Below are 91,591 nucleotides of genomic sequence, written 5' to 3' on the forward strand. Positions count from 1 at the left end.
TTCGCGCTGGCGCGCGGGCAGGGCGTCGACGCGGTCCAGGACGGGGTGGAGCAGTTCGTGCAGCCCTGCGAAACCGGTCCCCTCGCCGCCGCGGAACCCCCGGCACCGCAGCACCCGGAACCCCGTCGCGGCGGCCTCGGCGGCGAGCGCGGAGACCAGCGCGGTCTTGCCGAGGCCGGCCTCGCCCACCACGAGCGCACCCGAACCCCGGCCGGCGGCGGCCTGCCCGAGCAGGCCGCGCAGCAGCGTGAGCTCGTCGAGGCGTCCCACGAGGACGGCGGCCGGGTCGTGCGGGCCGGTGGACGTCGTCATCTGCGGTGCGTCGTGCTCCCGTTCAGCGGTCCCGGCGTCCTCGTCGGGACGACTCCTCGGTACCGCCGCCCGTCAGCCTAGCGAGCGGCGGACGGCCCGGGACCGCGAACGTGAGTCATCCTCCTGATGCCCGGGACCGGCGGCGGCCGGGAAGGTCGGTGGCACGCCCGGGTGACCGGGACCCACCGCTTCCGAGGAGCCCCCCGTGCCCGAGCCGACCCCCGAGCAGACCCCCACCGTCGTGCTGGTGCACGGCGCCTTCGCCGAGTCCGCGAGCTGGACGGGTGTCGTCGAGCGGCTGCGCGCCCGCGACGTCGACGTGCTGGCCGTGGCGAACCCGCTGCGCGACCTGGAGGGCGACGCGCGCTACGTCCGCGACGTCGTCGCCTCCGTCGCCGGGCCGGTCCTGCTGGTCGGCCACTCCTACGGCGGGGCGGTGATCACCGCGGCGGCCGCCGACCTGCCGTCCGTCGTGGGTCTGGTCCACGTCGCCGGGTTCGCCCCGCAGACCGGGGAGTCGGCGCTGGACCTGTCGAACCGGTTCCCCGGCAGCACCCTCGCCGACACGCTGCAGACCTACCCGGTCTCCTCGGGCGGGGTGGAGTTCCGCATCGCGCCGGACGCCTTCCACCACCAGTTCGCCGCCGACGTCCCGCTCCCGGAGGCGGCGGTGATGGCCCTCACCCAGCGCCCCGTCACCGAGGCCGCCCTCGCTGCGCCGCTGACGACGCAGGCCGCGTGGACCCGGCTGCCGTCGTGGTTCGTCTTCGGCGACCAGGACCTCAACATCCCCGTGGCCGCGCACCGGTTCATGGCCCAGCGCGCCGGGGCGGCCGGCACCCGCGAGGTCCCCGGCGCCTCGCACGCGATCGCCGTCTCCCGGCCCGACGTCGTGGCCGAGGTGATCGTCGAGGCGCTCACCACGGCCGGCCGGGCCACCGCCTCCGTCTGACCCCCACCACCCCACCCACCACCCCACCCGAGGAGTCCCGTCGTGACCGAGATCGAGATCGTGCTCGAACCCGCCGCCCAGGCGTTCGTGGAGGCGAACTCCACCCCGCCGTTCCTGTACCAGCTCACCCCCGCCCAGGGCCGCGAGATCGCCACCACCCTGCAGTCCGGGTACCCGCACCTGCTGCCCGTCGACCAGGAGGACCTGGAGGTCCCCGGCGGCCCCACCGGCTCCGTCCCGGTCCGCATCACCCGCCCGCAGGGCGCGACCGGCCCGCTGCCCGTCGTGATCTACACCCACGGCCTGGGCTGGGTGTACGGCGGCAAGGACACCCACGACCGCCTCGTGCGCGAGATCGCCGTCGGGACCGGGGCGGCCGTCGTCTTCACCGACTACGCCCTGTCCCCGGAGGCGAAGTACCCCGTCGCGATCGAGCAGGTGTTCACCGTCGCGCAGTGGGTCGCGAAGGAGGGCGCCGAGCACGGCCTGGACCCCACCCGCATCGCCGCCGCCGGGGACTCCGTGGGCGGGAACATGACCGCGGTCCTGGCCCTGATGGCCAAGGAGCGCGGCGGGGTCCCCCTGCTGGCGCAGGTGATGTTCTACCCCGTCACCGACGCCGACTTCGACACCCCCAGCTCCCACGAGTTCGCCACCGGGTACTTCCTGCACCGCGAGGGCATGCAGTGGTTCTGGGACCAGTACACGACCGACCCCGCCCAGCGCGCCGAGCCGTACGCCTCGCCGTTGAAGGCCAGCATCGAGCAGCTCACCGGCCTGCCGCCGGCCCTGGTGATCGTCGGGCAGGCCGACGTCCTGCGCGACGAGGGCGAGGCGTACGCGAACAGGCTGCGCCGCGCCGGGGTCCCGGTGACGGCCACCCGGTACCAGGGGATCGTCCACGACTTCGTCGGGCTGAACCCGCTGCGCGCCACGAACGCCGCCGAGGCCGCGATCGACCAGGCCGTCGACTTCCTCCGGCGGGCGCTGTCCACCGACTCCTGACCTCGACCCGCCCCGCGGGCCCCGCACCGGGGCCCGCGGGGCCCTCCTCCCCGAAGGGACCGGCACCGTGACCACGACCGACCCGCTCACCCCCGCACCCCCACCCGCGCCGGTGGTGGCGCCGGTGGCCCCCACCCGGGTCCGTCTGACCCCCAACCTGTTCGGCACGTCCTTCGGGCTCGCCGGGCTGGCGGCCACCTGGACCGCCGCGGCGGCCGCCGTCGGCCTGCCGACCTGGCCGGCGACGGCGCTGTGGGCGGCCGCCGCGCTCGTGCACGTCGTCGTCGCCGTCGCCTACCTGCGCGACGCGCCGCGCCACCGGCGGCTGGCCTCCGACGTGGCCGACCCCACCCTGGGCCCGTTCACCGCGCTGGGGTTCGTACCGGTGATGCTGCTCGGGGCGTGGCTGCACGGCTACCAGGGCACCGCCGGGCAGGTCGTCGTGGTCGTGGGCGTCCTCGGCACCGTGCTGCTCGGCGCGCACCTGACCGGTGGGTGGATCACCTCCCCCGGGCCGTTGCAGCGCTGGCACCCCGGGTACTTCCTGCCCAGCGTCGCCGGGGGCCTGGTCGCCGCGCAGTCGCTGGCGAAGGTGGGCTGGCACGACGCCGGCCTCGTCGCGTTCGGCTACGGCGCGGTGTCCTGGCTGGTGCTGGGCTCGATCCTGCTCGTGCGCCTCATGACCCAGCCCGCGCTGCCGGCCCCGCTGCTGCCGACGATGGCCATCGAGGTCGCCCCGGCCGTGGTGGCCAGCAACGCGTGGTTCACGCTGAACGGCGGCCGCTCCGACACCGTCGTCGTCCTCCTGGCCGGGTACGCGGTGTTCATGGCCCTGGTGCAGGTGAGGCTGGTCCCGCTGTACCTGCGGTCCGCGTTCGGCCCGGGGTTCTGGTCCTTCAGCTTCTCCTACGCCGCGCTCGCCACCACCGCCGTCACCTGGCTGCACCTGACGGCGCCGGCCGGGTGGAGGGCCTGGGTCGTCGTGGTGCTGGCCGTCCTGACCCTCGGCTACGCGGCGCTGGTCGCGCGCACCGTCCTCGCCCTGGCCCGCGGCACGTACTTCGCGCGGGTACCGGCCGTCTGAGCCCGCGTCAGCCGGCGGCCGGGCCGAGGAGGTCGAGGTCGGCCAGCGCGGTCCGCAGCCGGGCGCGGCTGGTGATCCCCACCTTGGGGAACAGCTTGTACAGGTGCGCCCCCACCGTGCGGTGGGACAGGTACAGCCGGTCGGCGATCTCCTTGTTGCTCATCCCCTGCGCGGCGAGCCGGGCGATCTGCAGCTCCTGGGCGGTCAGCGGGGCGCCGGAGCCCGGGCGCACGTCGCCCGCCCGCACGGCGCCCCCGGCCGCGCGCAGCTCCTGGGCCGCCCGCTCGGCCAGCGCCCGGGCCCCGCGACGCTCGAACCCGCCCACCGCGGCGGCCAGCACGGGACGGGCGTCGACGGGACGCTGCTCGCGGCGCAGCCACTGCCCGTACGCCAGCTGCGTCCGGGCCAGCTCCACGGGGGCGTCGGCCCGCTCACCGGCCGCCAGGGCGGCCAGGAAGTGCTCCTCGGCGCCGGAGCCCGCCAGGAGGGCGCGCGCCCGGTGGACCAGGAGCCGCAGGTGGTCGGAGCCGAACAGCTCGGCCTCGGGTGCGACCCGTTCCAGGGCGGGCAGGGCCTGCGTCGGGGTCCCCGCGCCCGCGGCGGCCTCCGCCAGGTCCGCCACGGACCACGCCGCGAACAGCGGGTAGGTGCCGACGTCGAGGAGGTGGGCCAGCGCGTCCCCGGAGCGGCCCTCCTGCAGGGCGACGAGGCCGGCCGCCCACGAGGCGCCCGCGGGCACCTGCGGCACGGCGTCGGCCGGGCCGGCCGCCCGGACCCGGGCCAGCGCCTCGGCCGCCTCCGCCGTCCGCCCCGTCAGCGCCAGGGCGCGGGCCGCGGTCGCGCTCGCCGACGCCGCGACCATCGCCATCCCCACGTCCACCCCCGTGCGGTGGGCGTTCTCCGCGTCCTGCAACGCCTCCGTCAGCTGCCCGCGGGCCACCCGCACGGACGCCAGGCCGTTGAGGGCCTGCCCCTCGTCGCCCGGGGACCCGGCGCGGTGGAACGCCTCGACGGCCCGGCTCCACGCGGCCTGCGCGATCGGCAGGTCCTGCAACCGCTCCGCGACCTGCCCGAGGGCCAGCAGCATGTACGGCTCGTCGGCGAACGTGGCGAGCAGGTCCGGCAACCGGTCCCGCACGTCCGGGTGGGCGCGCGGGTCGACGACCGCGAGCGCCAGCTGCTGCAGCGGGTGCGGGCCGGCGTCGACCGCGGCGAGCCGGTCGTGGACGGCGCGGCGCCACGTCGCGTCGGTGGCCTGGTTGGCGGCGTGGAAGGCGGCGTTGGCCAGGACGACGACGCGCTGCCCGGGGTCGCCGGCGGCGGCGAGCTCGTCGTCCAGCTCCAGGGCCTCGTGGACGAAGCGCCCGGTGTCGTGGGGCGCCTCACCGGCAGCGATGCCGAGCATCGAGCGCAGGTAGGCCACCTGGAAGCGCTCCTGCGGTGCGCTGACGAGCGCGGCCGCGGTGTCCAGGGTGGCGGCGGCCTCGGCGGTCGCCCCGGCCTGGCGCAGGTACTGCGCGGCGCTGAGCAGCCGGGTGGCCCGCCGGGAGGGGTCGGGCGTGAGTTCGGCGGCCCGCCGCAGGGCCGCGGCCGCCTCGCTGCGCGCACCCCGCTCGGCGGCCCGGGTCCCGGCCGCCTCGAGCTCGGCGGCGACCGCCTCGTCGCGATCGGGCACCGCGGCGGCGCGGTGCCAGGCGGCCCGCCCCGGGTCGTGGCTGGCCGCGGCCAGGGCCTGGTGCGCCCGGAACCGCTCCGCGGAGGAGGCCGCGCCGTGGACGGCCGAGCGCACCAGCGGGTGGCGCAGCCGCGCGCGTCCGCCGGTGGTGTCGACCAGCCCCTCGCGTTCGAGGAGGTCCAGGTCCTGCGGGGCCAGGCCCAGCGCGGCGGCGGCGTCGAGCAGCTCGGCGACCAGGAGGTCCTCGCCCGTGGCGGCCAGCAGGAGCATCGTCCGGCTGGGGACCGGCAGGGGCGCGACGGCGTCGAGGAAGGCCCGTTCCAGGCGCCGGGTCGTGGGCAGGGGGCCGCTGGTGAGGGCCGTCCCGCCGTCGAGCGCGGCGGCGAACTCGCGCAGCGCCAGCGGGTTGCCGTGCGCCTCGTCCAGGACCCGTCGCCGGCCCGCGGTGCCGAGGTCGGTCCCCCGGGGGTCCAGGGAGTCCAGCAGGCGTCGCGCGTCGTCGTCGTCGAGCGGCCCCAGGGACAGCACCTCGGCGACCTCCTCCAGGGCCGCCGTCGACGGCTGCGCGGTGGGCGCGGCGGGGTCGCGGCGGACCGTGGCCACCAGCAGCACGGGCGCGGCGCCCAGGCGGCGGGCGACGAAGGCGACGGCCTCCGCGGTGGAGGCGTCCAGCCAGTGCGCGTCCTCGACGTGCAGCAGGACGGGCCGCGTCGCGGCGGCCTCCTCCAGCAGGCCCAGGACGGCGAGGCCGATGAGCAGCCGGTCCGGCGAGGGGCCGGCCTGCAGGCCGAGGGCGGTCAGCAGCGCGGAGCGCTGGCGCGGGGGCAGGGCGTCGACCTGGTCCAGGGCGGGGTGCAGCAGCTCGTGCAGGCCGGCGAAGCCGGTGGCGGCCTCGCCCTCGAACCCCTGGCAGCGCAGCACGAGGAACCCGGCGTCCTGCGCGGTGCGCGCGACGGCCGTCACGAGGGTGGTCTTGCCGATGCCGGCCTCCCCCTCGACCAGCACGGCGCCGCCTCCCCCGCCGGAGCGCAGCGCGGAGAGGAGCTCGTCGAAGCGGGCCAGTTCCCGCTCGCGGCCGATCACCCTCGCTGCCCTCCTCCCGGCGCCCGCCGTGGGCGGCCCGTCGCAGGGGGACGACAGTACGCGCCGGTGACGGGGCGGGTCAGCGGGTCAGAGCAGCGCCCCCGGCGCCGGTGCGGCGGGGACGGGGGGAAGGGCCTGGGCGGGCAGCGCGGGCCGGGCGGGACCGGTGGGGTCGGTGGGGTCGGCAGCGAGCGGACCGAGCCGGGCGACCAGGACGGTGACGTCGTCCTCCACCTCCGTGGCGACGCCCTCCAGCAACCGGTCCACGAGCACCTGCGGGGGCAGGCCCCTGCTGCGGGCCAGGTCGGCGCCCAGCTTCCCCAACCCGGCGACGACGTCCTGCGTGCGGGTCTCCAGCACCCCGTCGGTGACCAGGACCAGGGTCGAGCCGGCGGGCACCTCGCGCTGGTGGTCGCGGCGCACGGCGTCCACGTCCACCCCCACCGGCAGCTCGGGGGCGCTGCGCAGCGGCACCACCGCGCCGTCCGGCAGCAGCACCAGCGGCGGTGGGTGCCCGGCGTTCGACCAGCGCAGGCGGTAGTCCCCCGCCGGGGTCGGCGCCGCCTCCAGCACGACCGCGGTGGCCCCGGCGGGCAGGGCCAGGCGCTCCACGGCGCAGTCCAGGCGGGTCAGGGCGTGCGCCGGGGAGGGGCGCTCGAGGGCGTGGCTGGCCAGCACCGCGCGCAGCGAGGCCGCCGTGGCGGCGACCGCCGGGCCGTGACCGGTGACGTCGCCGACGATCAGGACGGTCGAGCCGTCCTCGCCGTCGAAGGCGTCGTACCAGTCCCCGCCGACCTCCTCCCCGGCGTGCGGACCCGGTCCCCCGGCCAGCCCGGCGGCCAGGCGCCGGCCGGCGAGCTGGGCGTGGGGCGTGGAGACCAGCCGCCCGGGGACCACCGCCTGCAGCGAGCGCAGCAGCGAGTTCCCCCGGGTGGCGGCCAGGACGCGTTCCAGCGCCCGGGCGCAGGTCGCGGCGAACTCCTCCAGCGCCCCGCGCACGGCCGGCGGCAGGTCCTGCTCGGTGTCCCAGCCGAGGACGAGGAAGCCGACGACCCGCCCGGACGCCGCCAGCGGCAGGTCCACCAGGGCCCGCAGCCCGGCGGAGCGGACGACCGACTGGACGAGGGGGCAGCGGGTCTCGAAGGTGTCGAGGGTCTCGTGGAAGTCCCCCCGCCCCCCTCGCCCGGGGGCCAGGGACGGCGACTCGCGCGGCAGGGACGCCGTGCGCCAGCCGTGGGCGTCGACGTCGAGGCCGCCCCCGCGCACGGACCAGTGCCGCAGCACCCCGGGGCGCGGGCCGCGCAGCACGACGCTGACCAGCGTGGGGTCGAACTCGGCGATGAGCTGCCGGGCGGCCGCGGCGGCGACCTCGTCGGCGCTGGCGGCGACCACGGCGACGTCCGCGAACCGGGCGGCCGGGGCGGCCGGGGCGGCCGGGGCGGCCGGGGCGGGGGCGACGTCGGGGGACGCACCCGCCGTCCCCACCGGCACGGGTGCGGGTCCCGGCGCGGGGTCCGGGGGCGCGGCGGCCGGGACGGGCCCGTCGGTGCCCGCGGGGTGGGCGCGCGGACCGGCGATGGCGTCGCGCAGCTGGGTCCGGTGGGTGATGCCGAGCTTGGGGAAGGCCTTGTACAGGTGCGCGGCGACGGTGCGGTGCGACAGGTAGACCTTGTCCGCGATCTCCTTGTTGGTCAGGCCGCCGGCCGCCAGGCGGGCGATCTGCAGCTCCTGGGCCGTCAGCAGCGCGGCCGGGTCCTGCCCGTCCGCGTCCGCCGCGACCGCGGGCACGACCCCGGCGGCGCGCAGCTCGGCCCCGGCACGCCGGGCCAGGGACCGGGCCCCGGCGGTCTCGAACCCCGTCAGCGCGGCCGCGAGCAGCTCGCGGGCGTCGACGATGCGCCGCTGCCGGCGCAGCCACTCCCCGTGCAGCAGCCGCGTGCGGGCCAGCTCCAGCGGGCAGGAGCCGTCCGCCCCGGCCCGCCCGGCCGCTTCGAACGCGGCCCGCGCCCCCTCGCCGTCGCCGTCGTGGGTGTGCAGCAGGGCCCGGGCCCGGTGCACCAGCGCCCGCAGGTGGGAGGCCGCCGGGAAGGCCCGCGCGTCGCGCTCGGCGGCGTCCACGGCGGCCCGGGCGGTGGCGAGCGCCTCGGCCCGGCCGGTCCGCACGGCCGCCTCGACGAGGTCACCCAGGGCCAGCGCGGCGGTCGGCGGGTGCACCCCGACGCCCTGCAGCTGGGTCCAGGCGTCGGCGGGGCGCTGCTCGGCGAGGGCGACCAGACCGGCCGCCCAGGACCGGGAGGCGGCGGTGATGGCGAACGGCCGGGGACCGGTCAGCTCCGCCGAGCGCGCGCACGCGGCCAGGGCCTGCACGTGCTCCCCGCGCCAGGCGTGGGCCCGGGCCAGCAGGGCCTCGACGTACCCGGCCATCAGCAGCTGCTCGGACTCCAGCGCGATCCGCAGGGCCAGCTGCAGGTCCGCCACGGCCCCCTCCACCTCGCCGGTGACCACGCGCAGGGACCCGCGCCCGGCCAGGGCGTGGGCCTCGTCGGAGACGGCGCCGGCGTCGTGGGCGGCGCGCACCGCCACGTCCCACACCTCGCGCGCCCCCGGCAGGTCGTGGACGGCCTCGGCGACGTGGGCGACGTGGGCGGTGCCGTCGGGCTGGCGCTGGGCGGCGTGCGCGGCCAGGGCGGGGAAGCGGCCGCAGACCCGCCCGGCGTACCGGCGCGGGTCCAGGGCCGCCAGGGCCACGTCCAGCAGCGGGTGGCCCTCCGGCACGGGCAGGGCGGTGAGCGCGTCGGCGACCAGGGTCCGCACGCGCTCGTCCGCCCCGAAACCGGCGGCCTGCACCGCGGCGCGGAACAGCAGGCACAGCCGCTGCTCGACGGCGCCGTCGCCGTCGGGGCCGGCGAGGCGCTCGCAGACCTCCACGAGCCCGCGGACCAGGTCGGCGGGCTCGCGGCCGTCGCCGGTGTGGACGACCGACAGGACGCTGGAGGTGAGGGCGAGCCGGCACACGACCGCGGGGTCCTCGGCGAGGGGGACGGCGGCCCGCACCACGCGGGCCGCCTCCGCGGCCAGCCCGGCCCGGCGGGCGACCTCGCCGGCGGCGGCGAGCCGGCGGACGCGGGCGGGCACGTCGGGGGACAGCGCCGCGGCGCGTTCCACGGCCGCGAACGCCTCCTCGGGCGCGCCGCGGCGCACCGCGCGGTGCGCGCTCGCCTCCAGGGCGGCCGCGACGTCCTCGTCGGCGACGTGGGTGCCGGCCGCCCGGTGCCACACGGCCCGGTCGGGGTCGGGGGCCACCGCGGCCAGGGCCCGGTGGGCGGCCGCGCGCTCGGGCAGGCCGGCGCCGCCGTAGACGGCCGAGCGCACCAGGGGGTGGCGGAAGCGGACCTGGCCGTGGGTGACGGCGACGAGATCGGCGTGCTCGGCGGGGTCGAGGTCGGCGACGGCGCGGCCCGGGGCGCCGGAGGCGGCGACCAGCCGGGACAGCGGGATCTCCCCGCCCTCGGCGGCGGCGAGCAGCAGGAGCCGGCGGGTGGCCGGGGGCAGCCGGTGGACGTCGGCGAGGAAGGCCCGCTCCAGCCGCTGGGTCGTGGGCAGGCCCTGCCCGGGCGGGAGCACGTGGCCGGCGGCGGCCAGGGCGCTGCCCAGTTCCCGCAGGGCCAGCGGGTTCCCCCGGGCCTCCTCCAGCACCCGGGCGCGGGCGGCGGGCCGCAGCCCCGTGACGCGGGAGTCCAGCAGCGCGGCCGCCGCGGCGGGGGCCAGCGGCCGCAGCTCCAAGTGCTCCCAGGGCGCGGCGCGCCAGCGGGAGGAGGTGGTGCCGCTGGTGCGCACGGTGGCGACCAGCAGCACCGGGGAGGTCGTGAGCCGCCGGGCGGTGAAGGACACGACGTCGGCGCTGGCCGCGTCGAGCCACTGCAGGTCCTCGACGACGACGAGCAGGGGCCCCGCCGCGGCGGCCTCCTCGAGGAGCCCCAGCGCGGCCAGACCGGTGAGCAGCCGGTCGGGGGCGGGACCGTCCTCGCGGCCGAAGGCGGTCAGCAGCGCCGAGCGCTGCCTCGGCGGCAGCGCGTCGACCTGCGGCAGCAGGGGGTGCAGGAGCTCGTGCAGCCCCGTGAAGCCGCCGGCGGTCTCGGCGTCCAGACCGGTGCAGCGCAGCACCCGGGTCCCGGGACCGGCGGCGCGCACCAGCGCCGAGACGAGGGTGGTCTTGCCGATGCCCGCCTCGCCCTCCACGACCACCGCCACGCCGTGCTCGCGGGAGGCCGCGAGCCGCCCGCGCAGGTGCGCCAGCTCGTCCTCGCGCCCGACGACCCCCGCGTCGAGGGGGGACGCGTCGACGGGGGACGCGGCCCCCTCCCCCGAGACCCGCGACGGGACCGGCGGCGGGGGGAGCACCACCGCGGGCGCAGCGGCGGACCGGGCACCTCGTCCCCGTCCGCCGGCACGTGCGGTGGTCTCGACCAGGGTCCGGTCGTCGGTGGTGGTCACGGGTCCTCCTCGGCTCGACCGCGATCGTGGTCCGGCCGCACCCCGCCGTCACCGGTCGGATGACTCAACTTCGCGGGGCCGTCGCCCCGGGCGGGCCTCCCGGATCACTCGGCCGCCAGCACCCGCGCCGGGTCGCGCCGCAGCGCCACCGCCGTCGGCAGCACCGTCGCGGCGAGCAGCAGGACGAGCGCCGCACCGGCCGTGACCAGCGTGGCGGGCAGCCCCGTCGCGGGCGGGCGCAGCGGGACGGCGGCCGAGACGGTCCACGCGGCGGCCGCCGCCGTGGTGAACACCCCGACGAGACCCAGCACGGTGGCGGTGACGACGTGGATCAGCGCCTCCCAGGCCGCGGCGAGCAGCACCGCGGCGGGCGTGGCGCCGGCGGCCAGCAGCAGGGCCGCTTCGCGGTCGCGGGTGCGGCCGGCCACGAAGACCGTCGCCGCGGCGCCGACCGCGGCCAGCAGCAGCGGTCCGCCCAGCACCAGGACCACCGATCGGGCCGACACGGCGGTGGCCGGCACGCCCAGGGACGACAGGGCGTCGCGCAGGGTGCCGCTGCCCGCGAACAGGCCGCCGGTCAGGGCCACGGCCAGCACCAGCGGCGCGCTCACCGCGGTGCTGCGCCCCGCGGCGTGGGCCACCGCGGCCCGGGCCAGGTGCCACGACGCGGAGGCGCGCGCGGGCACCAGCGACGTCCAGGCCGCGAGCACGGGCACGGTGACGAGGGGGGACAGCAGGACGAGCACCCCGGCGGTCAGCGGCGACAGCAGCAGCAGCGCCGACTGCGCCGCGGCCAGCTCCTCGACGCTGCGGCGCCCGCCCAGGCTCGCGACGACCGAGACGACGACCAGCACCAGCACCGCGGCCGCCGCCCACCGCAGCGGGCCGACGCGCACCGGCACCGGGACGGGGGCGCGCAGCAGGTGCAGACCCTCGGCGCGCGACGCGACCCCGGCGCTGCGCCAGGCCCCGGCGACGACGACGAGGAGCACGCCGGCCACCACCCAGCCGCTGCCGCCGCCCTGCAGCCGCACCCCGTCCAGACCGCTCGTGCCCGCCAGCACCCACCGGCCCACGGCGGGCACCAGCGGACGGACCCCCACCACCGCGACCCCGGCACCGGCCGCCCCCACGAGCAGCAGCTGGGCGAGCACGATGACGCGCACCGCCGCGGGCGGGACGCCGACGAGCTGCCAGGAGGCGTGGGAGCGCTGCTGCAGCTCCACCGTCAGCGCGGCCACGGACCCCACGACGGCGACCCCGGCGACGAGGGTGAAGGCGAGGACCGTCCCGCTCAGGGCGTACAGCCCCAGGCCCCGGGTGCCGCCGACCCGCCCGGCGGTGACGACGAGGGCGGCGGCCAGCGACCCCACGGCGGCGGCGGTGGCGGCCACCACCGCGGTCCCCGTCCACGTGCGCGGGTCGGCGAGGACGTCGCCGACCACCAGCCGGGCGGTGGCCCGCGCCCTCACCGGCCCACCGCGCCGGCCGCCGGGGCAGCGGCGGCGGTGACCGCCGCCAGGAGCTCGGCGGGCCCGGCCCCGCGCAGCTCGGCGTGCAGGAGCCCGTCGCGCAGGACCAGGACGCGGTCGGCGCGCGCCGCGGCCTGCAGGTCGTGGGTGACCAGGACGACGGCGCGGGACCCGGACGCGGCCGCCCGCAGCAGGTCCAGGACCTGGGCGCCGGCGGCGGTGTCGAGGGCGCCGGTGGGTTCGTCGGCGAACACGAGGTCGCGGTCCACGGCCAGCGCCCGCGCCACGGCCACCCGCTGCTGCTGCCCCCCGGACAGGGCCGACGGCTTGGCGCGGGCGCGGTCGGCCAGGCCGACGCGGGCCAGGGCGCGGTCGACGTTCTGCACGCGCACGGTCCGGCGCGCCAGGCGGGCCGGGAGCGCGACGTTGTCCCACGCGGTGAGGGAGGAGATGAGGTTGTAGGCCTGGAAGACGAACCCGACCCGTTCGCGCCGCAGCTTCGCCAGGGCGCCGCGGCTGAGCCCGCCCAGCTCCGTCCCGGCGATCTCGACGGTCCCGGACGACGGACGGTCCAGCCCCGAGAGGCAGTGCAGCAGCGTGGACTTGCCCGACCCGCTGGGACCGACGACCGCCACCAGCTCCCCCGCCGCGACCTCCATGGAGATCCCGCGCAGGACCGGCACGGGGGTCCCGTCCGGCCCCGGGTGGGTCTTGACGAGGTCGCGGGCCCGCAGCAGGGGCGCGGGTGCGACGGCGGGCGGCGGGGTGGGACGGGGGACCGTCGGTTCGTCCGGGGAGGTGCTCACGTCCTGCGACGTTACGAACCGCCACCCGGGTCCGGCATCGGTCGAAGCACTGGACCTGCCGGGCGTTCGTCGCGGGTGCGGGGCTCCGCCGGTGGCGGTCCGGCCGATGCCGGGACGCGGGGCGTCCGCCCGCGGACCGAGGCCGGGGGCACCTCCCGTCGCCCCCCGCACCGGTCCGGGGACGGAGGTGGTCATCGTGCTGATGCCCGCGGACCGTCGCGGCTCCTAGCGTCCGGGAGGCGAGGCACCACCGGCCCGGCCGGTGGACGCCACCCCCCGCTCCGCACCGGAAGGACCCGCCGTGCCCGCACCCCCGGACCACCGCCCGCCCGCCCCGGCCGACACCGCGCACCGCGCCGCGACCGGCCCCGGGCCGGTCGAGCCGGGCGCGCCGCGCCGGGCCGGCACCCTCGCCCGCACCCTGCTGCCCGCCTCGATCACCGTCACCGTGCTGGCCTCCTCCAGCGCCCCGACCCCGCTGTACGCCACCTACGAGCGCGAGTGGGGTTTCGGCGCGCTCACGACGACCGTGGTCTTCGGCGTCTACGCCCTCGCCGTCCTGCTGGCCCTGCTGGTGCTGGGCCGGTTGTCCGACCACCTGGGCCGGCGGCCGGTGCTGCTGGTGGCGCTGGCCGTGCAGGTCGTGGCGGTGCTCGTGCTGGCCACGGCCCCGGAGGTCGCCGAGCTCCTGCTCGCCCGCGTGCTGCAGGGGCTCTCGACCGGCGCGGCGGTGGGCGCGGCGGGCGCGATGGCGCTGGACGTCGACCCGCGGCGCGGGGCGCTCGCGAACTCCGTGGCCCCACCGGTCGGCACGGCGACGGGGGCGGTGCTGTCGGCCGCCGTCGTGCAGTTCCTGCCGTGGCCGACCCACCTGGTGTACCTGCTGCTGCTGGCCCTGTACGTGCTGCAGGGGGTGGCGGTGGCGCTGGCCCCCGAGACCGTCCGGCGCGACGGGACCGCCTGGGCCCGGGCGCTGTCCTCGCTGGTGCCGCGCATCGGGCTGCCGCGCCGGTTGCGGGCCCCGTTCGCCGTCGCGGCGCCGGTGGTGTTCGCGGTGTGGGCGCTGGCTGGGTTGTACGGCTCGCTGGCCCCCTCGCTCGTGCGGACCGTCCTGGGCTGGGACTCGCCGTTCGCGGGGGCCTCGACGTTGTCCCTGCAGACCGCCGTCGCCGCGGTCACCGTGGCCGCGACGTACTCGACCGCCGCCCGGACCGGCGTCGTCGTCGCGGTCGTGGCGCTGGCGGCCGGGATGGCGCTGACCCTGCTGGCGCTGTCCGGCACGTCGGCGGCGGTCTTCTTCCTCGGCACGGCCGTCGCCGGGGTGGGTTTCGGCGCGGGTTTCCAGGGCGGGATCCGCCTGGTCGTGCCCCGGGCCGAACCGTCCGAGCGGGCCGGGGTGCTGTCCTCGGTGTACGTCGCGGCCTACCTCGGTCTGGGGCTGCCGGCGGTGCTCGCCGGGTTCCTGGTCGTCCACGGCCCGGGGTTGCTGACGACCGCGCGGGGGTACGCCGTGGCGGTCGTGGTGCTGGCCGCGGTGGCCGCCCTGGCGATGCTGCGCCGCCCGGCCCGCGGCTGAAACCTCCCCGCCGCCCGGGGGCGGGACTCTCCCCGACCCGGAACCCCCGACCCGGAACCCTCGACCCGGAACCCTCGACCCGAAACTCCCCGACCCGACGAACTGGAGATCCTCGTGACCACGACCGACGACCGGACCGGCACCGCACCCGCGGCCGCCTCCGGCACCTTCCTCATCGGCGGCGACCTGCCGGTGCACCGCCTCGGGTACGGCACGATGCAGCTGCCCGGCCCCGGGGTCTGGGGACCCTCCCGCGACCGCGACGGGGCCCTGCGGGTCCTGCGCCGCGCGGCGGACCTGGGGGTCGACCTCTTCGACACCGCCGACGCCTACGGCCCGGGGGTCGCGGAGGAACTCGTCCACGACGCACTGCACCCCTACGACGGGATCGTCGTGGCGACCAAGGTCGGTTTCACCCGCCCGGGTCCGGGACGCTGGGCCACCGACGGGCGCCCGTCGCACCTGCGGGCCGCGACCGAGGCCAGTCTGCGGCGGCTGGGGGTGGAACGCGTCGACCTGCTCCAGCTGCACCGGATCGACCCGGCGGTGCCGCTGGCCGACCAGGTCGGGACGCTGGCGGACCTGCAGCGGGAGGGGAAGGTCCGCCACCTCGGGTTGAGCGAGGTCAGCGTCGCGGAACTGGACGCCGCCTCCACGATCGCCCCGATCGCGACGGTGCAGAACCTGTACAACCTGGCCGACCGCTCCTCGCAGGACCTGCTGCGGGTCTGCGAGCAGCGCGGGACCGGGTTCATCCCGTGGTTCCCGCTGGCCACCGGGCAGCTCAGCGACCCGCGCGGCCCCCTGGCCCGCCTCGCGGGTTCCCTGGGCCTGGCCCCGTCGCAGGTGGCGCTGGCGTGGCTGCTGGGCAGTTCCCCCATCCTGCTGCCGATCCCGGGGACCTCCTCGGTCGCGCACCTGGAGGAGAACGTCGCCGCGGCCGGCACCGTGCTCGACCCGGCGGTCCTCGCCCGGCTCGACCGGCTCGCCTGAACCGCGCGCCCGGACCGCGCGCCCGGACGACGACAGTCATCGTGCCGATGGTGCCCGCCGTCGCGCGCCGCGACGATGGGACACCGGAAACCCCACCGCGAACCCCACCGCGAACCCCCGAACTGCGAGGACCGACCCCGTGAGATTCTCCCCCGACGACACCGCCGTGGTCGTCACCGACCCGCAGAACGACGTCCTGCGCCCGGCGAACCCCGCGTGGGCACTGCTGAGCGGTGCGTTGCACGACAACGACACGGTGGCGAACCTGCAGACCCTCCTCGAAGGGGCCGCCGGGTCCGGGTACGGCGTCTTCGTCTCCCCGCACTACAACTTCGACGCCGACCTGCGGTGGCGCTTCGGGGGCCCGATCGAGACGATGATGCACGAGGAGAAGATGTTCTCACGGTCCTCGGCGTTGTCCCTCGACGGTTTCCGCGGGTCGGGGGCGGACTGGCTGGAGAACCTGGCCCCCGTGATCGAAGACGGGAAGACCGTGGTCACGAGCCCGCACAAGATCTTCGGCCCGGCCTCGAACGACCTCGTCCTGCAACTGCGCAAGCGCGGGACCACCCGCGTGGTGCTGGCCGGGATGCTCGCCAACCTCTGCGTCGAGTCGCACCTGCGGGAACTCCTGGAGGCCGGGTTCCAGGTCGCGGTGGCCGCCGACGCGGTCGCCGCGCCGCGCCACCCGGACTTCGGCGACGGGAACACGGCGGCGCAGATCAACTACCGCTTCCTGACCGACACCGTCCTGCCCACCGAACAGGTGGTCGCCGCCCTGCGCGCAGGCGCCGGCGCCTGACGTCCCCACCCCACCCCCTGGGAGTTCACGTGACCGCACCCACCGACGTCCCCACCCGCCGGGAGTTCCGCTCCGACGACGCCCCCACCGAGTTCGCCGAGCACGGCGGGTACCGCTACGCCTACCGGCGGTTCGGCCCACGAGGCGGAACCCCCCTCGTCCTGTGCCTGCGCTTCCGCGGCACGATGGACCACTGGGACCCCGCCTTCCTGGAGGTCCTCAGCGACGAGCGCGACGTGGTCGTGTTCGACAACCGCGGGCTGAACCTCACCTCGGGCCCGCCCGCGCAGTCCATCGAGGAGATGGGCCGTGGCCTGCTCGACCTGCTCGACGCGCTGGGGTTGCCCGAGGTCGACGTCCTGGGCTGGTCCCTGGGCGGGATGGTCGCCCAGGCCGCGGTGCTGGCCGAACCGGGGCGGTTCCGCCACCTCGTCGTCGCCGGCAGCACGTCGCAGGGGGTCCCGGGTCAGCCCGCGCCCGAGCCGAAGGTCTGGCAGGTCGCCGGGCGCGGGGCGAACGACGACGAGGACTTCCTCTACCTGTTCTTCCCCGAGACCCCCGCGGGCCGGGCGGCCGGGCTGGCCTCGCTGCGCCGGCTGGACCACCGGCTCCTCGCGTCGGGGGCGGTCGCCTCCCCCGAGGCGGTGCAGGGCCAGCTCACCGCGATCCGCACGTTCACGGAGGGTTTCTGGGAACGCCTGCCGGAGCTGACGCTGCCGGTGCTGGTCGCCAACGGGTCCCACGACGTGATGATCAACAGCTACGCCACCTACGCGATGTCCACGCGGCTGCCGGACGCCCGCGCGCTGCTGTACAGCGACGCCGGGCACGGCTTCCTGTTCCAGCACGCCGAGGAGTTCGGGGCCGAGGTGCTGCGCTTCCTGCGCGGCTGAGACCTCGCGCACGCACCCCTGGAACCCACGACGCCGCCGGCGCGGGCCGGCCCGAGGAGGAACCCACCGTGACCACCACCCCTGATCTGCGCGAGACCGCCCCGGCGGACGGCACCGGCCCCACCGGCGCTGCCGCGGCACCCACCCGGACCGTGCGGGTCGGCGAGGACACCTTCGCCTACCGCCGCTTCGGCGAACCGTCGGCCACGCTGCCGCCGTTGCTGCTGCTGCAGCACTTCCGGGGCAACCTGGACTTCTGGGACCCGATCCTGCTGGACGTCCTGGCCGCCGACCGCGAGGTCGTCACCGTCGACCAGCGCGGGGTCGGGGCGTCCACCGGCACCACCCGCGACGACGTCGCCGCCACCGCCACCGACACCGCGGCCTTCGCCGCCGCGCTGGGCCTGCGGCACGTCGACGTCCTGGGTTTCTCCCTCGGCGGTCACGTCGCGCAGGACCTGGCGCTGCGCCACCCGCGGCTGGTGCGCCGGCTGGTCCTGGGCGGTACCGCCCCGCAGGGCGCGCCGAACCTGCACCCGTGGAGCGAGGACGTGTTCGCCCTGGCCACCGCCGACGTCACCACGGGCGAGGACTTCGTCGCGCTGTTCTTCTCCGGGTCCACCGAGAGCACCCGCCTGGGCTGGGAGCACCTGGCCCGGACCGCCGCCCGGCGACAGGACCGCGACGTCCCGACCGACCTGGCCACCCGGGACGCGCAGTACACCGCCCTCATGGCGTGGGGGGTCCCCGAGTCCGCCAAGCTGGAACGACTGTCCGCGATCCGCCAGCCGACCCTCGTCGCGAACGGCGACGACGACACCATGATGGACACCCGGAACAGCCACTTGCTGGCCGAGCGGATCCCGGGTGCCCAACTGCGGATCTACCCCGACGCCGGTCACGGCTTCCTCGACCAGTACCCGCGGCTGTTCGGCGAGCACGTGCGCGCCTTCCTCGGCCGCTGACGACCCGTGACCACCCCACCCACCCCCCAAGGAGAACCCGTGAGTCACCTGCTGGACACGACACTGAAGGCCTACGGCGGTCTGGAACGCTGGCGGGAGGTGACCTCGATCTCCGCCCACCGCGTCTTCGACGGGGGCCTGTGGGACCTCAAGCAGGTTCCCGGCGTCGTCGACGAGGGCGAGATCACCGTCCGCGTGCAGGAGGAGCACGTCGAGATGCGGCCCTTCACCGCCCCGGACCGCCACCTCACGTTCACGCCCGGGCGGGTGAGCGTCGAGTCCGACGCGGGTGAGGTCGTCGAGAGCCTCGACGACCCCGTCGCCTCCTTCGCCGGGCACGGCGTGGAGACGCCGTGGACGCACCTGCAGCTGGGGTACTTCTGCGGGCACGCCATGTGGACGTACCTCACCGAGCCGTACGTGTTCACGTACCCCGGGGTCGAGGTGGAGGAGATCGGTCCCTGGAGCGAGCAGGGCCGGACCTGGCAGCGGCTGCGGGTCCGGTTCCCGGCGGGGATCGCCACGATGAGCCGTGAGCAGGTGGTCTACGTCGACGACGACGGCCTGGTGCAGCGCCGCGACTACCAGGTGGACGTCATGGGCGGTTCCCCCGCGGCGCACTACCTGTCGGGCCACCGGGAGGTGAACGGCATCGTGGTCGCGACGTCGCGGCGCATCTACGTGCGCGGCGAGGACGGCCACCCGCTACCCGAACCGCTGCTGGTGTCGATCGAACTGTCGGACGTCAGCGTCGCCTGACGGCGCGGCGGTGGGCAGACTGGCCCGGTGACCGCCCTGGCCGACCGCGTCGAGGAGTTCCAGTCCGCCCCCGTCGCGGCGGCGTTCTTCGTCCTGGCCCACCGCAACGACCTCACCCCCGACGACCTCGCGGACCCGGCCGTCGCCTGCGCGGCCGCGAGCACCGCGCTGCGGGAGCTGAACCCGTGGTCGGGAACGGCGGCGTGGGTCCGGGACGCGGCGGTCGAGGCCGCGCGTCCCCTGCGCTCCCTCGTGCGGGAGGTGCTGTCGGACGAGCGGAACACCTGGTGGCGGGCCCCGGTCCGGGGCGGTTCCCAGCTCCTGCTGACCGGGCGGGAGGACCGCGGGCCCGAGCCCGCCGACGTGCCGGTGCCGACCGGCCCGGTCGACCCGTGGGAGACGTACGCGCAGAAACCCCTGCGGCCGGTCATCACCTCCACCGAGGTGTCCGGCGGGCCGGTGCGCTCCAGCGCCCATGCTGAACTGGCGTGCGGCCTCAGCGACTGGGACGCGCAGTACCCGGTGCGGGTCCGCCGGCTGCACGTGGACGAGGGGGCGCGCGTGGCGGAGGTGGGGTCGGCGCGGGACTGGCACGACCTCGTGGTGCGCTACGGCGACCCGGCGACGCACCCCGGGTCGAGCACGAACCTGGCATCGGCGTCCGGCCTGGACAACGGCCTGGCTCCGACGTGGAGCGCGGTCGCCGCCGACCTCGACGGGGTCCACCTGAGCTTCGCCGGGTTGCTCAGCGCCCTGTACGTCCCCGTCCACAGCGCCGCCGTCGGGACGACGACGCTGTGGGGGTGGGACTGGGAGTGCACGCACTGGATCCGCCCGGTCCTCACCGTGGTCGAGGAACTGCCCGAACTCGACGACGCCCCCCGCGCCGCCGAGTTCTGGTTGTCGTTCGACTGAACGTCAGCCCTGGCGGGCCTTCCACCGGGGGTTGCGCTTGTTGACGACGAACACCTTGCCGTGCCGCCGGACGACGATGGAGCCGTCCTTGTCCTTCAGCGACCGCAGCGACTTCACGACCTTCACCCCGAACCTCCTACCAGCTCGACTTCGTGACGCCGGGCAGTTCCCCGGCGTGGGCCATCTCCCGCAGCGTGACCCGCGAGACCCCGAACTTGCGCAGGAACCCCCGCGGCCGTCCGTCGGTGGCGTCGCGGTTGCGCAGCCGGGTGGGGCTCGCGTCGCGCGGCAGCCGCTGGAGCGCGAGCTGCGCCGCGGCCCGCTCGGCCGCGCCCAGCGCGGGGTCCACCGCCGCCGCCTTCAGGTCCCTGCGGCGGGCGGCGAAGCGTTCGACGACGGCCCGGCGCTGCTCGTTCCGGGCGATCTTCGACGTCTTCGCCATCAGCGTTCCTCGCGGAACTCGACGTGCTGGCGCACGACGGGGTCGAACTTGCGGACGACCATGCGGTCGGGGTCGTTGCGGCGGTTCTTGCGGGTGACGTAGGTGTACCCGGTCCCCGCGGTCGACCTCAGCTTGATCACCGGACGGACGTCGGCGGACTTCGCCATCAGATGCGCTCCCCTCGCGCTCGGATCTGCGCCACCACGGACTCGATGCCCTGGCGGTCGATGGTCTTGATGCCCCGCGCCGACACGGTCAGCGTGACCGTGCGCCCCAGCGAGGGCACGTAGTACTTCCTGGCCTGGAGGTTGGGGTCCCAGCGCCGGCTGGTCCGGCGGTGCGAGTGCGAGACGGACTTCCCGAACCCGGGTCGTGCCCCCGTCACCTGGCATCGAGCCGACACGTCATCTCCTCTGGTCGCCGTACGGTCTGTGCAACACTATCGCGACTGACAATCATTCCCGACACGAGGAGCCCGTCGTGCGTCCCGACCTCCACCCCGCCTACGGCGACGTCGTCTTCCGCGACCGCTCCGCCGGCACCGCGTTCCTGGCGGGGTCCACGCTCGTGAGCCGCCCCGACCTGCCGACGACCACGTGGACCGACGGGGCACGTACCCCGTCGTGGACGTCGACGTGTCCGCCGCCAGCCACCCGTTCTGGACCGGCACCGCCCGCGTGCTCGACACCGAGGGCCGCATCGAGAAGTTCCGCCGCCGCTACACCAGGGGCTGACTGCCCGCCGCGCGGCTACAGAGCCGCCACGAACCGGCGCTGGCCCGGCGTCTCGACGGCGCGCCGGTCGTAGCGGGCGCGCACCCACGCCACCGCCTCCGGCGCCGGGACCCCGTCGAGCACCGCCAGCACGGCCAGCGCCGTCCCCGTCCGGCCCCGGCCCCCCGCGCACGCCAGTTCCACCCGCTGCGTCGCCGACCGCTCCAGCACCTCGGCCAGCACCGCGCGCAGCTCCGCCGGGTCGGCCGGCAGCCGGAAGTCCGGCCACCGGACCCACCGCGAGGGCCAGTCGACCTCCGACGGGCGCCGCCCCAGCAGGTGCACCGCGAACTCCGGCAGGTCCCCCGCCGGCAGCGGCCGGCGCAGCCCACGCCCCCGCACGCGCCGCCCCGACGGCAGCTCCACGACCCCGGCCGCGCCCGCCTCCCACGTCACGGGAACTACCCTCGCACCGTGACCGGAGGATCGTGGCGCCCCCAGCGCGCCGCCGCCCTGACCCTGGTCACCGTCGTCCTCGCCGTCGGCGCCCACGCCGCCGCCGGGGGGATGCTCCCCTCCCCCTGGGTCCTGCTCGCGCTGACCGTCCCCACGGCCTGCGCGGCCACCGCGCTCACCCGCCGGCGCCGGACGGCCCCCACCACGCTGCTGGCCCTGGGCGCCGGGCAGCTCGGTCTCCACGAGGCGCTCGCGCTCGGCGGCGGTGCCTGCACCGCCACCGCGACCGGTCACCACACCGTCGCGATGGCCTGCGGCGCGACGGCCCACCACGACCCCGGCACGGGGATGCTGCTCGCGCACGTCCTCGCGACGCTGCTGACCGGGCTGCTGCTGGCCCGCGGCGAACAGCTCCTCGGGGCCGTCCTGGCCCGGCTCGCGTTCGCGTTCCCCCGGCTGCGGGCCACGACCCCGGTCGTGCGCCCCCGGTTGCCCCGTGCCGCGGAACGCCGGGTCCGACCCCGCCTCGTCGACGCCCGCGTCCCCGCCCGCCGCGGGCCACCGGCGCTCGCGCGCGCGACCGCCTGACGGGACCCGACCCGCCGAGGGAGTCGCACGCGCCCACCCGCGCCACGACCACCCTCGACGGAAGAACCCCGTGGACCACTCCCCGAAGCTCCTCGTCCTCGCCGTGCCCGGCGCCCTCCTCGCCGTCGTCGGCGGCCTCGCCCTGACGGGCTCGCTGGCCGCGACCGACCTGCTCGACCCCGGACCGTTCGTCCGGTACGCCCTGCCCCTGGCCCGCACCCTCCACGACCTCGCGGCCGCCCTCACCGTCGGGCTCCTCGTCCTGACGGCCGTCGCCCTGCCCGGCGGCCGGGCCGTCGAGGGCGAGGCCCGGACCGTGCGCACCGCCGCCCTGCGGTACGCCGCGGTCGCCGCCACGACCTGGCTCGCCGCCGCCGCCGCGACCCTCGTCCTCACCTACGCCGACGTCGCCGGGACACCGCTGGGCAGCCCCGGGTTCACGTCCCAGTTCTGGTTCTTCCTCACCGACCTCGACCTCGGCCGGTCCCTGCTCGCCTCCGCGCTCGGCGTGCTGGTCGTCGCCGTCGGGTGCTGGCTCGTGCGCAGCCTGACGACGGTCGGGATCCTCGCCGCGCTGTCGCTGGCCGCGCTGCTCCCGCTGGGCCTGGCCGGTCACGCGGCCGGCACGAACGACCACTCCCTCGCCGTCGACGGTCTCGTCCTGCACCTGCTCGGCGTGTGCGTGTGGGCCGGCGGGCTGGCCGCGCTGGTCCTCCTGCACCGCCGGCTCGGGCGGCACCTGGGCGACGTGGCGACCCGCTACTCCTGGCTCGCCGGGGCGTGCTTCGCGGTCGTCGCGCTCTCCGGCGTCGTCAACGCCTGGCTGCGCGTCGGGTCCTGGGACGGGCTGCTGACCCGGTACGGGGCGCTGGTCGTCGTCAAGTCCGCGGCGCTCGTCGTCCTCGGGGTCGCGGGCTGGCGCCAGCGCACGCACGTCCTGCCCCGCCTGGCCGAGCGGCCCGGGGCCTTCGTGCGGCTGGCCGTCACCGAGGTGGTCGTCATGGGTGTCACGTTCGGCGCCTCGGTGGCCCTGTCCCGCAGCGCGCCGCCCGTCCCGCAGACCGCGTCGGGCCCCGGCGCCCAGCTGGAGGCGCTGCTCGGTTTCCCGCCGCCGCCGGCGTTCTCCCCCGCGAAGCTGCTCACCGAGTGGCACCTCGCGTCGTTCTGGTTCCTCGTCGCCGCCACCCTCGCGGGGTCCTACGTCGCCGGGGTCCGGCGCCTGCGCCGCCGCGGGGACCGCTGGCCCGTGCTGTCGACCGTCTCCTGGCTGGCCGGCTGCGCGCTGCTGGTCTACCTGACCAGCGGCGCCCCCGCGCTCTACGGCAAGCTCACGTTCTCCGGCCACATGGTGCAGCACATGAGCCTGACGATGGTCGTCCCGCCGCTGCTCGTCCTCGGCGCACCGATGACGCTCGCGCTGCGCGCGGCGACCGCCCGGCACGACGGTTCCCGCGGTCTGCGGGAGTGGGTGCTCGCGCTGACGGCCTCGCCGTGGCTGCGGTTCTTCGGCAACCCCGTCGTCGCGGCCGTCGTGTTCGCGGGCAGCCTCTACGCTTTTTACTACACCGGGTTGTTCCAGCAGGCGCTGCTCACGCACACCGGTCACACGCTGATGACGGCGCACTTCCTGCTGTCGGGGTACGTGTTCTGCTGGGTGCTCGTGGGCCGCGATCCCGGCCCGCACCGGCCGCCGTACCCGCTGCGGTTGCTGCTGCTGCTCGTCACCCTGTCGTTCCACGCGTTCTTCGGCGTGGCGCTCATGTCGAGCTCGCAGGTCCTCGCCCCCGCCTGGTGGCACGCCCTCGGGCGCACCGACGACGCCGCCCTGCTCGCCGACCAGCACGTCGGCGGCGGGGTCGCCTGGGGCACCGGCGACATCCCCACCGCCGTCCTCGCGATCGGGCTGGCCCTGGCCTGGGCCCGTTCGGACGAGCGCGAGGCGCGGCGGAAGGACCGCAAGGGCGACCGCGACGGCGACGCCGAGCTCGCCGCCTACAACGAGCGGCTCGCCGCCCTGGCCCGCCGCGAGGAGTGAGACCTCACGCCGGTTCCTTCGCGACCGCGGAGTCCGGGACGTCCCCGCACGTCGCGCCGCGGGCGGCCCGCACCGCGGGGTCGTCGGCCGCCAGGCCCGTCCCGACGGTGGTCTTCGCGCCGTTCTCCGCGACCGCGTGCTCGGCGCTCACGGTGACCTCCGTGCGCGTCACGGTGAACCGGTCCGCGGCGTCGGCAGTGGCGTTCTCGCCGTACAGGCGCCCGTCGGTGCAGGTCAGGCCGGTGCCGTAGTCGGTGAACCCGAGGCTGAAGGAGTACGGCTGCCCCGTCACGCCCTTCACCTCGACCAGGCCCGGGTTCTCGACGCGGTACACGTACAGCTGCACCGAGCGGCCCGTGTTCAGGAACACCGTCGGGGCGCCGGAAGCCAGGACCGCGGCCGAGGCCGTCGCGGACTGCGGTGCGGCGGAGCTGAACTCGACCACCGACCCGCCGTGCGACGTCGTCGCGACGCCGAGTTCGCGCTTGCCGCCGACGTCGGCGAGCCACAGGGTGTCGGGTTTCCCGTCGCCGTCGAGGTCGACCGTCGTCGCGGTGCCGGCGCCCGCGGGGATCTGCGCCGCGGGGGACGTGGGGGCCTTCGGGGTGCTGCTCGCGGAGGTCGTGGCGGAGGTGGTGGCCGACGTGGTGGCCGCCGCGCTGGTCGTGGCGGCGGCGCTGCTCGTGCTCGTGCCCGGGGTCGTGCCCGGCGCACCGGCCGCCGTCCCGGAGTCCGAGCAGGCCGCGGTCAGGGTGAGAGCGGCCAGGGCGAGCAGTGGGGTGGTGCGCATGTCGTTCCTCCCGGTGGTGCGTCCGACACTCGGAGGACGCACGGCTGCCCCGGAACGTTACGCCTCGACCTCGGCGGGGAGGCGCGGTGTCGGACCTCCCCCGCACCTCGGGGTTCACACGGGTGGTCTCCACGGCTGGAGCTCGTGCGACAGCCACACCAGTTCCGGGTCGAGACCGCGCACCAGCCGCTGACCCTCGCTGCGCGGATCGTCCAGCTCCCCGGAGAAGACGGCCGTGTCACCGCAGACGACCTGCGGGCGCCCACCGGTCTCGACGACGACGACCTGCGAGCCGGGGGTGTGCCCCGGGGCGGGCAGCAGTCGCAGGCCCGGCAGCACCTCCAGCTCCCCGTCGACCGGGACGTACTCCACGCCGGGCGCCTGGACCCACTCGCGGACGGTGGGGACGGCCCCGGAGCGGACGTCGTCGAGTTCGCGGCGCTGGACGTGGACGGGCCGGCCGGTGAAGAGGTGGTTCCCGCCGCAGTGGTCGAAGTGCAGGTGGGTGTTGACGACGAGGTCGATGGAGTCCACGCCGACCTCGTCCTGCCAGCCGGGCACCAACCGGGGGTCGAGGTCGGCCGCCGCCGGGTGCAGCCGCGTCAGGCCGGTGTCGACCAGCACGCGCGCGTCGGGGTGCTCGACGACGTGGACGACGACGGGCATCCGTTCGCCGTCGGCGAGGAGCTCGGCCACGAGGACCGGTCGGATGAGGGCGGGTGCGGCCATCGTCTCTCCCTGGTGTCGGTGTCCTGCTGGTGCGGGTCGTGGCGGGAGGACTGCGCGGAGGGACGGAAGTCATCGCTGCGGCGTGGCGCTCCTCGAAACGTCCGCCGGGCCCGGCACGCCGGAGGGGTGCTTCGAGGCTGCCACTGGAGTTTTCCCGGCTGCCGTCCACGGGCTGCGTCTCGATGCAGGGGACCCGCCTGTCGTCAGCGGTGGGGCGGGCACCGTGGGCCACGGCGCTCCCCCGCACTCGTCGCGACGCTGCCGGCCGACCCGTTGGTCGCGGTGCGCGAGAGTTCGTCGTTGTTCTCCCCTTCACGCTCCGTGACGATTAGGCTGTCCGCAGCACCTGCGAAACCTGTGGCACCGATCGAAGGAGTCGAGATGCACGAGGAGTGCGTCCAGCGGTTGTCCGCGATGCAGGAGCAGATCGATCGCCTGCTGGAGGCGATCGCCACCTCCGCCGCGGCGCCGGCACCCGCGGCACCGACGACGGACCAGGGAACCGTGACGGCTCCAGCCGGCGGTTCCGGTGGAGAGGCCTTTTCGTCACGCCGCAGGTTCCTGGGAGCGGGAGCGGCGGCGCTGGGTGGGTTGGCCGTGGGGCAGTTGCAGGCACCCACCTCGGCCCAGGCGGCGACCGGGGCGTCGATGGTGCTGGGGCGGACCAACACCGCGGGCGCGACGACGACGCTGAACGGCCCGTCCGGGGCGCCGGCACTCACCCTGATCGGCGGGGCGGACGACCGTGGCTACAACCAGCAGGCCCTGGAGGCGCAGGGCAACGTCCGCATCCGGCAATCCCCGTCCGGAACCGCTTTGCTGGTCGACGGTGGAGAGGGCTGGGAGTACAGCAGCGGCGTCGCCGAATCCGGGTCAGGAGCCCAACCCGACACGACAATGATCGTCCGCGGAGCGACCTACTACTCCAGCTCTGAGACCCACTGGAGCTCGTCGGAGGGCGAGATCGGAGCCATGGGGTTGGAGGTCACCGCCAAGGCCAACACGGCGATCAGTGCCTACGCCTCCAACGGCACCTCCACCTCGGAGAGCGATGAGAACCCGACGCCGACGACGGCGGTGGTCCCCGGCACGGCGTTGCAGGTGGGCGCCGACGAGGGCGGCACGGGGATCCTGGTCCAGAGCGGCGGCATCACCGTCGCCAAGGGCACAGTGGTGCTGGCGGAAGGGCTGGAAGCCCGCAACGGTGGAGTGGTCGTCGCCGGCGGGAGCGCTCAGGACAACGTGACGAGCACCGCGACGGGGACGGGGCGAGCGGTGTACGGCCTGGCCACCGGGGTGAGCAGCACCGCGGGCGCGGTGACCGGTGAGCACCGCGGGAAGGGTGCCGGCGTGTGGGGCCACCAGGCGGCGCCTGCTGCGTCCGCGGCGGAGGCGGCAGTGGTGGGGTACTCGGTCAACGGGCGAGGTGCCCGTTTCCGCGGGGCGCTGGCGCAGGTGCAGTTGACTCCCGCCACCGCTGCCGCGCCGCCGGCGACAGGGGTCGCGGGTGACTTCTTCGTGGACAAGACCAGCCGGGTGTGGTTCTGCCGCAGCACCAGCACGACGAAGGCGGACTGGCAGCAGGTCCAGGTCGGCCCCGTCGTGCGCACCGTGAAGGCGAGTTCCGCCTACACCGCCGTCGTGGGGGACGTCGTGCTCGCCGACGCCAGCGGCGCCGCGTTGACGATCACGTTGCCGGCGCCCGCGCCGTCCGCCCAGGTGAGTGTGAAGAAGACGGACGCCAGTACCCGGGTCGTCACCGTGAAGGCCGCCGGGACTGCGTTGATCGACGGGGCGTCCAGCCGAGATCTGACCGTCAGGTGGCAGGGTGTGAGCCTGGTGTCCGACGGGAAGGACTGGTTCGTCCTCTGAGCCCGGCTCGACGGCACCCTGACCGACGTGTCGTGAACGTCCCGGCGTCAGTCTCGAGCGTCCCGCAGCAGACGTTCGACGGCGCGCCGGAGTTCGGGCAGGTCCCGGGTGACGGTGGTGGCCACGATGGAGTGGGTGGAGGGGGCACCTCCCACGCGAAGCGTGGGGGAGCGAAGTAGCGGTGGGCGAGGTGGTCGCGCATGCGGGCGATCTCCGACCACGGCAGGTCCGGCTCACCGGCCAGCACTTCCTCCGGAACCGCTTTGACCGCCTCGCCGATCTCAATCAGCCGTACGCGGACCGCGTCGAAGACGAGACCGTCGGACAGGTCGCCGCGACGGGTGTGGGCCTCGATGGCGTCCAAGGCCGCCAGCACGTCGAGAAGGCGCTGGTGGGCGTGTCGGCTCACAGGGGCACCAGGTCCGGTTCGACGTTCGTCCGCACCTCGGGTTTGAGCCCGTCCTCGGGAACCAGGTCGACAGGAGCGTCGAGGAGGTCCTCGAGGTCGCGGCGCAGGCGCCCCAGGGCGAACAGTCCTGTCCCGGCCGGGAGGTCCACGAGCAGGTCGACGTCGGAGCCGGGGTGTTCGGTGCCGCGGGCGGTACTGCCGAAGACGCGGACGTGCTGCACGCCGTGAGCGGCGGCGATGGCCTTGACCTCGCGCCGGTGCCGGCGCAGGCGCCGGCCGAGGGGCCCGGACAGCGGGGCGGTGACGGGTGGGGAGTCGGTGGCGACGAGCGAGGCGTCGAGCAGGTGCCCGCTGGCGCGCAGCAGGTGCAGAAGGGTGGGCAGGGAGGGCTGGCGCTGCCCGGACTCGTAGGCGCTGACGACGCTCTGGGTGACCCCGGCGCGCCGGCCCAGCTGGGCCTGCGTCAGTCCTGCCCGGCGACGCGCGTCCTTCAGCAGCGCCGCGGCGGACTCGATGACGGGCACGCCCTCAACATAGCGGATCGTCGATGAAGGACCTCACGGGAAGACGTCGAGATCACCGGTCGGTGAACCCGGTGAGACCCGCAGGCCACCCCTAGACGCCCCTGCGCACCCCGTCCCACACCCCGTCGAGGGCGTCGTGCTCGAACCCGCGCAGCACGCTGCCGCACCCGTCGAGCTGCAGCGCGTCGGGGTGGGCGAGCCGGGTCCCGGCGACGAGGACGGTGTCGAGGACGCGGTGGCCTCCCAGGACGGCCGGGGAGGAGCGCACAGCGGCCTCGCGCAGGTCCAGGTCCTCGACGAGCAGCGGGTCCCCCGCCACGTCGACCCGCGTCCGCGAGCGCAGGGCCCCGCCGGTCTCGCCGCTGCGGCCCCACACGACCGTCTCGCGCAGCGCGAGGACGCCCCCGGGGGCCAGGTCGACCGTCAGGTCGCGCTCGACGCGTGCGCCGTCGGCGACGACGAACGGCTGGGCGTCCCACACGAACCGTCCCCGCACCCCGGCGCGGGTGGACCACGACGCGGTCCCGCCGCGGCCGTCGTGGGCGACGGTCGCGGCGATCTCGACGAGTTCCAGCGCGCACCCCGCCGCGACGTCGACCTCGAGCTCGACGTCGTCACCGGCGAGCAGCAGCGCGCGGGCGCCGACGAGCCCGATCCGCACCTCGAACTGGGTGCGGTGCAGCACCTTCGGAGCGAAGGCGTCGGCGCGCAGGTCCAGGGAACCGTCGGGGTGCAGGGCGATCCGGGTGCTCACGCGTGAGTGTGGACCGTTCCGTCGGCGTGGGAGTGCGGGGCCATCGGGCCGGGGTCGACCGGGGAGTGCTCGCCGCTGCGGAACTGCGCGACCAGGGCGTGCAGCCAGGTGGTGAGTTCCTCGATCGACGCGCGGTCGGTGCGGGACAGGGCGATGACGGGTCGGCCGTCGCGGGCGGCGAGGGCGTCGGCGCGCATCCGTTCCACGTCGACCCCGACGTACGGGCCGAGGTCGGTCTTGTTGACGACGAGCAGGTCGGCGCGGGCGATGCCGGGCCCGCCCTTGCGGGCGACGTCCCCGCCCCCGGCGACGTCGAGGACGAAGATCTGCGCGTCCACGAGGGCGGGCGAGAACGTCGCGGTGAGGTTGTCCCCGCCGGACTCGACGAGGACCACGTCGAGGGGGTCGAAGTCGTGCTCGAGGTCCTCCACGGCCAGCAGGTTGGCGGTGACGTCGTCGCGGATGGCGGTGTGCGGGCAGGCCCCCGTCTCGACGGCGCGGATGCGCTCGGGGTCCAGGACCCCCGCCGAGCGCAGGAACCGGGCGTCCTCGTCGGTGTAGATGTCGTTCGTGATGACGCCCAGCCGGTAGACGTCGCGCAGTTCGCGGCACAGCAGGGCGATGAGGGAACTCTTGCCGGTGCCGACGGGCCCGGCGACGCCGAGCCGGAACGAGCGGGACGCGGTGTGCCGGTGGGCGGGGGTCTCAGGCATGGAACAACCTCTGCTTCGTTCGGGCGTGCAGGACGGAGAACTGCTCGACGAGCGGGGCCGAGCCGGCGGGGATCCGGTCGGGGTCGGTGAGGTGGGCGCAGCGCTCGACGAGCTCCTCGACGAACGGGTGGGCGGCCACCGTCCACCCGGCCGCCTCCAGCGGGTCCAGCGGGTCCAGCTTCAGGGCGGCGGCCGCGACGGTGGCGACGTCCTCGTGGCCGCACAACCGGACGAGGCGGGCCGCGTCGAGACCGGCGACGGCGGCCAGCGCCCCCAGGACGACGGGGCGCGGCGGGGTGCGCTCGAGGGTGGCCCACACGGGGTGCGGCCACAACCTCCCGGCGAGCCGGGAGTACCCGCGCCCCAGGGTCCGGGACACCTCCCGCAGCGCGGCGCTGGGGGTGCGCGCCGCCCACGCGGCGACGACGGGAGGCAGGGGGTCGCCGTGCAGCACCCGGTGGCGGGTGACGACGGCCGTGCCGGCCTCGACGGCGACGACGGTCGCGAGGCGCCCGCGCAGGAACTCCGGGACGTCGTGCGCCCGCAGCCCGCCGTGCACCACGGCGGGTTCGAGCCCGGCCGACTGCGTGTGGCCGCCGACGGGCAGCCGCGCGTCGGCGAGCAGCGCCAGCAGGAGGTCGGGGGAGGTCATCAGAACAGCTGGTACCGCTGCGCGAGCGGCAGTTCGGTGGCGGGGGCGGGTTCGACGGGCTCACCGTCGATGCGGATGGCGAACGTCTCGGGGTCGACCTCGATGCGCGGCAGGGCGTCGTTGCGCACCATCTGGGCCTTGCCGACCGCGCGGGTGTCGCGGACCGGTTCCAGCCGGCGCCGCAGCCCGAGCCGGTCGGCCAGGCCGTCGGCCAGGGCCGCGGGGGCGACGAAGGAGACCGACAGGTCCGCCCCGTTCGGGTGCATCAGCGCGGGGCGCAGCAGGACCGGTTGCGGTGTGGGGATGGACGCGTTCGGGTCCCCCAGCGCCCCGAGGACGAGCGCGCCGCCCTTGATCACGACGGCGGGCCGGACGCCGAAGAACGCCGGGTCCCACAGGACGAGGTCGGCCATCTTGCCCACCTCGACGGAACCGACGAGGTGGTCGATGCCGTGCGCGACGGCGGGGTTGATCGTGTACTTGGCCACGTACCGGCGGGCGCGCTCGTTGTCGGCCCTGAACCCGGCGTGGGCGTCCAGGCCGCCGCGGCGCGCCTTCATGACGTGCGCGACCTGCCAGGTGCGCGTGATGACCTCGCCGATGCGGCCCATGGCCTGCGCGTCCGAGCTCGTGATGGACAACGCCCCGAGGTCGTGCAGGACGTCCTCGGCCGCGATGGTCGTGGCCCGGATGCGCGACTCGGCGAACGCCAGGTCCTCGGGGACCGCGGGGTTGAGGTGGTGGCAGACCAGGAGCATGTCGAGGTGCTCGGGCACGGTGTTCACCGTGTGCGGCAGCGTCGGGTTCGTCGAGCCGGGGATGACGTGCGGCAGTCCGGCGACGGTGATGATGTCCGGCGCGTGACCGCCGCCGGCGCCCTCGGTGTGGAAGGCGTGGATCGAGCGCCCGGCGATGGCGGCGATCGTGGAGTCGACGTACCCGGCCTCGTTGAGGGAGTCGGAGTGCAGGGCGACCTGCAGGCCGAACTCGTCGGCGGCGCGCAGCGCGGCGTCGATCGCGGCGGGGGTCGAGCCCCAGTCCTCGTGGACCTTGTACCCGGCGGCCCCGCCGAGGGCCTGCTCGGCCAGGCCCTGCGCGCTGACGGTGTTGCCCTTGCCCAGCAGCAGGACGTTCAGCGGCACGGCGTCCAGCGCCCGGTGCGCCTGGGCGAGGTGCCAGGCGCCGGGGGTGACGGTCGTCGCCTTGGTGCCCTCGCTGGGCCCGGTGCCGCCGCCGGCGACGGTGGTGATGCCCGCCGCGAGCGCCTCGTGCAGCTGGGAGGGGGAGATGAGGTGGACGTGGGTGTCGATGCCCCCGGCGGTGAGGATGCGCCCCTCGCCGGAGATGACGTCGGTGGAGGGGCCGATGCGCAGGCCGGGGTGGACGCCGTCGGCGACGTCGGGGTTCCCGGCGCGCCCGATGGCGCTGATGGTGCCGTCGCGCAGCCCGACGTCCGCGCGGTAGATCCCGCTGTGGTCGAGCACGACGACGTTGGTGACGACGGTGTCGGGGGCACCGGCGGCGCGGGTGGTGGTGCCCTGGGCCATGGACTCGCGCACGGACTTGCCGCCGCCGAACACGGCCTCCTCGCCCCCGGCGGTCAGGTCGGCCTCGACCTCGATCCACAGGTCGGTGTCGCCGAGGCGGACCTGGTCGCCGACGGTCGGGCCGTAGAGCGCCGCGTACGCGGCGCGGTCGATCTCAACCACGGTTCTCCTCGCGGATCTGCAGGCCGGGCACGCGGCGCTCGCCGCGCAGCGCCACGGCCCGCACGGTGCGGGCCACCCCGGGTTCGAAGCGGACCGACGTCCCGGACGGCACGTCGAGCCGGAACCCGGCGGCCGCGGCCCGGTCGAAGCGCAGGGCGGCGTTGGCGTCGGGCAGGTGCAGGTGCGACCCGATCTGCACGGGCCGGTCCCCGGTGTTCTCCACGCGCAGTTCGAGCCGTTCGTGGGGGGCGCGGTCGGCGTTCAGCTCGATCGTGCCGGGCAGGGTCCGGACGGCGCCGGGTCCTTCGACCGGGGCGCCGCCCTGCACGGGGTGGTGCAGGGTCACGAGCTTGCGCCCGTCGGGGAACGTCGCCTCGACCTGCACGTCGTGCAGCATCTCGGGCACCCCGGCCATGACCTGGTCGGCGCGCAGGACGTGCCGGCCGGACTCCATGAGGTCGGCGACGAGCGCGCCCTCGCGCGCCCGCTCGACCACCCAGGTGGACAGCAGGGCGACGGCTTCGGGGTGGTTGAGCAGGACCCCGCGCTCGAGGCGGTCGCGGGCCACCATGCCCGCGACCGCCAGGAGCAGTTTCTCGGTGTCGGCCGGACTCAGGTTCACGCGCCGACCGTACCGCCCACGCCCGCCGCGGGAGGCAGAACGTGGTCGGCGACCTTGTCGGTGCTCAGGCACAGCGAGCAGACGACGTCATCGTGGGTGAGGCAGGCCGTCACGTCGGGGCGCTCGTAGTCCTGCCGGCAGACGTGGCAGGTCAGGACCGCGCCGGAGGGGTTGCCGAACTCGTCGACCATCGGCAGGTCGATGCCGTCGTCGGTGTTGCGCAGGTAGTAGCGGCCGCGGGTGACCACGGCCAGGACGGGTGGGCAGACGATCGCGAGCACGACGGCGACGACCGGGGAGTACGGCTGCACCGCGTCCCCGAAGCCGCCGAAGAACACGACGATGGACAGCCCGGCGGACAGCAGGACGGAGACGAAGCCGACCGGGTTCACGGGGTGCAGCATGCCGCGCCGGAACTCCGCGACGGGCGGGGAGATCTTGAGCAGGCCCTTGTTCACGACGATGTCGGTGGCGACGGTCACCACCCAGGCCATGGCGCAGTTGGCGTAGAAGCCGAGGATGGTGTTGAGGAAGTCGAACATGTTCGCCTCCATCAACGTCAGCGCGATGACGAGGTTCACGACGACGAACACGATGCGCCCGGGGTAGCGCTTGGTGACGCGGGTGAAGGAGTTCGTCCAGGCCAGCGACCCGGAGTAGGCGTTGGTCACGTTGATCTTGATCTGGCTGATGACGACGAGGACGACCGCGAGGGTCATGGCCAGCCAGCCGGGCACCATCTCCTGGTAGACGCCGAGGAACTGGTGGACGGGTTCGTTCGCCGTCGCGGCGGCCTGCGGGTCCAGCGAGGAGATGAGGTAGACGGCCAGGAACAGGCCGACGGCCTGCTTGACGGCGCCGAACACGACCCACCCGGGACCGGCCAGGACGACGGCCGTCCACCAGCGCCGGGCGTTCTGCGGGGTGCGCGGGGGCATGAACCGCAGGTAGTCGATCTGCTCGGCGATCTGGGCCATGAGGGACAGGCAGACGCCGGCGGCCAGCAGGACGGAGGCGGTGCTGACCGAGGACCCGGAACCGTCGGCGCCGGTGTAGGCGAAGAACTCCCCGACGGAGTCGGGGTGGCTGGCGACGAGGTACACGAACGGGATGACCATGAGGACGAGCCACAGCGGGGTCGTCCAGACCTGCATCTTCGACAGCGCCTTCATGCCGAAGATGACCAGGGGGAACACGATGATCGTGGAGACGGCGTAGCCGATCCAGCGCGGGATGCCGAGCCCCAGTTCGAGGCCCTGCGCCATGATGGAGCCCTCGAGGGCGAAGAAGATGAAGGTGAACGTCGCGAAGATGACGTTCGTGACGACCGAGCCGTAGTAGCCGAAACCGGACCCGCGCGTGATGAGGTCGAGGTCGATGTTGTAGCGGGCGGCGTAGTAGGCCAGCGGGAAACCGCTGACGAAGATGACGACGGCGGCCAGCGCGATGCCGAGCAGCGCGTTCGTGGTGCCGTGCTCGATGCCGATGTTCGCGCCGATGGAGAAGTCGGCGAGGTAGGCGATGCCGCCGAGGGCCGACGTCGCGACGACGGCCGGCGTCCAGCGGCGGTAGCTGCGGGGGGCGAAGCGCAGCGTGTAGTCCTCGAGGGTTTCCGAGGTGGCGGCCGACAGGTGCGGCGACTGGGTGCCCTGCGTGTGCTGGGTCATCACGGACCTCCGGGGACCGGACGGAAGAGCTTCCAGGTGGAAGCGATCTCGAAACTAGGGCGTCCAGGCTCCGGCGGTCAATCTCCCAGGCTCGCGTGAACCGTTGTCCCGCAGCGGTTCTCAGAACTTCATCGGGCAGAAACGTGGCGTAACACACCGGAAACACTCACGGGGTGGTGACCTCGGCGAGGACGTCGAACTCCAGCCCGACCGCCGCGGCGAGGTGCACGCGGTGCCGGGCGCGCCCGGCGCGCAGTTCGACCGTGCCGTGCGGGGAGTCCCACGCCCACGCCGAGCGCGCCCGGTCGAGGTCGACGACGGTGGGCACGGCCCGCGAGCCCACGTCGGCGAGGAAGCGCAGCGCGAGGTACGTGCTCTCGGCCATGGTCCCCGGGGACGGCACGGCCAGCCCCGTCGCGTCCTGCGTCGTGGCGTCGAAGGCCCGCGCGAAACCGGCGGAGAACTCCAGCGCCGACGCCGTCCCCAGCCCCGCGAACCAGCCGGCGGAGGCGAACAGCCCCCGCGTCGCCTCCGGGCCGCTGGCCAGCAGCATCGTCTCGTCCATGAACGGGCTGAACCGCACGAGGCGGCCGTCCAGACCCGCGGCCGCGAACTCGCGGTTGAAGCGGGCCCCGTCGCCGCCGACCAGCAGCATCAGCACCCCGTCCACACCGCCCACCCCGTCGGCGCCGTCCGCCGCGCGCGCCAGGTCCCCGACCAGCGCGGCCCACCGCGCGTCGTCGTCGCAGCCCAGCGGCACCCAGTGCCGGGCGCTCAGCAGCACCCCGGCCCCGGCCAGGGCGCGGGCCACCCGGTCGGCCGTCCGCCGCGGCCAGACGTAGTCGTCGCCGACCACCACCCAGCGGTGCCAGCCGAACTCCCGTCGCAGGAACCGCAGCGCGGCCATGACCTGGTCCCCGGGCAGCTCCCCCGTGCAGACCACCCCGTCGTGCTCCTCACCACCCTCGTAGGCGGTCGCGTAGACGTACGGCGTGCGGCCGGCCAGGACGGGGGCCACGGCCTGCCGGACGCTGGACAGGTGCCAGCCGGCCACCGCGTCGACGCGGCCGCGCTCCACGAGCCCGGCGACCTCGGCGGCCACGGCGGCGGGCTCGGCGCCCGCGTCGACGTCGACGAGTTCGAGCCTCCGCCCGCCCACCCCGCCCGCCGCGTTGACCTCCTGCGCGGCCTGGTGGGCCGCGACCCGGCAGGACAGGCCGAACATGCCGGAGGGGCCCTGACGGGGGACGGCCAGCCCCACGCGGTAGACGTCCTCTGGCATGCTGACAGCGTGACACGCCCCCTCCTGGAGGAACTGCGCTCGGCGGCCCTGCTGCAGAACGCGGTCGCGGACGCGTTGCGCGGCACGAACCTCACCGTCGACCGCTGGCGGTGCCTCGCGCACGTGGCCCACCACCCGGGGGCGTCCATGACCGACCTGGCCGAGCAGCTCGTGATGGCCCCCGCGACGGCCAGCCGCGCGGTGGACGCGCTCGTCGACCAGGCCCTGGTGTTCCGTTCCCTCGACCCGGCCGACCGGCGCCGGGTCGTCCTGCGGGTGTCCCCCGACGGCGCGGCGGCCCTGGCGGCCGTCTCGCCCGCGCTGCCGGCCCCGGCCCTCGGGAACGCCGGACCGCGGTGAGCGAGGAACTCGTCCGGACCGAGCGCCTCGTCCTGACCCGTCCGGTCCCCGCCGACCTCGACGACGTGTTCGCGCTGTACTCCGACCCCGCGGTGTGGGAGCACTTCCCCAGCCGCCGGCACACGCACCGCGACGCGACGGCGCAGCTCCTGGAGCACGTCGACGAGAGCTGGCGGCTCATCGGCCTCGGCAGCTGGGTCGCGCGCGACGCCGACGGGACCCTCGTGGGGACGGGCGGCTGCGACCTGCGGCTGGGGCTGGCCTGGAACCTGGGGTACCGGCTGGCCCGGAGCGCGTGGGGGCGGGGTTTCGCCCAGGAGGTCATCCGGGCCGCGCTCGCGGCGGCCGGACGGGTCCGTCCCGACCTCGCGGTCACGGCGTACCTGCTGGAGCACAACGTCCGCTCGAAGGCCACGGCCGAACGGGCGGGCCTGGACCTCGTCTGGACCGGACCGGACGCGGGGAACCCCGACCGCGACGCCGTGCGGCTGCTCTACGCCGACCGGCCGCTGAGCGCGATCGTCGTGCGCGAGCTCACCGCGACCTGACCTTCGGGCGGGCCCGGACGTGGATCCGCTCGCCCTGCGCCCCGAACACCACGAGGCACTCGACGACGGCCGGGCCGGGGTTGCTGACGCGGTGCGGCAACCGGGTGTCGAACTCGGCCGACTCCCCGGCGGCGACCTCGAAGTCGTCGCTCCCCAGCCGCATCCGCAGCCGTCCGGACATGACGTAGATCCACTCGTACCCCTCGTGGACGTTCTGCTCGTCGGAGTCCTCCCCCGCCCCCGGTTCCAGGACCTGCTTGTAGGCGCGCAACCCGCCGGGCGCCGCGGACAGCGGGACGAACGTCATGCCCTTCCACGCGGTGCGCTTCCTCGGGGCGGGCCGGCGCGCGGGCCGGACGAGCTCGTCGAGCCCGACCTCGAAGTGCTCGGTCAGCGGGAGCAGGAGTTCCAGCGTCGCCTTGCGGCCCCCGGACTCCAGGCGCGACAACGTGCTCACGGAGATCCCCGTGGCGGCGCTGACGTCGGCGAGCGTGCGGCCCGCGTCGGTGCGCATCCGACGCAACCGCGGCCCGACCCCGGCGATGACCCCTGCGACGTCCACCCCCGCATGAGAACCCGGGAGTTGCCGGTCCGGCAACCCCGCTGGACCGGCCCGGGACCGGTGCCGATCCTCGGGGCATGAACCAGCTCAGCACGAACGACACGTACGACGCCGTCGTGGTCGGGGGCGGTGCCGCCGGGCTGTCCGCCGCGGTGGCCCTGGGCCGGGCCCGGCGCAGCGTCCTCGTCGTCGACGCCCGGAACCCGCGCAACGCCCCGGCGGACGGGGTCCACAACTACCTGACGCGCGACGGGCTGGACCCGCGGGAGCTGCAGCGCCTGGGCGCCGAGGAGGTGCGGCGGTTCGGTGGGCGGGTGCTGCACGCCGACGCCACCGGCGCCTCGGGCAGCGCCGGGAGCTTCTCGGTGGACACCACGGAGGGGACGGTCACGGCCCGCCGCCTCGTGGTCGCGACGGGGCTGGTCGACGAGCTCCCGCCGGTCCCCGGCCTGCGCGAGCGCTGGGGCCGCGAGGTGGTCCACTGCCCGTACTGCCACGGTTTCGAGGTCTCCGACCAGGCCCTCGGCATCGTCGCGACGAGCGCGCTGTCGGGCCACCAGGCGTGGTTGTTCCGGCAGTGGAGCGCCGACGTCGTGTACTTCGCCCACACCGCGCCGCCGCTGAGCGGCGAGCGCCGCGAGGAGCTCGAGGCCCGCGGGGTGCGGATCGTCGACGGCGAGATCGCCGAGGTCGTCGTCGACGGCGACGTCCTGCGCGGGGTACGGCTGGCCGACGGTTCCGTCGTGCAGCGGCAGGCGCTCGTCGTGGCCGCCCCGGTGCGGGTGCACTCCCCCGTGCTCGACGCCCTGGGCCTGGCGAAGGAGCCCGTGGTGGTGGGCGGGGTGGAGGTCGGCGACCGGTACCCGTCGGGTCCGGGCGGGGCCACGACGGTCCCGGGTCTGCACCTGGCGGGCAACGTGACCGACCCGCAGGCGCAGGTCGTGACGGCGGCCGGGGCCGGGCTGGTGGCGGGGGCGGCGGTGAACGCGGACCTCATCGCCGAGGAGACAGCGGCCGCCGTGGCCCTGGCCCGGGCCTCCGCGGTGACGGGGGCCTGAACCCCGACCGCCGGCGGAACACGCGATTCCTCCACATCTCGTACGACGCCCGGGTTACGGTCGCGGGGTGCGTCGGAGGTGGGTGCTGCTGGCCGGAGGGGCCGCGGTCGTGGGGCTCGGGGCGACCGGTGCGTCCCTGCTGCCGGACCGCACCGAGGCCGCCGTCCTGCCGCGCCTGCTGACCGACGCCGCCTGGCACGTCCCGGACCCGGCGGCCGACGAGGAGTGGCTGGCCCGGGGCTCGGTCCCCGGCGCGGGCGGCCCGCACGAGGCGATGGTCCGGCAGGCACTGCTGGACCTGCGGGCCCTGACGCGGCAGAACGGCGCCGTGGCCGCCGGGCCGGCGCCGTCGTGGAACTACGCGTGGCCGCGGGACTCGGCGTTCGCCGCGGTCGCGCTGGCCCGCACGGGCCACGGGGACGACGCGGCGCGCGTCCTGGGGTTCCTCGAGGACGTCCAGCTGGGCGACGGGGGCTTCGAGGCGCGCTACCTCCTGGACGGCAGCGGGACCCCGGACGGCCGGCGACGGCAGGACGACGGGGCGGGGTGGGCGCTGTGGGCGTTGCGCGAGGTCCTGGACGCCGACCCGGCCACGGCCGCCGCGCGGGCGCGCACGCACCGCGGGCTGCTGGAGGGGGCGCTCGGCTTCGTCCTGCGGGCCACCGGATCGGGCCGCCGGTTGCCCGAACCGTCGTCGGACTACTGGGAACGCCGGGAGGCGAGCCTGACGCTCGGTGCGGTCGCACCCCTGGTCGCCGGGCTGCGGGCGGCAGCCGCCGTCCTGTCCCGGCTCGGCGAACGTTCCCGGGCCCGGGAGGTGTCGTCGGCCGCCGGTTCCCTGGCCGAACTCGTCCACGCCGGGTTCGGCCCGTCGGGGTACGCCCGCTACGTCGACCGGGCAGAACCGCCGGGGGGTCTCGACGCGGCCGTGACGTTCCTGCTGCCGCCGTTCGCGGCCCGCGCGGAACCGGCGGTGCTGGCGGCGTTCGACGTCTACACCGCGACGGCGGCGCGGCCCGCGGGTGGGCTGGCCCCCGGGGCGGGCTGGCGGCGGGACGGGATCTCCTGGACCCCCGAGACGGCGCTGGCGGCCCTCGCGTGCGCCGCGAGCGGACGCCGCCAGGAGGCGAACTCCTGGCTGAACTGGTTGAACGCCCACCGGACCTCGTGGGGCAGCCTGCCGGAGAAGGTTCTGCCGGACGGTTCCCCGGCCGGGCCTGCGCCGCTGGGCTGGTCGGCCGCGGCGACGGTCCTCGCGGTGGCGGAACTCGGCGAACCGTGATCCACGTCACCTTTTCGGCGATCAAGGGACGTGAAGGTCTTGCGCGCAGTTGCACCTTGCGTGTTAGCTTCCCCACGGCTGCAGGTCACCGCAGCTCCTCGATCGTTCTGAACGCCCGCGGAGTGTGATGCGGGCGTCGCGCGGACCGAGAACGGTTCACGTGACGTTCCCACTCAGCCCGAGTCCCGTACAAGCGCGGGGCTTGACCGACTGGAACGTGTTGGAGAAAGCATGGCTCAGGGCACCGTCAAGTGGTTCAACGCCGAGAAGGGCTACGGGTTCATCGAGCAGGACGGCGGCGGTCCCGACGTCTTCGTGCACTACTCGGCCATCGGTGGCAACGGCTACCGCTCGCTCGAGGAGAACCAGCGGGTCGAGTTCGAGGTCACGCAGGGCCAGAAGGGCCCGCAGGCCGAGCAGGTCGTCGCGCTCTGATCTCGTGATCGCCGAAGGGCCTCCGTCCCCCCGCGGGACGGAGGCCCTTCGTCGTTCGTGCACGGGTTCACGAGCAGTTCGTGAACCCGTTCACGAACGGACGGGTTTCGTCCGCACCCGGCGCCCGATCCCGGTCGTCGCGACGACCACCGCGATCGTCTCGGCGGCGATCAGCCCCACGAGGACCAGCAGTTGCACGCGCGCGGCCTCCAGCGGGCTCGCTCCGCCCAGCAGCAACCCCACGAACGCCCCGGGCAGCGTCACGAGCCCCACCGTCCGCGTCTGGTCCAGCGCCGGCGCCAGGGCCCGCGCGGCCGCGGCCCGGCCCAGCGGCGCCACCGCCTGCGCCGTCGTGGCCCCCAGCGCCAGCCACCCCTCGACGACGTCCCACCGGTCCTCGACGTCGTCGAGCATGCGCCGGCCGGCGAGGGTCGTCGCGCTCATCGACCCGCCGATCAGCTGCGCGGTGAACGGCACGACCTGCAGCACGTGCGCGGGCAGCGCCCCCACACCGACGACGACGCCGCAGGCCGTCGCGGCCCCCGCCCCGATCGCCAGCGCCGTCACGGGCCAGGCGCCGGCCAACCGCAACCGGCGGGCCGAGGTCCAGGACGCGACGCCGAGGGCGAGGGTCAGGTAGAGGGGCGCGAGGGCGGGGGTGCGCAGGACGAGGCCGAGGACGAGCCCGACGGCGACGATCTGCACGACGGCGCGGGCGACGACCACGACGACGTCGCGGCCCTGCCGGACCCCGCCGAGGACCCCGACGCCGACGGCGATCGCGGCCAGCAGGACGAGCGCGGCGGCGACCGGCAGCAGGTCCGGCGGCAGGTCCCGCAGCGGGGAGGTCACGACGAGCCGACGCGGGCGAGCACCTCCGGGCCGCGCCGGTCGAGCACGGCACCGCCCTGGACGACGCCCAGCCACGGGTAGGCCACGACGGCGGCCAGGCCCAGGGGCAGCGCGATCCAGCCGGCCCACGCGGGCCCGAACAGGGCCACGACGGCGGGCACGAGGGCGGGCAGCGCCAGGACGGTCGTGGCCGCGGAGGTGCCGAACTGCGCGAGGACGGTGGCGGCGGAGGCGCCCTTGGGGGTCTGGAAGGGGTTGCTGCCGGGCGCGGGGGCCGGGTAGGGGACGAGGGCGCTGGCGACGCAGGACACCCCGAGGGAGGCGCCGAACAGGGCCAGGGCCGCACCGAGGACGGCGGGCAGCAGGGCCGGCCCGTCGACGAGCAGGGTCCCGGCGACGGTCGCGACGAGCAGGACGGGGACCTGCCAGAGCGCGGCGGCGAGCACGCGGCCGGCGCGGTCGTCGCGGCCGCGGACGCCGGTGGCCAGGTGCAGGGCGAAGGCGGAGTGGTCGTAGGCGACGTCGTTGTGCAGGGACCAGCCCATGACGAAGGCGACGGCGGGCCCGGCGGCCAGGGGCCAGCGGCCCACGTCGCCGCCCTGGGACAGGGGCAGGACGACGAGCAGCAGGGGGATGACGACCAGCGACGCGGCGCTGAGCAGGTAGCGGGGGTCGCGCCGCCAGTACCGGCTGCAGCGCACGGCGACCGCGACCGCCGGGGTGGCGGGCAGCCGGTCCAGGACCGGGTGCCGGCGGCCCTCGGCGTGGCCCGAGGACGCCGAGCGGGCCTCGGGCCCGGTGCCGGCGGGGCCGAGGGCCAGGGCCCAGCCGGCGAGGACGAGGGCGAGGACGGCGACGGCCAGCGCGAACCGCGGCAGCGCGCGGGCCCAGTCCCCGTCGGCGGCGTCGGCCGCGGCGGCGAACGCGAACCCCGGCGGGGTCCAGCCGGCGATCCCCGCCAGGGTCCGGCCCACCTCGGGCAGCCCCTCACCGGCGCGGCCCACGACGAGGTTGAACCCGGGCCCGGCGCACACGAGGGCCAGCCCCCCGAGGATCGCGACGGCGTCGCGCGTGCGGCGCCGGCGCAGCAGCGCGGCGGCCGCGGTGGTGGTGGCCCGGGAGGCGGCGACGGCGGTCAGGACGGCGACGGCGAGGGCGGGCACGGCGAACACCGCGGCCGCGGGGGTCCGGGAGAACGCCACGACGGCGGCGAGGGCGAGCAGGACGGTCGCGAGCCCGGGCAGGCCGAGCAGCCCGGCGACCAGCGAGCCGGGCACGAGGCGCCGGCGGCGGACGCCGAGGGTGGCGAACCGGGCGGGGTCGAGGGTCTCGTCGACGCCGAAGGCCACGAGCGGCAGGACCGCCCAGCCGAGGACGCCGAGCGTGCCGAGGCCCACGACGGCCGGTCCGGCCACGTCGGGGGAGCTGAACCGCAGCGCGACGAGCCCGGCGCCGAGGAGCACGACGACGCCGAGGGCCCAGACGGCGGCCAGGACGAACCCGACGACCTGCCAGGGGCTGCGCCGCAACCCGTTGCGCAGCAGGGTGAGCTTGAGGCGGACGAAGGTCCCGACGCCGGGCCCGGCGTCCACGGGGTGCGCGAGGGGGTTCACCGCAGCCAGTCCAGGGTCCCGGAGACGTCGCGGGTGCCGCCGACGAGGTCGACGAACCGTTCCTCCAGGGACCCGGCGCCCCGGACGGCGGCGAGCTCCCCGGCGGCCAGGACCCGGCCGCCGGCGATGACGGCGACGTGGCTGCACAGCCGTTCGACGAGGTCCATGACGTGGCTGGACAGCACCACGGTCCCGCCGCCGCGGACGTACCCGTCGAGGATGGAGCGGATGGTGGCGCCGCTGACGGGGTCGACGGCCTCGAAGGGTTCGTCGAGGACGAGGACTCGGGGGGCGTGGACGAGGGCGCACGCGAGGGCGGCCTTCTTCGTCATCCCGGCGGAGTAGTCGACGACGAGGGTGTCCTGCGCGCCGGCGAGGCCGAGGGCGTCGAGGAGTTCGCGCGAGCGCTGCTCGACGACGTCGCGGGGCATGCCGCGCAGCAGCCCGGAGTACCGGACGAGTTCGAGGCCGGAGAGCCGGTCGAACAACCGGACCCCGTCGGGCAGGACCCCGAGCCGGCGCTTGGCGCCGATCGGGTCGGCCCACACGTCGGCGCCGAGGACGGACGCGCGCCCGGCGTCGGGACGCAGCAGCCCCGTGGCCATCGACAGGGTCGTCGTCTTGCCGGCCCCGTTGGGCCCGACGACGCCGTAGAAGGAGCCGGCGGGCACGTCGAGGTCGATCCCGGCGACGGCGACCTTCGGGCCGAAGCGCTTGGCCAGGCCCCGCAGGGCGAGCGCGGTGCCCGCCGGGGAGCCCGCCGGGGAGCCGCCGGGGCCGTCCACCCGCTCGTTCACCGGGACAGCCGGTGGTGCAGGCCGGCCCGGACCGCGGGCCACTCCGCGGCGGTGATGGAGAACACGACGGTGTCGCGCAGGGAGCCGTCGGGCAGGACCTGGTCGTTGCGCAGCACCCCGTCCTGCTTGGCGCCCAGGCGGGCGATGGCGGTGCGGGACTGGTGGTTGTGCCAGTGGGTGCGGAACTCCACGGCGATGCAGTCGAGGTCCTCGAACGCGCGGGTCAGCAGCAGCAGCTTGGTCTCGGCGTTGACGCCGGTGCGCTGCGCGCTGGGCGCGAGGAACGTCGAGCCGATCTCCAGCTTGCGGTCGGCGGGGCGGACGTTCATGTAGGTCGTCGCCCCGCAGACGGCGCCGGTGTCGAGGCGGCGCACGGCCCACGGCGCCATGCTCCCCCGCTGCTGCAGGCCCAGGCGGCGGTCGATCTCGGCGTCCACGGCGTCGGGGGCGGGGATCCGCGTGTACCAGGTCCGGTGCAGGTCGTCCTCGGCGACGACGGCGCGCAGCCCCTCGGCGTGGTCGTGGGTGAGCGGCTCCAGGGCCACTCGGTCGCCGGACAGGGGCACGGGGGTCGCGAACTCGCTCACCCCCGTGACCCTATCCAGGCCTCACTTCAGGAAGCGGCGCAGTTTCTTGTGGTTCGCGGCGTCCCAGGCCGTCTCGACGTCGTGGAACGCGACGGCCGAGCGGACCTCCTCGAGGGCGTGCAGGCGCCCGAGGACGAACGCGCCGGAGCCGAACTCCTCGACGAGACCGGCGAGGAACGCGCGGGTCACGACGGTGTCGGCGTGCTCGTCGAGCAGGTCGAGCAGTTCCTTGAGGACGTCGACGTACTCCTCGGCGTCCTCGCCGACCTTGGGGGCCACGACGGCGGCGGCGTCGCGGGCGACGGCGACGGCGGTCCGCAGGCGGACCAGGGCGGCCGCCTCGTCGGCGCTCGCGGCGTCGGCGCCGTCGGCGTAGTGCTCGACGACCTGGTGGAGGTCGGCCTCGACGTCCAGGTCGACGTCGCGGTAGGCGTCGCGGGCGGCGCGGTGGGCCTCGGCCACCAGCGGCAGCAGGACCTTCCTCGCCTCGCGGCGGGCGGGCTTGACGGTCGGCGGGTCGGCGACGAAGGCCTCCAGCGCGGCGACGAGGTCGCGGTAGCGCTGGGAGTCGAGGGCCTCGAGCACCTGGGCGTGGGCGGCGGTCGAGCGGTCGACGAGGGTCGCGCGGACCTTCTCGGCGACGACGGCCGGGTCGCCCGTGCCGGTGCCCGCGGTGTGCCCGGCGGCCTCCTCGTCGAGGTCCTCGAGCAGCTTCTCGGCGAGGACGTCGAGGTCGCGCGACGGTCCGGTCACCGAGGTGATCCATGTCAGCTCGGCGCGCAGCTGCTCGGTGGCGCCCTCGGCGAACAGCGGCGCGAACGTCTGCAGGACGTTGTGCAGGCGGCGGGAGGCCACGCGCAGGGAGCGCACGGCGTCCGGGGCGTCGATGCGGGCCAGCGGATCCTGCGAGAGCAGCCAGCCGACGTCCTGTGCGAGGCGGCCGAGCACGAGGGCGCCGGCGCTGTCGTCGACGGACACGGCATCCAGGCCCTCGTCGTCGTCCGGGCCGTCGAGGACGGTGCGCAGCTGGGCGGTGCGGTCGGACTCCTCGGCGCCCAGGGCCTCCCAGGCGTCGGTGACGGCGTCGAGCAGGTCGCGGCGGCCGTCGACGACCTCGACCTGCCACTCGCCCCACGTCTGCGGCGAGGAGTCCTCGGGGGACAGCGCGGTGGCCTGAACCTGCCGGGTGGTCAGGCGCGCGACGACCGAACCCTCCTCGTCGAGCAGGTCCCGCTGCTGGGCGTTCGTCGACAGGGCCAGGACCGGCCCGAGGGAACGGCCGCGGGCCGCGGCCCACGTGAGGCGCTGCAGCGCAGCGGGAGCGGTGCGGACCGCGCGGCCGAGGGCGTGGCGGACCTCGTGGGTGCGGGGGCCGCGGCCGGGCAGTTCGAGGACCCAGCCGCGGGGTGCGGGGCTCGTGCGCTCGGCGGTCTGCCGGCGCACCGAGACCCCCGCCGCGGCGAGCGCGAGGTCGCTGGTGTCGTAGTGCGTCTCCTCGCTGGTCACCTCGACCACGGGGCCGACGTCGGCGACGCCGGGCAGCTCCCCGCCGCCCGGCGCGGACCCGGTGGTCGGCGCGAGGTAGGTGCGGGTCAGGGCCAGGCGGGGCGTCGGCATGGGGCCAGTGGTACCACGATCAGGTGAACTCCCCCGCATCTGCGCAGGTCAGGCGGGGTGCGGGGCGGTGTCGTCCTCGTGCTCGTCCTCGTGCTCGCGGGGCAGCCGGTCGAGGCGCAGGACCCCGTCGCGCCACACCCCGGTCGACCCGTCGTCGAACGTCGTGGTGCGTTCGACGAGGGCGCTGCGGGCCACCGTCCACCGCTGCGCGGGCAGGTCGAGCGCGGCCCGCAGCTCCTCGGGGGTGGGCAGGTCGACGACGGCGTCGGGGAACTCCTCGCTCACCAGCGGCCCGAGCTGCTCGGGCCGGGTGACGTGCCCGAGGACGAGGAACGACCCGCCCGGGGCGACAGCCGCCGCGGCGCGGCGCAGGACGGCGAGGCGGTCGAGGAACGCGTAGGAGTGCAGGAAGGAGGCGGTGACGAGGTCGAACGCGCCCTCGGGGAAGGAGACGCCGAGGTCGTGGCGCTCGAAGCGGGCGCGCACCCCGGCCTCGTCGGCGTGCTCGCGGGCGCGGGCCAGGGCGGTGTCGGAGACGTCGACACCCGTGACCGTCCAGCCCTGCCGGGCCAGGAAGAGCACGTCACCGCCCTCCCCGCAGCCGAGGTCGAGGGCCGTGCCGGGGGTGAGGTCGTCGACCGCGTCGACGAGGGCGGCGTTGGGGCGCCCGCTCCACACGTGCCCGTGGTGCTGGGCGTACATCCCCTCCCACAGCTCTCGGGCGTCGCGGGCGGTGGGGTCGAAGCTGGCCATGCCCCCGATCCTGCGGACCGCCGCCCTCCCCGTCGACCCTCGTTGCCGTCCCGGCAAACCCGGCGGCCAGGACGGGACGGGGGTGCTCGGCGCGACACCGCCCGCTCCGTCGCGCAGAGTGGAGCGGGTGTGCGAGGTGACGCCGCCGGCGTGGATCGAACTGTCCATCGACCCGCAGGCGGCGCGGACCGCCCGCCGCTTCCTGGGCGAGCAGTTGTGCACGGTCCACCACGCCACCGTGGAGGACGAGGCCGAACTGCTGGTCTCCGAGCTCATCGGCAACGGCCTGCGCCACGGCCTGCCCCCGCTGGTGCTCACGGTGGAGTGCGACGGCAGCGCCGGGTTGAGGGTGTCGGTCTGCGACCACGACCCCACCCCTCCGGTGCGCCGGGACGCCGGCGCTGACGACGAGTCCGGGCGCGGGATGGGCCTGGTCGACCTCGTCTCGGACGACTGGGGCGTGGAGACCTCACCGGCGGGCAAGAGCGTGTGGTTCTGCCTGGACCGCTCGCCCCGGGCGGGTGACGTGGATCGCGTTGAGGGGTGAGGCGACCGCGCGTACACTAACGATTCATGCACGAAGCATCGTCTCAGCACCCCGTCGGGACCCCCAGCGCCCTGCGGCGGCCGACGTCGAAGAACAAGTGGGTCGACCTCGTCCTCGACGCCGTCTTCAGCTTCACCGGCCCGGCGCAGGTCACCCACGAGGAGGGCCCGCAGCGCGGCCCCCGCACCGACGAGGAGGCCACCGCCGGGTACGGGGAGTGGGACCGCGTGGTCGTCGACGGCCACAGCTACCTCGTCCCGCGCAGGACCTCCGAGAGCTGATCCGCCTGCCGGGCGATCTCGACCCCGTCGATCGACCCCGGCAGGACGCGCACCTCCAGGACGTCGGGTCCCGGCCGGACCCGCAGGACCCGCGTCAGGTTCACGTCGCTGAACTTCGTCACGGGCGTGGCGGCCGCCGCCGCGCGCACCGCGGCCCAGTCCGGCCAGTCCCGCTCGACGACCTCCAGCAGTTCCGCCGGCAGGGGCGCCAGCCGGCGGCAGTGCGGGTTCGTCCCGAACAGCCCGCGCAGTTCCTCCCGGCGGCGTCCGAACGTCCGCACGACGTGCCGGAACGCCCCGACGTCGCGGAACGGCCCGGCGTCGAGGTTGACGTGGACCGCCGCCTCGGTCGGCACCGTGAACCCCAGGTCCCGCGCCGGTCCCAGCAGGTCCTCCAGGCGTCGCGCGTGGTCGTCGGCGAACGGCGGGGTGACGACCTCGCAGGGGCGTTCGCGCTCCCCCGGCAACGGCGCCGCCATCGCGATCGTCGCCCCGGCCCCGTCGTCGAGCCGGTGGACCCCGCCGATCTCGCGGACCGCCGTGCCGAACAGCTCCGCCGTCGTCGCCAGCACCGACCCGATCCCCTCCGCCGGGTCGGCGTGCCGCTGCACGAGCCGCAGCAACCGGGGTTCGTCGCTGACGACCCGGTACCAGCCGGGTCGCGGCGGCGCCTGCGCGTCGAGGTCGGCCGCGATCGTCGTGTCGTCCACGAGGGAGCAGCGCAGTTCCCCGTCGGCGCCCACGACGTCGAACGCGGGCGTCAGGTGCCAGAACGTACGCACCCCCGGGTTCGCCGAACCCTCGGTGTCGACGTGGAAGCGGCGCACGACGCGGCCGCCGGACCGGCCCGCGAGCTCGACGGCCAGGTCGAACCTGCTCGCCCCGGGCGGGGCGAGCAGTTCGACCTCGAAACCTCTGCGGGACAGAGGGTCTGCGACGTGGTTCAGGGCGCGACCGGGAGGGTTTCGCCGGCGATCAGCTTCTGGCCGCCGGTCACCTTGGCCTCGTAGAAGTCGACGTTCCAGATCTTCCCCAGGGCCACGGCGTCGTCGTAGTCGTACCCCGCGGCGAAGTACGCGTCGAGGGCGGCGGAGTCGGCGTCGGAACCCGACTCGCCCGGCGCCTCGACGGCGGCCGGCGCCGACCCCGGGGCGATGGGCAGGGTCTCACCCGCGGCCAGCCTGCGGCCCCCCTCGGCCTTGGCCTCGAAGGAGTCGAGGTTCCACTGCGCGCCGAGGGCGACCGCGTCGTCGTAGGTGTACCCGGCGGCGTAGAAACCGTCCCGGGCGGCCTGTTCCGGGTCCACGGACGGCGCCGGGTCGGCGGCGGGACGGGCGGCGACGGGCGCGGCCGCGGGGACGGGTTCCGCCTTCTGGGAGTTCGCGTAGGCGCTCCCACCGGCCAGGGCCAGGCCACCGGCGACGATGCTCGCGGTGACGAGACGGGCGGCGCGGCGGTTGGCCGGGGTTCTCTGCAGTTCGCTCATGCCCCTCAAGACGCCGGGGACGTCCCCCGCGTTGCCTCGGCCGCGAGAACTCCCGGGGAGGTCGTGCACCGGGGTCACGGCGCGACGGGCAGCGTCTGCCCGGCGATGAGTTCGCGGCCCCCGCGGATCTTCGCCTCGTAGAAGTCGACGTTCCAGATCTTCCCGAGCCGCACGGCGTCGTCGTAGTCGTACCCCGCGGCGAAGTACTCGTCGAGCGCGGACTGGTCGGGGTCCGGGGTGAGCCCCGGGTCGGGGGTGGGCGCCGGGTCGGGAACCGCCGCCGTCGTCGTCTGCGCGGGCGCCGCGGGCGCGGGGGGCGCCGACCGCCCCGTCCCGGCCCACACCGCGCCCCCGGCGACCAGCGCCGCCGCGGGCAGGCTCACCAGCGCCCGCCGCCGCCGCAGCCGGCGCCGTCCACCGGCGCGCGCCGCGACCACGAGCCCCTCGTCCGCGCGCACCTCGCCGACGGCCACGTCCAGTTCGTGCCGCAGCCGGTCCTCCCAGCCGCTCAGCCGTTCGTCCACCGCGCACCCACCTCCTCACCCACGAGCGTCCGCAGGGTGCTCAGACCCTTGGACGCCTGGCTCTTGACCGTGCCCCGCGAGACGTCGAGCTGGTCGGCGATCTGCTCCTCCGACCAGTCCTCGAAGTAGCGCAGGACGATGACCGCCCGCTGCCGCGGGGGCAGCCGCCGCAGGGCCTCGACGATCCGCGACCGTTCCGCCCGTTCGCTCGCCCCGTCCGGGACGACACCGGCGTGCCCGTCCTCGAGCCCCACCTCGCGCGGGCGGCGACTGCGCGCCCGCCAGCGGTCGGTGACCTTGCGGGCCAGCGCGGTGCGCGCGTAGGCGTGCGGGTCCTCGATCCTGCGCCAGGACACGTACATGCGTTCCAGGACGTCCTGCAGCAGGTCCTCGGCGTGGCCGCGGTCTCCGGTCAGCAGCAGCGCGAAGCGCAGCAGCCGGTCGCTGCCGGTGCTGACGAACTCCTCGAACCCCTCCCCCACGTCCTCAGTAGACGACGGCGGGGCCCGCGGGGTTGCCCGGGTCGGCGGTCTGGTCCACGGCGGGGTTCACGCCCAGGTCGAACGCGTTGCCCTCGGGGTCGTGCAGCGTGGCCCACCGCCAGCCGAAGCCCTCGTGCTCGGCGACGGTCGTCGCCCCCAGCGCGACCGCCCGGTCGACCTCGGCGCGCCAGGTGGTCCGGTCGGAGTGCACGAGGTCGAGGTGCAGCCGGTGCGGGGCGCGGTGGACTCCCGGGGCCCGCAGGAACAGGAGGGCGGGACCGGTCCCGGACCGCGGGGTGAGGCTGATCCCGGCGTGGTCGGCCGTCGCCCCCCGGTCGACCTCCCGGCCCAGGAGCCGGGACCAGAACGAGGACTGGACGCCGACGTCCTCGCAGTGCACGACGAGCTGGACGATCGTGGAGCTCACGCGGCGCTCACCGGCCAGCAGACCTCGGTGCGCAGGGCCCGCGGGTCGCGCGTGTCGGCCGTGGTGACGAGGTAGTGCTCCCGGACGGGGCCGCCGCGGTCGGTCCCGGCGGCGAGGACGTGCCGGCCCAGCCGGCCGTAGGTCAGGTCCAGCTCCGAGCACGGTCCCTCGTGGACGGCGGTGGCGTACGACCCGCCCGGCAGGTCCAGCACGGCCACCCCCGCGGCCCCCGCCCCGTCCCGGGAGGTCGACGCGGCGACCGGCAGGAACGCGGTGACCTTCCCCCCGTCGCCGCTGAACCAGGACGGCTCGTACAGCGCACCGCACGGCCCCTCGGGCGGCAGCCCACCCGTTCGCGCCGCCGCGACCAGCTGCGGGTAGACGACGGCGCACCACTCGCCCAGGTCGGCGGGCGTCACCTCCGCGGCGACGGCCAGGCACCGCTGCGCGGGGAGCTCGCCGTGGTGGACGGTCGGCTCGACCCGGCCCAGCAGCGCGCGCAACGAGGTCACCGCGGCCGCCGTCTCCAGCAGCTCCGCCCGCAGCACGTCGAGGTGGTCCAGCAGCCGTTCCTCCCGCTCGGCCCCCACGGCGGCGAGTGCGGCCCGGATCTGCGCCAACGGCATCCGCGCAGCTCTCAGCCGGCGCACGAGGTGGGCCCGCTCCACCTGGTCGGGCGTGTAGTACCGGTACCCGGAGACAGGATCGGTCCAGGCGGGTTCCAGCAGCCCGAGCTGGTGGTAGTGGTGCAGGGCCTTGGTGGTCAGGTGGGTCAGCCGGGAGAACTCCCCCACCAGCATCGTCTCGCTCACGGCCCCGAGCCTGCCGCCTCCTGCAGGGGGAGGGTCCAGCGCCGCGCGGGCCGCCGGGGCCCGACCGGTCCGCGCTCAGCGCTCGTAGACGTCGGGGACGCCGTTGCCGTCGGCGTCCACGCCCTCCTCGGCCTCGATCCGCCGGTACACCGCGTTGCGGCGCGAGAGCACCACGGCGGCCAGCGCGGCGGAGACGGCCGAGCCGATGAGGACGCCGAGGGTCACGTGCTGCCCCGCCGGGCTGCCCTCGCCGAACGCGAGGGACCCGATGAGCAGGGACACCGTGAAGCCCATGCCGGCGAGCATCGCCATGCCCAGGACGTCGACGGGGTGCAGGCTCTCGTCGAGCTCGGCGCGGGTCAGGCGCGCGACGAGGAACGTGGTGAGGACGATGCCCACGGGCTTGCCGAGCACCAGCCCGGCCACCACCCCGAGGGCCACCGGGTCCTGCACCGCCTCCACGAGACCGGAGACCCCGCCGATCGCGACCCCGGCGGACATCAGGGCGAAGACGGGCACGGCGAACCCCGTCGAGATCGGCTGCCAGCGGTGGGCGAAGTGCTCCGACAGGCCCGGCCCCGCCTCCGGGCCGCCGTTCGCCTCGCTGCGCAGCACGGGGACGACGAGGCCGAGCAGGACACCGGCGACCGTCGCGTGGATCCCGGAGGCGTGCACGAGTCCCCAGGTGGCCAGCGCGAGCGGCAGGAGGATCCACCACGTGCGGACCCGGCGCTGCACCGCGACTGCGAACAGCGCCAGCGTCACGAGCCCCAGCAGCAGCGGGAGCCACTGCACCCGCTCGGTGTAGAAGACCGCGATGACGGTGATGCCGAGCAGGTCGTCGACGACGGCGAGGGTCAGCAGGAACGTGCGCAGCGCCGACGGCAGGCGCGAGCCCACCACGGCGAGGATGCCGAGGGCGAAGGCGATGTCGGTGGCCGACGGGATGGCCCACCCGACGAGGGCCCCCTCCACGGCGTCGGGGTGCAGGACGTTGACGAGGACGTAGAACAGCGCGGGGACGGCCATCCCGCCGACGGCCGCCGCGATGGGCAGCGCCGCCGCCCGCGGGTCGCGCAGGTCCCCGGCGACGAACTCCTTCTTCAGCTCCAGGCCGGCGACGAAGAAGAAGACCGCCAGCAGCCCGTCGGCGGCCCAGTGCTCGACCGACAGGTCCAGGTGCAGGGCGGCGGGTCCGAGGTGGAACTGCCGGACGTCCTCGTAGGTGCCGCCGGGCAGGTTGGCCCAGACGAGGGCCAGGACGGTGCAGGCGAGCAGGAGCAGACCACCGGTCGTCTCGTTGCGCAGCACGTCGGCGATGCGCCGGGCCTCGGGCCACGAACCGCGGGCGAACAGGCGGGCAGGGGTGGTGGAGGGCACGGGCAGGGACCTGCTTCCGGGGTCGACGACGTGATCGCCGACCAGACTTCCCGGCACACCCTGCGTCCAGCCTACCCGGCCGGGCCCGGGGACGACCGCCCCCGGGCCCGGCCTCCGGTCAGGCCGGGTCGCCGAAGTCCGGGACGGGCAACCGCACCCCGCCCTGCTTGGCCGACTCGTTCGCGACGATCCCCGGGACGGTGAACCGGGCCGCGACCCACGCGTTGACGGGCGGGTGGACGCGGTCGCGCACGGCCACGACGAAGTCGTCGGCCAGGAAGTGGTGGGCCCCCTCGTGGCCGTTGGGCGCGCCCTCGAACTCCTTCGGCAGCCGGCTGCGGTCGTGGACCTTCGCGGTGCCGGAGCGGAAGCTGCTCAGCAACGCGGGGTCGATGTCGGTGAGGTCCTCGGGCACGTCGGAGTGCTCCCCGGGCTTCAGCTCGTCGCTGATGTCGTGAGTCGCGCCCTTGCGGTAGTCCTCGCCCTCGGTCTTGACCGTGACGACGGTGCTGGTGACGGACTGCTCCATGACCTGCTCGGTGCCGTAGAAGCGGAACCGCGACTCCGGGCCGCTCCAGTACCCGACGCGGCGGAACTCGTTGGTCCGCATGACCCCGCCGTCGGCGAGCTCGAACAGCGCCGACATGTTGGAGAAGTCGTTGCCCCAGCGGGAGACAGCCTTGTCGAAGACGCCGTCGCCGCGGGTGTCGCTGATGCCCGTGCAGCTCACGCTGACCGCGTGGGTCGGCCAGGCGCCCAGGACACCGCCGATCGCGTGGGTCGGGTAGAGCATGGGCGGGTAGCTCGCCGTCTCCTTCCAGTCCTCCCCGCCGGAGTACTGGTACGCGGCGTAGAAGCCGTTGTCCATGTCGTGGACGTAGTCGCCCTCGCCGTAGAACACCCGGCCGAACTCACCGGCCGCGATGTGCTCGCGGGCCCAGACGGTGGCGGGGTTGTAGTAGCTGGTCTCGCCCATCATGTAGGTGAGCCCGGTCTCGCGGACCTTGGCCACGATGGCCTCGACCTCGTCGACGGCGCTCGCCATCGGGACGGCGGAGTAGACGTGCTTGCCGGCCTCCAGGGCCTGGAGCACCAGCGGACCGTGCGACCAGCGCTGGGTCATGATCGCGACGGCGTCGACGTCGGAGGCCAGGGCGTCCTCGAAGCTGTCGAAGGACCCGGCCAGGCCGTGGGTCTCGACGTGCTGCCGGGCGCGTTCGGGGACGAGGTCGGTGACCCAGACCTCCTCGACGTCGGGGTGCAGTTGCCACAGGGCGATGAAGCTCCGGGCGAACTGGCCGGTGCCGATGACAGCGATCTTCACGAGGACTCTCCTGCGAGTCGGGGGGTGCGAACGTGCCCAGCATGGTCTACACGAGTCAATCCCGTCCAGGCGGGTCCCCCCCGGACGCAGGACGCCCCGGCTCGCGCGCGCGGGCCGGAGCGTCCTGTCGTCGGTGCCGAGCGGGTCTCGGCGCGGGTGTCAGCGCAGGTCGAAGCGGTCGAGCTCCATGACCTTCTGCCACGCCGCGGCGAAGTGCCGCACGAACAGCTCGTGGGCGTCGTCGGCGGAGTAGACCTCCACGATCCCGCGCAGGATGGAGTTCGAGTTGAACACCAGGTCCACGGCGGTGGCCGTGCGCACGACCTCGCCCTGCGCGTCCAGGCCCTCGTAGACGCCCTCGGCGTCCGTGGCCGTCCGCCACTGCACGCCCAGGTCGAGCAGGTTCTTGAAGAAGTCCTGCGACAGGACGCCGGGGGTGTCGGTGAAGACACCGTGCTGCACGCCGCCGGTGTTCGCCCCCAGCACGCGCAGGCCGCCGACGAGGACGGTCATCTCCTTGGCCGTCAGCTCCAGCATCGAGGCGCGGTCCAGCAGCAGCGTCTCGGGCTGCAGCTTGCTGCCGGGCTTGACCCAGTTGCGGAACCCGTCGGCGCGCGGTTCGAGCCAGCGGAAGTTCTCGACGTCGGTCTGCTCCTGGGTGGCGTCGGTGCGCCCGGGCGAGAACGGCACCGTGACGGTGACGCCCGCGTCGGCCGCCGCCTTCTCCACCGCGGCGGTCCCGCCGAGGACGATGACGTCGGCCAGCGACACCTTCTTGCCCGTGGCCTGCTCGAACTCGCCCTTGACGCGTTCGAGGACCGGCAGGACGTCGCCCACGCCGGCGTTGACGGCCCAGCCGATCTGCGGTTCCAGGCGCAGGCGCGCGCCGTTGGCCCCGCCGCGCTTGTCGGTGCCGCGGTAGGAGGCCGCCGAGGACCAGGCGGTGTGCACGAGCTGGGACACGCTCAGCCCGCTGGACAGCAGGCGCTGCTTGAGGTCGGCGACCTCCGCCTCGCCCACGAGCTCGTGGTCGACGGCCGGGGTCGGGTCCTGCCAGATCAGTTCCTCGGCCGGGACGTCCGGGCCCAGGTAGCGGCTGCGCGGGCCCATGTCGCGGTGCAGCAGCTTGAACCACGCGCGGGCGTACTGGTCGGCGAAGTAGGCGGGGTCTGCGTAGAACTTCTTGGAGATCTCGTGGTAGACGGGGTCGGCCATCAGCGCGAGGTCGCTCGTGAGCATCATCGGCGCGTTGCGCTTGCCCTCGACGTGCGCGTCGGGGACGAGGTCGGCCGCCGCGGGGTCCTTCGGCTTCCACTGCTTGGCCCCGGCCGGGCTCGTGGTGAGTTCCCACTCGTACGAGAACATCGTCTCGAAGTAGGTGTTGTCCCACTGCGTCGGCGTCGGGGTCCACGCCCCCTCGAGGCCGCTGGTGGTGGTGTCCGCGCCCTTGCCGGTGCCGAACTCGTTCTTCCAGCCCAGGCCGTTGCCGTGGACGGGGCAGCCCTCGGGCTCGGGGCCGACGAGTTCGGGGTTGCCCGCGCCGTGGGTCTTGCCGAAGGTGTGACCGCCCGCGACGAGCGCGACCGTCTCCTCGTCGTTCATCCCCATGCGCCCGAACGTGACCCGGATGTCGTGGGCCGAACCCAGCGGGTCCGGCTGGCCCTTGGGGCCCTCGGGGTTGACGTAGATGAGGCCCATGGTGACGGCGGCCAGGTGGCCCTCGTCGAGGTCGAGCGGCTGGTCCTCGGCGTAGCGCTCGTCGCCGAGCCAGGTGTCCTCCGGACCCCAGAAGACCTCGGTGGGCTGCCAGGTGTCGGCGCGGCCGAAGGCGAACCCGAAGGTCTTCAGGCCCATGTCGTCGTGGGCGACGTTCCCGGCCAGGACGAGCAGGTCGGCCCAGGAGATCTTGCGGCCGTACTTCTGCTTGACCGGCAGCAGCAGGCGGCGCGCCTTGTCGAGGTTGGCGTTGTCCGGCCAGCTGTTCAGCGGGGCGAACCGCTGCCCGCCCTCGCCGCCGCCACCGCGGCCGTCGGCGATGCGGTAGGTGCCCGCGGCGTGCCAGGACATGCGGATGAACAGCGGGCCGTAGTGGCCCCAGTCCGCCGGCCACCACTCCTGGGAGGTGTGCATGACCTCGACGACGTCGCGCTTGAGCGCCTCGACGTCGAGCGTCGCGAACTCCGCCGCGTAGTCGAAGTCCTCGCCCAGCGGGTCGGAGTCCTTCGACGGCTTGTTCAGGACCGACAGGTCGATCTGGTTGGGCCACCAGTCCTGCACGGTGCGGGGACGGCCGTTCGTCGACGGCTGCGGCGACGGGATCGCCGGGTTCTCGCTCTCGCTGGTGGACTGGGTCTGGGCCTTGTCGAGCTCGGTCACTTCACGCTTCTCTCTGCTGGAGGACGACCGTGGTCTGGGGATCGGCGGACGGGTCGGTGGGGGCCGGGGCGCTCGTGCAGGACCGGCACCGGCCCCAGTAGATGACCTCGGCCTCGTCGACGACGAAACCGTCGTCGACGTCGGGGGTGGGGGTGAGGCACGGGGCCTGCCCGGTGGCGCAGTCGACGTCGCTGATGTCACCGCACACCCGGCACACCCGGTGGTGGTGGTTGTCGTGCACCCGCGCCTCGTAGCGGGCCACGGAACCCTGCGGCTGGATGCGCCGCACCAGGCCCTTGTCGGCCAGGACGCGCAGCACGTCGTAGACCGCCTGGTGCGAGACCCCGTCCACGCGGGAGCGGGCGGCCTCGATGAGGGCTTCGGTGTCCGCGTGCGGCAGGGCGTGCACCGCGTCGAGGACCGCCAGCCGCGGCCGGGTCACCCGCAGACCCGCCCCGCGCAGCACCCGCTCGAGGTCGGAGGTGGTGGGCACCCCGCCATCCTGCCCAGCCAGGCTTGAACGAGTCAAGAACCGCGCGTCGCGTTCACAGCAGGTCCGCGATCCCGTACCCGCACGCCGCGGCCAGCACGGTCGTCGCGAGGGTTCCCACCAGGTTCCCGGCGGCCAGCCGCCACGCCCGCTCGCGCACCAGCCGGACGGTGTCGGTCATCGCGGTGCTGAAGGTCGTGAAGCCCCCGCAGAACCCCACCCCGAGCACGAGCCGCCAGCGCGCGTCCGCGCCGCCCGCCACGAGGCCGGTGAGGAACCCCAGGAGCAGCGAGCCCAGGGCGTTGACCAGCAGGATCCCCCACGGGAACCGCGACGGCCAGCGCGCCCGGACGGCCCCGTCGAGGGCGAACCGGCAGGCGGCCCCGAGCCCGCCGCACAGGGCGAGCAGCACCGTCACCGGGCCCTCCGGGCGGCCAGCGCGACCCCCGCGGCGACGGCCAGCAGGCCACCGGCCAGCGAGGCGGCCGCGTACCCCAGCGCGGTCCCGGCCGACCCGCCGCTGAGGAGCCGCTCGAGCTCGACGGCGAAGCTCGACCACGTCGTCAGCCCCCCGCACACGCCCGTCCCCAGCCCCAGCCGCCAGCGCCGCAGGGCCGGGGTCTCGGCACCGCGGCGCAGCAGCTCCTCGAGCAGGAACCCGAGCACGAAGGACCCGGCGAGGTTCACGGCCAGGGTCGCCAGCGGGAACGCGCCGGCGGCCGGGACGACCTCGGAGGCGGCCCAGCGCAGCAGGGTGCCGACGGTCCCGCCCGCGGCGACGAGCAGCAGCAGCCGCGGGTCCCGGTGCGCGGCCGTCACGACCGCGTCCACCCCCCGCCCGCGCGCACGTACCGCACCCGCACGTGCTCGCGGGAGGCCACGGCCTGCCAGAACTCCACCGAGACCGGGCGCACGACGAACACCCGCCAGGTCCCCGCAGGGACCCGTGCCCGGGCCGAGGCCGACCGGGCCGCGAAGTCGGCCTCGCTGACGTGCGGGGGTGCCTCGTGGACGTGACCGCGGACCCGGACCTGGCGCCCCAGCGCCGTCCAGTAGACCGACAGGGCCGCGACGGGCGAGGCGAGCAGCTGCGCGCCCGCGGGCCCGGCCGTCGTCGTCGCCACCGACCAGCCGTCGGCCGAGACGTCCTTGAGGATCAGCACGCGCGCGTCGGGCAGCCCGTCGGCGTCGACGGTGCTCAGGGTGACGGCGTGCGGTTCGGGGACCCCCGCGGCGAGGGCGTCGGCGAACCACGACCCGAACAGGTCCAGGGGGTCCGCCGGTGCGGTCGACGGGTCGAACGCCGGCAGTTCGCGGTCGAAGACGGGCAACGCGCGCAGGGTCTCCCGGGACGGCACGGCGCCACCCTCCCACAGCCCCCACGCACGGGAGCCGCGACCTCGGGCGAGGTCGCGGCTCCCGGTGGTGCGGTGGTTCAGAACGGGCGGTCGGCCAGCGGCCAGCCCCCCGCGGCCAGGTGCGAGGACACCCGGGCGATGTCGGCCTCGGACGGCTCGTCGAGGGTGGCCTCGTTGATGAGCCGCTCGACGTCGGCGACCGTGGTCACCTCGCCCTGCTGGGCGAGCCCGACGATCGCGGACGCGATCTCGCGGACCTCGCCGTCGGTCAGCTTGCGGCGCAGCAGGCCCAGCAGCACGACGTAGTCCTGGCGCGGGACGCCGCCGGGGTACCCGGCGCGCAGCCAGTCGACGATGCGACCGGCCAGGGTGGTGGAGGTCATGGACGGGCTCCCCTCACTTGTCCACGATGGTCGGGTAGACGTGCTCGAAGCTCAGGGCCTTGCCGAAGCCGCTGGCCACGATGAACGTGATGCCGAGCGCGACGGCCGCGATCACGACCGCGAAGCAGACGACGGCCAGGACCTTGCCGGCGGGGTTGCCCGGGGCGTGGCTCGTCTCGGCGTCCCCGCCGGCGCCGAAGGCCATGGCGCGGACACCGGCCGAGAACAGGACCGGCAGGCCCGCGCCGAGGACCAGGGCGACGAGCAGGATCTTCCAGAGGGCTTCACCGACGAGGGTCAGGTTCTGCAGCACGGGGGCGTTCCTCTCAGACCGCGGCCGGGGTGCGCTCGGCGCCCCGGCTCGCGTCCCACTCGTCGTTGACGTTGTCGGCGTGGACGGGGTTCTTGCGCGAGCGGTGCATGACGACGACCGCGAAGGCCAGCAGCAGCAGGCTGATGACCAGCGCGCCGACGACCCCGCCGCCGAGGACGTTGCCGATCCACCACATGAGGGCGCCGACGAGCGCGGCGGCCGGGATGGTGGTGACCCAGGCGACGACCATGCGGCCGGCGACCTTCCAGCGGACCGTCGCGCCGGGCTTGCCGAGGCCGGCGCCGAGGACCGAGCCGGTGGTCACGTGGGTCGTGGACAGCGCGAAGCCCATGTGGCTGGAGATGAGGATGACGGCGCCGGAGGAGGTCTCGGCGGCCATGCCCTGCGGCGGGGTGATCTCGATGAGGCCCTTGCCGAGGGTGCGGATGATGCGCCAGCCGCCGAGGTAGGTCCCCGAGGCGATGGCGAGGGCGCAGACGGCCTTGACCCAGAACGGCACCGCGTGGGTGTCGCTCCAGTGGCCCGAGGCGATGAGGCCGAGGGTGATGACGCCCATGGTCTTCTGCGCGTCGTTGGTGCCGTGGGCGAGGGAGACGAGCGAGGCGGAGCCGATCTGGCCCCAGCGGAAGCCCTGGTCGGTGTAGCGCTGCGCGACCCCGGAGACGACCTTGTGGACGAGCCAGGTGCCGACGGTCGCGACGAGCGCGGCCAGGACCGGCGAGGCGATCGCGGGGATGATGACCTTCCCCACCACGCCGTCGATCTTGGTGCCGTCGCCGTTCCAGTTGACCCCCGCCCAGCCCAGGCCGGCCACGGTGGAGCCGATGAGCCCGCCGAACAGGGCGTGCGAGGAGCTGGAGGGCAGGCCGATCAGCCAGGTCAGCAGGTTCCAGACGATGGCGCCGACGAGCCCGGCGAGCACGATGAGCAGCAGCGCCGAGCCCCCGCCCTGCAGGAGCTCGGGCTTGGGTGAGCCGTCCTTGTTCTGGATCTTGACGACGGCGTTCGAGACGGTGAGGGCGACCTCGACCGAGAGGAAGGCGCCGACGAGGTTCAGGATCCCGGAGAGCGCGACAGCCGCCTTGGGCTTGAGCGCTCCGGTGGCGATGGACGTGGCCATCGCGTTCGCGGTGTCGTGGAAGCCGTTGGTGAAGTCGAACGAGAGCGCGACGACCACGACGAGCACGAGGATGACGGTTGCAGTCTCCACGAGGTACAAGGTTGCACCGGCGCAGCACGTGCCGGATACCGGATCCGCCCCTGGCGAAGCAAAGTTCACCCTGCGTTCACCACGACCGGGGAACCCCCGGTGGACGTCGTTCACCACCCCTCCGCGGGGAGGTGGGGGACCGCTCCGTTCAGGTCGGGACGACGCGCAGCGCGAGGTCCGCGACGCGACGCAACCGCTCCTGCCCGGCACCGTCGCGGGCGTAGGACGACAACCCCACCAGCACCACGTGGACGAAGGCGGCGAGGGTCTCGGCGTCGGGGTCCCCGTCGCGCTCCGCATCGGGGTCGCTCACCTCCTCCAGCCGGGCCGCGGTGATCGCGCGGTTCCGGGCCCGGGCCGGCGCCAGCTCCGGGGAGCTGTTGACCAGGCACCCGCGCGGGTGCGCGTCGTCGGCGTACTCCCGGGACGCGGCGTCGAGCATCAGGGCCAGCACCTGCCGGGGGGTGCCGCCGGCGGTGCCGGCCGTGGTCACCGACGCGGGGCTGGCCTCGTACCGCGCCACCGCCTCCTCGAACAGCGTCCGCTTGTCGCCGAAGGCGGCGTAGAGGCTCGGGGCGGAGATGCCCAGCTCCCGGGTGAGGTCGGCGACGGAGGTCTGCTCGTAGCCGCGCGCCCAGAACAAGAGCAGCGCCTCCTCCAGAGCAGCGTCGCGGTCGAAGCTCCGAGGGCGTCCCACTCGTCGATTCTATATCGACCGCTACAGATCTGGTAGCGTTTTGTAGTGATCACTACAGAACAGTGGTCCGCCGATCGCCGCCGCACCGAGGAGCACCGGGTGAGCACCCCCGACACGACCACCCCCACCACCGCCGACGTCACCCGCGCCTTCCTGGAGCGCCTCGGCGCGCAGGACGCCGACGGGCTGGGCGAGCTGTTCGCCGACGAGGTCGACTGGTTCGTGCCCGGGGACCCGCGGGTGACGCCCTGGACCGGCCGGCGCTCGCGCAGGGGCGAGGTGCCCGACTACTTCCACGTCCTGTGGGCCGCGCTGGAACCGGGCGCGAGCACCGTCTCCGTCGAGGCCGTCGTCACCGCCGGGGAGGACTCGGCCGTCTTCGCCGTCTTCGACCACGTGGCAGCACCCACCGGGCGCGCTTTCCACACCGACGTCGCGGTGCGCCTGACCGTGACGGGCGGGAAGATCACCCGCATGCACCTGCACGAGGACACCGCGGCGGTCGCCGCGGCGTTCACCGTCTGACGTCTCCCACCACGCCGCCGCCGGACGGCGCGGGTCCCGGACCGGCCGTCACACCAGGGGCGCGACCTCCGGCCGGCGGTCGGCCTCGAGGATCGTCCGGGCGTGCACCACGAGCAGCGGGTCGGGCTGCCCGACCACCTCGGCGTCCTTGTCGTCGTAGTCGAACAGCGACAGGACGTGGCGCATGGCGGCCAGCCGGGCCCGCTTCTTGTCGTTGGTCTTGACGACCGTCCAGGGCGCGAAGTCCGTGTCCGTCCGTTCGAACATCGCCTCCTTGGCCGCGGTGTAGTCGTCCCAACGGTCCAGGCTCGCGAGGTCCATCGGCGACAGCTTCCACTGCCGGACCGGGTCGATCTGCCGGATGAGGAACCGGGTGCGCTGCTCAGCGCGGGTCACGGAGAACCAGAACTTGACGAGGTGGACGCCGTCGTCGGTCAGCATCCGCTCGAACAGCGGGACCTGGGCCACGAAGCGGTCGTACTGCTCGGGACTGGCGAACCCCATGACCCGCTCGACACCGGCGCGGTTGTACCAGGACCGGTCGAACAGGACGAACTCGCCGGCCGCGGGCAGGTGCTGCACGTAGCGCTGGAAGTACCACTGGGTGGACTCGCGCTCGCTGGGCTTCTCCAACGCGACGACGCGGGCGCCGCGCGGGTTGAGGTGCTCCATGAAGCGCTTGATGGTGCCGCCCTTGCCGGCCGCGTCGCGACCCTCGCACAGGACGACGAGCCGCTCACCGCTGGCCTTGAGCCACTTCTGCAGCTTCAGCAGCTCGATCTGCAGGAGCCGCTTCTCGTGTTCGTACTCCGGGCGGCTCAGGCGCGTCTCGTACGGGTAGTCCTCGCGCCAGGTGTCGGCCGCGCGCCCGTCGGCGAGGAGGAGCTCGGGCTCGTCCTCGTCGTCACGGACGGACATGCCGAGGTCAGGGGTCAGCTGCACGGACGCATGGAACCGCCGGTCCGTCCTCGCCGGAGGTCGCACGGGTGACGGCGGGGTGAACTCTGCCTGAACAGGACGACCGGTCCGTGCTCGTCGGGACGGGTCGACGAGGCCTGTTGTGCGACGTCGCGGACGGAACGCCGGAGTCTTCCAGGACGTGCAGGACGGAACGTCGTACCGTTCCCCGGCCGGCGGACCGCACCGGGTGTCGCGGGACTCCCTCCGGTTCCACAAGGGTCGGGGCTGTGAGAACGGTTTCCGAGCCACCCGCCGGCGCAGGAGGTTCCCGCTCCGGGGCGGCGGCGTCCGGAACTCCCGGAGCGGGACGTTCCGCCGGTCCCCCGCGGTGGGCGCCCAGCCGGCGCGGGGTCCGCTCCTGGACGCCCGTCGGTGCGGGAGTTCCGGGTCACCGGTCGTTCACCCAGGGGTTTCGTCGACCGGCTGGAGTTCGAGGGTTCCACCCCCGGCCAGGCCGTCCACGGCGCGAACCCGACCGGTCTGCGACCGCCGGGGTCCGGTGGTCCCGTGGACCACCAGACCCCACCTTTGTCCTGACATGAGCGGCACCAGCCGCTACCCTGCCCGCATGGCGCCGCACCCCGACGAGGACTCCATCAACTTCCGGACCCGCAAGTGGGTCCGCCCGGAGGACCTCAACGCCAACGGGACGCTGTTCGGCGGCAGCCTGCTGCGCTGGATCGACGAGGAGGCCGCGATCTACGCGATCCTCCAGCTCGGCAACGGCAAGGTCGTCACGAAGTACATCTCCGAGATCAACTTCGTCTCCTCGGCGCGGCAGGGCGACCTCATCGAGATGGGGCTGCGCGCCACGGACTTCGGCCGCACGTCGCTGACCATGCGCGCCGAGGTCCGGAACATGATCACCCGGCAGTCCATCCTGACGATCGAGAAGATCGTGTTCGTCAACCTCGGCCCCGACGGGCTGCCGATGCCGCACGGGTACACGACGATCACGTACGACCGCGACCGGATCCCGAGCACGACGCCGGGGACCTGACGGCACCGGAGCGCACCCGGTCAGGCCACGCGGAACACCGGCCACCCGATCTCCGTGCGCCAGGCGGCCGGGTCGGCCGCGTCCTGCGGGCCGACGCGGTAGACCTCGCGCACCGGACCCGCCACCGACATCGCGTTCCGCACCACCCAGGTGCCGAGTTCGCCGTAGGTGACGTCCACGTGGTCGTGCTCGCCGACGTGGGTGGTCACCGCGAGGTCCACGGCGGGCAGGGTCACGGCGTGCACCCGCCCGGTGCGCGGCGGGCTGGGGGTCGGCAGGTAGACCAGCGCACGCCCCCGGCCCTCCTCGAACAACGCGTTGTCGTAGGTCCCGCCCGGTGGTCCGCTCACGCCGTCCCCCACGGCCGCCGTCAGTTCGGCCATCGCGCCGGCGAACCACGCCGCCACGTCGTCGTGGCCGACCACGGCCTCCACCGCCGCGACCGTGCGGGCGGGTTCGGCGCGCAGCTCCACCTCGATCGGGGCGGGACCGGGCTGCAGGAGGCGGCGCAACGAGGTGACCGCCGCGCGGGTGCGGTCCAGTTCGGCCTCCAGGCGCCGCAGGTGGTCCGCGACGAGGGCCGACCGCACGCCGGGGTCGGGCGTCCGCAGGATCCGCTGCACGTCGCCCAGCGGGACGTCGAGCTCGCGCAGGCGGTTGATGACCTGGGCGGTCGGGATCTGCTCCACGGAGTAGTAGCGGTACCCGGTGTCCTGGTCGACGACGGCCGGTTCGAGCAGCGCACCCTCGTGGTAGCGGCGCAGCGTCCGCACGCTCAGGTGGGTCAGCCGCGAGAACTCCCCGATGGTCAGCACGCCGCCAGTGTGGGGTCTCCCCCGGGGAGAGGGTCCAGCGCTTGACCCTCCGCCGGTGCGAGGCCGCACGGTGCCGGCATGACGAACACCGACCTGCGGTCCGACGCCCTGCCCACCACCGTCCGCGAGTACCTCGCCGCCAGCACCGTCCACGACGCCGACACGGCCTCGACGTTCCTCACCGAGGACGTCGTCGTCGTCGACCAGGGCGAGACCTTCCGGGGCCGGGAGGAGGTGCACGCCTTCGTCCGCGACGCCGGCGCGGAGTTCGAGTACACGACCGAGCAGACCGGCGCCCACCGCGTCGACGACGAGCACTGGGTGGTGACCCTGCGCCTCGAGGGTTCCTTCCCCGGCGGTGTCGCCGACCTCGACCACCGCTTCACCCTCCGCGGCGGCCTCGTGGCCGAACTCGTCATCGCCAACCACGAGGGGGCGTGATGGGCACCGGCGACCAGGACCGCCTCGACGGCCGGCACGCGCTGGTGACGGGTGGGTCGAAGGGGACGGGCCGGGCCGTCGTGGCCCGGCTGCGGGAGATGGGCGCCGACGTGTGGACCACGGCCCGCACGCTGCCCGACGGGTACGACCGCCCCGACCGGTTCATCGCCGCCGACACCTCCACGGTCGAGGGGGCCCGGTTCGTGGCCGACCGGATCACCGGGGCGGTCGGGTCCCTGGACGTCCTCGTCCACGTCGTCGGCGGCTCCACGACACCGCCGGGGGGTTTCGCGGCCCACGCCGAGGAGCACTGGCTGACGGAGCTGAACCTCAACCTCCTCGGCGCGGTGCGCCTCGACCGGGCCCTCCTGCCGGCGGTCGTCCGGGCGGGGTCCGGGGTCGTGGTGCACGTCACCTCGATCCAGCGCCAGCTCCCGCTGCACGACGCGACCCTGCCCTACGCAGCGGCCAAGGCGGCGCTGCGGACCTACAGCAAGGGCCTCGCGAACGAACTCGCCCCCCGCGGGGTCCGGGTCAACGCCGTCAGCCCCGGCGGCATCTCGACGGAGGCCTACGGGGACTTCATCGGGCGACTCGCCGAGGGCGGGGGCACCAGCCGGGACGCGGCGGAACAGGCGCTCCTGGAATCCCTCGGCGGGGTTCCGCTGGGGCGCTTCGCCCGACCCGAGGAGGTCGCCGACCTCGTCGGGTTCCTGGTCTCCGACCGCGCGAGCGCCGTCGTGGGGGCCGAGTACGTCATCGACGGCGGCACGGTGCCGACCGTCTGAACCCGGGCTGGCGGTGCCCGCCGGGCCGGGGGAGGGTGATCCCGTGCCTCTGGTGATCTCGGGTTCGACGGCGGGCGGGCGTGGGCGGCCGGCGGTGCTCGCCGCCGCCGCGGCCCGCGGCCTCCTCGGCGGGCTGGCCGGGGCGGCGGCCATGACCGCCAGCCAGCGCCTGGAGCGCGCCGTCACCGGCCGTCCCGCCTCCCACGTCCCGGGCCGGACGCTGCTGCTCCTGGCCGGGCGTTCCCCGGGTGAGGACGACCGGCCCGGTGGGGCGACCCTGGCGATGGTGGTGGCGACGAGCGCGGCGCTGGGCGCGGTGCGCGGGGTGTGGCGGGCCAGCGGGCTGCTCCGGGTGCGCGCCGACGTGGCGCAGACGCTGCTGCGGATCATCGTGGACCAGACGCTGGAGAACGCCACCGGCGCCGGTGCCCCGCCGCGCACCTGGCGCAGCGGGGAGGGGTTCGTCGAGGTCGTGCACGCCGCGGTCGCCGCCGTCGCCACCGGGGCGGTCGTGGAACGCCTCGTCGAACCGGTGCTGGAGTCGCGGCGCGGGACCACCAGCCACTGAACCGACCGCGCGGCCCCACTCACCCGACGATCGAGAAACCCCTGCCCCGCAGGCGGAGCCGTTCGGCGTCGAGGTGCTCCAGCAACCGGTCGCGGGTCCCCCGGACGTGGGCCCGGACGAGTCCGGCGGCCCGGTCGGCGTCGCGGTCGCGGACGGCGTCGAGGATCGCGAGGTGCTCGGCGCGGGCCTGCTCGCGCGAGGCCGGGGTCTGCACCTCCAGCCACCGGGTGCGGGCCAGGCGGGTGAGCGCCCCGTGGACCGCGTCGGCCAGGAAGTCGTTGCGGGACAAGCGGGCCAGCGCGACGTGGAAGTCCGCTCCGTCCTGCAGCCCGGTCTGGGCGTCGTCCGCGGCGGTCGCGACCAGGGCCCGCAGCTCCTCGAGCTCGTGGTCCCCGGCGCGTTCGACGGCCAGCGCGACGGCTCCGCTCTCGACGATCTCGCGGTGCTCGACGACGGCGCGAACCTCGCCGAGGTCGATGGGCGCGACCTGCCACCCGCGGCCGTTGCGCGCCGTCAGGCCCTCGTTCTCCAGGCGGACCAGGGCGGCGCGGATCGGCGTCCTGGACGCGCCGAGGAGTTCTTCGAGCCCGCGCTCGCTGAGCCGCTCGCCGGGGACGAGGTCCAGGCCGAGCACCGCGGCCCGCAGCTTGTCGTAGGTGCCCGATCCGCTCATCCCGTCCCCCAAGTGGTATACCAAGTTGGTATGCCAACAAAGTACACCGTGACGCCCGTCCCCCGCGCCGCGTGGCGGGTGCTCGCGCTCGGGATCGCCGCCCAGGCGGCCGGGACGCTCCTCGTGAGCACGCCGGTGTACCTCATCCCGCTCCTGCACGGGCGCGACGGGCTGTCGCTGTCGCGCGCCGGGACCCTGGCCGCCGCCCCGACGCTCGGGATGGTCCTGACCCTCGTCGCGTGGGGCGCGCTCGCCGACCGGGTCGGCGAGCGCTGGGTCATCGCCGGCGGGCTGGCGCTCACCACCGCCTCCGCCCTGGCTGCGGCCTCCGCGCACGGGCTCGTGGCGCTGGGCGTCCTGCTCGGGCTGGGCGGGGCCGCGTCGGCGAGCACGAACGCCGCGAGCGGCCGCGTCGTCGTCGGGTGGTTCCCGCGCGAGCGCCGGGGACTGGCCATGGGGCTGCGGCAGGTGTCGCAACCGCTGGGGGTCGCCGTCGCCGCCGTCGTCGTCCCGCCGCTGGCGTCCCGGTACGGCCCGGCCGGCCCCCTGCTGGTGGCCGCGGCGGTGCTGGGCGTCCTCACGGTCGCCTGCGCGGTGGGCCTGCGCAACCCCCCGCGCGCCGCAGCCGCTGCGGCGCAGCAGGTCCCGAACCCCTACCGCCGCGACGGCTTCCTGTGGCGCATCCACGCCGTCTCGGTGCTCCTGGTCGTCCCGCAGTTCGCGCTGTCGACGTTCGGCCTCGTGTGGCTGACCGTCGAGCTGGGCTGGGGGGCGACCGCGGCGGGGCTGCTCATGGGGGCGTCGCAGTTCGTCGGGGCCCTGGGCCGGATCGGCGTCGGCGTGCTCAGCGACCGCGTCGGCAGCCGGGTCCGGGTGCTGCGCTGGGTCGCGGCCTGCGGCGTCGTGGTCCTCGTGCTGCTGGCCCTCACCGGGGCCGCCGGCTGGGCCGTGCCCGCGGGTGTCGTCCTCGTCGTCGCGACGACGGTCTCGGTGGCCGACAACGGTCTGGCGTTCACGTCCGTCGCCGAGGCCGCCGGTCCCCGCTGGTCGGGCAAGGCCCTGGGCCTGCAGAACACCGGCCAGTTCGTCGCGGCCTCGGCCGTGGGCCCGGGGATCGGGGCGCTCATCACCGCCGTGGGGTTCAGCGGGGCCGTCGGGCTCGTCGCCCTGGCCCCCCTGGTGGCGCTGCCTCTGGTCCCGCGGCGGGACGAGCACCCGGCGGGGTGAGCACGGCAGGATGAGGGGGTGAACCTCCTCGGCGACGCGGTCCTGCACGGCGGCGAACGGGCGACCCTGCGGTTGGCCCGTGAGTACCCGCACTCGGTGGCGACGGTCTGGACGGCCCTGACCGACCCGGCCCTGACCCGGCTGTGGTGGGCGGACCTGCGCGCCGACCTGCGCCCGGGGGGCCGGTTCGACCTCGAGTGGCTGACCGGGCCGCCCGGGGAGCTGGAGTGGTGGCCGGGGGAGGTCACCGCGTTCGACCCGCCACGGCTGCTGGAGCACACGAACTCCGAGCACGGGCTGCTGCGCTGGGAACTCGAACCCCTCGACGTCGGCGCGCTGCGCGCCCGTACCCGGTTGCGGCTGACGAACGACCTCGAGGGTGAGGACGAGTGGGTGCCCATGTCGCTGGCGGCCTGGCACCTGCACCTCGACCAGCTCGAGGTGGCCCTCGACGGCGGGAACGTCGACTGGAGCGCGTGGGGCACGGCGTCGAACCTGCGGCTGCGCGAACTGCGCGCCGCCTACGCCGCCCACCTCCCCCGCTGACCCCGTTCCTCCCGCCCCGCCCCTCCCGCCGAAGGCACACCTCCCGCCCCGAGAACCCGGTTCTGAGGGCGGGAGGTGTGCCTTCGGCGGGGTGGGGACCAGTGCGGTCAGTGCAGGACCTTGAGCCCGACGACGCAGCCGACGAGCCCGAGGATCAGCAGTACCTTCGCGACCGACACGGCCTCGGCGCCCGTCGCCATCGCGTAGCCGACGGTCAGGGCCGCGCCGATGCCGACCCACACGGCGTAGGCCGTGCCCGTCGGGATGGAGCGCATCGCGAACGCCAGCCCCACCGTGCTCGCGACGACGGTGACGGCGAACACGACGGTCGGGACGGGACGGGTGAAACCCTCGGACTTCCCCAGCGCGGTGGCCCAGACGGCCTCCAGCACACCGGACGCGACCAGGACGATCCAGGACACGACGACGTTCCTCCCCCACCGTCTTGTCGCTGACCGGGTACGGCGGGCTCGTCCGGGCGCCGGGTCCCGGCGCTGCCCCAGCAGGTTCCCCCGGGAACGGCGGGAGGTCAACTCAGGCCAGCAACCCGTTCTCGTAGGCGAACACGACGATCTGCACGCGGTCGCGCAGCCCGAGCTTGCGCAGGATCGACCCGACGTGCGTCTTGACGGTCGACTCCGACGCGAACACCTCGGCCCCGATCTCGGCGTTCGACAACCCCCGCGCGACGGCGTCGAACACCTCCTTCTCCTTCGCCGTCAGAGTCCCGAACTCCTTCGGCGGCGGCGTCGGGGTCGTCAGGCTGTGCTCCAGCAGGTTCGTCAGGTTCCCGGGCGACAGGACGGCGTTGCCCGCGTGGACGGTGCGGATCGCGTCGGCCAGCTGCGCGGGCGTGGTGTCCTTGAGCAGGAAACCGCTGGCTCCGTGGCGGATCGCCGTCGCGGCGCGGTCGTCGAGGTCGAACGTCGTGAGCACGACGACGCGCACGGGGTTCGCGCGGCGGGCCACCCGGTCGGGCAGGAACACCTGCCGGGTCGCCTCGACGCCGTCCATCTCGGGCATCCGCAGGTCCATGAGGACGACGTCGGGCTGCAGCTCCTCGACGAGCCGCACGCCCTCCAGGCCGTCGGCGGCGTCCCCGACGACCTCGATGCCGTCCTGGGCGTCGAGGATCACCTTCACCCCGGCGCGGAACAGGTCCTGGTCGTCGACGAGGAGGACGCGGATCACGACCGCACCGGGACGCTGGCCGTGATCGAGAACCGCGCCCCGTCCACGGCGACCTGCGCCCAGCCCCCCACGGCCTCCAGCCGGCGGCGCATGCCGTCCAGGCCGCGTCCCCCGCCGGGGCCCGAGGGCGACCCGTCGACCGGGATCCCGTTCGTCACCGACAACTCCAGTTCCTCGTGCGGTCCTGCGGGCCAGCGTTGCACGACGTCGACGGGCACGTCGCGGTCGCCGTGCTTGAGCGCGTTGGTCAGCATCTCCTGCAGCACCCGGTAGGCGACGGCGGCCAGTTCCGGCGGCAGCGGCCGCGCAGGGCCGCTGGAGTGCGACCGGACGGTGAAACCCGTCGACCCCGCACCGTCGATGAGCGCCTGCAACCGCCCCGGCGGGACGGGGGTGGCCGACAGGACGCCCTGGACGTCCTGCAGCGAGGACCGTGCCGTGCCGGCGATCGTCCGCAGGGTCGCCTTGAGCGCGGTGGGGTCGGCGTCGGGCAGGAACTGCCCCGACTCCGCCTGGGCCAGGATGACGGCCAGGGAGTGCCCGACGACGTCGTGGACGTCGTGGGCCATCCGGGTCTGCTCGTCGCGCAGCCTCGCGATCTCGTAGGCCTGCGCGGTCTCGCGGTGGGCGCGCGCCGACTCCTGCTCGGCCTCGACGCGGGCGCGCCGCGAGACGGCCGCGTTCCCGGCGAACCGTAGCGCCAGCCCGCCCAGCCAGGCCGCGGCCAGCGTCAGCAGCGCGATCGGCAGCCCGGCCAGCAGGGAGACGCCGACGCGGTCCAGGACGTCGCGCAGGCCCTGCACGACGAGAATCCCCGGCGAGTACTGCCCGTAGACCAGCAGGACCCCGCCGACGAGGACCCCCAGGGGGATCGAGAGCCCGCTGAGCGCGAGGACCCACCGGCTGCCCCAGCGCGCCCCGGCGAACGCGACGTAGGCCAGCAGGAGCTGGGTCAGCAGCAGCGGCAGACCGGTCGCGAACTGCGCGACCCCCGTCAGCCACACGAGGGCCAGCGCGACGGCGGGCAGCGGCCGGGCGATCGCCGTGGTCAGGGCGACGAGCAGGACGAACAGGACGCTGCCGCTCTCCCCGCCCCACGTCGTGCGGACCGCGACCTCGGCCAGCCCGAGGCCCGCGGTGAGCAGGCCCACGACGATGTCGGGCGAGCGTTCGCGCCAGCGGAGCGGGGTTCCCACGTCGTCCAGCGTAGGGGTCACGACGGGAGGGCGTCGGTGACCAGCAGCGCCAACAGGTCCTCGAAGCCGAGGCCGCCGGCGGAGAACATCAGCGGGGCCGCCGAGTGCTCCGTCATGCCCGGCGTGCTGTTGACCTCGTTGAGGACGACGCCGTCGGCGGTGAGGAAGAAGTCGGCCCGGGCCAGGCCCCGGCAGCCGAGGGCGTCGTACACGCGCACGGCGGCGTCCACGAGCGCGGCGTGCTCGACGTCGGAGATCTCCGCGGGCAGCCGGACGTCGGGGTGCCCGGAGTACTTGGCCTCGTGGTCGAAGATCCCGTCGTGGACGACCTCCTCGACGGGTGCGGTGGTGCGCGTCCCGTCGGGCCGTCCCAGGACGGCGACGCAGAACTCGCGGCCGACGACGAACTCCTCGACGAGGACCCGGTCGTCGAGCTCGCGGGCGGTCCGCAGCGCGGCGTCGAACTCGCCGGGGTCGCGGACCAGCGAGACCCCCAGGCTCGACCCGGCCGTGGCGGGTTTCACCACGACCGGGCCGGTCCACGGCACCTGCTCCCCCGGACCCACGAGGGTTCCCCGGGCCGTCCGGACCCCCACGGCCTCGGCCACGAGCTTCGTCGTCCACTTGTCCATCGCCACCGCGCCGGCCGCGGTGCCCGACCCGACGTAGGGCACCCCGGCGAGTTCGCACAGGGCCGCCAGCGTCCCGTCCTCCCCGAGGGTCCCGTGCAGGACGGGGAACACGACGTCGCAGCTCTGCAGGACGCGGACGGCCCCCGCGAGGCCGAGGGGGCGCAGTTCCTCGTCGCGCCACTCGCCGTCGCGCCCGATCGTCAGCCGGACCACGTCGTGGCCGGGTTCGAGCCCGTCGGCGACGGCGGCCGCCGAGGCCAGCGACACGTCGTGCTCGCAGTTCCTGCCACCCCCGACCACGGCCACCCTGGTCGTCCTCGTCCTCGTGCTCGTCGTCGTCATCTCGTGCTCCTGTCCACCCGGGGCCCCAGCCCCACCAGCAGTTCCGCTTCCAGCCGTCCGCTCCACCGGGCCCAGTCGGCCAGGCTCGGACCGCCCTCGCCGAAGAACGTCACGGGTTCCCCGACGAGCAGTCCCGGCCGGGGTTCGGGTCCGAGGTCGACGACCGTCTGGTCCATCGACACCCGGCCCACGACGGGGCACCGCCGGTCCCCCAGCCCGACCTGGCCGGGAGTTCCGCGCGGGACCCCGTCGGCGTACCCGACGGGCACGAGCCCGAGGACCGTGTCGCGCGGGGCCGTCCAGGCGTGGCCGTACCCGACGGGAGTTCCCGCCGGCACCTTGCGGACCCCCGACAGCGGCGCCCGGAACGTCACCGCCGGGCGCAGCGCCGCCCCGCCGAGGGGGTCGATCCCGAGGAGGCCGGCCCCGACGCGGACGAGGTCGTGGTGGTCGGCGGGGTTCGCGAGGGTTCCCGCCGTCGCGGCGAGGTGGACGGTGCGCGGTCGCAGCCCGGCCAGCCGGGCGATGCGCAGTCCTTCGTCGAACCGTCTGCGCTGCAACTCGTTCACCGGGTCGGCGGGCCGGTCGGCGCAGGCCAGGTGGCTCATCACCCCGATGACCTCGATCCGTCCGGACCGCTCGGCGTGGGCCGCCTCCCCGCACAGCAGCGACCAGTCCGCGCGTGGGCAGCCGTCGCGGGCCATGCCCGTGTCGAGGTGCAGGTGGACGCGGGCGCCGCGGGGCACCGCGAGCAGGTGCGCCGGGCTCGGGACGGCGATCTCGACCCCCGCGGCGACGGCCGGGCCGAACTCCGTCAACGGGGAGTTCAGCCAGCTCAGGACCGGGGCGGTGATCCCCGCGGCCCGCAGCTCCAGCGCCTCCGCCACGCTCGTGACCCCGACGCTGCGCGCCCCGTTCGCCAGGGCGGTGCGGGCCAGGGCGGTCCCGTCGGTCCCGTACCCGTCGGCCTTCACGACGGCCATGAGGTCCGCGGACGTGGCGGCCGCGATCGTGCGCGTGTTGTGGGCGACGGCGTCGAGGTCGAGTTCCAGGACGGGCCCGGCGACCCGGGTCAGGAGCTTCACGGCAGCGGTCCGTACAACGCGGCGGGTGCGCCGGTGACGACGGCCCAGTAGCGGTCGCCGAAGCTCCAGTGCCACCACTCGGTCGGGTAGTTCACGAGTCCGGCCGCGCTCAGGGTGCGCACCAGCAGGTCCCGGTCCCGGCGGGCCGCGGCGGGCAGTTCCGCGGCGGTGAAGCACGCCCCGGCGGAGTCCTCGGGCGTCGCGTCGACCGGGGTCCCCAGGTCGAGTTCCGCGCCGTCGGCGTCGACGAGGGTCAGGTCCACCGCTGCGCCCGCCACGTGCGGGGCGACGTCCACGGGGGCCACGAACCGGCTCGTCAGGTGCAGGAGCTCCTCGGCGCCGGCACCGGGGTGCGCCGCGCGCACGACCTCGCGGTAGGCGGCGACGATCGTCTGCTGGGCGGCCAGGGGCCGGTGCCCCTCGACGACCCGCAGGGCCAGACCGTCCGGCAGCAGGTGCTGGGCCAGGTCCAGGCGCGCGGCGAGGCCGGCCCGCACCCGGGCGCGGGCGGGGCCGAACGCGGCGGGCAGTTCCCGCAGGGGTTCACCGGTGTCCCGGACCGGGACCGCGGCCACGGTGGGATCGCTCATGAGCAGGGTCACCGTCCCAGGGTGCGGAACGCGGGGTCGCGGGCAGATCCCCCTCAGGTACCGGCGCGCTGTCCCCGGGGTGGAGGCGCACCGGCCCCGCGGGCGGGCACCGTCGTGCTGTGCTCGACACGACCCTGCAGCAGATCGCCGCGATCACCGGTGGCCGCGCGACCGGGGACGTCCGCGTCCTCGGCGCCGCCTACCTCGACAGCCGCGACCCCGTCCCCGACGGGTTGTTCGTCGCCCTCGCGGGAGGACGCGCCGACGGGCACGACCACGTCGGGACGGCCCGGGCCGTCCTCGGGACCCGCCCGACCGCCCGGCCCACCGTCGTCGTCCCCGACGTCGTCGTGGCGCTGGGCCGCCTCGCCCGGCACGTCGTCGCGACCCGGGACACCCGGGTGATCGCGGTGACGGGCTCGCACGGCAAGACGTCGGTGAAGGAGTTCCTCGCCGCGGTCCTGCCCGACGCGACCGCCACGCGCGGCAACCAGAACAACGAGCTCGGCGTCCCCCTCACCGCCCTGCGGTTGCCCCCCACCGGCGGCGACCTCGTCCTGGAGGTGGGCGCGCGCGCCGTCGGGCACCTGACGTACCTGGCCGGGATCGCGCCGCCGCGGATCAGCGCCGTGACCGCCCTCGGGCTCTCGCACGTGGGCCGGTTCGGTTCCCCGGAACTCCTGGCGCGGGCCAAGGGCGAACTCGTCGAGGCGACGTCCGACCTCGTCGTCCTGAACGCCGACGACCCGCGGGTGCTGGCCATGGCCGGGCGCACGTGGGCGCGGGTGGTGACGTTCGGGGCCCGCGGGGACGTCGCGACCTCCGGCGTCCGCCTCGACGCCGAGGGGCGCGCGAGCTTCCGGCTGCACTCCCCCGCGGGTCCCGCCGACGTGCGGTTGCGGGTCGTGGGGGGTCACCAGGTCGCGAACGCCGCGTGCGCGGCCGCGGTGGCCCTCGGCGCCGGTGTCCCGCTGGCGCAGGTCGTCGCGGGTCTGGAGCGGACGAGCGGACCCGGCGAGCACCGCCTGCAGCGCCTCGTGCGCGCGCACGACGGCGGGGTCCTGCTCGACGACTGCTACAACGCCTCCCCCGCCTCGATGGCGGCGGCGTTCGCGACGCTGGCCGCCGTCGCGCGGGCGGGCCACCGCGTCGCGGCTCTCGGGCCGGTGCGCGAACTCGGCGCGCTGCACGACCGCGCACACCGCGCCGTCGCGGCCGCCGCCCGCCACCACGGGGTCGAGGTCGTCGCGGTCGGTCCCGACGCCGAACCCCTCGGCGGGACGTGGGTCCCGGACGTCGCGGCCGCCGCGGGGTTCCTGCGGGAACGCCTCACGGCCGCCGACGCCCTGCTCGTCAAGGCCTCCCGCCCCTCGCGCCTCGAACGCCTCGTCGCCGCCCTCACCTGACCCCGGCGATCAAGGAACTCTCCACCGCGATCAAGGACGATTCGAGGCAGAGGCAGCCGGGCCGTCCTTGATCGCGGTGGAGAGTTCCTTGATCGCCGGGGGTGGGGGCGGTCTGGGTCGGTGCTGCCAGGATGACCCGGTGAGCGTCCTGCACCTGCGGGTGATCAGCCCGGGAACCTCGACCGACGCCGTCCTGGACGCCCTGCAGTCCGATCCCGGGGTGACGAACGTGACGGCGCACCGCGGCGTCGTGCTGCGGCCCGCCGGGGACCTCGTGGAGGCGGACGTGGCGCGCGAGGCCGTCGACGCCGTCGTCGGTGACCTGCAATCGCTCGGCCTGGAACGCGACGGCAGCATCGTGCTGGAGGCCGTCGACACCGCCCTGGGGCGCGGGGTGGAGGAGGCCGAGGAGGCGGCACCCGGCGAGGGTGACGACGCGCTCATCTGGGAACAGGTGGAACGGGCCGCCGACGGCGGGGCGACGAACTCGGCGTCGTTCTACGCCTTCCTCGTCCTGGCCACCCTCATCGCCGCCGTCGGCCTGCTCACCGACTCGCAGGTGCTCATCGTGGGCGCCATGGTGCTCGGCCCGGAGTTCGGGCCGCTGGCCGCACTGGCCGTGGCCGTCGTCCGGCGGCGCCGGGACCGGGTGGGCGGCCCGCTGCGCGCCCTCGGCCTGGGTTTCCCGCTGGCGATCGCCGTGACCGCCGTGGCGGTGCTGCTGCTGGACCGGGTGGGGCTCGTCCCGCAGGAGTTCCTCGACGGGCGACGGCCCCTGACCTCGTTCGTGGCCTCCCCGGACGCCTTCAGCGTCGTCGTCGCCGTGCTGGCGGGGATCGCCGGGACGTTGTCGCTGACCTCGGCGAAGGCGGGGCCGCTGGTGGGGGTGTTCATCAGCGTCACGACGGTCCCGGCCGCCGCCGACTTCGCCGCCGGCGTCGTCACCGCCCAGTACGGCACGGCGCTCGGCGCCCTGTGGCAACTGGTGCTGAACCTGTGCTGCATCCTCGTGGCCGCCGTCGTGACCCTGCGGGTGCAGCAGGCCCTGTGGTCCCGGGTCCGCCGGCCGCGACGCTGACCCCCGAACTCCCGCCGAAGGCACACCTCGCGCCCCGACACGCCGGCAACCGCGGGCGCGAGGTGTGCCTTCGGCGGGAGTTCGGAACAGGGAGTTCGGGGCGGGGGGTCAGCGGACGGAACGGGCGAGCTGCACGAGGGAGTCGGGGGCGTCGTCGCGCGGCAGGACGAGTTCCACGAACGCCGCGTGCTCGCGGTCGGCCCGGACCTCGTGGAGCACCTTCACGAGCTGGGCCGGGGTCTCGGCGCGGAACACGGGCGTGGCGGGGGCGCCGAGGGCGGCGGGCAGTTTCGTCCAGTCCCACTCCACGACGTCCTGGTAGACCGCCTCGGGGCTGCGGATGGCGCGTTCGACGGTGTAGCCGGAGTTGTTGACCAGCAGGACCGTCGGCGTCAGCCCGAGGGTCAGCAACCGCCCGAGTTCCTGGACGGTGAGCTGGGCCGACCCGTCGCCGATGACGAGGACCGTCTCGCGCTCCGGGGCGGCGAGCATCGCGCCGAGGGTCGCGGGCAGCGTGTACCCGATGGAGCTCCAGACGGGCTGGCCCAGCAGGTCGCAGCCGTCGGGCAGGGTGAGTTCCAGGGCGCCGTAGAACGACGTCCCGGCCTCGGCGACCAGCAGGGTCCCGGGGTTCAGCCAGTCCTGCAGCAGGGGCCACAGGTCGGCGTGGGTGAGCGGACCGTCGGGGTGGGCGGCGACGTGCGGCACGGCCTCGGTGACGGCCCGGCGCGGCAGCGGCTCCGGACGCGGGCTGCGGGCCTCGAGGACCTCCTCGAGGATCCGCAGCGACTCCTCCAGGTAGAGCCCGTAGAACGCGGCGCCGGCGATGCGGGCGTGGTCCAGGTGCAGGTCGACGGCGGCGTCGGGGTCGAACCCGTGGGTGAACGAGCCCGTGAGGAAGTCGGTCATCACGACCCCCGCGAGCACGAGGGGCGCGGCCTCGTCGACGCGGCGGCGGGTCTCGGGGTCGCGGGTGAACCTGCCGGCGTACACGCCCAGCGTCGCGGGGTGGGACTCGTCGAGCACGGCCTTGGAGGCCGACTGCGTCGCGATCCGCACACCGTTCTGCGCGGCGAGGGTCCGCACCCGCTCCTCGAGGTGACGGCGGTGCAGGCCGGGACCGGCCAGCACGGTGACCTCGGGGGCGTCGCCCAGGAAGTCCGTCAGCGCCACCCTGAACTCCTCGGCGACCGCGGGGTCGCTGTGCAGGACGCGCAGCGGCCGGCCGAGGGGGGCGGCGGGCACGTGTGCGACGGCGACGTCGGCGGGGATCCCGAGGTACACGGGTTTGGACGACCCGACGGCCGTCATCAGCGCCCGGTCGATGGCGGTGCAGGCCCCCGTGGCCCGGACGACGACCGCGGTGGCGCACACCTCGTCGGCGACGCGGACGAAGTGCCCGAAGTCGCCGTCGGCCAGGGAGTGGTGCAGCAGCGCCCCGTCGGCCATGGCCCGCGTGGAGGGCAGGCCCACGACGTGCACGACGGGGACGTCCTCGGCGAAGCTGCCGGCCAGGGCGTTGACGGCGGACAGCTCCCCGACGCCGAAGGTGGTGACGAAGGCGGCCGGGCCGCGCCGCAACCGGGCGTGCCCGTCGGCGGCGTACCCGGCGTTCAGCTCGTTGCTCGACCCGACCCAGCGCAGCGCCGACCCGGTGAGCAGCTCGTCGAGCAGCCCGAGGTTGAAGTCCCCGGGCAGGCCGAAGAGGTGGGTGAGCCCGAGCTGCTCGAGGCGCCGGGCCAGGTAGGTGCCCACGGTGACGGTGGGGGTGACGCTGGGAGCCATGACTGCGATGAGACGGTCGACGGGCGGATCGCACAAGAGTCACCGTCGCCGTTGATCGATCTGACCGGCCCGAGAGGGTGTCGACCGCCTAGAGTGATCGGTGTGACCACTCTGGACGACACCGACCGGCGCATCCTGCTGGCGCTGGACGGCGATCCGCGCGCCACCGTGGCCCAGTTGGCGATCACGCTGGGCCTGGCGCGCGGCACGGTCCACAGCCGCCTCGAGCGGCTCGCCGCCGAAGGCGTGCTGCGGGCGAACTCGACGCGGCTGGACCCGGCCACGGTGGGTCTGCCCCTGCGGGCCCTGGTCACCGCGGGCGTCGAGCAGGACGAGTTCGCGGGCCTCGTCGAGGACATCGCGCGCATCCCCGAGGTCGTCGAGTGCCTGGGGATCTCCGGCGACTCCGACCTGATGATCCAGATCGCCGCCCGGGACGCCGACCACGTCTACGACATCACCCAGCGGATCATGCTCTGCCGCGGGATCCGCCGGACCTCGACGTCGATCGTGCTGCGTGAACTCCTGGGCTACCGGATGGACCACCTGCTGCGCTGACCGGCGGGCGCCGGATCCGCGGAACCGCTTGTGACCACCGGTTCTAGAAGTTACCTTCAGTGACGCTGCGCAACACCCGTCTCGCGCACCGCCGGAGGTCGCCGTGGGAACCACCGTCACCGGTCCCGGGACGCCGGACGCCGACCTCGCGCGCCAGCTGACCGCGCTGCGCGACCAGCTCGACCGGCAGAGCGCGACCGCCGCCGCCCTGCGCGAGCAGGAGGAACGGTTCCGCCTCGCCTTCGACGTGTCCCTCGTCGGGATGGCCATCGAGAGCCTCGACCCCTACGAACCCGGCCGCATCCTGCGGGTCAACGAGGAGTTCTGCCACCTCCTGGGCCGCACCGCCGACGACCTCGTGGGCCGCGGGACCCCCGACTTCGCCGTCCCCGACGACAGGGCGGGGATCACCGACGTGCTGGGGGCCTTCGCCCGCGGCGAACTCGAACGGTGGGAGGGGGAACGCCGGTACCTGCGCCCCGACGGCGAGGAGGTCCGGGCCCACGTCCGCAAGGGGCTGGTCCACACCCAGCGGGGGGCGGACTACCTGGTGAGCCACTTCGAGGACGTCACCGAACGGCACCGGGCCGAGCAGGAACTGCTGCACCTCGCCCTGCACGACCAGCTCACCGGGCTGCCGAACCGCCACCTGCTCGACGACCACCTGGGCGCGGCCCTGGCCCGGGCCCGGCGGGACGGCACCCACGTCGCGCTGCTGTTCCTCGACCTCGACGACTTCAAGGACGTCAACGACGTCCTGGGGCACCAGGCCGGCGACGCGGTCCTCGTCACCGTCGCCCACCGCGTCCGGGACGCCATCCGCGAGGCCGACACCGCCGCCCGGTACGGCGGCGACGAGTTCGTCGTGGTGTGCGAGACCCTGCACGACGCCGCCGAGGCCGAGGTGGTCGCCCAGCGCCTCATCGACGCCGTCTCGACCCCGCTGCCGCTGGCCGGCCGCACGATCGTGCCGCGCACCAGCGTCGGCATCACCGTGTGCGGTCCCGGGGAGCCGCGCACCGCCGAGGTGCTGCTGAGCGAGGCCGACGCGGCCCTGTACGAGGCCAAGCTCAGCGGCAAGAACCAGCGGGCGCGCTTCACCCACGCCCTGCGGACCGCCGCGAACCGGCGCCTCGACGTCGAGGAGGACCTGCGCGCCGCGCTCGGCGACGACGAGCTCCGCGTCCACTACCAGCCCATCGTCGACCTGCGCGACGGGGCCGTCATCGCCGCCGAGGCGCTCGTGCGCTGGCAGCACCCCGTCCGCGGGCTGCTCGCCCCCGTCGAGTTCATCGACGTGGCGGAGCAGAGCGACCTCATCGCCGACCTGGGCGAGTGGGTCCTGCGGGAGGCCGGCGCGTGCCTGGCGCGCTGGCAGCGCGAGGGCCAGGAGGTGCGGACCCCCGCGCTGGTCGCGGTCGTCCCGCCCCCGCACCGGCTCGCCGTGTCCGTGAACGCGTCGGTCCGCCAGGTCAGCAGCGGACGCCTGCGCCGGTCCGTGGAGGCCGTGCTCGCCGACAACGGCCTGCTGCCCGGGGAGCTGCACATCGAGATCACCGAGACCCAGTTCATGTCGGCGGCCCCGGCGATCCAGCGCGAGATGGCGGCCCTGAGCGACCTGGGCGTGGGGTTGTCGCTCGACGACTTCGGGACCGGCTACTCGTCGCTGGCGTACCTCAAGCGCCTGCCGTTCAACTGCGTGAAGCTCGACCGCTCCTACGTGTCGGGCATCGGCGTGAACCCCGGGGACGAAGCCCTCGTGGACGCCGTCCTCGCCCTGGCCGGCTCCCTGGGCCTGCACACGGTGGCCGAGGGGGTCGAGACCCCGGCCCAGGAGCGTTACCTGCGCGAGCGCGGGTGCGGGTACGCGCAGGGGTACCTGTACTCCCCGCCGGTCCTGGGGACGCGCCCGCCCGAACGGGCGAGCTGACGCAACGCACCGTGCACCACTCGTTCCCGGCGAGTTCTCCAGGGGTTTCCCGAACCCTGTCACGTTGTGCAGGCCCTTGGAGCCGGCGCAGCGTCGCCGGAGAGCTCGAACGAGAGGTACGCCGGTGACCGACCCCCAGTCCAGCACGAACGACGAGAACCCGCAGGAGCGCCGCGGGTTCTTCACCCGACGCGGCCTGCTCGGGACCGGCGGCCTGGCGACCGCCGTCGTCTTCGGCAAGGGCCTCGTCGACGCGTCCGCCGCGTCCGCCGCCCCCGCCTACGTGCCGGCCCAGCTCAACGTCAAGGACGCGCACTACTCCACGACCCTGCGCCGCGTCGCGCGGTCCACCACCAGCGGCGGCAGCGCGGTCAAGGTCCTGCCGATCGACCGCGCGAAGTTCCAGGTCGGTGCGAAGTTCGACCTGCGCATCGAGGCCACCGGGGTCGACCCCGAGACCACGAAGATCGTCATCAAGGTCAGCGACGGCCACGGCCCCGCGCCCATGCTGAGCCCGGCCCCGATCCGCACGAGCTCGGCCCCGGACTCCGTCGAGGTGACCTTCAAGGACCTCGTGTACCCGACCGAGGGTTCCTACACCATCGCCGCCGCCGTGAGCTCCTCGAAGGGTTCGGCCTCCCAGGAGGTCACCCACGAGGTCGTCCTGAACGAGGCCGAGGGCAAGAAGGCCAAGAACGTCATCTTCTTCCTCGGCGACGGCATGGGCCAGGCCGCCATCACCGGCGCCCGCATCCTGTCCAAGGGCATCACCGAGGGCAAGTACGACGCCCTCCTGGAGATGGACACCATGGACTTCCGGGGGAACGTCACCACCTCCGGCGCCGACTCCATCGCGACCGACTCGGCGAACTCGATGTCCGCGTACATGACCGGGCACAAGTCCTCCGTCAACGCCATGGGCGTCTACGCCGGGAACTCCGAGGACCCGACGGCGAGCCCGCACGTCGAGACCCTCGCCGAGATCCTCAAGCGCGCCAAGGGCATGTCCGTCGGGATCGTCACCACCGCCGAGGTCCAGGACGCCACCCCGGCCGCCGTGTTCGCGCACACCCGCCGCCGCTCGGAGTACGTGAGCATCATGGACCAGGCCCTGCAGCCCGGTCAGATGCCCGACGTGTACATGGGCGGTGGCCGCGCCACCTTCCTGCCGCAGTCGGAGAAGGGTTCCAAGCGCAAGGACGACCGGAACCTCATCGAGGAGTTCAAGGACAAGGGCTTCGCCTACGCGGGCACCCGGACCGAGCTCGCCGCCGTGATGGCGGCCGGGACCCCGGACAAGCTGCTCGGCACCTTCACCCTCGGGAACCTGAACGTCTACATCGACCGCCAGATCACCCCGAACCCCGAGGTCCTCGGTGACTTCCCCGACCAGCCCGGTCTCGTCGAGATGACGAAGGCCGCGCTGAAGGTCCTGGAGAAGAACGACAAGGGCTTCTTCCTCATGGTCGAGGGCGCCTCGATCGACAAGTCCGAGCACCCGCTCGACGGCCCCCGCGCCGTGTACGACACGATCGAGCTGGACCAGGCCATCGCCGTGGCCAAGGAGTGGTCGAAGGAGAACGGCGAGGACACCCTCATCGTCATCACCGCCGACCACAACCACGCCATGAGCATCGCCGGCACCCACACCCTCTCCAAGGAGGGTTCGCCCGCGCGCCAGCAGAACGGCGTGTACGCCGACGCCGGGTTCCCGACCTACGTCGACGCGAACGGCGACGGGTTCCCCGACGACCCGAACCCGGACGTCCAGCTGTTCTTCGGCTGGTCGAACCACCCCGACCACCCGGACGACTTCGCCCACAACGCCGTCCTGGCGCAGCCGGCGCTGGAGGACCCGGTCACCGAGCGGGCCTACCCGAACCCGGCGCGCGACCCGGGTTCGGTCGTCCAGATCGGGAACCTGCCGCTGGACGAGACGAACTGCGTGCACACCGTCGAAGACGTCTTCATCGGCGCCTCGGGCCCGGGTGCGCAGGGGTTCGCGAAGCTGCTCGACAACACCGAGGTCTTCCACACCATCTGCGCCGCCCTCGGGCTGCAGATCCCGACCTACGTGCTGAAGAGCTCGGCGGCCAAGACCGCGCAGGCCGAGGTCGCCGCCCAGGCGGCCGCGCCCGTCGGCTGAGGCGACCGCCCACCGTTCGGCACGTTGACTCCGCGGTCCCGTTGAACGGGACCGCGGAGGCAACGTGCCGTTCCCGCGTCCGGCCTCAGACGTCGACGTGCACGTCCAGGCCGTCCACCCGGGTGAACCCGGCGACCGGCTGGTGGGTGTGCGCGAACTCCGCCCCCGCGGCGAAGGCCCGGGCCAGCAACCACCCGGCGAGGTCGTCGACCGGGCCGGTGAGGCCGACGAGGTACGCGGCGGAACCGGCCCACCCGTCGGAGCGCAGCACGTAGCCGGTGCCGACGGGGGACCCCGTCGCGGTGGGCGAGGACGACGTCGGCCTGCGGGGCGGACAGCAGCGGTGCGCACCAGGCGCGGGTGGCGTCCCGCTCGCCCCCGAACGCGGCGTGGTCGACGGCGACGACCTCGTCGAGGTCCGCCGGGCCCGCCGCCCTCAGCTCCAGCCCGGTGGACGGGGCCGGCTCCGTGAACCGCGCGCGGTCGAGCACCGCCAGCGGTTTGCGGAACAGGAAGGTCCCGTGGGCCCAGGGCGAGCCCGTGGGCACCCGCACCCCCCACGGGACGCCCCGTCCGGCGTACCAGGCGCGGAGCGCGTCGACGTCGACGAGCGACGGGTCGTGGACGTCGGCGTTGTTCCACTGCGCGTGCGCCAGGCCGCTGGCCGTGAGCCGGACCCCGGGCAGCTCGTCGGCACCGCCGCGCAGCCGGCCGTGGACCTGCCAGGCATCCCCGTGCGCCGTCAGAGCCCGCCACCGCACCGCGTCCGTCGTCGTCACGGCGCCCAGTGTGCCCACCGGTGCGAGGCTGCCGGGGTGAGCACGGTCTTCCTCGTGGTCGGGCTGCCCGCGGCGGGCAAGTCCACCCGCGCCCGGGAGCTGGAGCGCGGGGGCGCCCTGCGCCTGACGACCGACGAGTGGGTGGTGCCGGTCTTCGGCGGGCAGAACCCCGAGGCCGGGCGCGACGCCCTGGAGGGGCAGCTCATCCGCACCGCGCTGGAGGTGGCGCGCCGCGGGGTCGACGTCGTCCTGGACTTCGGCTTCTGGTCGCGCGACGAGCGGACGGCCCTGCGGGCGCTGTTCGCCGACGCCGGGGCGCGGTGCGTGGTCGAGTTCTGCGACGTGGCCCCCGACGTGCAGCGGGCCCGGGTGCAGCAGCGCTGGCGCGAGCGCCCGCACACCACCTTCCCCATCGGCGAGGACGAGCTCGAGACCTGGCGGGGCCGGTTCGAGACCCCCGGCGTGGACGAGCTGGCCCCGTCGTTCTCGCCGCCGCGGTGGGCGGACTGGGCGGACTGGACCGCCCGGCGGTGGCCGGGGTACGCGGGCTGGGGGCCCCCGCCGCGCCTGTGACCCGGGTGTGACCCAGGACACGTCGAGGGGCCTGTAACGCTCCCGCCGGGTCGAGCGATGTCACGTGTGAGTCCGGGGGGCGTGCACAGGCTGGGGGGTCTGCGGCACGTCGGGCTCTGGAGGAACTGCAGTACCCGTTCGGTGGTCGGGGGGTCGACCACCGGGCAACGACCCCGGGAGTTCGGGGGGTGCGTCCAGGGCTGGGGGGCCCGCAGCGGCGCATCGGACTCGCGGGACGTGGGGTGTCAGCCTGGTGGCCGGGGGGTCGGCCACCAGGCGACCCCCGCCGAACACCTCCCTGAGAACACCTCTTCACCACCTCCTCGCCGTGACGTGACCGGCGCTCACTCCTCCGGCAGGTACAGGCAGAACAGGTGCCCGTGCGGGTCCCGCAGCACCCGCACCGTCTCCTGCGGCTGGAACCCCTCCACCGACGCCCCCGCCGCCACCGCGTGCTCCACGGCACCGGGCAGGTCGTCGACGGCGATGTCGAGGTGGTCCTGCACCTGCTGCTCGCCCGCCCTGGCGGGCCACGCCGGGCGCACGTGCTGCTCCTCGCGCTGGAACGACAGCCCCGTCACCCCGTGCGGATCACGCAGGACGACCCAGTCGGGGTCCTCGCGCACCGTCTCGAACCCGAGCAGTCGGCGGTAGAACGCTGCCAGCGCAGGGGGGTCGGGGGTGTCGAGGACGGTCGCGGTCAGCCGCAGTGTCGCCACCGTCCCAGGGTGGGGCCTCAGCGCCGGACGCGCACCTCCCGCCAGACGTCGCGCAGCGCCCACGGCACCAGCACGAACGTCCAGATGACGCCCACCACCCACTGGAAGCGGAACGCGAGCGGAACGGCCGCGAGCAGCAGCAGCGTCAGGACGATCCGCCCGACGGGCCCGAAGGTGACGGAGCTGCCCGTCCACCGCGACTGCCGGTACTCGACCCGCGCCGCGCGCGGGACGTCGTCGCTGCGGTGGGTGGCGACCGGGCCGGCGAACGTCGCCGCGGGCGCCGGGGTGAAGCACAGGGGGCACCAGCGGTCGCCGGCCGTCAGGGAGCGCTCGCACCGAGCGCACCGCACCCCGCCCGACGCGTCGTCCACGTCGATCCATCGAGCCGCGGCGACCGGAACTTGAGCGTGCGAGGACCCACCGTCGCACGCGGGAGCGCGATGGTCCACCATCGTCTCGTGATCGCCCGGTCGGTGCTGTCGTCGCTGAGCCTGGAACGCAGCCGGCGTGCCGCCTCCCAGGCCCGCTCCTTCGTGCGCGAGCGCTGCCTCGAGGCGGGCGTCGCCGAGGGCGTGTGCGACAGCGCGGTCCTCATGGTGAGCGAGCTCGTCACCAACGCCGTCGAGCACGCCCGCAGCCGCGTGGAGCTCGCCGTGGCGGTCTCCCCGCGCGACGTGCACGTGGAGGTCGGCGACCACAACGCGGCCCTGCCGGCCGTCCGGCACCCCGACACCGGCGCCGTCCACGGACGCGGCATGGCGATCGTCGACGCCCTGGCCTCGGCGTGGGGGGTGCGGCCGGCGGGACGGGGCAAGACCGTCTGGTTCGACCTGCCGCGCTAGAGGTGCCCCGCCAGTTCCGGCCCGGGCCGCAGGAACCGCTGCGGCAGGGAGGCCTTCGTCCGCAGGGCGGCGTAGCGGCCCAGGACGGTGTCGCAGGGTTCGACGACCCAGTCGCGCTCGGCGTGGGCCCGGAAGAACGCGTCGACGTCCTCCAGCAGGTACACGCCCCCGGCGCCGAGCTCGAGCTCGACGTCGTGGACCTCCAGGTGCACCGCGGCCCGGGTGCCGCCGGGGGCCGACAGCAGCGCCGACTCCCGGTCCGGTGACCACAGGACCCCGAACCCGGACCGTTCGAAACCGGTCAGGGCCTGCTTGAGGTTCGTCACCGGGTGCTTCTCGAACCCCAGCCTCACCGCACACCCCCTCGTCGCGCCTGCGGGCATCCTGCCGCACCGGTCCGGTGGTGGCGCGGGGCGGGCGGGCCTAGCGTCCCGCGCCGACGTCACCCGGGTCGGGGGACTCGGCGGGCCCGACGACGCGGTCGCGGCCGCCGCGCTTGGCCTCGTAGAGGCGGGCGTCGGCGCGGGCCATGAGGTCGGACCAGGTGGCCGCGCGGGACTCGTCCGTGGCGGCGAACCCGATGCTGACCGTGACGGGCAGGCCCGTGGTGCACGGGTTCCAGTCGTGCCGCGCGACGAGCGCGCGCAGCGCCTCGGCCGACAGCGACACCGCCGTGCTCGTCCAGCCCTCCCACACGACGACGAACTCCTCCCCGCCGAGGCGGGCGACGAACTTGCCCGGGGCCTCCGAGACGTACTCGGTGAGCAGCCCGCCCAGCTCGCGCAGGACCGCGTCGCCGGCGTCGTGGGACCGCTCGTCGTTGACGCGCTTGAAGTGGTCGAGGTCGACGATGGCGACGGCCACGGGACCGGGGCCGTCGAGGACGTCGTGGACGTGGTCCTCGACGGCGCGCCGGTTCGGCAGTCCCGTCAGGGAGTCGGTGAAGGCCAGGGTGCGGAACCGGTCGCGGTCGCGGCGGGCCGTGGAGGCGTCGAACTGGGCCTGGGCCAGCAACGCGCGCGCGGCGTTCTGCCGGGCCTGCAGCCGGGCGTGCTCCTCGTGGAACCGGACGTGGGCGCGGTAGGCGCCCTCCCAGTCCCCCGTCGTCGCGCGGTAGGTCGCGTCGGCCTCCTCGACGTCGGCGAGCAGACCCGGCAGGCGCCGGTCGGTGCCGATGCGGCGGGCCAGCTCGAGCTGCCCGAGCGCCTCGGCGGGCCGGCCGAGGCCGATGAGGATGCGGAACGCCGTCAGCCGGGCGATGGCCTCGTGGTCGGCGCCGATCACCGGGGTCCCGGGGGCGAACGCCTGCGAGATGGTCTCCCAGGCCTCCTCCAGGCGCCCGGCCCGCATCTCGACCACGGCGACGGTGTCGAGGTCCGCGCAGCGCAGCCGGATGCCGTTCTGGGCGGCCACGCGGCGCAGCCGGGCGGCGAGCCGGACGGCCTCCTCGACGCGGCCGAGGTCGGCGTGCTCCCACGCGGTGTTGTTCAGCGCGTACAGCTCGAGCTCGTGGTCGTCCTCGGTGGCGGCGATGGCGAGGATCTCGGCGATGACGGCGTCGTGGGAGTCGATGGACCGGTCGAGGACGACGGTGAGGCCGAGCAGGTGCTCGGCGCGCAACCAGGCCGGGGCCTGCGGCGGCAGGAGCTCGACGGAGCGCACCGCGTGCCAGCGGGACTCGGCGACGTCACCGGCCTGCAGGTGCATGAGCGAGCGCACGTAGTGGGTGCGGGCGCTCAGCTCGTCGTCGCCGAACTCCTCGGCGACGCGGACGGCGGCCTGGACGAGGGTGCTCGCGGTGTCGATGTCCCCCGCGGAGCACGCGATGTCGGCGCGCACCAGGCTCGCACGGGCACCCGCGACGCGGTCCCCGGCAGCCTCGGCGGCGCGCTCGAGCGCCACCGCGGCGGGCTCCTGGCGCAGGAGCTCGTAGCCGCGGGAACGTTCGAGGGCACGCACCTGGTCCACCAGGTGCGTGACCCCCGGGGCGAGCCGCATCACCTGGGGGTCATCGGCCCGCGGGCGTCCGGGCTTGAGCCGGTTCACCCCACCGGCGTCACCACCGCGCGTGGACGTGCTCGGCGACGAGCTCGCGGTAGACCTCCTCCACGGCGTCGAGCTGGGCGGTGGTGGGGGCGGGCAGGTCGGCGGCCGCGGCGTTCGCGCGGGCCTGGTCGGCCGAGCGCGCACCGGGGATGACGACGCTGACGCCGGGCTGCTCGACGATCCAGCGCAGCGTGAACGCGGCCAGCGGCGCGTCGCCCGCCACCGCGGCGAGGCGGCGCGCGGCCGCGACCCCGGCGTCGAGGGGGACCCCGGCGAAGGTCTCGCCGACGTCGAAGGACTCGCCGTGGCGGTTGAAGTTCCGGTGGTCGTCGGCGGCGAACGTGGTGTTCTCGTCGATCTTGCCGGTCAGCAGGCCCGAGGCGAGCGGGACCCGCACGACGACACCGACCCCGGCCTCGGCCGCCGCGGGCAGGAACTCGGTGACGGGCTTGAGCCGCAGCGGGTTGAGGATGATCTGGACGCTGGCGACGTTCGGCCGGGCCACGGCGGCCAGGCCCTCGGCGACCGTCTCGACCGAGACGCCGTAGGCGCGGGTGCGCCCCTCGGCGACGAGGGTGTCCAGGGCGTCGAAGACGGCCTCGGTGTGCAGAACCTCCGGCGGCGGGCAGTGCAGCTGGACGAGGTCGAGGGTGTCGACGCCGAGGTTCTCGCGGCTGCGGTCGTTCCAGGCGCGGAAGGCGTCGAGGGTGTAGGCCCCGGCGACGTGCGGGTCGGCGCGCCGGCCCATCTTCGTCGCCACGAACGTCCCGTCGCCGGCGGTGGGCAGGAAGCGGCCCAGGAGCCGTTCGCTGCGCCCGTCGCCGTACACGTCGGCGGTGTCGAAGAACGTCACCCCCGCCTCGGCGGCGGCCTGCAACGTCGCCAGCGCGTCGTCCTCGTCCACCGAGCCCCAGCTGCCGCCGATCTGCCAGCAGCCCATCCCGATCACCCCGACGGCGCGACCCGTCCTGCCCAGCGTCCTCGTCTGCACACCCCGACCCTACGAGTCCCGCGCCCAGCGCACGAGCGCGGGCACCACGCGGTCGGCGAAGTCGGCGTAGTCGTCGAGGGTGTTGTAGGCGTGGGCGGACAGCCGCACGAAACCCTCGCCGTCGAAGGCCGTGAACGCGGCCTCGACGTCGAACCCGTCCAGCACGCGGTCGCGGACGGCGTTCGGGCCCCCCTGCCCCAGCCCGAGCCGGCCGGGCAGGCGCACGAGCCGGAACGGGACCGCGGGGGTCCCGACGTCGACGCGGTGGTCCTCGCCGGTGAGTTCGGCGAACGCCTCTGCGACGAGCCCGGCACCGCGCTGGACGAGGTCGGCGGCGTCGTCGCGCACGACCTTCCAGCCGATCTCGGACTCGACGGCGTCGAGCGCGTCGGGTGCGGCGAGCCAGCTCGTGAAGTCCAGCGTCCCCTGCTGGTCGAAGCTCGCGGGGAAGGGTTCGCCCGCACCCCAGGAGTCGATGAGCGGCTGCAGCTCGTCGCGGACCGGCCCCCGGGCCACGAGGACCCCCGACCCCCGGGGGGCGCAGCCGAACTTGTGCAGGTTCCCGACCCAGACGTCGCAGTCCAGGCCGGCCAGCGGCTCGGCGAGCATGAGCGGGACGTGTGCGCCGTCGACCAGGACGCGGATGCCGCGGTCGCGGGCCGCCGCGCCCACGAGGTCGACGGGCAGGAACCGCCCGGTCGGGGACGTGACGTGGTCGACGACGACGAGGGTCGTGCGCTCGGAGAACTGCGCCGTGATCGCGTGCGCGGCCTCGGCCGGGTCCGCGGCGAGCGGGACGTGCGCCGTGCGGACCGTGCACCCCCAGCGACGCGCGAACCGCTGCGCCCCCATCGTCACGGCGCCGTAGCCGTGGTCGGTGACGACGACCTCGTCGCCGGGCTCGGCGCGCAGCGAGGCGAAGACGACGCTCGCCCCGGCGCTGGCGTTCGGGACGAACGCGAGGTCGTCACCGGAAACTCCCAGGTAGGGGGCGACCCGGTGGCGGGCTTCGCGGATCCGTTGCGGCACACCGACGAACCACTTCACCGGCGCGCCCTCCATGAGGTCGCGGTACCGCGACTGCGCGGCGAGGGCGGCCGTCGGGACGGCCCCGAAGGACCCGTGGTTGAGGTGGCGGACGGCGGGGTCCAGGCCCCAGGTGAGCACCATGGCGGCAGTCAACCAGTCCCGGGTCGCGCGGCGGGACACCCCCGGTTCACCTCCTGGTCGCCCCGAGCAACTACCGCTGGGACGCGCGGAGTGCTTGGGTGTGCGACGTGCTCCCCACCGGACGCTCCACCCGGCCCCCGCGCCGGATGCGCGCGGCGCTCGTCTCGATCGCCGTCCTCGTCGCCGGATTCCTCGTCGCCGGCAGCACCTCGGCCGCCCAGGCCCACTCCCGGACCTGGACGCCGCCGAAGATCAAGCACGTGTGGACCATCGTGCTCGAGAACAAGTCCTACGAAGCGTCGTTCACCGGGCTGAACCAGAACTCCTACCTGTGGAAGACGCTGCCGTCCTACGGCGTGCTGGCCCGCCAGTACTACGGCACCGGCCACTTCAGCGAGGACAACTACCTCTCGCTCGTCAGCGGCCAGGCGCCGTCGCCGGGCCCGCAGGCCGACTGCCCGTACTACAACGAGACCGGCCCGGTGCAGCAGGTCGCGGACGGGCAGTACGAGATCCTCAACGACACGCAGCAGGCCGACGGCACCTACAACGCCGGTTCCACGCAGCCCGGCTGCGTGTTCCCGAAGCAGGTGCAGACGCTGTTCAACCAGTTCGACGCCCAGCACGTCAGCTACAAGGGCTACATGCAGGACATGGGCGACGACACCTCACGCGAGGCGGCGACCTGCGGCAACCCGCTGCCCGGCCCGGGCCCGGCCGTCGTCGACCCGGGCGCGGCCGAGGGCCCCTACGCCTCCCCCGGCAGCCTGGCCGCGCCGACCACCACGGTCGACGACCAGTACGTGCCCAAGCACAACCCCTTCCCGTGGTTCCACTCGCTGCTGGACAACGGCGACTGCGCCTCGCACGTGGTGCCGCTGTCGAAGAACCTGCTGCAGGACCTCAAGAGCGAGAAGACCACCCCGGCGTTCTCGTGGATCAGCCCGAACAACTGCAGCGACGCGCACGACGCCACCTGCAAGGGCGACAACCTCTCCGGCGGCTCGAACGTCCTCACCGGGGACCGCAAGACCCCGGCCAACACCCAGGGCGGGCTGTACGCCGCGGACCTGTTCCTCGAGCAGGTCGTCCCGGCCATCATGCGCAGCCCCGCGTACCAGGACGGCGGCCTCATCGACGTCACGTTCGACGAGGGCTTCCCCCCGTACAAGATCTACGGGAACTCCATCGCCGACAAGAACTACACCCCCGACGCGGGCCTGGGCACCGTGACGGGCGCGGCCAGCGCGGCGAACAACGGCGGCACCGTGGAGAGCCAGGCGAACACGGCGCAGTCCGTCGTGGCCTGCTGCAACGAGCTGCCCGGCCCGAACACCGACCAGCCCGGTGACCGGGCGTTCAACCAGGACACCACCCCCGGCGGCGGGATCACCGGTTCCGTCCTCATCAGCCCCTACGTGACGCCGGGGTCGGTGACCGACCAGCCGTACAACCACTACAGCTGGCTGCGGTCGATGGAGGACCTGTTCGGGATCACCGAGGGCGGTTCCGACGGGGCGGGTCACCTCGGCTACGCCGGGGCGGACGGCCTGCGGCCCTTCGGGCCGGACGTCTACAACAACCCCAAGGGCAAGGTGCTCGCGCCGAAGCCGTCCGGCCAGGGCGGGATCTACGCGGCGGTCGCCCGCCTCGACGAGGTGCAGCGCCCCGTCAGCTACCAGCCGCTGGACAAGGCGCAGTGACCCACCTGCCTCCTCCCGCGGCGCTGCTGCGGACCGCCGCGGCCGGCACCCTGGTGCTGGTCGCGGCGGCCGGCTGCGCGGACTCGGCCCCGGCGGCGGGGTCCTACCCCGTCGCCACCCCGCAGGCGACGGTGCTGGCCACCCCGACCGCGACGGCCGGCGGGTACCAGCTCGTCGCGGCGGGCGACCCGGTCCGGGTCGTCCTGCCCGACGCGGACCTGACCGCCCAGGTCTCCGGACCCGACGTCGACGTCCCGACGCCGGCACCGGGCCAGCCGCTGTCCGCCGAGTCCGCACCGGGGGTCCTGACGGTCACCTTCACGGCCACCTCGGGCCGCCTGACGGTCCCGGCGAGCAGCTTCCTCGGGCTGGACGAGAAGCAGGACCCCGAGGCCCTCACCGCCGACGCCCCGTCGGTGACGGTGGAACCGGGCCACCCCGCGACGGTCCACCTGGCGTCGACGTTCTCGACCGGTCACACGACCCTGACGTGGCAGCCGCTGGGGACGCCGCTCGTGACGTGGGACTTCGTCGTCGAGATCGACTGAACCGCACCCGGTCCGGCGGTCTCAGTGACTGTTTCAGATGTGCGGTGAGGGCTGCGCCGGCCTGGTCAACCGGCGCAGCATCATCCGCGTGTAGGCAATCTCAACCATGGCGACCGCCGCACTCGCCAACCGCTCGAAGTCACGGGCCAGGCGACGAGCCCGGCTGATCCAGGCGAAGAAGCGCTCCACCACCCACCGCCGGGGCAGGACACGGAAGCCGACGGTCCCCGGTGCCCGGCTGATCACCGTGGCCGTGATGCCCAGCTGCGCGGCCCGCTCGACGAAGCCCCGGCGGAAGCCCTGATCGCACCACACCTGGCGCAGGTCGGGGAACTGCTCGCTGAGTTCGTTCAGCAGGTCGATACCGGCGGCGGTTTCGCTGATGGCCCCGCCGCTGATCTGCACTGCCAGCAGGTT

Annotated in this window: 98 protein-coding genes, 3 pseudogenes and 1 riboswitch (1 of these 102 running past the window's edge); of the genes and pseudogenes, 38 read left to right on the plus strand and 63 right to left on the minus strand. The window is 75.0% G+C overall.

The window, feature by feature from the left end:
• Positions 1 to 312, minus strand: partial view of an ATP-binding protein gene (locus CLV37_RS15115; RefSeq protein WP_106211793.1) — the 5' end (the start) only. 2,427 nt of this gene lie to the left of the window's left edge; only the first 312 of its 2,739 coding nucleotides appear in the window; its start codon is at positions 310 to 312; the stop codon falls past the left edge of the window.
• A gap of 205 nt (positions 313 to 517) precedes the next feature.
• On the opposite strand from CLV37_RS15115, the gene CLV37_RS15120 reads away from it, so the two are divergent.
• From CLV37_RS15120 to CLV37_RS15130, 3 genes are all read left to right on the plus strand, one after another.
• Positions 518 to 1,264: an alpha/beta fold hydrolase gene (locus CLV37_RS15120; RefSeq protein WP_106211795.1), complete on the plus strand. Its 747-nt coding sequence runs from the start codon at positions 518 to 520 to the stop codon at positions 1,262 to 1,264.
• Between the two features lie 42 nt (positions 1,265 to 1,306).
• Positions 1,307 to 2,269, plus strand: coding sequence for an alpha/beta hydrolase (locus CLV37_RS15125; RefSeq protein ID WP_106211797.1), 963 nt, complete (start codon positions 1,307 to 1,309; stop codon positions 2,267 to 2,269).
• 67 nt (positions 2,270 to 2,336) lie between these two features.
• A complete protein-coding gene (locus CLV37_RS15130) occupies positions 2,337 to 3,353 on the plus strand; it encodes an SLAC1 family transporter (protein WP_106211799.1) in 1,017 nt (338 codons plus the stop codon).
• A 7-nt stretch (positions 3,354 to 3,360) separates the two neighbouring features.
• On the opposite strand, the gene CLV37_RS15135 is transcribed toward CLV37_RS15130, so the two are convergent.
• The 4 genes from CLV37_RS15135 to CLV37_RS15150 form a co-directional block, all read right to left on the minus strand.
• On the minus strand, positions 3,361 to 6,111 hold the full coding sequence (locus CLV37_RS15135; RefSeq protein WP_106211801.1) for a helix-turn-helix transcriptional regulator: 2,751 nt from the start codon (positions 6,109 to 6,111) through the stop codon (positions 3,361 to 3,363).
• An 87-nt stretch (positions 6,112 to 6,198) separates the two neighbouring features.
• Entirely contained in the window at positions 6,199 to 10,605 is a 4,407-nt protein-coding gene (locus CLV37_RS15140; RefSeq protein WP_106211803.1) for a SpoIIE family protein phosphatase, read from the minus strand.
• A 104-nt stretch (positions 10,606 to 10,709) separates the two neighbouring features.
• Positions 10,710 to 12,077 carry an FtsX-like permease family protein gene (locus CLV37_RS15145; RefSeq protein WP_106211805.1) on the minus strand — a complete coding sequence of 456 codons (1,368 nt, stop codon included), beginning with the start codon at positions 12,075 to 12,077 and terminating at the stop codon, positions 10,710 to 10,712.
• Positions 12,074 to 12,883 (minus strand): ABC transporter ATP-binding protein, encoded by an 810-nt coding sequence (locus CLV37_RS15150; protein ID WP_245885422.1) that lies wholly within the window; start codon positions 12,881 to 12,883, stop codon positions 12,074 to 12,076. Before CLV37_RS15150 ends, CLV37_RS15145 begins: the two co-directional genes overlap by 4 nt.
• Positions 12,884 to 13,184: 301 nt before the next feature.
• On the opposite strand from CLV37_RS15150, the gene CLV37_RS15155 reads away from it, so the two are divergent.
• From CLV37_RS15155 to CLV37_RS15185, 7 genes are all read left to right on the plus strand, one after another.
• Positions 13,185 to 14,459 (plus strand): MFS transporter, encoded by a 1,275-nt coding sequence (locus tag CLV37_RS15155; RefSeq protein WP_106211809.1) that lies wholly within the window; start codon positions 13,185 to 13,187, stop codon positions 14,457 to 14,459.
• Positions 14,460 to 14,573: 114 nt separating this feature from the next.
• Entirely contained in the window at positions 14,574 to 15,452 is an 879-nt protein-coding gene (locus CLV37_RS15160; protein ID WP_245885423.1) for an aldo/keto reductase, read from the plus strand.
• 139 nt (positions 15,453 to 15,591) lie between these two features.
• On the plus strand, positions 15,592 to 16,254 hold the full coding sequence (locus tag CLV37_RS15165; RefSeq protein WP_106211811.1) for an isochorismatase family protein: 663 nt from the start codon (positions 15,592 to 15,594) through the stop codon (positions 16,252 to 16,254).
• Between the two features lie 29 nt (positions 16,255 to 16,283).
• Entirely contained in the window at positions 16,284 to 17,147 is an 864-nt protein-coding gene (locus tag CLV37_RS15170; RefSeq protein ID WP_211298671.1) for an alpha/beta fold hydrolase, read from the plus strand.
• 68 nt (positions 17,148 to 17,215) lie between these two features.
• Positions 17,216 to 18,112 (plus strand): alpha/beta hydrolase, encoded by an 897-nt coding sequence (locus CLV37_RS15175; protein WP_211298672.1) that lies wholly within the window; start codon positions 17,216 to 17,218, stop codon positions 18,110 to 18,112.
• 39 nt (positions 18,113 to 18,151) lie between these two features.
• On the plus strand, positions 18,152 to 18,871 hold the full coding sequence (locus CLV37_RS15180) for a hypothetical protein (protein ID WP_106211813.1): 720 nt from the start codon (positions 18,152 to 18,154) through the stop codon (positions 18,869 to 18,871).
• Between the two features lie 27 nt (positions 18,872 to 18,898).
• Positions 18,899 to 19,786: a hypothetical protein gene (locus tag CLV37_RS15185; RefSeq protein WP_106211815.1), complete on the plus strand. Its 888-nt coding sequence runs from the start codon at positions 18,899 to 18,901 to the stop codon at positions 19,784 to 19,786.
• Between the two features lie 3 nt (positions 19,787 to 19,789).
• Here CLV37_RS15185 and CLV37_RS15190 read toward each other — a convergent pair whose 3' ends face one another.
• From CLV37_RS15190 to rpmB, 4 genes are read right to left on the minus strand one after another with little or no spacing between them, the layout of a single operon-like run.
• A complete protein-coding gene (locus CLV37_RS15190) occupies positions 19,790 to 19,912 on the minus strand; it encodes a ribosomal protein bL36 (RefSeq protein ID WP_106211817.1) in 123 nt (40 codons plus the stop codon).
• A gap of 10 nt (positions 19,913 to 19,922) precedes the next feature.
• The gene (gene rpsN, locus CLV37_RS15195) at positions 19,923 to 20,228 is read right to left on the minus strand and encodes a 30S ribosomal protein S14 (protein WP_106211819.1); all 306 of its coding nucleotides are present in this window, start codon (positions 20,226 to 20,228) and stop codon (positions 19,923 to 19,925) included.
• Positions 20,228 to 20,395 (minus strand): 50S ribosomal protein L33, encoded by a 168-nt coding sequence (gene rpmG / locus CLV37_RS15200; protein ID WP_106211821.1) that lies wholly within the window; start codon positions 20,393 to 20,395, stop codon positions 20,228 to 20,230. The genes rpsN and rpmG overlap by 1 nt, the downstream gene beginning before the upstream one ends.
• Positions 20,395 to 20,631, minus strand: coding sequence for a 50S ribosomal protein L28 (rpmB, locus tag CLV37_RS15205; protein ID WP_106211823.1), 237 nt, complete (start codon positions 20,629 to 20,631; stop codon positions 20,395 to 20,397). Before rpmB ends, rpmG begins: the two co-directional genes overlap by 1 nt.
• Before the next feature lie 77 nt (positions 20,632 to 20,708).
• On the opposite strand from rpmB, the pseudogene CLV37_RS29015 reads away from it, so the two are divergent.
• Positions 20,709 to 20,962: pseudogene (locus tag CLV37_RS29015) on the plus strand (type B 50S ribosomal protein L31).
• 15 nt (positions 20,963 to 20,977) lie between these two features.
• On the opposite strand, the gene CLV37_RS15215 reads toward CLV37_RS29015, so the two are convergent.
• The gene (locus CLV37_RS15215; RefSeq protein WP_106211825.1) at positions 20,978 to 21,397 is read right to left on the minus strand and encodes a protein-tyrosine phosphatase family protein; all 420 of its coding nucleotides are present in this window, start codon (positions 21,395 to 21,397) and stop codon (positions 20,978 to 20,980) included.
• 18 nt (positions 21,398 to 21,415) lie between these two features.
• Here CLV37_RS15215 and CLV37_RS15220 point away from each other — a divergent pair, with 18 nt between their 5' ends.
• Both CLV37_RS15220 and CLV37_RS15225 read left to right on the plus strand, forming a co-directional pair.
• Positions 21,416 to 21,985 (plus strand): MFS transporter, encoded by a 570-nt coding sequence (locus CLV37_RS15220; protein WP_106211827.1) that lies wholly within the window; start codon positions 21,416 to 21,418, stop codon positions 21,983 to 21,985.
• A 70-nt stretch (positions 21,986 to 22,055) separates the two neighbouring features.
• A complete protein-coding gene (locus tag CLV37_RS15225) occupies positions 22,056 to 24,020 on the plus strand; it encodes a bifunctional copper resistance protein CopD/cytochrome c oxidase assembly protein (protein WP_106212010.1) in 1,965 nt (654 codons plus the stop codon).
• Between the two features lie 4 nt (positions 24,021 to 24,024).
• Here CLV37_RS15225 and CLV37_RS15230 read toward each other — a convergent pair whose 3' ends face one another.
• Positions 24,025 to 24,810: a hypothetical protein gene (locus CLV37_RS15230; RefSeq protein WP_106211829.1), complete on the minus strand. Its 786-nt coding sequence runs from the start codon at positions 24,808 to 24,810 to the stop codon at positions 24,025 to 24,027.
• A 114-nt stretch (positions 24,811 to 24,924) separates the two neighbouring features.
• On the minus strand, positions 24,925 to 25,539 hold the full coding sequence (locus tag CLV37_RS15235) for an MBL fold metallo-hydrolase (RefSeq protein ID WP_106211831.1): 615 nt from the start codon (positions 25,537 to 25,539) through the stop codon (positions 24,925 to 24,927).
• Positions 25,540 to 25,953: 414 nt separating this feature from the next.
• Between CLV37_RS15235 and CLV37_RS27665 the strand changes: the two genes are divergently transcribed.
• Positions 25,954 to 27,411: a hypothetical protein gene (locus tag CLV37_RS27665; protein WP_170127290.1), complete on the plus strand. Its 1,458-nt coding sequence runs from the start codon at positions 25,954 to 25,956 to the stop codon at positions 27,409 to 27,411.
• On the opposite strand, the gene CLV37_RS29020 is transcribed toward CLV37_RS27665, so the two are convergent.
• From CLV37_RS29020 to CLV37_RS15290, 9 genes are all read right to left on the minus strand, one after another.
• Positions 27,356 to 27,820 (minus strand): HepT-like ribonuclease domain-containing protein, encoded by a 465-nt coding sequence (locus tag CLV37_RS29020; protein ID WP_211298673.1) that lies wholly within the window; start codon positions 27,818 to 27,820, stop codon positions 27,356 to 27,358. The genes CLV37_RS27665 and CLV37_RS29020 overlap by 56 nt on opposite strands.
• Entirely contained in the window at positions 27,817 to 28,344 is a 528-nt protein-coding gene (locus CLV37_RS15255; RefSeq protein WP_211298674.1) for a nucleotidyltransferase domain-containing protein, read from the minus strand. Before CLV37_RS15255 ends, CLV37_RS29020 begins: the two co-directional genes overlap by 4 nt.
• Before the next feature lie 91 nt (positions 28,345 to 28,435).
• Positions 28,436 to 29,098 (minus strand): urease accessory protein UreD, encoded by a 663-nt coding sequence (locus CLV37_RS15260; RefSeq protein WP_106211835.1) that lies wholly within the window; start codon positions 29,096 to 29,098, stop codon positions 28,436 to 28,438.
• Complete coding sequence (gene ureG / locus CLV37_RS15265; RefSeq protein WP_106211837.1) at positions 29,095 to 29,811, minus strand: urease accessory protein UreG; 717 nt, start codon at positions 29,809 to 29,811, stop codon at positions 29,095 to 29,097. Before ureG ends, CLV37_RS15260 begins: the two co-directional genes overlap by 4 nt.
• Positions 29,804 to 30,463, minus strand: a complete 660-nt coding sequence (locus CLV37_RS15270) for an urease accessory protein UreF (protein ID WP_106211839.1) — start codon at positions 30,461 to 30,463, stop codon at positions 29,804 to 29,806. The genes ureG and CLV37_RS15270 overlap by 8 nt, the downstream gene beginning before the upstream one ends.
• On the minus strand, positions 30,463 to 32,172 hold the full coding sequence (locus tag CLV37_RS15275; protein ID WP_106211841.1) for an urease subunit alpha: 1,710 nt from the start codon (positions 32,170 to 32,172) through the stop codon (positions 30,463 to 30,465). Before CLV37_RS15275 ends, CLV37_RS15270 begins: the two co-directional genes overlap by 1 nt.
• Positions 32,165 to 32,794 (minus strand): urease subunit gamma, encoded by a 630-nt coding sequence (locus CLV37_RS15280; RefSeq protein WP_106211843.1) that lies wholly within the window; start codon positions 32,792 to 32,794, stop codon positions 32,165 to 32,167. The genes CLV37_RS15275 and CLV37_RS15280 overlap by 8 nt, the downstream gene beginning before the upstream one ends.
• The gene (locus CLV37_RS15285; protein ID WP_106211845.1) at positions 32,791 to 34,461 is read right to left on the minus strand and encodes a purine-cytosine permease family protein; all 1,671 of its coding nucleotides are present in this window, start codon (positions 34,459 to 34,461) and stop codon (positions 32,791 to 32,793) included. The genes CLV37_RS15280 and CLV37_RS15285 overlap by 4 nt, the downstream gene beginning before the upstream one ends.
• Before the next feature lie 166 nt (positions 34,462 to 34,627).
• Positions 34,628 to 35,743 (minus strand): ABC transporter substrate-binding protein, encoded by a 1,116-nt coding sequence (locus CLV37_RS15290; RefSeq protein ID WP_106211847.1) that lies wholly within the window; start codon positions 35,741 to 35,743, stop codon positions 34,628 to 34,630.
• A gap of 9 nt (positions 35,744 to 35,752) precedes the next feature.
• Between CLV37_RS15290 and CLV37_RS27670 the strand changes: the two genes are divergently transcribed.
• Both CLV37_RS27670 and CLV37_RS15300 read left to right on the plus strand, forming a co-directional pair.
• Positions 35,753 to 36,103, plus strand: coding sequence for a MarR family winged helix-turn-helix transcriptional regulator (locus tag CLV37_RS27670; RefSeq protein ID WP_170127291.1), 351 nt, complete (start codon positions 35,753 to 35,755; stop codon positions 36,101 to 36,103).
• Positions 36,100 to 36,651: a GNAT family N-acetyltransferase gene (locus CLV37_RS15300; RefSeq protein WP_106211849.1), complete on the plus strand. Its 552-nt coding sequence runs from the start codon at positions 36,100 to 36,102 to the stop codon at positions 36,649 to 36,651. The genes CLV37_RS27670 and CLV37_RS15300 overlap by 4 nt, the downstream gene beginning before the upstream one ends.
• On the opposite strand, the gene CLV37_RS15305 is transcribed toward CLV37_RS15300, so the two are convergent.
• Positions 36,638 to 37,213, minus strand: coding sequence for a helix-turn-helix domain-containing protein (locus tag CLV37_RS15305; protein WP_245885424.1), 576 nt, complete (start codon positions 37,211 to 37,213; stop codon positions 36,638 to 36,640). The genes CLV37_RS15300 and CLV37_RS15305 overlap by 14 nt on opposite strands.
• Positions 37,214 to 37,290: 77 nt before the next feature.
• Between CLV37_RS15305 and CLV37_RS15310 the strand changes: the two genes are divergently transcribed.
• The 3 genes from CLV37_RS15310 to CLV37_RS15320 all read left to right on the plus strand — a co-directional run bounded on the left by CLV37_RS15310 (position 37,291) and on the right by CLV37_RS15320 (position 39,988).
• Positions 37,291 to 38,271 carry an FAD-dependent oxidoreductase gene (locus tag CLV37_RS15310; protein ID WP_106211851.1) on the plus strand — a complete coding sequence of 327 codons (981 nt, stop codon included), beginning with the start codon at positions 37,291 to 37,293 and terminating at the stop codon, positions 38,269 to 38,271.
• 67 nt (positions 38,272 to 38,338) lie between these two features.
• Positions 38,339 to 39,553: a glycoside hydrolase family 15 protein gene (locus CLV37_RS15315; protein WP_106211853.1), complete on the plus strand. Its 1,215-nt coding sequence runs from the start codon at positions 38,339 to 38,341 to the stop codon at positions 39,551 to 39,553.
• Positions 39,554 to 39,784: 231 nt separating this feature from the next.
• Positions 39,785 to 39,988, plus strand: coding sequence for a cold-shock protein (locus tag CLV37_RS15320; RefSeq protein ID WP_106211855.1), 204 nt, complete (start codon positions 39,785 to 39,787; stop codon positions 39,986 to 39,988).
• A gap of 90 nt (positions 39,989 to 40,078) precedes the next feature.
• On the opposite strand, the gene CLV37_RS15325 is transcribed toward CLV37_RS15320, so the two are convergent.
• From CLV37_RS15325 to CLV37_RS15350, 6 genes are read right to left on the minus strand one after another with little or no spacing between them, the layout of a single operon-like run.
• Entirely contained in the window at positions 40,079 to 40,840 is a 762-nt protein-coding gene (locus CLV37_RS15325) for an ABC transporter permease (RefSeq protein WP_211298675.1), read from the minus strand.
• Complete coding sequence (locus CLV37_RS15330) at positions 40,837 to 42,453, minus strand: hypothetical protein (RefSeq protein ID WP_106211857.1); 1,617 nt, start codon at positions 42,451 to 42,453, stop codon at positions 40,837 to 40,839. The genes CLV37_RS15325 and CLV37_RS15330 overlap by 4 nt, the downstream gene beginning before the upstream one ends.
• Positions 42,450 to 43,250, minus strand: a complete 801-nt coding sequence (locus tag CLV37_RS15335; protein ID WP_106211859.1) for an ABC transporter ATP-binding protein — start codon at positions 43,248 to 43,250, stop codon at positions 42,450 to 42,452. The genes CLV37_RS15330 and CLV37_RS15335 overlap by 4 nt, the downstream gene beginning before the upstream one ends.
• Positions 43,247 to 43,837, minus strand: coding sequence for a GNAT family N-acetyltransferase (locus CLV37_RS15340; RefSeq protein WP_106211861.1), 591 nt, complete (start codon positions 43,835 to 43,837; stop codon positions 43,247 to 43,249). Before CLV37_RS15340 ends, CLV37_RS15335 begins: the two co-directional genes overlap by 4 nt.
• Before the next feature lie 21 nt (positions 43,838 to 43,858).
• Positions 43,859 to 45,454, minus strand: coding sequence for a CYTH and CHAD domain-containing protein (locus CLV37_RS15345; RefSeq protein ID WP_106211863.1), 1,596 nt, complete (start codon positions 45,452 to 45,454; stop codon positions 43,859 to 43,861).
• 48 nt (positions 45,455 to 45,502) lie between these two features.
• On the minus strand, positions 45,503 to 46,207 hold the full coding sequence (locus tag CLV37_RS15350; RefSeq protein WP_106211865.1) for a class I SAM-dependent methyltransferase: 705 nt from the start codon (positions 46,205 to 46,207) through the stop codon (positions 45,503 to 45,505).
• A gap of 127 nt (positions 46,208 to 46,334) precedes the next feature.
• Here CLV37_RS15350 and CLV37_RS15355 point away from each other — a divergent pair, with 127 nt between their 5' ends.
• A complete protein-coding gene (locus CLV37_RS15355) occupies positions 46,335 to 46,754 on the plus strand; it encodes an ATP-binding protein (protein ID WP_245885425.1) in 420 nt (139 codons plus the stop codon).
• 26 nt (positions 46,755 to 46,780) lie between these two features.
• Positions 46,781 to 47,035 (plus strand): hypothetical protein, encoded by a 255-nt coding sequence (locus CLV37_RS15360; protein ID WP_106211869.1) that lies wholly within the window; start codon positions 46,781 to 46,783, stop codon positions 47,033 to 47,035.
• Here the strand turns inward: CLV37_RS15360 and CLV37_RS15365 are convergent.
• From CLV37_RS15365 to CLV37_RS15445, 17 genes are all read right to left on the minus strand, one after another.
• The gene (locus CLV37_RS15365) at positions 47,002 to 48,060 is read right to left on the minus strand and encodes an amidoligase family protein (protein WP_342762282.1); all 1,059 of its coding nucleotides are present in this window, start codon (positions 48,058 to 48,060) and stop codon (positions 47,002 to 47,004) included. The genes CLV37_RS15360 and CLV37_RS15365 overlap by 34 nt on opposite strands.
• Entirely contained in the window at positions 47,979 to 48,521 is a 543-nt protein-coding gene (locus tag CLV37_RS15370; protein ID WP_106211873.1) for a hypothetical protein, read from the minus strand. The genes CLV37_RS15365 and CLV37_RS15370 overlap by 82 nt, the downstream gene beginning before the upstream one ends.
• Positions 48,522 to 48,595: 74 nt before the next feature.
• Positions 48,596 to 49,045: a hypothetical protein gene (locus CLV37_RS15375; protein WP_106211875.1), complete on the minus strand. Its 450-nt coding sequence runs from the start codon at positions 49,043 to 49,045 to the stop codon at positions 48,596 to 48,598.
• Positions 49,030 to 49,527 (minus strand): SigE family RNA polymerase sigma factor, encoded by a 498-nt coding sequence (locus CLV37_RS15380; protein ID WP_106211877.1) that lies wholly within the window; start codon positions 49,525 to 49,527, stop codon positions 49,030 to 49,032. Before CLV37_RS15380 ends, CLV37_RS15375 begins: the two co-directional genes overlap by 16 nt.
• Before the next feature lie 4 nt (positions 49,528 to 49,531).
• A complete protein-coding gene (locus tag CLV37_RS15385; RefSeq protein ID WP_106211879.1) occupies positions 49,532 to 49,954 on the minus strand; it encodes a VOC family protein in 423 nt (140 codons plus the stop codon).
• Positions 49,951 to 50,766, minus strand: coding sequence for a MerR family transcriptional regulator (locus CLV37_RS15390; RefSeq protein WP_106211881.1), 816 nt, complete (start codon positions 50,764 to 50,766; stop codon positions 49,951 to 49,953). The genes CLV37_RS15385 and CLV37_RS15390 overlap by 4 nt, the downstream gene beginning before the upstream one ends.
• Before the next feature lie 75 nt (positions 50,767 to 50,841).
• The gene (gene nhaA, locus CLV37_RS15395; RefSeq protein WP_106212021.1) at positions 50,842 to 52,152 is read right to left on the minus strand and encodes a Na+/H+ antiporter NhaA; all 1,311 of its coding nucleotides are present in this window, start codon (positions 52,150 to 52,152) and stop codon (positions 50,842 to 50,844) included.
• A gap of 112 nt (positions 52,153 to 52,264) precedes the next feature.
• Positions 52,265 to 53,470, minus strand: a complete 1,206-nt coding sequence (locus CLV37_RS15400; RefSeq protein WP_106211883.1) for a Gfo/Idh/MocA family protein — start codon at positions 53,468 to 53,470, stop codon at positions 52,265 to 52,267.
• Positions 53,471 to 53,629: 159 nt separating this feature from the next.
• The gene (katG, locus tag CLV37_RS15405; protein ID WP_211298677.1) at positions 53,630 to 55,846 is read right to left on the minus strand and encodes a catalase/peroxidase HPI; all 2,217 of its coding nucleotides are present in this window, start codon (positions 55,844 to 55,846) and stop codon (positions 53,630 to 53,632) included.
• Position 55,847: 1 nt separating this feature from the next.
• Positions 55,848 to 56,339 carry a Fur family transcriptional regulator gene (locus CLV37_RS15410; RefSeq protein WP_106211885.1) on the minus strand — a complete coding sequence of 164 codons (492 nt, stop codon included), beginning with the start codon at positions 56,337 to 56,339 and terminating at the stop codon, positions 55,848 to 55,850.
• Positions 56,340 to 56,391: 52 nt separating this feature from the next.
• On the minus strand, positions 56,392 to 56,754 hold the full coding sequence (locus CLV37_RS15415) for a fluoride efflux transporter FluC (protein ID WP_106211887.1): 363 nt from the start codon (positions 56,752 to 56,754) through the stop codon (positions 56,392 to 56,394).
• A complete protein-coding gene (locus CLV37_RS15420; RefSeq protein ID WP_106212025.1) occupies positions 56,751 to 57,155 on the minus strand; it encodes a fluoride efflux transporter FluC in 405 nt (134 codons plus the stop codon). Before CLV37_RS15420 ends, CLV37_RS15415 begins: the two co-directional genes overlap by 4 nt.
• Positions 57,152 to 57,694, minus strand: coding sequence for a pyridoxine/pyridoxamine 5'-phosphate oxidase (locus CLV37_RS15425; protein WP_106211889.1), 543 nt, complete (start codon positions 57,692 to 57,694; stop codon positions 57,152 to 57,154). Before CLV37_RS15425 ends, CLV37_RS15420 begins: the two co-directional genes overlap by 4 nt.
• Positions 57,695 to 57,771: 77 nt before the next feature.
• Complete coding sequence (locus tag CLV37_RS15430) at positions 57,772 to 58,077, minus strand: DUF3349 domain-containing protein (RefSeq protein WP_106211891.1); 306 nt, start codon at positions 58,075 to 58,077, stop codon at positions 57,772 to 57,774.
• 13 nt (positions 58,078 to 58,090) lie between these two features.
• On the minus strand, positions 58,091 to 58,390 hold the full coding sequence (locus CLV37_RS15435; protein ID WP_106211893.1) for a hypothetical protein: 300 nt from the start codon (positions 58,388 to 58,390) through the stop codon (positions 58,091 to 58,093).
• Positions 58,391 to 58,403: 13 nt separating this feature from the next.
• Positions 58,404 to 59,621 (minus strand): inorganic phosphate transporter, encoded by a 1,218-nt coding sequence (locus CLV37_RS15440; RefSeq protein WP_106211895.1) that lies wholly within the window; start codon positions 59,619 to 59,621, stop codon positions 58,404 to 58,406.
• A 148-nt stretch (positions 59,622 to 59,769) separates the two neighbouring features.
• Positions 59,770 to 60,318 (minus strand): TetR/AcrR family transcriptional regulator, encoded by a 549-nt coding sequence (locus CLV37_RS15445; protein ID WP_211298678.1) that lies wholly within the window; start codon positions 60,316 to 60,318, stop codon positions 59,770 to 59,772.
• A 99-nt stretch (positions 60,319 to 60,417) separates the two neighbouring features.
• Here CLV37_RS15445 and CLV37_RS15450 point away from each other — a divergent pair, with 99 nt between their 5' ends.
• Positions 60,418 to 60,843 (plus strand): nuclear transport factor 2 family protein, encoded by a 426-nt coding sequence (locus tag CLV37_RS15450; RefSeq protein ID WP_106211897.1) that lies wholly within the window; start codon positions 60,418 to 60,420, stop codon positions 60,841 to 60,843.
• Positions 60,844 to 60,891: 48 nt separating this feature from the next.
• On the opposite strand, the gene ppk2 is transcribed toward CLV37_RS15450, so the two are convergent.
• Positions 60,892 to 61,761 carry a polyphosphate kinase 2 gene (gene ppk2 / locus CLV37_RS15455; RefSeq protein WP_106212030.1) on the minus strand — a complete coding sequence of 290 codons (870 nt, stop codon included), beginning with the start codon at positions 61,759 to 61,761 and terminating at the stop codon, positions 60,892 to 60,894.
• Positions 61,762 to 62,371: 610 nt separating this feature from the next.
• Here ppk2 and CLV37_RS15460 point away from each other — a divergent pair.
• Positions 62,372 to 62,803, plus strand: a complete 432-nt coding sequence (locus CLV37_RS15460) for an acyl-CoA thioesterase (RefSeq protein WP_211298679.1) — start codon at positions 62,372 to 62,374, stop codon at positions 62,801 to 62,803.
• Between the two features lie 20 nt (positions 62,804 to 62,823).
• Here CLV37_RS15460 and CLV37_RS15465 read toward each other — a convergent pair whose 3' ends face one another.
• Complete coding sequence (locus tag CLV37_RS15465) at positions 62,824 to 63,618, minus strand: MerR family transcriptional regulator (protein WP_106211901.1); 795 nt, start codon at positions 63,616 to 63,618, stop codon at positions 62,824 to 62,826.
• Positions 63,619 to 63,696: 78 nt separating this feature from the next.
• On the opposite strand from CLV37_RS15465, the gene CLV37_RS15470 reads away from it, so the two are divergent.
• From CLV37_RS15470 to CLV37_RS15480, 3 genes are read left to right on the plus strand one after another with little or no spacing between them, the layout of a single operon-like run.
• Complete coding sequence (locus tag CLV37_RS15470) at positions 63,697 to 64,059, plus strand: nuclear transport factor 2 family protein (protein ID WP_106211903.1); 363 nt, start codon at positions 63,697 to 63,699, stop codon at positions 64,057 to 64,059.
• Positions 64,059 to 64,847 carry an SDR family oxidoreductase gene (locus tag CLV37_RS15475; RefSeq protein WP_106212032.1) on the plus strand — a complete coding sequence of 263 codons (789 nt, stop codon included), beginning with the start codon at positions 64,059 to 64,061 and terminating at the stop codon, positions 64,845 to 64,847. The genes CLV37_RS15470 and CLV37_RS15475 overlap by 1 nt, the downstream gene beginning before the upstream one ends.
• Before the next feature lie 43 nt (positions 64,848 to 64,890).
• The gene (locus tag CLV37_RS15480; RefSeq protein ID WP_211298680.1) at positions 64,891 to 65,415 is read left to right on the plus strand and encodes a hypothetical protein; all 525 of its coding nucleotides are present in this window, start codon (positions 64,891 to 64,893) and stop codon (positions 65,413 to 65,415) included.
• Positions 65,416 to 65,434: 19 nt separating this feature from the next.
• Here the strand turns inward: CLV37_RS15480 and CLV37_RS15485 are convergent, their stop codons facing one another.
• Positions 65,435 to 66,088, minus strand: coding sequence for a GntR family transcriptional regulator (locus tag CLV37_RS15485; protein WP_106211905.1), 654 nt, complete (start codon positions 66,086 to 66,088; stop codon positions 65,435 to 65,437).
• Positions 66,089 to 66,118: 30 nt separating this feature from the next.
• Between CLV37_RS15485 and CLV37_RS15490 the strand changes: the two genes are divergently transcribed.
• The gene (locus CLV37_RS15490) at positions 66,119 to 67,315 is read left to right on the plus strand and encodes an MFS transporter (RefSeq protein ID WP_106211907.1); all 1,197 of its coding nucleotides are present in this window, start codon (positions 66,119 to 66,121) and stop codon (positions 67,313 to 67,315) included.
• Positions 67,316 to 67,333: 18 nt separating this feature from the next.
• Entirely contained in the window at positions 67,334 to 67,861 is a 528-nt protein-coding gene (locus CLV37_RS15495) for an SRPBCC family protein (protein WP_106211909.1), read from the plus strand.
• A 107-nt stretch (positions 67,862 to 67,968) separates the two neighbouring features.
• Here CLV37_RS15495 and CLV37_RS15500 read toward each other — a convergent pair whose 3' ends face one another.
• The 6 genes from CLV37_RS15500 to CLV37_RS15525 form a co-directional block, all read right to left on the minus strand.
• On the minus strand, positions 67,969 to 68,283 hold the full coding sequence (locus CLV37_RS15500) for a DMT family transporter (protein WP_106211911.1): 315 nt from the start codon (positions 68,281 to 68,283) through the stop codon (positions 67,969 to 67,971).
• A gap of 12 nt (positions 68,284 to 68,295) precedes the next feature.
• A riboswitch (guanidine-III (ykkC-III) riboswitch) is annotated at positions 68,296 to 68,359 on the minus strand.
• Between the two features lie 36 nt (positions 68,360 to 68,395).
• Positions 68,396 to 69,052 (minus strand): response regulator, encoded by a 657-nt coding sequence (locus CLV37_RS15505; protein ID WP_106211913.1) that lies wholly within the window; start codon positions 69,050 to 69,052, stop codon positions 68,396 to 68,398.
• Complete coding sequence (locus tag CLV37_RS15510) at positions 69,049 to 70,248, minus strand: sensor histidine kinase (RefSeq protein ID WP_106211915.1); 1,200 nt, start codon at positions 70,246 to 70,248, stop codon at positions 69,049 to 69,051. The genes CLV37_RS15505 and CLV37_RS15510 overlap by 4 nt, the downstream gene beginning before the upstream one ends.
• A 17-nt stretch (positions 70,249 to 70,265) precedes the next feature.
• Positions 70,266 to 71,186, minus strand: coding sequence for a D-alanine--D-alanine ligase family protein (locus CLV37_RS15515; protein ID WP_211298681.1), 921 nt, complete (start codon positions 71,184 to 71,186; stop codon positions 70,266 to 70,268).
• A gap of 32 nt (positions 71,187 to 71,218) precedes the next feature.
• The gene (alr, locus tag CLV37_RS15520) at positions 71,219 to 72,307 is read right to left on the minus strand and encodes an alanine racemase (RefSeq protein WP_106211919.1); all 1,089 of its coding nucleotides are present in this window, start codon (positions 72,305 to 72,307) and stop codon (positions 71,219 to 71,221) included.
• Entirely contained in the window at positions 72,304 to 72,897 is a 594-nt protein-coding gene (locus tag CLV37_RS15525) for a M15 family metallopeptidase (RefSeq protein ID WP_106212036.1), read from the minus strand. The genes alr and CLV37_RS15525 overlap by 4 nt, the downstream gene beginning before the upstream one ends.
• Before the next feature lie 119 nt (positions 72,898 to 73,016).
• Here CLV37_RS15525 and CLV37_RS15530 point away from each other — a divergent pair, with 119 nt between their 5' ends.
• The gene (locus tag CLV37_RS15530) at positions 73,017 to 74,303 is read left to right on the plus strand and encodes a UDP-N-acetylmuramoyl-tripeptide--D-alanyl-D-alanine ligase (protein WP_106211922.1); all 1,287 of its coding nucleotides are present in this window, start codon (positions 73,017 to 73,019) and stop codon (positions 74,301 to 74,303) included.
• 139 nt (positions 74,304 to 74,442) lie between these two features.
• Positions 74,443 to 75,381 carry a DUF389 domain-containing protein gene (locus CLV37_RS15535; protein ID WP_106211924.1) on the plus strand — a complete coding sequence of 313 codons (939 nt, stop codon included), beginning with the start codon at positions 74,443 to 74,445 and terminating at the stop codon, positions 75,379 to 75,381.
• 108 nt (positions 75,382 to 75,489) lie between these two features.
• Here CLV37_RS15535 and CLV37_RS15540 read toward each other — a convergent pair whose 3' ends face one another.
• Positions 75,490 to 77,166: an alpha-keto acid decarboxylase family protein gene (locus CLV37_RS15540; protein ID WP_106211926.1), complete on the minus strand. Its 1,677-nt coding sequence runs from the start codon at positions 77,164 to 77,166 to the stop codon at positions 75,490 to 75,492.
• Positions 77,167 to 77,268: 102 nt separating this feature from the next.
• On the opposite strand from CLV37_RS15540, the gene CLV37_RS15545 reads away from it, so the two are divergent.
• The 3 genes from CLV37_RS15545 to CLV37_RS15555 all read left to right on the plus strand — a co-directional run bounded on the left by CLV37_RS15545 (position 77,269) and on the right by CLV37_RS15555 (position 81,800).
• Positions 77,269 to 77,724, plus strand: a complete 456-nt coding sequence (locus CLV37_RS15545; protein WP_245885427.1) for an Lrp/AsnC family transcriptional regulator — start codon at positions 77,269 to 77,271, stop codon at positions 77,722 to 77,724.
• A 103-nt stretch (positions 77,725 to 77,827) separates the two neighbouring features.
• The gene (locus CLV37_RS15550; RefSeq protein ID WP_106211930.1) at positions 77,828 to 79,654 is read left to right on the plus strand and encodes a putative bifunctional diguanylate cyclase/phosphodiesterase; all 1,827 of its coding nucleotides are present in this window, start codon (positions 77,828 to 77,830) and stop codon (positions 79,652 to 79,654) included.
• A 124-nt stretch (positions 79,655 to 79,778) separates the two neighbouring features.
• On the plus strand, positions 79,779 to 81,800 hold the full coding sequence (locus tag CLV37_RS15555; RefSeq protein ID WP_211298682.1) for an alkaline phosphatase: 2,022 nt from the start codon (positions 79,779 to 79,781) through the stop codon (positions 81,798 to 81,800).
• An 85-nt stretch (positions 81,801 to 81,885) separates the two neighbouring features.
• On the opposite strand, the gene CLV37_RS15560 is transcribed toward CLV37_RS15555, so the two are convergent.
• Entirely contained in the window at positions 81,886 to 82,071 is a 186-nt protein-coding gene (locus CLV37_RS15560; RefSeq protein ID WP_106211932.1) for a hypothetical protein, read from the minus strand.
• 544 nt (positions 82,072 to 82,615) lie between these two features.
• Here CLV37_RS15560 and CLV37_RS15570 point away from each other — a divergent pair.
• Complete coding sequence (locus CLV37_RS15570) at positions 82,616 to 83,152, plus strand: P-loop nucleotide/nucleoside kinase family protein (RefSeq protein ID WP_106211936.1); 537 nt, start codon at positions 82,616 to 82,618, stop codon at positions 83,150 to 83,152.
• A gap of 344 nt (positions 83,153 to 83,496) precedes the next feature.
• Here CLV37_RS15570 and CLV37_RS27675 read toward each other — a convergent pair whose 3' ends face one another.
• Positions 83,497 to 83,871, minus strand: a complete 375-nt coding sequence (locus CLV37_RS27675; protein WP_211298683.1) for a VOC family protein — start codon at positions 83,869 to 83,871, stop codon at positions 83,497 to 83,499.
• 17 nt (positions 83,872 to 83,888) lie between these two features.
• Complete coding sequence (locus CLV37_RS27680) at positions 83,889 to 84,245, minus strand: hypothetical protein (protein ID WP_106211938.1); 357 nt, start codon at positions 84,243 to 84,245, stop codon at positions 83,889 to 83,891.
• Between the two features lie 87 nt (positions 84,246 to 84,332).
• Between CLV37_RS27680 and CLV37_RS15585 the strand changes: the two genes are divergently transcribed.
• Complete coding sequence (locus CLV37_RS15585; RefSeq protein WP_211298684.1) at positions 84,333 to 84,716, plus strand: ATP-binding protein; 384 nt, start codon at positions 84,333 to 84,335, stop codon at positions 84,714 to 84,716.
• Here the strand turns inward: CLV37_RS15585 and CLV37_RS15590 are convergent.
• The 4 genes from CLV37_RS15590 to CLV37_RS15605 all read right to left on the minus strand — a co-directional run bounded on the left by CLV37_RS15590 (position 84,713) and on the right by CLV37_RS15605 (position 88,962).
• Positions 84,713 to 85,069 carry a hypothetical protein gene (locus tag CLV37_RS15590; protein ID WP_106211942.1) on the minus strand — a complete coding sequence of 119 codons (357 nt, stop codon included), beginning with the start codon at positions 85,067 to 85,069 and terminating at the stop codon, positions 84,713 to 84,715. The two genes, CLV37_RS15585 and CLV37_RS15590, sit on opposite strands and share 4 nt — an antisense overlap.
• A gap of 70 nt (positions 85,070 to 85,139) precedes the next feature.
• Complete coding sequence (locus CLV37_RS15595; RefSeq protein ID WP_146149429.1) at positions 85,140 to 86,714, minus strand: tetratricopeptide repeat-containing diguanylate cyclase; 1,575 nt, start codon at positions 86,712 to 86,714, stop codon at positions 85,140 to 85,142.
• 58 nt (positions 86,715 to 86,772) lie between these two features.
• Positions 86,773 to 87,753 (minus strand): aldo/keto reductase, encoded by a 981-nt coding sequence (locus CLV37_RS15600; protein ID WP_245885428.1) that lies wholly within the window; start codon positions 87,751 to 87,753, stop codon positions 86,773 to 86,775.
• 9 nt (positions 87,754 to 87,762) lie between these two features.
• Entirely contained in the window at positions 87,763 to 88,962 is a 1,200-nt protein-coding gene (locus CLV37_RS15605; RefSeq protein ID WP_245885429.1) for an aminotransferase class V-fold PLP-dependent enzyme, read from the minus strand.
• A 107-nt stretch (positions 88,963 to 89,069) separates the two neighbouring features.
• Between CLV37_RS15605 and CLV37_RS29210 the strand changes: the two are divergent.
• The 3 genes and pseudogenes from CLV37_RS29210 to CLV37_RS15615 form a co-directional block, all read left to right on the plus strand.
• Positions 89,070 to 89,885: pseudogene (locus CLV37_RS29210) on the plus strand (alkaline phosphatase family protein); the annotation flags it as partial.
• A 138-nt stretch (positions 89,886 to 90,023) separates the two neighbouring features.
• A pseudogene (locus CLV37_RS29215) lies at positions 90,024 to 90,506 on the plus strand (alkaline phosphatase family protein); the annotation flags it as partial.
• Between the two features lie 116 nt (positions 90,507 to 90,622).
• Positions 90,623 to 91,174, plus strand: a complete 552-nt coding sequence (locus CLV37_RS15615) for a hypothetical protein (RefSeq protein ID WP_106211948.1) — start codon at positions 90,623 to 90,625, stop codon at positions 91,172 to 91,174.
• A gap of 33 nt (positions 91,175 to 91,207) precedes the next feature.
• On the opposite strand, the gene CLV37_RS15620 is transcribed toward CLV37_RS15615, so the two are convergent.
• Positions 91,208 to 91,591 (minus strand): transposase (locus CLV37_RS15620; protein ID WP_146149431.1); only part of this gene is annotated, 384 nt, incomplete at its 5' end.

The sequence above is a fragment of the Kineococcus rhizosphaerae genome, assembly GCF_003002055.1.
GTDB lineage: Bacteria > Actinomycetota > Actinomycetes > Actinomycetales > Kineococcaceae > Kineococcus > Kineococcus rhizosphaerae.

Bases quoted from the DNA above. Each gene is read 5' to 3' on its own strand.
- rpsN (WP_106211819.1), bottom strand. From the start codon at position 20,228: ATGGCGAAGACGTCGAAGATCGCCCGGAACGAGCAGCGCCGGGCCGTC.
- rpmG (WP_106211821.1), bottom strand. From the start codon at position 20,395: ATGGCGAAGTCCGCCGACGTCCGTCCGGTGATCAAGCTGAGGTCGACC.
- CLV37_RS15230 (WP_106211829.1), bottom strand. From the start codon at position 24,810: ATGCGCACCACCCCACTGCTCGCCCTGGCCGCTCTCACCCTGACCGCG.
- CLV37_RS15235 (WP_106211831.1), bottom strand. From the start codon at position 25,539: ATGGCCGCACCCGCCCTCATCCGACCGGTCCTCGTGGCCGAGCTCCTC.
- CLV37_RS27665 (WP_170127290.1), top strand. From the start codon at position 25,954: ATGCAGGAGCAGATCGATCGCCTGCTGGAGGCGATCGCCACCTCCGCC.
- ureG (WP_106211837.1), bottom strand. From the start codon at position 29,811: ATGCCTGAGACCCCCGCCCACCGGCACACCGCGTCCCGCTCGTTCCGG.
- CLV37_RS15270 (WP_106211839.1), bottom strand. From the start codon at position 30,463: ATGACCTCCCCCGACCTCCTGCTGGCGCTGCTCGCCGACGCGCGGCTG.
- CLV37_RS15285 (WP_106211845.1), bottom strand. From the start codon at position 34,461: ATGACCCAGCACACGCAGGGCACCCAGTCGCCGCACCTGTCGGCCGCC.
- CLV37_RS15290 (WP_106211847.1), bottom strand. From the start codon at position 35,743: ATGCCAGAGGACGTCTACCGCGTGGGGCTGGCCGTCCCCCGTCAGGGC.
- CLV37_RS15310 (WP_106211851.1), top strand. From the start codon at position 37,291: ATGAACCAGCTCAGCACGAACGACACGTACGACGCCGTCGTGGTCGGG.
- CLV37_RS15320 (WP_106211855.1), top strand. From the start codon at position 39,785: ATGGCTCAGGGCACCGTCAAGTGGTTCAACGCCGAGAAGGGCTACGGG.
- CLV37_RS15345 (WP_106211863.1), bottom strand. From the start codon at position 45,454: ATGCCGACGCCCCGCCTGGCCCTGACCCGCACCTACCTCGCGCCGACC.
- CLV37_RS15350 (WP_106211865.1), bottom strand. From the start codon at position 46,207: ATGGCCAGCTTCGACCCCACCGCCCGCGACGCCCGAGAGCTGTGGGAG.
- CLV37_RS15360 (WP_106211869.1), top strand. From the start codon at position 46,781: ATGCACGAAGCATCGTCTCAGCACCCCGTCGGGACCCCCAGCGCCCTG.
- CLV37_RS15370 (WP_106211873.1), bottom strand. From the start codon at position 48,521: ATGAGCGAACTGCAGAGAACCCCGGCCAACCGCCGCGCCGCCCGTCTC.
- CLV37_RS15430 (WP_106211891.1), bottom strand. From the start codon at position 58,077: ATGACCTCCACCACCCTGGCCGGTCGCATCGTCGACTGGCTGCGCGCC.
- ppk2 (WP_106212030.1), bottom strand. From the start codon at position 61,761: ATGTCCGTCCGTGACGACGAGGACGAGCCCGAGCTCCTCCTCGCCGAC.
- CLV37_RS15460 (WP_211298679.1), top strand. From the start codon at position 62,372: ATGGCGCCGCACCCCGACGAGGACTCCATCAACTTCCGGACCCGCAAG.
- CLV37_RS15470 (WP_106211903.1), top strand. From the start codon at position 63,697: ATGACGAACACCGACCTGCGGTCCGACGCCCTGCCCACCACCGTCCGC.
- CLV37_RS15475 (WP_106212032.1), top strand. From the start codon at position 64,059: ATGGGCACCGGCGACCAGGACCGCCTCGACGGCCGGCACGCGCTGGTG.
- CLV37_RS15485 (WP_106211905.1), bottom strand. From the start codon at position 66,088: ATGAGCGGATCGGGCACCTACGACAAGCTGCGGGCCGCGGTGCTCGGC.
- CLV37_RS15490 (WP_106211907.1), top strand. From the start codon at position 66,119: ATGCCAACAAAGTACACCGTGACGCCCGTCCCCCGCGCCGCGTGGCGG.
- CLV37_RS15525 (WP_106212036.1), bottom strand. From the start codon at position 72,897: ATGAGCGATCCCACCGTGGCCGCGGTCCCGGTCCGGGACACCGGTGAA.
- CLV37_RS15540 (WP_106211926.1), bottom strand. From the start codon at position 77,166: ATGGCTCCCAGCGTCACCCCCACCGTCACCGTGGGCACCTACCTGGCC.
- CLV37_RS15595 (WP_146149429.1), bottom strand. From the start codon at position 86,714: ATGCGGCTCGCCCCGGGGGTCACGCACCTGGTGGACCAGGTGCGTGCC.